This window comes from Komagataeibacter sucrofermentans DSM 15973 (assembly GCF_040581405.1).
Taxonomy (GTDB): Bacteria; Pseudomonadota; Alphaproteobacteria; order Acetobacterales; family Acetobacteraceae; genus Komagataeibacter; species Komagataeibacter sucrofermentans.
Window position 1 is genome coordinate 2,651,008 of record NZ_CP137157.1, and the last position, 115,343, is coordinate 2,766,350.

Here is a 115,343-nt window from a genome sequence, read left to right on the forward strand (position 1 = left end):
GGACTGTCGAGCAGCGCATGCAGCACCACGCTGTCCACGCCCGCCTTGGGTTTTTCCAGCCAGAAGGCGCGGAACAGGGCGAATTCCTCGCCTGTCGGGTCGCCGGTGCCATTGGCGAAGCCACGGGCGGACAGGCCATAGGTCTGCCCCTTGGCCACGGCGCGGAAATAGGATGCGCCAAGAAAGACGCAGAACTCCTCCATCACGCCCGGCGTATTGATGGGCGCGCGCAGGCGCAGCCCGGCAAAGCCGATATCATCATTCACGCGCAGGGCGGGGTCGTTATAGGTAAACATGTCGGGGCTGAAGGCGATGGGGCGGCTCTGGCCATCCACTACCTCGTTCATCTCGATCCGGGGCGCGTACAGATAGCCACGGGGGAAGAACTCAACCTCAAAACCGAGGTTCTCGCCATGCCACAGCGCCTGCTCGGGGCGGTAGGCCATGGAATTGTACTGATCGAAATTCAGGTTGCGCAGGGCTGAGGGCAATGACTGGGAAGGCGGCTGATAAGCCTGCTGCGACAACTGATGGGCCAGCGTGCGGACCGTGTTGGAATCAAAATTGCTGCTCTGGGTCGCCCTGGCAGCGCGTGGTGCGCCAAACCCCACGACCGACAGGGCGGACAGGGCCGTGCCCGCTTTCATGAAATTACGTCGTAACACTTAATTAAACTCCAGTCCGTTCTTCTTTGCAGAAGTGCTGACACAATTATTCTTAATTCTTTACCACTATGCAAAAGCACTTATGCCACAACCGTGATCAACAGTGGTGATGGCTTTTTCACGGCGTGGATGAACACATACCTGCCAATGTTTCAAGTGGGCCCTGAACAGCCTCATGCGCGGCCTGCTCGATTTCACGGTACAGACGCAGCACCGTCTCGCCCTCCGCCGAAAGGCCGGCCCCCCCGCCGCCGCCCGGCCGCGCGCTGACCAGCGGGCGGGCAAACGTGGTATTCATCGCCTCGACCAGCAGCCAGGCCCGCCGGTAGGACATGCCCATGGCCCGCGCCGCCGCCGAGATCGAACCGGTCTCGCCAATCTGTTCAAGCAGGCGGATCTTGCCATGCCCGAGCAGGGGCGTGCCATTCGCGTCGAGCCGCAAGGTCAGGCGCATCTGTGTCATATTTTCCATACTCCCGGCAGCCGCTATGATAATGGCTCCTTCTACCTGAAATATCCTTATCTGGAATGGATTTTTCCCATAATGCGCCAACCCGTCCATCCATCAGGGCCGCCTCCGGCTTCATGGGCCCCGATGCAGCCGGGCCATCTGCCCGCAGTGGTGGCGCTTGCAGCCCGGATGCACCCCGGCTGCCCCGAACGGGCGGAGGTGCTCGATGAACGCCGCATGCTGTGCCCGGCAGGCTGCCGGGTGCTGATGGAGCCGGACGGGCAGGTGCGCGGCTACATGCTGAGCCATCCGTGGCGCATGGCCTGCCCGCCCGCGCTTGATACCCATCTTGGCCGCCTGCCGCCCCGGCCCGATTGCTGGTACCTGCACGACATCGCCATCGATCCTGCCCTGCGCGGCCAGGGCCATGCCCATGCGGCGCTGCGCCATCTCGGCACACAGGCGCGCCTGCATGGGGTGAACGCGCTGGCCCTGATGGCGGCGGAAGGAGCGCACACGCTCTGGGCGCATCTGGGTTTTACGCCAATACCTGACGTGCCCGCCGCCATTACCGCCAGTTACGGCCCGGATGCCTGCCCCATGCGCCGTGCGTTACCGGGTATTGGACATATTTCAAAATAATAAAAGTTCTGAAGCTTTTTGAAAAAAGCTTTACCAAAAACTTTTACAGGTTCTGCATGACTGCACGCACGCCGCATTCACGGATGGCGCGACGCGCCTTTACCACGGCGGCATCGAGCGCGGTCGCATCCATGTCGCGCCAGCCATCAAAGGCAGGCAGGGCAAGGGCTGCCGCAAGGTTGCCGTCATTGACCAGGGCCATGTCATCGGCATCGAGCGTGGGTTCGAGGGGGGCATAGCTTTCGCCTTTCTCGTCACGGCCACGCAGCATTTCCAGATAGGCGGCAATGCCGAAGGCGATACGGCCGAGATCATGCCCGCTATCGAGCGAGCGCCGCACCGTATCGGTCCAGAACACCCGCACTTTCGAGGCCCCGTCGCTACAGATCCGCAACAGCGTATCGGCCACTGCCTGGTTGGAGAAGCGGCTGAGCAGACGCCTGCGATAGGCATCAAGGTCAAAACCGGCGGGCGCGTCGATCTGCGGCATGGCGTCCTGCGTCCAGTAGGCATTGACCAGACGCTCGAGGTCGGCATCCGCCACCGCTTCATGCGCGTAGCGGTAGCCGAGCAGAAGCCCTGCGGCACCAAGCAGGACATGCCCGGCATTGAGCATGCGCACCTTCACCTGCTCATAGCCCGCCACGTCATCCACAAACTGCACGCCTGCCTTTTCCAGCGCGGGGCGGCCATTGCAGAAATTATCTTCCAGCACCCACTGGCTGAAATCCTCCGCCAGCACGGGCAGGTCGTCATCCAGCCCGCTGGCCTCGTTCAGCGCCTGGCGCGTGGCCCGGTCCACGCCGGGGGTGATGCGGTCCACCATGGAGCATGGAAAGGTCACGTTGGCCTCGATCCAGTCGGCCAGATCAGGGTCAAGCGCGCGGGCATAGCCCACAAAGGCCGTATGCGCGACATGGCCATTGCTGCGCAGGTTATCGCATGACAGCACGGTAAAGGGCGGCGTACCCGCCTCACGCCTGCGGCGCAGCCCCTCCACCACGTAACCAAACACGGTGGCCGGCCTGCGCGGATGGGCAAGGTCCGCGCTCACGCCTGCCTCATCAAGGCGGAAAAGGCCGGTTTCCTCATCGATATTGTAGCCGCCTTCCGTAATCGTCATGCTGACGATGCGGGTCTCGGGGTCGGCCAGGCGGTCCAGAACGGCTTCAGGGTCGGCGGGGGCGAGAAGGTATTCACGCAATGCCCCGATGATGGAAACGGTGCGTGCGCCATCCGCCGCCACCTCGGTCAGGGAATACAGGCAGTCCTGTTGCTGGAACTGCCGGGCCTTGGCCTCGCCGCGCGGGCCGCCATTGAGCCCCACGCCCACGATGCCCCATTGCGCCTGCCCGGGCAGGCCGAGGCACTGGTTGACGTACCACGCCTCATGCGCGCGAAAGAAATTGCCCACGCCAAAATGAACGATCCCTCGCCCCACCGTCTCACGCCTGTATGGCAGCGCCTGCACGCCAGTGGGAAGGGTAGTGAGGGTTGTTTCGTTCAGCATGGTGTTTCTTGCACTCCTTCAGGGTGAGGGGCGGGCACGACCCTCCGGCATGGGAACGGACGCTGCCTTGCCCGCGGGCTCGAATCCGGCCTCGGCCACCAAAGGGTGGCCACCAAGCGGGAACGGACCATCATCCGTGCGCCCGTCCGACCAGATATTCCGCACGGCCAGCCGCATGTCGGCATGCAGCAGGCCTACAGCGAAACGCATGACAGGGGTCCAATGTTCCCCATCCTGCTGTTCCAGCCGGTCAAGCAGGGGGCGCATGTCATCATCAGGCAGGGCGTGGCCGCGCCGGGTTGCGGCCAGTTGGTCGCACCGCGCGGCCATCTGGCCCAGCACATCAACCAGCATGTCACGCTCATGGGCGAGGATATCGCCCGTATGGGCGGTTTCGCCCTCGGTGCCCGCGCGCGCGATGAAAATGGCATCCGAGCGGATCCGGCGCAAAAGCCCCGGCAGGCGCAGCACCAGCGGGTCGTGCTTGGCCAGCGAGGACGGGTGCTCCACCTCCGCCTCCTGCACGCCGTCATTCATGTCCTGCAGCAGGGAGCGGCACATCGTATCGATGGTGGCCAGCGCGTCATGGTCCGGGTGGTTCTGCAACGCGCCCGAGAGCAGGTCGGACAGGCGGCGCAGCAGGCTTGCGGCATTGCCCAGCACCTCGCGTCGCGCCTCGCCACGCAACACGAAGAACGAGACGGCAAACGACACCACCACCCCGGTCATGATCGAGGCGATGCGCTGTAGCGGGCGCGAAAACGGCTCGCCCGTGGCGGGGAACAGCAACACCACCATGAGGGTGACGATGGCCACCCGCATCTTGGGCCGCAGCGCCACGAGCACGGCCAGCGGCATGAGCATGACCCAGAACACCATGCCCACCGAGAGCGAGGTATACTGCTCGAGCGCAATGGCGGACATGCCCGCCGCAGCCCCGATGAGCGTGCCCACGATCTGCTCGCGCCCGGTCGAGAGCGTTTGCGTCAGGCGGCTCTGGGTAATGACGATGACCGAGGTAATCAGCGCCCAGACCGGCTCATCAAGATGGATGATGGTGGCGACAATGCCGGACAGGATGAGCGAGACATTCATCCGCACGACCTGCCGCCACGTACCCCGCCCTATAATGGAGTAAAGCAGGTTTTTCAGGCGTTCAGGCATGCGGCTCAGTGCCCGCTCCCCTCAGGCAGGGGGAAAGGCACCCAGCGCAGGCCATCGGCGTTCTGCACCAGGAACAGCACGGTCTTGCGGTGCTGGGCGCGGGCGGCGTCGATCTGGCGGCGCAGGTCGGCTGGCGTGTTCACCGCTGACTGCTGCACCTCGGTCACCACGTCACCGGGGCGCAGGCCGCGCTCGGCGGCGGGGCTGTCATCGGTCACGCCGGTGACCAGCACGCCCTTCTGCCCTTCGGCCATGTTGTATTTCTGGCGCGCGATGTCATCGATCTCGCCAACCGTAAAGCCCATGCCCGCAATGGCCAGGCTGCCCTGTGCGGGGTTCTTGCTGGCGGGCTTGCTGTCGGCCTTGTCGGTCTTTTCCTCGGGCAGGGCACCGATGGTAATGGCCACGTTCATCTGCTGGCCCTTACGCCAGATGCCCAGATGCGCGACACTGCCCCCCGCAAGCTCGGCCACGAGGCGCGGCAGGGCGCGGCCATCAATGTCCTTGCCGTTCAGGCTCTGGATCACATCCCCGGTCTGCAGATGCGCCACTGCTGCGGGGCCCTTGGGCTCAACGCCCGCGATCAGCGCGCCGTGGGGGCTTTTCAGGCCCAGGCCATCGGCAATTTCCTGCGTCACGTCCTGAATGCGCACGCCAATCCACCCGCGCGTGACCCGGCCACGGTGGCGCAACTGCTCGATGATGCCCTGCGCTTCCGCCGAAGGGATGGAAAAACCGATGCCGACCGAACCGCCCGAAGGCGAGTAGATGGCCGTGTTGATGCCGATCACCTCGCCCTTGAGGTTGAACAGCGGCCCACCGGAATTGCCCTTGTTGATGGGCGCGTCGGTCTGGATGAAATCATCATACGGCCCCTGCTCGATATTGCGCCCGCGCGAGGAGACGATGCCCGCCGTAACCGTGCCCGACAGGCCAAACGGGTTGCCGATGGCCAGCACCCAGTCACCCACGCGGGCGTGGTCGCTATCACCAAACGGCACGGCGGGCAGGGGTTTGGGGCTATCGACCTTCAGCACAGCAAGGTCGGTGCGGTCGTCATGGCCGAGCAGGCGGGCCTTGAGCACGGTGTTGTCCTGCAGCGTGATGGTGATCTGGTCGGCATGGCGCACGACGTGATTGTTGGTCACGACCACGCCCGAGGGGTCGATGATGAAGCCCGAGCCCAGCGCCTGCATCTTGCGTGGCGGCGCGTTGGGGCTGTCCTGGCGGTTCATGAAGTCGTGGAAGAACTTCTCGAATGGCGAACCTTCGGGGAAGTTGGGCACCTGCGGCGTGCTGTCGCCATCATCGCCGTCCTCATCATCCTCGCCGGGGCGGACCATCTCGGTGGTGGATACGTTCACCACGGCGGGCAGCAGCCTTGCCGCGAGATCGGCAAAGCTGTCGGGCATGTTGCGCCCCTCGCCGGGCAGGCGCAGCGGCGCTGTTGCGGCAGGCGGCGTGGTGGGCGCCGGAACGGGCGTTGACGCCGGGGCGGGATCAGCCGCGCGGGCGGCCTGGCCCCCAAGGGCCGTGACCAGCCCCATGGCAAGGCAGGATCGGGAAAAGACTGCGGCGCGAAAGGACATGGGGCTCTTACATCCTGCTGAACGGGATCGATCGGACCGGCACCTATATCACGCCCTTTACGGGGGCGGAAACCACAGCTTCAGCCCCGGCATAACGGGGCGCGGGCGGGCACCGTGTCCGGCATGGCGGCGCGTGCCTGCCGGGCCGCCACGCGCTGGCGCTCCTTCACCCTTGCCACGGCCAGCAGCACGTAAAAACCCGCCACGTTCACCGCCACCTGCATCATCCACCCGGTGCCAAAACTCGTCAGCACCAGCCGCCCGTACAGGTCAACCAGCGTGCCTGCGGTGAAGATTTCGAGCGAATGGCGGCCAAACAGCGCCATGAGCTGGCCCGGCCGCGTGCTGGCCCACACGGTCGCGCGCGGCGAAGACTGCACGAGGTAGAACAGGGCCAGCACATCAACCAGCCGCCATGGCGAGAGGATCATCTTGTCGGGCACCGCCATGACCACGGGCCGCAGGTCGGCAAATCCCCAGTCTATCCACGGAAAGGACTGCACGGCAGAAAACATCAGGTAGAGCATGCACAGCGCCGCAAGCAGGCGCGAGCGCGGCAGGCTGCCATCATGCTGCCCCGCAACCCGGGCGGCGCATACGCCCAGCACGAACAGGAACTGCCACGCCAGCGGGTCGAAATACCAGCCATCGGGGTCGAGCCAGTTGGGAAAATTCAGGCGCGGGTCGTAATTGACCCCCAGCCATACCGCCGCACTCAGCCCCAGCACCACCGGCGTGCCCACCCCGCGCAGCAGGGCGTAAAGCGGGGCAAAGCCCAGCAGCAGCACGATATAGAGCGGCAGGATGTTGAGGTTGCCCGGCAGCGCCACGAGCGAGAGCACCCGCCAGACCGAATCAAGCCCATGCGCCAGTTCCGGCTCCAGAAAATCAACCGGCACCGGCCAGAAATGCCGCCAGATGCGGATGGTGGCGATACACACCACCACCATCACGATCTGGAACACGTAAAGCTGCCAGCACCGCCGCCCGATGCGCGCCAGAACCGCGACCACCGGCTTTTTGGCAAAGGCGCGGCCATAGGCCAGCCATGAGGCATAACCCGCCAGCAGCACGAACACCTCTGCCGCATCGGCAAAGCCGATATTGCGCATGGTGAAGCGGTTGAGCCAGTTCTGGGGAATATGGTCGATGCACATCATGAGCAGCGCCACCCCCCGCAGGGCATCGATACGGTGGTCGCGCCGGTGCGGGGCCTGCGCCCGCTCGCTGGAAATGCCCATGATGCTCCCTGCCTGCCTCAACACGATGCGACCGGGCCATGGGCCGGTGCCGCCCGATGAGCGTAAAGCAGCAAATCGGATCGCAAACCATTCTCATCATGGCAGGGATGCCCCGCAACACTGTCATGGCGCGCGACTGGCCGCCTGCGCACCGTTTCATGACTCGACCGCCCTGCCCTCCCCCTTCTATACCCGCACGGGCGAGAGAGCAGGGAGCGCAATCATGACCAGTCCCGACCGGGCAACCATAGAAACCGTGCTACGACAGGTGCGCACAGTCGATAATACCGCAAGCATCACGGAACTGGGCAGCCTTGATGCCTTCATGATGCGTGATGGCGTGCTCCATGTCGCGCTTGCGACCGACCGGGCGCGGGCCGAACGCCTGCAACCCCTGCTGCCCGCACTCGAACGCGCCCTTGTTGCAGCAGTTCCCGGCAGCACGGGGGCCAGCGTCATCCTGACCGCGCACCGCCCGGCCCCGCCGCCTACCGCGCCTGCGCCTGCGGCAGGCGGCGGTCACCGCCCGCTTAACCTTGGCGGTGGCAAGGCAGGCAAGGCCCCCACCGGCCCGCTGCCCGCAGGTGTGGGCGTGGTCATTGCCGTGGCCTCGGGCAAGGGGGGCGTTGGCAAGTCCACCACGGCGGTCAACCTTGCCGTGGGGCTGGGACTGGAAGGGCTGAAAGTGGGCTTGATGGATGCCGACGTGCATGGCCCCTCCCTGCCCCGCATGATGGGCGTGAACGGTCAGCCCGAAGTGCGTGATGGCCGCCTGATCCCGCCGCATAAATGGGGCATTTCCGCCATGTCGATCGGCATGCTGGTGGAAGAAGACAAGGCCATGATCTGGCGCGGGCCAATGGTGATGGGTGCCATCGGCCAGTTGCTGAGCGATGTGGAATGGGGCGCGCTTGACGTGCTGGTGGTGGACATGCCGCCCGGTACGGGGGATGCGCAGTTGACCCTTGCGCAGAAAACCGCGCTGGCCGGGGCCATTATCGTCTCCACCCCGCAGGACATCGCCCTGCTCGATGCGCGGCGCGGTGTGACCATGTTCGAGAAGATGAACGTGCCGGTGCTGGGCGTTGTGGAGAACATGTCCTATTTCTGCTGCCCCAACTGCAATCACCGCACCGAGCTGTTTGGCCACGGTGGGGCACGGGCGGAAGCTGAAAAGATGGGCGTGCCCTTTCTGGGCGAGATCCCGCTGCTGGTCGATATCCGCGCCAGCGCCGATGAGGGTGCCCCCATCGTGATCGCGGCCCCCGACAGCCCGGCAGGCCAGGCCTATCGCGCGCTGGCCCATACGGTAGGCACGGCGTTGCGCCGGCTGCTGGACAAGAAAAACATCAGAACCTGAAAATAGGGGCAAAGGATCATGCATGCCCCCTGATATTTAAACATATCAAGAGAAACGAAAACTTTTCTTTCAGAAAGGGTATTCTGATGCAGGCACTCATCATGATAGGATTTATTTTTATATGCATGTCTGCATTAGTGCTTGTTTTTAGCACGCCATTATTCAGTTTTCTTGATAAGGCAGAAACCGGGCGCAATCATCATATTGATGGGCTCAGATTTTTTCTGGCTATTTTTGTCGCGTTTCACCACATGATCTATTGCTATCGGTGGTATCATGGCTTGGACTGGACGCCTGATAATATTTTGTACCCGTTCAATGCACAGCTGGGTCCATTCGCGGTTACATTATTTTTTATGCTGTCTTCCTACCTTATAACCAGAAGAAATTACAGCAACACCGCAGAATGGATACAGTTTTATATAAAAAGATTTTTCAGAATAGCGCCCATGGCATGGTTTTCAGCACTCATATGCATTGTAACCGCGCTTGTTTATGGCAATGGATTCCATGATATTGATGCTTATGCAGCATCGGAATGGATGAACTTTGGCATTAGTCTTGAAAGGCACGATATAAACAGCTTTTATAAAATGTGGGTCGTCAATGCAGGCGTCATGTGGACCCTGTCATGGGAGTGGATGCTTTATTTCTCCCTACCCATCATTATGATTTTACGCGAAAAACTTCCGCCATTTACAGTATCCGCATTGATGATTTTTTCATGTGCATATGGATACGCAATGTACAATGATTCAAACATCCTCCTGCTATCCTGCTTTGCCTATGGTATCCTTGCAAGAGATTTACAGACACAGTTCAAATCTTCAAATGCGTTTAAATGCATAGTATCAATATCAATGCTGGTATTCATATTCGGATTTGGATTTGGATTCGGTTTTCCTGAAACAGCTTATACACCTTACAAGATATTTTTCTCATTCGTTCTGTTTCTACAGATATGCCAGGGATATGATTTTGGGGGCCTGCTGCGTCTTCCCGGTGTCGTGCGCCTGGGCGAGATCAGTTATAGCTTCTACCTCCTGCACGGCACATTCCTGTTCTATGTAAACAGGGCTGTCTTCAATACCCATATCAGTCCGTTATTGTACGGAGCCATTCTGGTCGTAACTTTCCTCTGCACGGCGATTGCCTCAAGCCTGACGTTTATTTTCATTGAAAAACCGGGCATGCGCCTGGGCAAACTGATCGGCAAACGGTTTGTTATCCAGCCATCAGCATAAAACGGTCCTGCTCCACGGCATTGACCAGAACGGGCCTCCACATGCCGGGATACGTGGCGATCAGGCCCATCTGGCAAAGCTGTGTCACCACCGCCGCAGCCTGTAGGCAGGGATTACAGCTTGCGGTCGCGCTTGATGCGATCCCAGGCCGCATTGATCTGGGCAATCCGGGCCTCGCCCTGCGCGCGCAGGGCCTCGCTCGCCCCGCGTGCGGACAGCACATCGGGGTGGTGCTCGCGCACGAGGCGGCGCCAGACCACGCGCACTTCGTCATTGCTCGCATCGCGTGAAATGCCCAGCACCTCATAGGCGTCAACTTCGCTCACGCCGGGGCGGGCGCCGCCTTCGCGCGCGCGGTCCCAGGCGCCGGGGCTAAGGTTGAAGGCCCTGTGCACGCCGCGCAGGAAGGCTTCCTCGTGCATGTTCACCTCGCCATCGGCGCGGGCAATGACGAACAGCGCGGCCAGCGCCTCCTCGAGCATGTCGGTCTTGTTGGCAAAGGCGCGGCCGAGTTCGGTGGCGAAGGCCTTGTAATCATCGGTGCGCTGGCGGGCGCTGTCGAACAGGCGGCCCACTTCCTTCATGTTCTCGGGCGGGAGATGGAAGCGGCGCTTGAAGGCATCGATCTCGGCACGGTTCACCGGCCCGTCGCACTTGGCCACCTTGGCGGACAGGATGATGATGACCAGCCCGTATAACTGGTCGCGCTTGCCCATGGCCGCCGCCATCTTGGCCGCCATGAAGGTGGCCGCCCCGTTGGGGTCGGCATTGATGCGCGGGCCCCAGCGATCGGTCCAGCCGCCTGCCGGGGTTTCCAGCAATGAGCCGTTATCCGCCGCGTGCCCGAGCGCCGTGCCCACGACCGCGCCCATGGGGCCGCCAACCGCGAACCCCGCAACGCCACCAAAAATCTTGCCCCAGATCGCCATGCCCCGAGGCTAGCACGATTTAGCCGGTCAACCCAACTGATCTTGCCTGTCGGTACCAGCCATTTCGGGCAGGGCTGGCATCCATTCGCGCAATGCCTCCACCCGCAGGGCGGAGGCCAGAGGCCGGTCGGGGGGACGTGCGGCATCGACCTGCCCCACAAGGGCTGCGAGCGCCAGCCCGCGTGCCTGTGCAATGAGGTGGAGCGCGTGCCAGAACTCCGGCTCCAGCGCCACGGAGGTGCGGTGGCCCGACAGGTTGAGGCTGCGCTTGTGCAGCATGCGCGCGCCCCGCTGGGCGGGCAGCGGCATGGCGGGCGGCCCGCTCATGCGGGCAGCCTCAGCGTAGCCCACCGCGCGGCCTCGGCCACCACGGGGTCGGGGTCATTGCACAGGCGGGCCACCACCGGGCGCAGGGCAGCCTGCCCGCTATTGCCAATGGCCACCGCCACGTTGCGCACGAAGCGGTTGCGGCCAATGCGCTTGATGGGCGAACCGGAAAAACGCGCCCGGAAGCCTGCATCATCCAGCGCCGCCAATTCTGCCAAAGGGGGAGCATGCAGGTCATCGCGCGCGGCGAGCTTCATATGGCTGGTCGCCTGCGCGAATCGGTTCCATGGGCACACGGCAAGGCAGTCGTCGCAGCCATAGATGCGGTTGCCCATGGCCGGGCGCAGGGCCTCGGGAATCGGATCGCGGTTCTCGATGGTCAGATACGAAATGCAGCGCCGCGCATCCATTACGCCCGGCGCAGGAAAAGCATCGGTCGGGCAGGCATCAAGGCAGCGGGTGCAGGTGCCGCACCCCCCGCGCGAGGGCGCGGATTGCGGCAGGTCAAGCGTGGTATACACCTCGCCCAGAAACAGCCAGCTCCCGTGCTGGCGCGACACCAGCGAGGTGTGCTTGCCCTGCCAGCCCAGCCCCGCATTCTGCGCCAGCGGTTTTTCCATGACCGGGGCGGTATCGACAAACACCTTGACCTGCGCCTCATTGCCCGCGCGCCTGCCCTCGTTCACCACGAACTGCGCCAGATGCTTGAGCATGCCCTTGACCACGTCATGGTAGTCGCGATTGCGGGCATAGACGGAAATGTTGCCTGCATCGGGCACGCGGGTGGTGGCCAGCGCGTCGCCCTGTGGTGCGTAGTTCAGCCCCAGCGCGATCACGCTGCGCACCTCGGGCCACAGGCCACGGGGGTCGCCGCGCTGGGCCATGCGCTCGGCCATCCAGCCCATGCTGCCCGCAAATCCGTTCTCCACAAAGGCGGCAAGGCGGGCACGCGTCGCATCATCAAGCCGGGCGGGCGCAAAGCCCACGGCATCAAAGCCCAGGCCACGCGCATGCTCGGCAATGCGGACCGCAAGGCGGGCCGGATCAGGCGACGCCTGTGCCATCAGGCCACGGGCGGAATGTCGGGAAAGGGCATTTCATCCCCACTCCAGTCATCCATCGCCCATTGCGCGCGCAGGTGGGCGGCATGGGCTTCGAACGTGCCATCAACAATGGCCGCCCGCATGCCGCGCATCAGCCGCTGGTAATAGGCGATGTTGTGCCATGTCAGCAGCATGGGGCCGAGCATCTCGTTGGCGCGGAACAGGTGGTGCAGGTAGGCGCGGCTGTGACGCGAGCAGGCCAGGCAGTCGCAATGCGGCGAGATGGGCCGCGAATCGCTGGCATGCCGGGCGTTGCGGATGTTGAGCGTGCCGCGCTCGGTATAGGCGCGCGCCGTGCGCCCCGCCCGCGTGGGCATGACGCAGTCGAACATGTCCACCCCACGCTCCACGGCGCCGAGCAAATCATCAGGCGTGCCGACCCCCATCAGGTAGCGCGGGCTGCCATCGGGGATGAGCGGCACGGTGGCCTCAAGCGTCGAGAACATCAGTTCCTGCCCTTCCCCCACCGCAAGGCCGCCAATGGCGTAGCCTTCAAAGCCGATGCCGGTCAGCGCCTTCACGCTCTCGGCGCGCAGTTCCGGCTCGGTGCCACCCTGGATGATGCCATACTGCGCATAACCGGGCCGCTGCACGAAGGCCGTGCGGCAACGCTCGGCCCAACGCATCGACATGCGCATGGATTTGGCGATCACCTCGGGGGCTGCGGGCAGGGCGGGGCATTCGTCAAAGCACATGCTGATGGTCGCATCGAGCGCGTGCTGGATGTCGGTCGAGCGCTCGGGCGTGAGGCGATGCTTCGAGCCATCAATATGCGAGCGGAAGGTCACCCCGTCGGGGTCGAGCTTGCGCAGCGGGCCGAGCGACATGACCTGAAACCCGCCCGAATCGGTCAGGATCGGCCCCGGCCAGTCCATGAAGCGGTGCAGGCCACCGAGTTCGCGCACCCGCTCGGCGCCCGGGCGGAGCATGAGGTGGTAGGTATTGCCCAAAACGATGCCCGCACCCGTTGAGCGCACGCTGTCCATCGTCATGGCCTTGACCGTGCCCACCGTGCCCACGGGCATGAAGGTGGGCGTGGCAACCGTGCCATGCGCGGTATCAAGCCAGCCCGCGCGGGCGTGGCCGCAGCGCGCTTCGGGCCGCCAGCTAAAGGTGGTCATGGCACGTCTCCTTCGGTGCGGTGCAGCAGGCAGGCATCGCCATAGGAATAGAAGCGGTAGCCACTGGCGATGGCATGGGCATAGGCCGCCTGCATGCGGTGATAGCCGCCAAAGGCGCAGACCAGCATGAACAGGGTCGAGCGCGGCAGGTGGAAATTGGTCAGCAGCATGTCCACCGCGCGGAAGCGGTAGCCGGGTTTGATGAAGATGGCCGTCTCGCCATGGAAGGGATGGACGATGCCGTTCTCGTCCGTCGCACTTTCAAGCAGGCGCAGCGAAGTGGTGCCCACGGCCACGATCCGCCCGCCTGCCGCGCGCGCGGCGTTGATGCGCTGAGCCGCGTGGGGGGAGATGGTGCCGCGCTCGGCATGCATGCGGTGGGCGGAAATCTGGTCGCTGCGCATGGGCAGGAAGGTGCCCGCGCCCACATGCAGGGTCAGCGTCTGGCGGATGACGCCTGCCTTATCGAGTGCCGCCAGCAGGTCCGGCGTAAAGTGCAGCCCCGCCGTGGGGGCGGCCACGGCACCGCGATGCTGGGCGAAGATGGTGCTGTAGTCCTTGCGGTCTTCCTCGGTCGGGCCATCGGGGCGGGCAATATAGGGCGGCAGGGCCAGCTTGCCCGCATCGTGCAGGAACTGATCGAAGGCTGCCCCCTCGGCGCTGAAGCGCAGGGTCACGTCGCCCGCATCGCCCCGGCTGATGACCTCCGCCGTGACCGTGCTGCGGCCAAAGGTGAGCGTGTCACCCGGCCGCAGGCGGCGGGCGTTGCGGGCCAGCACGTGCCATGAGCCATCGGGCAGGATGCGGTCGAGTGTTATGCCGATCTTCGCCTCGCCGCGCATGGCCGCAAGCTGGGCAGGAATCACCGCCGTATCATTGGCCACCAGAATGTCGCCTGCCCGCAGGCAGCCAGGCAGGTCGCGCACGTGGCGGTCGATGAAGGGGCCTGCCTGAGGCACATCGAGCAGGCGCGCGCTGTCACGCGGGCGGGCCGGGTGGTCGGCAATGCTCGTGGGCGGGAGGGTGAAATCGAAATCAGAAACCAGATCCGTCATGCGGCACCCTTTACGGAATCCGCACCCCGGTTGCCAGCACGAACTCTCATGGCCCGTGCAGGGAGCCTGCAAGGCATAAGAAAGTTTTTGGTGAAGCTTTTTTCAAAAAGCGTCGTTCAACGCCGCCTTTTTGAAAAAAGGTGGCACCCAAAAACTTTTATTCCTTTTTCCACTACGCTTCCTGCGGCTGCTGCATGGCGGCGTTGGACAGACGCAGCCGGGAAAGCCACAATGCGGCAGCGATTCCCACACGGGAATGTTCCCCGCCCGCACCCGGCGCAGCCGGATGCCGCGAATTTTATGGAGTTATGTTCATGTCCTACGCCGCCCTTGATGCCGTCCGCATTGCCCGCGCCTGCAAGACCGCGCTGCATGTGCTCGAAACGGTGGAAGAAAAGGACCGCAGCGAGGCCCACCAGCGCAAGACCATCTTGATCCAGCGCATCGAGGCCCTGGCCCGCGCCGCCGCCGAGAGCAAGAACAACGATCAGGTCATTACCCTGACCTCGGAAGAATTCTGGCTCATCAGCCAGAACTGGTAATTCCAGGCGCCTTTACCCTCCCCCTATTCGCGCCACTCACGGCACGAAAAGCAGGAAACACGCATGACGTTTACACTGACCAGCCGCTCCTTCAAGGATGGCGACCGCCTGCCTGAAGCACAGGTGTTCGAGGGCATGGGCTATTGCGGCGGCAACATCTCGCCGCCGCTGGCATGGCAGGACCCGCCTGCTGGCACCAAGAGCTTCGCCATTACGATGTACGACCCCGATGCCCCCACCGGCTCGGGCTGGTGGCACTGGGTTGTCATCAACATCCCCGCTGATGTGACGTCGCTGCCCGCAGGCGCTGGCTCGGGCGACAACAACCTGCCCGAACATGCCGAGATGACCCGCACCGATTTTGGCGGCAACGTGTATGGCGGCGCCGCCCCCCCGCCGGGGCCGGAGCATCACTACATCTTCACCATCCACGCGCTCGACATTGCGCAGATCGAACTGCCGAGCGATGCCTCGGGGGCGATGGTGGGGTTCGTGATCAACCAGCACAGCCTGGGCTCTGCCAGGCTGACTGCCGTTTATGGCAAGAAGCCTAAATAAGAAAAGTTCTGGGTGAAGCTTTTTGAAAAAAGCTTCGAAAAAATGCCGCCTTTTTGAAAAAAGGCGGCACCCGGCAACTTTTATCCGATACTACCCCTGATACGAGGCGATCTCGATCAGGTTGCCATCCGGGTCATGGCAGTAGACCGATGTGACCGGCCCAAGCGCGCCAAGGCGGGCCACTGGCCCCTCGGTCACGCGCACGCCGCATTTTTCCAGATGTTCAATCACATCCACGCTGTTGAGCGCGGTGGTGAAGCACAGGTCATTGGTGCCGGGCAGCGCATCTTCCGCCGTGACCCAGCCCTCGGCCCCGTGGGGGCGGAGGTTGATCTTCTGGCCGCCGAATTTCAGCGCCGTGCGGTTGTTGCGCCCGTATTCCTCGCGCTCCATGCCCAGCACGCGCTGGTACCACGAGGCCGAGACCTCAAGATCCCGCACACTCACCACAAGGTGGTCAAGACGATCGACGGTAAAACGCATGGCGCTCCCTAACCTTCGGTTGTCCGGCCCGACGGGCAGGCCGGACGCCCCAGAAGGGGACGTTCAGCCGGTCAGGCCATCATAAAAATCATTACCCTTGTCGTCGATCACGATAAAGGCCGGAAAATTCTCGACCTCGATCTTCCACACCGCTTCCATGCCCAGTTCAGGGTATTCCAGCACCTCGACCTTGCGGATGCAGTCCTGCGCAAGGCGGGCTGCGGGGCCACCGACGGAGCCGAGATAGAAGCCGCCATATTCCTGGCACGCATTGCGCACGACCTTCGAGCGGTTGCCCTTGGCCAGCATGATGTAGGAGCCGCCTGCCTTCTGCAGCATGGCCACATAGCTGTCCATGCGGCCTGCCGTGGTGGGGCCGAACGCGCCGGTGGGCATGCCCTCGGGCGTCTTGGCGGGGCCAGCGTAATAGACGGGGTGATCCTTGAGGTACTGCGGCAGGCCCTCGCCCTTTTCCAGCCGTTCGCGGAACTTGGCATGCGCGATGTCACGCGCCACCACCATCGTGCCGGTCAGCGAGAGGCGCGTGCGCACGGGGTACTGCGAGAGCTTGCGGCGGATCTCGTCCATCGGCTGGTTGAGGTCGATCTGCACCGCCTCGCCCTCGAGGTCGTCATCCGTGGTCTCGGGCAGGAAGCGGGCGGGGTCGGCCTCAAGCTGCTCGAGGAACACGCCATCACCCGTGATGCGCGCCTTGACCTGCCGGTCAGCCGAACACGACACCCCGATTCCCACCGGCAGCGACGCGCCATGGCGCGGCAGGCGCACCACGCGCACGTCGTGGCAGAAATACTTGCCGCCAAACTGCGCGCCAATGCCGAGGCGCTGGGTGAGCTTGTGGATTTCCGCTTCCATCTCAAGATCACGGAAGGCATGGCCATGCACGCTGCCCTCGGTGGGCAGGCTGTCGAGCCAGCGGGTGGAGGCGAGCTTGACGGTCTCGAGATTCTGCTCGGCGGACATGCCGCCAATCACGACCGCAAGGTGGTAAGGCGGGCAGGCCGACGTGCCGAGCGTGCGGATCTTGCCGTCCAGCCATTTCAGCAGGTTTTCCTTGTTCGAAAGGAGTGCCCGCGTCTCCTGGAACAGGAAGGTCTTGTTGGCCGAGCCGCCACCCTTGGCGATGAACATGAGGTCCATCTGCTCGGCATGGTAGTCGCCCGGCGTGGCCGAGATATGGAACTGCACCGGCAGGTTGGTGCCGGTGTTCACTTCCTCGAACATGGAGACCGGGGCCATCTGCGAATAGCGCAGCGCCGTGCCGGTATAGGTATCATACACCCCGCGCGAGAAGGCTTCCTCCTCATTGCCGTCCACCCACACGCGCTGGCCCTTCTTGCCATACACGATGGCCGTGCCGGTATCCTGGCACATGGGCAGCACGCCGCCGGCTGCGATGCAGGCGTTCTTGAGCAGGTCCATCGCCACGAAGCGGTCGTTCTCCGACGCCTCGGGGTCTTTCAGGATCTTGGCCAGTTGCGCCAGATGGCCCGGCCGCAGCAGGTGCGCCACGTCATTGAAGGCGCGGGCTGCAAGTGCCGTCAGCGCCTCGGGGCGGATATGGACCACCGTGCGGCCCGCAAGGACCGAGGTGGTGATTCCCTCGATCTCAAGCTTCTTCCACGGCGTGTCATCATCGTGCAACGGAAAGAGCGGGCCATACACGAATGGCTTGCGCGCGGGTGCGGATACGTTCAACGGACACTCTCCTCTGCCTTTTCCCCCGGATTGGTTCCAGGTGGCGGCGTTGTCGAATCAGGGCGCGTCCGGTGCATCCGGCGCACCCGGATGGTTGATGTGGCTCAGCCCGGCCCGCCCGGCCCACGCTTGCGGAAGGCGGCAAGGCTTACGACCTGCGAGCCTTCTTCGCCCTTGTCCTGCTCGCCTTCCTCCGCCGCGGGTGCCGCCACCTGCACGGCGGCGGCGGGCTGTACCGGCACCACGTTCTCGCCCTCGGGCGCCGCAGCCACGGGTGGCTGCTCGGGCACGCTGAAGCGCAGGGCAAGGCGGATATGCGGATCGGCGAAGGCAGAGATGGCGGCCACCGGAATCACCAGCGTGGAGGGAATGCCGCCAAACGACAGCCCGACCGAGACAATCTGGCGCGCACGGTCCACCTTGAGATCCCAGAACTGGTGCTGGAGCACGATCGTGATCTCGTGGGGGTACTGCGCACGCAGGCGATCGGGTATTTCAACGCCCGGCCAGTCGGTCCTGAATGTCAGGTAGAAATGATGATCGCCGGGCAGGCCATGGGCTGCGGCGTAATCAAGCGCGCGCAGCATGACATGGCGGTATGAATCCTCGATCCAGGAGTCATAGGGCATGAGGCTGTCGGGGATGGCGGCGTCAAAACCGTTTTCCTCGTCGTGATCATCGGACATTTCGGACTTCTCCGTACATCCGCCCGGGTGATCCTGACCCGGAACGGATTTTTGCAGACATGCGGGTTCGGACCACGCCGTGCCACAGCATCAAGCTGTGCGTCAAACTTCAGGGCATGGCAAGACACGGGCGCGCGGCATCCCTTCACGAAGCGGATACCGCACCATCAACCTAACATGAGCACAAGAAAAAGTGGGAGGGCTTCTGTTGCCCGGTGCCCTCCCGAACCGCGCTTATCGCTTATGCAGCGACAGCGAGCACCTCTGAGTTATCGTTGGCACTTGTGATTTAGCCCGATAACGGTGGTACAATGCCGGGCAAAAGGCGGGTCTTTACCATGCGTGTCGAGCCTGTTTCGTCCCCATATCCCCCGCTTTGGGGGGAAACTGGTGGAGACGCCGGGTACCGCCCCCGGGTCCACAACACTTATTCCACGCGCCGTTTATCGCCATAGCCAAGGGGCAAGCCCCTCCTGCACTTTCCAACATAGGTGTTCACCGTGCATCTGGCAAGAGGAGGATGCACGCCGCAACGGCCAAAACGGCTGGCCCCCGCCCGGCCCATACGCCATGATGCCGCCGCGATGACGGCATAGGAAAACGCCCCTAGGACAGGCCTGCAAGGATATGGTATGGCCCGCGTCCTTGTGGTGATGCATATGAGCGAGGCGGTAGGACACATGTTTTCCAGCGAGCAGAAATCGGCAATCGAGGCAGCCCGCGCCGGATGGGCCCAGACCCGCCGCCTTGTCGTGCCCGCGGTGGAAGACGTGCTGTATTCCCCCATCCCCGTGCTCGGGACCGGCTTCGTGCGCGCGGTGGACTACATGGGCGGCGATAGCGGCATCGTGCAGGGGGCCCGCGTCTCCTACGGCAAGGGCACGCGCAGCACATCCGATGACCGGGGCCTGATCCGCTACCTCATGCGCCACCGCCACACCAGCCCGTTCGAGCTGGCCGTGATCAAGCTGCATGTGCGCGCGCCCATCTTCGTAACCCGCCAGTGGTTCCGCCACCGCACCGCCAGCATCAATGAGTACTCGGCGCGCTATTCGGTGCTGGAGAAGGAATTCTATTTCCCCCGCCCCGAGGATATCGCCGCCCAGTCCACCAACAACAAGCAGGGCCGCGCCGATGCCCTGCCCCCCGAGCAGGCGCAGCAGGTGCTCGACATCCTGCGTGATGATGCCTCACGCTGCTACGATCACTATCTCGACCTGCTCAACGAGGATGAAAACGGCGAAAAGCGCGACCCCTCGCGCCCCGCCATCGCCCGGGAGCTTGCGCGCATGAACCTGCCGGTCAACATCATGACGCAGTTCTACTGGCAGATTAACCTGTGGAACCTGCTGCACTTCCTGCGGCTGCGCGCCGACAGCCACGCCCAGTACGAAATCCGCGCCTATGCCGACGCCATCCTGCAGATCGTGGAAAAATGGGCACCGCTGACCTATGAGGCCTTTACCGATTACATGCGCGATGCCGTGCTGCTGTCCGGCCCGGCACTGCGCGTGCTGCGCGCGGCCATGGGCGGGCAGAACATCGACCCCGCAACCCACGGGCTGAGCAAACGCGAAGCGCGCGAACTTGCCGAGATGTTCCCCGAAATCGCGCCCCGGCTGACCCGCCAGGGCTGACCTGCGCGTTCAACAAAGCGTGATCTTGTGCCACCGCCCCGCTGCGGTGGCGTTGGGATGATGTGGATTTTACGTCACACCCAACGCGGCAATTCTGCCAGCATCCCCCGCCGCCAGGCCAGTCCGGGCCGGGTTCAGCCCCATGTGCATCCTGCAGGGCAGCCACAATCTTCCTTCATCAGCGGGCTAGCGGATTGCACAACAGCCATCCCATGCTAGAGAGTGACGCGAGAAAGGGGCGGTATCGCCCGGTTCAGGATTCTTGCAAACACATTGGGCCACCCCGCCATGCCAGCATGACGGTGACGCAAAGACAGAGGGAAGCGGAAACGAGTATGCGCGCAGAGACAGGATCGAATTCTTGGTCGTCCCGCCCGTTCCCGTCCCCGCGTCGTCCGGCGCTGCGCGTCGTGGGGGTGATGCTGGGTATGCTGGGGCTTGCCTCATGTGCGGCCCCGCCGCCTACCGACCCGGACGCCCTGGCTGAATACAAGGAAGCCAACGACCGCTACGAAAAGCTGAACCGCAAGGCCTTCGGCCTTACCATGTGGGCCAACAAATACACCCTGCGCCCGGTGGCCAAGGCCTATATCTGGGCCGTGCCGCGCCCGCTGCGCAATGCGTTTGGCGGCCTGTACCAGACCATGAACGAGCCGGTGGTGTTCTTTAACGACGTGGGCGCGGGCAAGCCCCGCCGCGCGGGTGATGCCTTCGTGCGCTGGTGCATCAACATGACGGTCGGCATCGGCGGGCTGATCGATGTGGCGAACTACGCAGGCTACAAGCACCATGACAACGATGCCGGCCTGACCCTGGCCACATGGGGCGTGGCCTCGGGGCCGTATCTGTTCCTGCCGGTGCTGGGTCCGTCCTCTTTCCGTGATGGCATCGGCTACGGCATCGATGTGGGCCTCTCGCCATGGAACTATGTGCCGCGTGGCTACGGGCTGCTGACCTTCAACTGGGCCTATAACATCATGGGCACCATCAATGGCATGGCCACCAATGTCGATGCGCTTGACCAGGTGATGAAGGATTCGCTCGATCCCTACGCCACCATCCGCAGCGCCTACCAGCAGCAGCGCAAGGCCATTGCGGAAACCATCAAGAACGACCACCGGGCCACCGTGCCCGACTGGTACCACACAAAATAACCAAAAAGGGACACAGCGATGCAGAGATTCATCCCCCGTCGCCATGCACTGGCACTGCTGGCAGCCCTCGCCACCATGCCTGTTGCTTCAGCATGGGCGGTTGATGCCGGCGCGCAGGCCCGTTCCTTCGTCACCATGTTTGGCAGCAAACTTGTTGGCGTGGTCAACAGCGACATCTCGCTGGAAAAAAAGAAGCAGGGCATCCTGCCCCTGCTCGAACAGTATGTGGACGTTGACGCCATCGGTCGCTACTGCCTTGGCCGCTACTGGCGCACCGCCACCGCGGACCAGCAGGCCCGCTACCTCAAGCTGTTCCATCAGGTGCTGGTCAACGCCATTACCGACAAGATTGGCGACTACCGTGGCGTGACCTTCGTGGTGGGCTCAAGCGCGCCCTCTGGCGATGACACGGCCGTGTCCACCGTCATCAACCGCCCCGGCCAGCCGGGCGCTGATACGCAGTGGATCATCAGCACCGCCAGCGGCAGCCCCAAGGTGGTGGACGTGGTGGGCGAAGGCGCAAGCCTGCGCCTGACCCAGCGGCAGGATTACGGCTCCTTCATCGCGCGCAATGGCGGCAACGTGGATGCGCTGCTGCGCGCGCTCGACAAGCAGATCGCCAACCACCACTAACGGCGCCCATAGCGGATATGTCATAAAAAAGCCGGTTTCGTACAGGCTTTTTTAATGGCGATGAGCCCTGCTCTCCCGGCTGGAAAATGCCCCCGGCCGGGTGTGCAGCGGGGCTCAGAAAGGGGGCCTCCACAATGGTACGATGCATGAAGCCTGCTGCCCATGTTGCAGGGGATTTTCGGGTCAACATTTTTTGCGATAACGCGGAAAGTGTGCTCAAACCCCTCTCCATCGATTAACCCTATGCATATATTGTATCTTTAGCTTCATGAGATCAGACCATTCATCGCCGCTGCCGGGATACCATGCCGTTCTGCCCTGGCAGCATAACGGGGCGATGCCTGAACAATTTATTCAATACAGCATGGCGCAACTCAATACATGGCGTCTGCATTCATATAAAAGAGATTATTTTCATACAATAATCAGAAAAAAGAGAACGCAGAAATGAAAAAAATTCTGAAAGCGAATAAAATTCTCTTTTTTTCGTTTATTGTAGCCGCCTTCTCGCTTGTGGTTTTTGATCTTGAGACAATCCCTTTTGGCGGCCTCACCTACAGTACCTGCAAATGGGACTGTATGTGGTACAGAGACATCATCCTGCATGGATACCAGCCCGAGGTCTATCTGTCGCTTCGCCACATAGGCAAGGCTGCCTGGCCATTTTTCCCGCTTTTTCCGGGACTTGCCGCTGGTATGAAATATCTGACGGGCCTGACTGCCGAAGGCTCGGCGCTGCTGCTTAACCAGACGCTGTTCTTCTTCATGGTAGCTTTCGCAGCGCTATATTACAAAAAATTCGTTGATGCCCAGAAATATATTTTATTTATATTTCTACTTTGCCTTTCACCATTTTCCCTATGGTGCAAAGTTCAATATACGGAATGTATTTATGCGCTCATAACGATCTCCATCGTTTATTTTGCAAAAGAAAAAAAATATATCCCGCTTTTCCTGTGCGCTTTCCTTGCCACCCTCACCCGCCCCACAGGCATCATGCTGGTAGGCACATGTGGGGCCTACCTCATGATTGAGGCGCTCAGGGCACGGAACCTGAATGATTTCTTAAACGGGGGTTTTTCCATCATGGCCGGCAGCCTGGGGCTGTCTGGCTATATGCTCTATCTCTATCATCTGAGCGGCGATGCGCTGGCCTTCTCACATCTGGAGCGAAGCTGGGGGCGCGAGTTCGCATTTCCCGGTGTGTGGCTTCTGGAGGCCGTTCGGCATGGGCACCGGATCAATGGGCTGATCTCGGCGTTTATCGACATGTTTTTCCTGTATTACGGCTTTAAAAAGCGGATGTACCTGGAAGCATCGATCCTGACAGTCACGTTCCTGTGCGCCATCAGTTCCGGTCTCGACTCACTGCATCGATACATCATGGGCAACCCTTTATTTGTCATGATTTTTACTCGGCTCTTTGATTACAAAAGTAAAAAATTCACCGATTATGCTGTTATGGGTGTTTTTGTTCTGAACATAATCATTTCGGCAATGTGGTTTAACGATTCACATTACTTCTACTAGGCGGAGGCGTTAACACCATGCCAAACAAATTGATTATTCCTCTGTCAATCCTGATTGGTTTATTTGACTTCTTTGTTCTCTCCAAAGCCATGCACCCGACAGCCAATCAAAATTACATAGATTATTTTATAAAAAAGAATACCTCGGTCATGGATTACTATTACAAAGAACTGTACGATTACGATGAGCTCAGGCAGGCCCATCCGGATATGGAGACCTGGCGGTTCAGGCCCATCTGTCAGGACAGGCAGAAAGAATGCGTCCTGCCCACACCGTCCGGGTCATCACCGTAACTGAACTTGCAGGGAAGAACGGGGACATGCCGCCCATCCCCATCTGCGCAAAGGCCGCCAGACAGTTTCAGAAAGCCATCAGGTTCCCTTGAGAATGGCGACATGGACCACGCCATCATGCGTGATCCAGCCCCGGTACATGCCATCCGTGTTGAAGGGCATGGCGATATTGCCCTTGTCATCCACCAAAATCGCGCCACCATCACCGCCAAGGGCGGGAATTTCATGGTTGATGACATCATCCGCTGCCTTGGCGAGCGGCTGGTGCATCATCGTTACCCGCATGCAGATTTCATGGGCCGCCACCGTGCGGATGTAATATTCGCCCCAGCCCGTGCCGGACATGGCGCAGCCTGCATTGGCATATGTTCCCGCGCCGATTATGGGTGAATCGCCAACGCGACCCCACATCTTGTCCGTAAGGCCGCCCGTTGAGGTCGCTGCCGCCAGATGCCCGTTGCGGTCAAGAGCCACGGCCCCCACCGTGCCATGATGGGTATCGGCTTCCTGCGCCTGCTTCTGCCGGTCTTTCTCCAGCGCCTCCTGCAACTGCGCCCAGCGCCGGTCCGTGCGGAAATAGGAGGCATCAACCAGGGCCACGCCCTGCGTTCTGGCAAAGGCTTCCGCCCCATCGCCAATCAGGAATACATGGGGCGAATGCGCCATCACGGCCGCCGCCAGCGTTATGGGGTTGCGCACATGCGTCACCCCCGCAATGGCTCCGACCTGCAGGGTCGCGCTATCCATGATGGCCGCATCCATCTCGTTATGGCCATCATGTGTAAAAACCGCGCCCCGGCCTGCATTGAATTCCGGGTCGTCCTCAAGCACCTGCACGGCCGCCTCAACGGCCTCGACCGCGGGCCTGCCGGTTTTCAGCCGGGCATACCCGGTGCGCAATGCGCGCTTGAGGGCTGCCTTGACCGCCTTTTCACGCGCGGGCGTCATATCCTTGCGGATCCCCCCTGCCCCGCCATGAATGACCAGCACCGGATCAGCCGCATAGGCAGGCACCGCCGCAGAACACAGCAGGCAGGCCAACGCCGCAGAAAGTATTTTCACCCGTCAATCTCCCCGGAGAACCAAGGAGGCGAGTTTACAGAAACAATGCGGATAGGAAACGATTTCTTCCGCACGCGGTCAGCGGGCACATGTTGAAAAAAAGCTGCACCAAACTGTCCATGCGGGCTTTTCAGGCCACCTTTAATGCAGGCTGGCCCATGAAGGCGCGCCACGCATGCTGTGATAGAGCAGGATATCGGGCCCACAGCGTTCGGGCTGGTCCGGGCAGACACTCATGCCCGCCCCGCCAAAAACCTGCCGGGCCACGATGTCATGCTCACGCACATAGGCGATGACGCGGCTCACTCCCGCATCATGCGCAAAGGCCAGCGCCGTGGTCGTTGCCTCGCGTGAGAGCGCCGTATCACGCACGGCGGCTATCATGGTGAACTGTAATTCATGGCAGTCAGGCGCAGTGGTGGAAGGCTGCACGCCTGCCAGCCCGATGAAGCGGCCCTGCTGGCGCACGGTAAACATGCCCACGCCCTCGCGGCCCCAGGTCATGAGGTCGGTCAGCATGTCCTGCTCGCTCAGCACGCGGTTGCACACGCCGCCAGCCAGCCGCCCGGTCACGCCAGCGCTGGCCTTGAGCCGCACCACGTCCTCAAGGTCGGTCCATGAGACCGGATCAAGCTGCAGGTGGCCTGTCTGTATGTGATATCGACATCCCATTACTGCCTCCCTCAGGGCCGGAGCGTGAACCCGGCCTTTATTGAAGGCAGATAATGGGGCCGATGGCAAACGGAATCAGCGCTCGATGGGGCGGTACTTGATCCGGCTCGGCTCGGTCGCATCCGGGCCAAGGCGGCGGCGCTTGTCTTCCTCATAGGCCTGGAAGTTACCCTCGAACCATTCCACGTGGCTGTCACCCTCAAAGGCGAGGATATGGGTGGCCAGACGGTCAAGGAACCAGCGATCATGGCTGATGATGACCGCACAGCCTGCGAATTCGGCCAGAGCCTCTTCCAGCGCGCGCAGCGTATCGACATCAAGGTCGTTGGTCGGCTCATCGAGCAGGATCACGTTGCTTTCCTGCCGCAGCATCTTGGCCAGATGCACGCGGTTGCGCTCACCACCCGAGAGCACGCCCACCTTCTTCTGCTGGTCAGCACCCTTGAAGTTGAAGGCCCCCACATAGGCGCGCGACGGCACGGCCCGCTTGCCAAGGTAGATCACGTCGGTCCCGCCGGAGATTTCCTCCCACACGGTCTTGTCGTCATCAAGGCTGAAGCGCGACTGGTCCACGTAGCCAAGCTTGACCGTGTCACCAATGACAAGCTTGCCGCTATCGGGCGTTTCCTGCCCCATGATCATCTTGAACAGGGTGGACTTGCCCGCGCCATTCGGCCCGATCACGCCCACGATGCCGCCCGGCGGCAGCTTGAAGTTCAGGTCATCGATCAGCAGGCGGTTGCCAAAGCCCTTGCGCAGGTCCTCGGCCTCGATAACGGTGCTGCCAAGGCGGGGGCCGGGCGGAATGACGATATCGGCAACGCCGTTTGCCTTCTCGTTGTTCTGGGCCAGCATTTCCTCATAGCGCGCGATACGCGACTTGCTCTTGGCCTGACGGGCCTTGGGCGAGGAGCCGATCCATTCCTGCTCGGCGGCAAGGGCACGCTGGCGGGCACTCTCTTCCTTTTCCTCCTGCGCCAGGCGCTTGCGCTTCTGGGTCAGCCAGGAGGAATAGTTGCCCTCGAACGGATAGCCACGGCCACGCTCAAGCTCAAGAATCCAGTTGGTGACGTTATCGAGGAAGTAACGGTCATGGGTGATGACCATCACGGTGCCTTCGTAGTCACGCAGCGTCTTTTCCAGCCAGGATACGCTTTCCGCATCAAGGTGGTTGGTCGGCTCATCGAGCAGCAGCAGGTCGGGCTTTTCAAGCAGCAGGCGGCACAGGGCCACGCGGCGGCGCTCACCACCGGAGAGCTTCTCCACCGGGCTGTCAGCCGGCGGGCAGCGCAGGGCTTCAAGCGCGATCTCGAGCTTGCGGTCAAGCTCCCAACCATCGCCCGCGTCGATCACTTCCTGCAGTTCGGCCTGTTCGGCCAGCAGGGTGTTCATCTCGTCATCGGACATGGGCTCGGCGAACTTCATCGAAATTTCGTTGAAGCGGTCCACGGCCTTTTTCAGTTCGCCAAAGCCCAGCGCCACGTTCTCGCCCACCGTCAGGCTCTCGTCGAGCTTGGGCTCCTGCTCGAGGTAGCCCACGCGCGCGCCCTCGGCGGCCCAGGCCTCGCCGCCAAATTCCTTTTCCACGCCTGCCATGATCTTGAGCAGCGTCGATTTACCGGCACCATTGACGCCAAGCACACCGATCTTGACGCCAGGCAGGAAGGACAGGGTAATGCCCTTGAAGACCTCACGCCCACCCGGATACGCCTTGGTCAGGTCCTTCATCACATAGACATATTGCGTGGCGGCCATGACGGTCGGCTCCTGATAAACTGATGAGAAAATGGTCAAGTCACCGCACGGCGTGGGCTGCATCGGGGCATGCCCGCCGTGCCGCATGCTGAAAAGCCTGCGCCCGGCAGGACTTGAACCCGCAACCAAGCCGTTATGAGCGGCCCGCTCTAACCAATTGAGCTACGGGCGCGCAGGCAGCCCCTGATCTCGCGCATGTCGCGGGATTTGGCAAGATCAACGTGCCTTTTTGTGCGTAATTTTTTCCGTTACAGGGGCGATATCGCCATAAAAAAAACAGGTTCATGATCTGGCTCATGGTTGGCCGCCCTGCCACGGAACATGACTTGCACAGAAAACGCGGGCAGATATACCGTCATCCCCCGTTAATTCATGCCGCTCCGCTCTGGGGTGGCCCTTAACGCACATACAGGCAGCAGGAGGCCTGAACAGCAATGGACGTATCGAAGATTTCCCCCGGCAAGGACGTACCCAACGACATCAATGTCGTGATCGAAATTCCGCAGGGTTCAGGCGTCAAGTACGAGATCGACAAGGATAGCGGCGCACTGGTGGTGGACCGCATCCTGTTCACGCCCATGGTCTATCCGGCGGCCTATGGCTTCATTCCCAACACGCTGGCCGCCGATGGCGACCCGACCGACGCGCTGGTGCTGATGCCCGCCGCCGTGGTGCCGGGTGTTGTGGTGCGCGCGCGCCCCATCGGCGTGCTGCGCATGGAAGACGAGAGCGGCCAGGACGAAAAGATCATCTGCGTGCCGCACGACAAGGTGCACCCGTACTATTCCAACGTGGAAAAGCTCGAGGACCTGCCCGAGATCGTGCTCAAGGAGATCGAGCACTTCTTCACCCGCTACAAGGACCTGGAAAAGGGCAAGTGGGTCAAGGTTGCAGGCTGGGCCGACAAGAAGGTAGCAGGCGAAGTAATCCTTGAATCCGTCAAGGCCGTCGCAGGCAAGTAAGCCCTGCCGATAAAAGTTTTTGGTGAAGCTTTTTTTTCAAAAGCTTTGAAAAAACGCTGCCTTCCTGAAAAAAGGCAGCGCCCAAAAACTTTTATCCCCTTCCTGTCAGGCGGCATCGGTCAGCCTGCTGCCAGTGTGGGTCAGTTCCCCGATCAGCCGGTGATAGCCCGCCATGTAGTCCTGCATGGCCAGCGTTTTTACGGCATGGGCGCGGACATTGGTCCGCAGTCTCGCTGCCAGCCCTTCATCTTCCAGCAGTTCCACCACGCCCCCGGCAATGCGCCGTGGCGCAAGGAAGGGCACAAGCCGCGCGGTGCGGCCATCTTGCAGGAATTCTTCCACCGGCGCGGTCCGGCTACCCACAATCGCACAACCACAGGCCATGGCCTCACGCAGCGACCATGACGCTACGAACGGGTATGTCAGATAGACATGCGCGTCCGAACGCTGCAGCAGGCGGCGGAAATCATCATATTCTATCTGCCCCGCAAAATGTACGCGCCGCATGTCCAGCACGCCGCCAAGCTCGGCCAGCATGTGCTGCCGCCATGTCTGCCCGCCCGGCGCGGGGCTGCCATAGCTGACTCCATCGCCACCTGCCAGCACCACCCGCACATCAGGCCGCGCCCGCAAAATATGGGGCAGCGCGCGCATGAACACATGAAACCCGCGATAAGGCTCGAGGTCACGCGCGACATAGGTGACCAGCTTCTCATCAGGCCTCACGGTCAGGCTGCCCAGCGTAAAGGGGCACAGGCGGGCCTGTGGGTCCGGGGCGCATTTATGCAGGTCCACCCCTTCGGGCAGTACGGTCAGGCGTGGGCGCGCCCAGTCGGGATAGGTCGCGTGCTGGAAGCGCGTGGGCGTATGCCCCCACCCCGGCTGGGCAAGAGCCAGCAGGTTGAGCGTATTGCGCGCGCGGATCAGGGGGGCCACATCGGCGGGCGGGGCAAATTCAGGATCAAACCCCACATCCAGCCCGGTGGGATGATAGAAGAATTCATAATAGCCCAGCAGCGGCACACCGGGATACACATCGGGCAGGTCCAGCATCTCGCCCCAGCCATGATGGCCGATGATGATGTCGGGCACATAACCCAGATCCCGCAAGGTGCGTGCCGCCCGCGCCACTGCCGCCGCGCGCTGCATGGCGCGCGCGAGTTCCGCCACCGGCCCGGGGGCGGCCAGTTCCGGCGCGGGCGGCAGGCGATAGGACACCCGGCGCACGCCTGCCATATGGGACGTTCCTGATTCGCTTATGAAAATGATTTCGTTGCCGCCCTGCCCCCGCAGGTTGCGCAGCAGGTGCAGGAACTGGGCTGGAAAATTCTGGTGCACGAACAGATATTTCATGCCGTCCTGCCCTCGCGCCCGCTGCCTGCGGTCATGAATCGGCCAGTACGCGGGGCCTGCGGGGCGTTCCACCACCACGGCGGGGCGACCGGGCAGGCGAGGCCGCCGTGGCGCTGCCGGGCTTGCGGTGCCACCAGGGCACGGGCTGGTCCGGGCGGGCCTGCATCTGCCCTGAGCCCTTCCGCTGCGTCTCTTCAGGCGGTGTATCGTCACGCGCGGTCTGCGCTCCTGCCGCGGGCATTACCCTGCCGGCACGCGGGGGCGGAACACGCCTGCCCCGCCGGACCCGCCCCACCGGCGGCGCTGGCGCCACCGGCGGGGGCAGCGCCTCGAGCAACTGCGCTTCCACACCGTCATCAACCGGTTCTGGCGCGGGAATGACCGGTTCAGCCGCGACCCGGGGCCGCACCACTACACGAAAAGCCTCGAGCGGGGCCTGTGTTGCGGCCATGACTGGCCCATCTGCCACCGGCCCGCTCCGGCTGCCATCGGTAAAGCTGGCCTCCACCTGGCATTCATGGCCCTGCGCCGCTGCCCCTTTCAGCCGCACGCGCAGGCCAAGCAAGGGCAGCGCCATGCCCCGGCTGCCACAATATCCGCCCCCATTCACCCACGGCGAGAACCAGTCCTGCCCCAGTATGGCCTGATATTCGAGATCACCGGGCGCAATACCCGGGGATGGCTGGATAGCGAACCCCTCAAGCCAGTGCCCGCTGCCACTCTCCCCCATCCATGCCCCAAGTTCTGCCTGCACATCGCCCCGGTGCTGGATATGGGCAACCATGCCCCCCGCCGCCGGGGCGGGAGCTGCCTGCGCCACCCGTGCCGGTTGCGCGGCAGGCCGGGCCTCAGCCGGGCCGCCGAGGCGGACAATCTGCAGGGCGGGCAGTTCACTGGGCGCCTCATGCTCGCGATAGGTGGTGACCAGCACTGCCCCACCACCTGCAGGCACCATGACCAGCGCCGCCCCGGCACTCGCCCCGATCCAGCCCTGCGCATCAAACGTGCTGACCCGCACCCCATCCTCCCCCGGCGGCGCACTGACACGCATGCCTGCCAGCCTGCCAAAGCGCACGGGGGCTGGCAGGGCGGCATGAAACAGGCAGTACAGCCCTGCATCCAGCCGCATGAGCCGTGCCGTGGCCTGCACGGTATCGGGCTTGGCCTGGGGCACCGGTTCGTTTGCGGTCTGCGTCATGGCTGCTTCCCCCACGGAGAAGAAGACGGCACGGGCGCACAGGCAGGAGCAGGACAGGTCAAGGCGGGCCTCTTGGGAGTGGTCAGGAACACACCGGGCGGCTCACGTCATGCCCGGCCCGTGCATAAGACAGCAAAAACGTATTCAATTGGTGAACGGGCAGCCCCAGCGGCACGCACGCGCCCCGCCCCGTGGCCCGGATGCGCTGCGCCACGGTGCCGATATCAAACGCCACGGCCCGCAGCCCCGCCCGCCACAGCAGCGTAAGCGTGAAGCACCATGTCTCGGGCCATAGCGCGGGCAGGAAGCCCACATCGCCCGCGCAGCCCCGCACCAGCGCCAGGCCATCCGCCTCGTCATAATGGCCGGTCACGAACACGCGGCCCGTTTCCAGCAGGGCGGCATCATCCACCGTATGGCCCACCACCACGAATTCCAGCGGCAGGTCGCGCGCCCGCGCATCGCGTGCCGCCGCAAGCACGATGGCATGGCCTTTTTCCACCCCGATTCCCCCCACGATCACCACCCGGCAACGATCATTCCGTGGCGGCAGGCCAGTCGCGGCAGCGGTGACATCCTGGGCGGCGAAGTGCGGCAGGGACAGCGCAGGGCCATCATCTTCCAGCGCGTGCACATGGGGCGTGACATGCGGAAAATACCGGCCCAGCCGCAATGCGACCTCCGCCGAGGGCACGATCACCCGCCGCGCACCGGCAAGGTCACGGGCCGTGTCATGGCGCAGGCGCGTCACGTCGCGCTCCCCCACCACCGAGCCAAGCACGCCCACGCAGGCCGCGCATCCTGCCGCATCCGGCTCGCCACAATAGCGCCCCGCAGGCCCCACCAATGTTACGCGCGGGCACAGCCCGGCATAGTCATGCACGTAATAATCACAGGGCAGCGCCAGCACGCGGCACAAAGCCCGCGCACGCGCATCGTGCCCCAGTTGATGATGGATCTCGACCTGCGCCACGCCCAGCGCGCGCAGCAGCGCCACAAGGGCCGGTTCCTGCGCGGGCCAGGCAAAATGCAGGTCGGGCCAGTCGGCCTCTGGCCTGCCATCACGCAGCACGAACCCCTCGGGCGTGGGGTCGAGCACGACAGGCAACCGCCCCGCCTCCAGCCAGTGCCGCCCGCGCGCTTGCACCACGCGGGCCACGCCGCCGCCTTCGCCATGGCTGACCAGCAGCACCGCCCCCGCCAGCCCTGCCGCAGCAGCCCCCCGGCACCACACCAGCACCGACAGCCTGTGCCGGGCCGCCCGCAACGGGTCGGCCTTGATATGGGCCGCCACCAGCGCATCATAACCGGGAAAGAGCCGGTTCAGAATCCAGATATTGCGCCGCAGCAGGTCAGCCCGTGCGCTGGCAAACGACACGCCCCCCACATGCCCCACGAACGCCCCCACCGCCGCCCGGTGCCGCCAGCCGCCAAGGCGGCCACGCATGCAGAAATCATTTTCCTCGCCATAGCCACGGCCAAACAGTTCGGGGCGGAATGCGCCAGTGTGACGCAGGCAGTCATAGCGGATGAACATGCAGAACCCGTGCGTGGTCGGCACCTCCACATCCCCGCCACCATTGGCGCGGCGGGCCGCGGCCATCAACCACCGCACCGCCGCAAGCCCGCCCACCAGCGGGGCAGGATGGGCGGGGTCGGGCCATGTCAGGATGGTCGCATCGTTTGAAAGCGGCGAGACGGTGCCCGTATCGGCGCGGGCATAGGCCACGTGCCGCATCTCCTCCAGCCAGCCCGGCGCCACCAATGTATCGCTGTTGAGCAGCACCACGTCATCGCCCCGCACATCCGCCAGCGCGGTGCAGATCGCAGCCGGATAGCCCCGGTTGCGCGCATGGCGGCGCAGGTGAATGCGCCCGGTCGCGGCAAGGTCGCCCAGCGCGATGGCAAGGTCAGGGTCCGGCGTGGCGTCGTCCACCACCATGATGTCCGTGACATGACGCGTCGGGGCATCAAGGCTGGCCAGCACGCTGTCGATACAGGCGAGCGTGCGGACCCGGTCGGCATAGACGGGAATGACCACCCGGCAGCGTGGGGCAACGGGTGGCACGCGCACCGGTGCCGCGCCATGGCCCCGCATGGCGGGAAACACGGGCCGGGCGGCGGGAAGCCCGACGGGTAGCGGCGAGCCGGTGACATCCCGCCCGTCGGGTCGCACGACCCGCACGCTGCCGCCTGTTGCCAGGGCCTGCCACGGCACATGAAATGTCCAGACCGGCAGGCCGGGACCTGCCGCGCTGTCGTGTCGGCCCACCCTGCCGCGCCTGAGCGTGAGGCTACGCCTGCCCCCGGCATCAATCAGGTGCAGTTCGGGGCAATGATCGGGCCGGGCGGGCATGAAGGCCCAGCCCGCAAGGCCATGGTCATCGGGCCACATCGCCCCCAGCGTAGCGCCCAGTGCAACAGGGTCGGGGCGACCGCCCAGCAGCAATGCGCCCGCATGGCGCACCCTGATCTCGCGCACATGCCGCCAGTAGGAGGGAAGCGCCGTACTGCCGCCCGGCAGCAGGGCGCGGGGCTGGCCATCAAGCGCCATGTCAGGCATGTCGCCTGCGGGCAGGCTGCCCCAATGCAGCACCCCATCAGGGGCGAGCGCGCACCAGCCGGGTCGCCCCGTGCGCTGGCATACCAGATCCGCCGCCCCACGCAGGTCGGGATCGAAACCATAACGGGTAAAAAACCGTTCAAGCGCCGCCGCCGCGCGGGTCCATGCCCCGGCCCCGCACAGGGCCAGCACCAGCAGTTTCAGCCCCGTGCGGAATTCCTGCGCCGCCATGACCTGCTCAACCGCGCGCGCGGCCTGTGCCGCCTGCCCCGCGCCCAGCAGCACCGCTGCCTGCGCGAAGCGAACCGCCCTGTCACCCGAGGCCATGCGCCCCGCACGCGCCATCCACGCAACGGCCTGCCCGTGCCGCCCATCCGCCGCATGCCGCCATGCCTGCCGCATGGCGCCGCTGACCTCCACCTCCGGCACGTTGTCAGGTGTTGTGTGGGGCGGTCGCCTGCTCATCCGCGCGGCAGTTGCGCGCATTCGGCCCGCGCTGCATCCAGCCCCTGTGCGCTGGCCTGTTCCAGCCAGTGGCGGGCCTGCACGGGATCTACCGGCCCGGCCAGTCCCCGCGCCAGATAGCGCCCCGCCATAAGCTGGGCCAGCGCGTGGCCCGCCACGGCCCCCTGCATGAACCAGTGCAGCGCCTGCGCCCGGTCGGGCGTTATGTCGTGGCCGCCACCATACAGCGCACCCAGCGAGAACATCGCCCCAGCCCGGCCAGCGGCGGCGGCCTTGTGATACAGGGCCAGCGCCCCCGCATGGTCGCGCGGGCCGCCGCGCCCCTCCAGCCGGAGCTGGGCTGCGGCAAGACAGGCCTCGGGCAGGCCATGCGTGGCCGCCTGCTCCAGCCATTGCCGCGCGCGCGCCGGATCAGCCGCCACGCCATCGCCCTCAAGCAGCATGCGGCCATGCCAGTAAGCGGCATTGACCACGCCCGCGCGGGCCGCGCGTTCCATCCACGCGGCTGCCGCCACGCGGTCCACGGGCCGCCCCACACCGCCATGCAGGCTGACAGCGAGGTTAAAGGTGGCAACCGGGTCACCCGCCCGTGCCGCCGGTTCAAAATCAACCAGAGCGGGCGTGGTGGCGGCCGGTTCCTCCGCATGGGCCTGCAAGGTTGCGGCAAGGTCGCTCATGGCCGTTACATCGCCAAGTTCCGCCGCGCGTTCCAGCCACTGGCGGGCCAGTTCGGGGTCAGCCGCCACGCCGCGCCCCTGCTGGTACAGCACGGCCAGCATGCGGCAGGCCAGCGCATGACCCTGCCCTGCGGCCATGCGGTACCACGCAACCGCCTCATGATCGGCGGGAATCGCCGCCTCACCGCGTGCATGCAGGTCGCCAAGCAGCGCAGCGGCCTCGCGGTCGCCACCAAGGGCCGCGCGGCGCAGCCATGTCTCGGCCATCAGCATATTGCGCGGGCCATCCGCCCGGTCATGCAGCAGCAGCGCGCCATAGCGGGCCTGTGCCGGGCGCACGCCCTGTTCGGCCGCGCGTTCATACCACAGTGCGGCGCGGGCACCGTCACGCGCCACGCCCCAGCCGCGCTCATGCAACAGGCCCAGCATGTACTGCGCGGTGGGCAGGCCGCTTTCCGCCGCGCGGTTCAGCGCTGCCACCGCATCGGGGTCGGTGCCCGGTGCCTCGGCTGCCAGATGGGCCACCGCAAGCCCCAGATCACCCTGCGGGCACCCCGCTTGTGCCGCGCGCGCGCACCAAAGGCGCGCCGCCTCCGGGTCGCGCACGCTGTCAGGCCCGCAGGCCAGCAGGTAGCCATAGAGCGCCTGCGCATCGGGCAGGCCGAGCGTAGCCGCACGCTGTGCCCAGCCGGTTGCGGCAACAGGGTCGGGCCAGCGCTCGATGCCCGCAGGCAGCACCGTGGGCAGCAGGCCATCGGCCCCCCTGCCATCGGGCGGGTCGACCAGCAGCATGAGCGCCATGGCAAAACAGGCTTCGGCATGCCCGGCGGTTGCGGCACGGTGCATCCAGCGCACGCCCTCGGTCGGACTCCGCGGCACGCCCTGACCTTCCAGATAGGCACGGGCTACCTGGTACTGTGCTGGCACCATGCCATCCTGCGCCAGCCGGCCCAGCAGGGCGAAACCCTGCGGGGCGCGGCCTTCGTGCTCCAGCCAGCCTATGGCGCGCTGCAGCCGCCCCTGCGCGGAGAACCCCTCCCGCCAGCGGGAAAACAGCTTGCGCATACCGCCCCCGCTCAGGGTTCGCGCATGCCGTCGGTCACGGCAGGCAGCAGGCGGTTGAGCAGGTACTGCATCATGGTGCGCCGCCCGATATGAATATCGGCCTCGACCGGCATGCCGGGCTGCGGGTGGAAAAAAGGCGGCACGCCATGCAGGGTGTAACGGTCGATGGAAAGGCGCACGCGGTAGAAGGCGTTCATCGGGTCGCCGTCTTCCTCGCCCGTCTGCGCGCCGCTGCCGCCCGGACGGCCCGAGGCATCGGTAAACGCATCGGGGCTGATGACGCGCACCGTGGCATCAGCTCCGCCATACTGCGTGTAGGGGAAAGCCGAGAATTTGAGCAGCGCGTGATCGCCCGCGCGCACATAACCCGCATCCACCCCGCGCAGCGTGGCCTCGACATCAAGCCGGGCTGCAGCGGGCACCAGTGTCATGAGCGGGCTGGCCGCCTGAATGACCGAACCTGCGGAAAGATGGGCGATGCTCAGCACCACCGCATCGCGGTCTGCGCGCATGATGACAAGGTCGTGGTGCAGCATGGCCTTGCTGTAGCTGCCCTCGGCATCGGCCAGGCGGTGCTGGGCCAGGGCAAGATCCTGATACACGGTCGCATGCCAGTTGCTGACATAGCCATCACGCTGCGCCACCATGCCGTCGAGACGGGCGCGGGTGCTGTCTGCCTCGTGCCGGGCGGAAACCTGCGAGCGCACCACCTCCATCAGGCTGTCCTGCGCCGCGAGCGTGGAGAGCCTGCTGCCCACCTGCTCGTGCTGCAGGCGGGTGCGCATGTCCTGCACGTCACGCGCCACGCGGGCGCGGGCGGCATACATCGCGGCACTGGCCTCATAGCCCTGCAACTCGCTTTTCAGCCCCGCGATCTGGCGGTCGTAATTGGCCATCTGGGCCGTGTATTCGGCTTCACGCCGCAAAAAGGCCGCCGCTTCCTGCACGGAAGCCGGGTCGTTGACATCCGCTTTGTAGGACTGGCCCGCGGCCTCGGCGGTGCGGCGCGCCACTTCGGCGCGATAGGCCATGACCTGGCGGCGCAGGTTGGTCACGTCGGCATCGGTCATGGTGGGATCGAGCCGGGCGAGCACCTGCCCCTTGCGCACGCTGTCGCCCTCATGCACGTCGATCGAACGGATGATTGCGGTCTCGAGCGGCTGGATGACCATCGTCTCGTCAAACGGAGTGAGCCTGCCATTGACACTTACCACCCGGTCAAGCGGCAGAAAGGTCATGACCAGCAGCCCCGCCCCCGCAAGGGCCGCGATCAGCCAGACCACATAACGCGCCGCATCCGACGGCGGCAGGCTCACCAGCGCAGCACTGGGCGAGTAAAAGGACAGCAGCGCGGGCGGCAGGTCGGTTGGCACATCCGCCGTAGGCGGCGGCAGCACCGACAGGATCGCGCCCTCCGCAGGGCCGCCCTGTGCATCGGGCGGTGGGATCAGGGCCTGCCCGCTCATGCCGCGTCTCCGTGCATGGCGGCGAGTTCTGCGGCGTTCTCACCGGTTTCGGGCAGGCGGTTCTGCTGCATCCACAGCGTGCGGTAGATGGTGCAGCGCTCCAGCAGTTCGGCATGCGTGCCGATATCGACAACGCGCCCATGGTCGAGCACGCAGATCTGGTGGCATTCCACCAGCGAAGCCAGCCGGTGCGACACGATCACCATGGTGCGCCCGCGCGCGAGGTGGCGCAGGTTGGCGTTGACCACCGCCTCGCTCTCGGGGTCGAGCGCGGAGGTGGCTTCATCAAAGATCATGAGCTTGGGGTCGGAGATGACCGCGCGCGCAATCGCGAGGCGCTGGCGCTGGCCGCCAGAGATGTTGGTGGATCCTTCCTCGATCCAGGTATCGAAGCCCGCGGGCATGCGCTCGATGAATTCCTCCGCTCCCGCAAGGCGGGCGGCGCGCACCACGTCCTCCAGCGTCAGGCCCGGTCGGCCCGCGATGATGTTGTCGCGGATGGTGCCGCGAAACAGGAAGTTGTCCTGCAGCACCACCCCGCATGAGCGGCGCAGATAGGTCAGGTTGATCTCGCGCAGGTCTATGCCATCGAGCCGCAGGTGGCCGGTATAGCTGCGGCTTACGCCCTGCAGCAGCCGCGTGATGGTGGATTTGCCCGAACCGCTGCGCCCTACCAGCCCCAGCATGGTGCCCGCGGGCACGCTGAAGGTGATGTCATCAAGCGCGGGCGCGGAAGCGCCGGGATAGGTAAAGCACACATTGGAAAACGACAGCGCCCCGTGCAGCGGCGGGCGCAGGCCGGTGGTGAGCGCGCGGGTCTCGGTCGGGCGGTTGAGCACGGAACCGGTCTCGGCCAGGGCGGCGCGCACCTCGTTGAAATCATCGATCAGCCGGGCCATGCCCACCAGCGGCGAGGCCACGCGCCCGCCCAGCATCATGAACGCCATGAGCGCGCCCGCCTCCATGCCCGAACTGGTGGAGGTAATGGCCATATATGCCCCGATGAGGATGATGCCGCGATTGATGAACAGGTCGAGCGGCATGACCGCCGTGCCCACCCAGTTGCCCATGCGCCCGGCATCGAGCGAGGCGGTGACGACATCGGCGGTCTTTTCATCCCACACTGCGCGGCGCACCGGCTCCAGCGCCAGGGTCTTGACGGTGCGGATTCCGGCTACAGTTTCATACAGTGCGGCGCTGCGGGCCATTTCGGCGCGGACCTGCCGGTTGATCAGCCGCCCCACTGTAGGCATGGCCAGCAGGATGATGACGCCAATCAGCGCCGCGCCCACAACGGTCATCCATGCCAGCGCGGTGCTGAGCCAGAACAGGAAGGGCAGCACCACCAGCAGGGTGAACAGGTCGAGGAAGGTGCCCAGCAGCTTGCCGGTCATGAACTGCCTCACCTTGTAGATGGCGCTGATGCGGCCGATGATGTTGCCTGCCTGCTCGCGCTCGAAAAACTCCAGCGGCAGGGCCAGCAGCCGGTCGAACACCGCAAGCGAGATGCGCGTATCCAGCCGCGTGGTGAGCACCAGCGTGATCTCGCGCCGTGCATGGGTAAGCAGGATTTCATAAAACCCCATGACCACGACCAGCCCGGCAAGCGAGACCAGGGTGGCCATGGAATGGAAGTTCACCACCCGGTCGATCACCTGCATGACGATAAGCGGCGGGAAGATGGCCAGCATGCTGATCACCATGGAGGACAGCACCACATCGCGCAGCAGCCTGCGCTCGCCCAGCACAAGGCGGCGCAGCCACGCGAAATCGACCGGCGGCTCGGAGCGCGTGCTGTCATGCTGGCCACGCACCAGCAGCACATCGCCCGTCCAGACCGCTTCAAGCCGCAGGGCATCGACTGCCACCGGAGACGTGTCGGGGCTGGCGAAGGGATCGGCCAGCCAGATCACGCCACCGGCTTCATCCGCGCCGACCATGAGCCCCGCCGAACCATCGGCAAACATGAGCACGACCGGCGGCACGTCGCGCAGGCGCACGAGGTCGCGCCATTGCAGGCGCATGCCCCGTGCCGTGCCGCCGTTTTCCTCCACCCAGCGCGCCAGGGCGGGAATGGAGGGGGCACGCTCGCCCTCTTCCCCGGCAAAATCGCGTACGTCGAGGTCAATGCCATGAAAGCGTGCCGCGCGCAGCACGGCCTGCAGGCGGATCAGTTCCGGCGCGCGCCGTGGCGCAGCCTGCCCCCCGACGCCATCACCTGCTTGGTCTGGATGGCCCACGGCACCCCTTTGCGTTGCACGCTCTGTCTAGTGATGCGGCCAAAGGTAGGGACAGAAAGCAAAAAGTTCCTTAACACCCCCGGTTTGCAGCACCGATAAAATGCCCGGCCCGCACCACGGGAGAATGAATGCCGTGGTAATGTCGTGTCATGGGCGTGTATTGCGGGACAGAAACGGCCCCCTTCTTCCTGTCGTGTTCATGAACAGTCCACGCCCCGCGCCTGCTGCCCATGTGGCGGATACAGCCGGAATTGCATGTGCCGGGGGAGGCTGGACGGATGGCTGCCCATGACCAGATTATTTTTTGACTTTCCACACGATTGACTGCATATACAAAAGTCAATCATTTTTATTTATATCTTCCCCTCAATCGTTATAGATATACAAATATATGAACCTGAACCCCAATTCCGTTCCGCGCCTTGCCATTGTCATTCCGTGTTACAATGAAACAGAAGTTTTTCCCTTTTGCCTGCGCGAAATGGGGGAATACCTGAATGACATGATCCGACGGAACCTGGTGCGGGCGGAAAGTTACATACTGTTCGTGGACGATGGCAGCCGGGATGATACGTGGCAGCAGATCAGCGCCGCCGCGAAAGAGCACTCCTTTGTCCGTGGGCTCAAGCTGTCATGCAACAAGGGCCACCAGGCGGCGCTGCTGGCGGGGCTGGCCAACGCGACGCAGGCTGATGCCATTGTCAGCATTGATGCCGACCTGCAGGATGACATCAACGCCATAGGCAAGATGGTGCAGTCCTATATGGCGGGACATGAAGTCGTTTATGGCGTGCGGGCCTCCCGCCAGACCGATACGGCTTTCAAACGCACCACGGCGGAACTCTTCTACCGCATGATGACCGTCATGGGGGTGAAGCAGGTTTTCAATCATGCCGATTTCCGCCTTCTCAGCCAGCGTGCCTGCGCCGCGCTGCTGGAATACCATGAGCGGAACATCTACATCCGTGGCCTCGTGCCCCTGGTCGGCTTTCCCGCAGAAGAGGTCTATTACGACCGCAAGGAACGCATGGCCGGCGTTTCCAAATACCCTTTACGGAAAATGCTTGCCCTGGCCATGGAAGGCATCACTTCCATGACGGTCAGCCCCCTCAGGCTGATTACATTTGTGGGCGCGGCAATCGGCGCCATTTCGGTCCTGCTCTTTCTTGGCATCATGGCATACTGGGTGCTGAAGGGCTGCGTGTCCGGCTGGGCATTTGTCATTGTCGCGCTTTTCGCCGCGACGGGCATACAGATGCTGTCTTTGGGTATCGTTGGGGAATATGTAGGCAAGATATACCTTGAGACAAAGGAACGCCCCCGCTACCATATAGAAGAAAAAGAAGGGTTCCCTGCAGGCAATCCTTCCGTGCCTGCATGACACGGCACCCGTTCAGAACCCGGTAAAACCAGAAACAGACCCGGCCAGCGCCTTCCCTTCGTGCCGAGTTGACTGGAAGCTGGCGCCAATGGACCTGCTTTATGGGTTGGGCCATCTGGCCTGATAATCAGGACATAAACGGCCAGATAACGCTGGCTGTTGCCGCCCCCCAAGCAGGCCGCGGGCATAAGGGCTTGACTGCACTGATTATGTCCGGGTTTGTTTGCGGTTGATGAAGGCAGCCTTCTCTTTTAAATTAAGGCCGGTGTTCCAGCGCCCGGCCGGAAGATAAGGACTTTGACACCTGACCGTGTTAACAAGAGAGCAGAACGGATGCTTTGCTGAATGATTCGATTGAATCACATCTTAGGGGTTGCGAATCGTGCGTTGATATGGCACGCGCCACGATCCACATCACCAAAGGAAAGGGTGAGCCCATAGCAGATGCCGGTCCTCAAATTTCCAAGGGGGGTTCTTATGCATGAACATGCGCATCAGGCTACCCATGAGGGAGAGGCATGGCTGCTAAAAACTTTATGTGATTGTATCGCATTCATCAAGAAAGTATATAACTGAAATGAAATGTCTTGTTACAGGTGGCGCGGGTTATGTAGGTAGCCATGTTATCATCAGCCTACTGGACGCAGGACATGAGGTTGTTATCCTTGACAATCTGAGCACGGGGCATCTGGCTGCGGTGCCTCCGGGCGTACGCTTCTGGAATATTGATCTCGCGGATGCACGGGCAACGCGGCATGCTGTCAGCCAGGAAGATTGGGATGTGGTGTTTCATTTCGCCGCCCTTTCCTCTGTCAGTGAATCAGTTGAGCGCCCCTTTTATTATCTGGGCCAGAATACGATCAATTCCCTCAATCTGATCGAAGCCTGCACGGATCACGGCGTCAAACGCTTTGTGTTTTCCTCGACTGCGGCTCTGTTCAATGGGGAAAATCATTGCGAATCAATCGCGGATAATGCCGTAATCGACCCCAGTTCACCTTATGGCGACAGCAAATATTTCATTGAACGCGCGCTGATCTGGGCAGACCGTATCTGCGGCATGCGCAGCGCATGCCTGCGGTATTTCAATGCTGCGGGCGCTGACCCGCTCGGCCGCCTGGGTGAAGACCACCGGCCGGAAACACATCTCATTCCCCTCACCATTGATGCCGCCCTTGGCCTGCGCCCCATGCTCAAGATATTCGGCAACGATTATCATACGCCTGATGGAACCTGTGTCCGGGATTATGTGCATGTGACGGATCTGGCCGATGCCCATATCCGGGTTATCGATCAACTGGAACATGCTTCCGTCACTTACAATCTTGGTAACGGCAGGGGGTTCAGCAATCTGGAGATCCTCCAGAGCGTGGAACGGGTCAGTGGCCGGAAGGTACCGTGGGAATGGGCAGACCGCCGCCCGGGTGATCCCGCCATCCTGGTCGCGGATTCTTCCCATATCCGTCAGGACACTGGCTGGAACCCGCAATATCACGACATTGACAGCATTGTAGAAACGGCCCTGCGCTGGCGCGAACGCCACCCACATGGGTATGATAGCGAACCACTATCGGGCAATGAAAACGTCATGCTCATGAAGCACGGTGTTGGTACATACTAAAAACAAAACTCATTGCCGTTTTTAGAAATACATAAAAACAGAATACAATACTGAAGCCAGCATAGCATTAGTGGCGGGCTATTCGTGCCAATCCTTCCTAAAGAATTGGCATTATAAGAGCCAGATCATAAAAATAGCCTGATTCTAACGCCTTATGTAAGCAAGTCTTTTGTTTTCTTTGCGGCTCAAAGTAATCATGTCCATGATAAGCCCGCAAACAAACGACAGGCCAGCCAGAATCATCAACCCCGTAGCCAATAAAGTTCGGGGCAATTTGGGCACCATATGCGTGTTCATGAACTCTATGGTAACCGGAATGCCAATACTCAGTCCAATGACTGCAAAAATGGCACCAATAACAGAGAAGAAGAAAAGTGGCTTCTCCATTTTTACAAGATTTATAATAGTCAACAGAATCCGGAATCCATCCTGATAGGTCTTGAGCTTGGAGGATGATCCCTCAGGGCGTTCAACGTATTTTGTGACGACCTCTCCTATGGGCATAGCCATTTCCAGGGCATGCACCGAGAGGAAGGTTTCGATTTCAAACCCGGAGCACAAAATGGGAAAGGAACGAACATAGCGCCGGGAAAAGACACGATAACCGGACAGAAGATCAGAAATACGACGCCCGAAAATCAGTGTGACGCAGCCTGTCAGCATCATGTTGCCCAGCACATGGCCTGGCCGGTAAGCATCCCGCTGCTCTGTTACCCGCACGCCATTGACCATATCGAGGTATTTTTCCTGTGCCAGGCTGACCATGCGCGGCGCGGCCGCGGCCTCGTACGTCGCATCCCCATCGACCAGAACATAGTAATCAGCATCGATGTCGGCAAACATCTGACACACGACGTAGCCCTTGCCCTGCAGGTCCACCTGCCGGACGCAGGCACCACATTGACGCGCTATCCGGGCCGTCCCGTCAGTTGAATTATTGTCGTAGACGTAAATTTCAGCGTCCGGAATGGACTTCTTAAAATCTTCGATCACCCTCTCGATTGACACTTCCTCATTATAACAGGGTATCAAGACAGCTATACGAGATGACAAGGGAGAAGAAGGATTCAAGTTCATTGTCTCAATTCTAAGGAATCAGAAGGTTTTTTCAGCACGAGATACCTATTATGAAATATAGGAAAATCAAGGCGTAATTAGGAACATCTTATTCACTCAAATATAATTTATTGTTTTGTTTTCATATTGATTTCTTTCTCTCCATCCGCTATGCGGCAAACGCAAAAAGTAGCCTGCTCCTATATATGCTTTCACGAAGCGGGCAGAGCAATTTTCCGGGTAGTTCTTCCGCTATGGCAACATGTCAGACAAAGTTGCAAGAGCCTGCCCGAAAATGAATTATTTTGTTTCAATCAGTTATGATTCTTGGGTTTGTAACGGGATGAAATCATGATGACATGGGCAGAAATCATCCGCGCGGTATCGCCGCGCCAACCTGACATATGCAAAGGACCCGCGTGATACGAAATGAGCCCTGCTCCCGCTCAAATGCTGCGGCGTATCGGCAAGGCCGTTCCCTATATAGTCATGGCCGGGCTGCGGGTGACACCATCACCTCGTCATTTTCCGGCCTTCACGACCATGTCAGGATATTTCTGACAGGAGTTACGCTTTCAGTCAGGGGCCTTGACAGGCTATCCGTAAAAAACGCGGAAACGGCAACCCATGTGATTTTGCGACGGCAGGAAGGTCAGGAATCATGACCACCCGAAATGGCCAAGAACCCAATGCCCTCATCCTCCAACTTTTCCAGAGACTTGCAGCTTCGCGCCAGCGTGGCCATTGCAGCGTCTCACATGCTCCGTAAGATCTCGGCACGACGATCTGTATCCGCCCGACGCATAATAGCCACAATGCTCTGCCACAGTGTGTCTGGCTTTTATACTCTCCGCCATTCCTGCTCGTGTCAAAGCCTCCATCACAGTGTCTATACAAATTAATGCGATGGGTCAGAAATTATTGTATATCCCACGACCTTTTGATACTATACATTACATATATACTCTCTAACTCATTCAGACTTCTACGCATCAGTAAATAAAAACTAAATAGTCATAAATAATAAACAGATAAAATATTTGTTTTTTGCGGTAAGGTTTCAAGGAATTGTCAAAAGGCATGTCAATCACAAAAAATAAGAACCTGCTGCAAGTCCTTATGTTACTATGCTGGTTACTTGCCACCTGTTATGCAATTCATTTCCATGCAATGTGGCGTGACGAAGTCCGCAATTTCATGATTGCAATTGGCGGCACGCAAAGCATACACCTGATCGGCAATGCCCATCCTGTCTTGCCATATTTTATTGAAAAATCATGTTATCTGATTTTTCATAGCTATACAGTCCTGCCAGTTTCCTCCTTTCTGGTGGCTTTTCTCGCCATCGTGATGGTCCTGTTTCTGGCCCCCTATAATCTGCGCATGAAGGCGCTATTTATATTCGGGTATTTTTCACTATACGAATACACCGTCATGGCGCGGAACTATGGCATCAGCATGCTATTCATGCTTGTTCTGGCGATTGTTTTCTCATCACAGAAGTATCGTTACAGGTTAACCGGCCCCATCCTTTTTCTACTTGCCAACACAAACATACATTCCGCGTTGATTGTCGCCACCTTTTCCGGAATGTGGCCGCTCTGTACATGGCAGGCAAACCGCTGGGCCTTTAATGAAAATGTCAGGAAAACCCTGCCTGCGGCAGCCATGGGCATTGTGGGGTTTGTGGTCTGTGCCCTGACCGTTTATCCGCCCCGCTATGATGATCTTGCTGCCCTTAACCCCGCAGACGGGCTGCCGCATCATCTGAAATTACATTTTATGAAGGAAATAACCTTCACCTCGTTCAAAAGCTTTTTCTTGGATGTATTTGGTCACAACATCTTTTCATACACCATTTATAAAATACTTTCTGTTATTTCGTTTATTTCTGTTATTTCATGCATATTTGTTTTCTGGGGCGATACGTTCCTTTTTTCTACGGCACTTGCCGTGCAGATTGTTTTCATAGCGTTCTTTTCGATCATCTATCATGGGGGCTATCGCCATCAGTCCCTGTGGATCATCTGGATGTGCACCCTTTTTTGGATATATCGTAAAGAGCGTGCATTCCCACAGAATGGTTTAAATAAATTTGGACTGTATTCCCTCTACTTCATGCTGTTCGTTCAGGTTTTCTATGCTGCCTTGGTGCAATATCATGAAATTCGCATACCAAATTCCAGGGCCAGGGAATTTTCTGAAGTCATCAATGCACGTGCTGATTTAAAAGATTCTACCATCATACCTTCTGTAGATTATATAATTGAATCAATGCCATACTATATGAACAATAGATTCTATATTATGACACAGAAGAAATTTGACCGTGTTGTAATATATAGCATGCATGGTCATATGAATTATTCATTGCAGGACATAATGGATGAGGCTGACAGGATTGCACTATGCACCCATAAGCCTTCAATCATCGTTATTGCAAATGATTGGGATATCATGATGGATGGCTCGCCCGTTAACCTTATGGACCGGGAGCAGCTTCAACATTATCGAAAATATACCTACGGATACTGGAAATTTACGTTTTCAGAAGCGCAGAAGCAGGCCCTAAAAGCACGGGCAACCGAGATTGCCCGTTATCCAAACGGTTTCCTTGAGGAAGGCTTCGTTGCCTATAAATTGAACCCTCCCCATCAGGATGCACACGCGACGATCGATTGCCATGGCCATGAATTGAGCGATGTGCCGCCCCTGCCCTGAATATCGACACAGGATGAACAGTTCAGCGAACGAGAATATCCGGTAGCGGGCATTTTTCCTGTGGCTCGGGATCAGCACACATCCACGGTTGTGTGAAAGCAGCAGGTCGCGAAGATGGTATCGGATGATGTCCGGAAAAATGCCAAGATCTGGCAGTTGAGCCGCGAACCTGCCTGACTGACCGTGGAGCGCGGCATCTTCGCTGCGTAGTTCAGTCAGGGATGTCAGATATAAGATACGCCTTCGTGGATGTTGTTGCTGCAGGCGCCCCTATATGGCCACCTGGCGGCAAAAGCCCAAAGGCCGGGCCCTGATCCCACTCGGATCCGGATAGTCAGTGCGCCAGCATGGACTGGACTGCTACCTTACAGGCCCACCACAATCGGGAACATTCGATGAGTCGAGACGGTAATGGTCCTGACAATGCCATGCCGGACGTTTTTGCTCATCCCTCAAGCGCGAACGCATCCAGCGCTGTACCTATAAAACACGCATGGAATCCCGGCAGGGACATCTGTTTATATCATAATGTTCTACAATTCAGCGAAAAAACGCGTCAGGAACGTGGTACTGTCGCCTATAGCATTCGAAAAGTAGCTGATCTTGAAGGCTCTAGATATCTAGAGCGCTAAAGATGCCTCACTTATAAAAATCTATAGATATTTTATCAGTTTTTGATTAAAAAGCTTTTTTTCACATTTCGTGTGATAGAAAAAATAAATGTTTAGGTAAAGGATATATACTGTGGCAGGAGAAAAAAAATTATTTAAAATAATTGGAATTTTTTTAATTTCAGTTATATCTTGCATTTATATATTTAGCTTTTTCCTGACCCCGTCTGCTGATTGGGATCCTATGTTTTATCCTTTGATCGGGAAAGGGATTTTTGAATATCATATCCTGCCATATGATTATATTTTTGATCATAAACCGTACCTTGTATATGTTTTTTATTATATATGGTGTCGTATTGAATTTATTTTAAATGGCCGATTCACCATACTTGCATTTTCAAGTATGATTTTAATTTGTGTACTATTTAATAAATTTTACAAAACCCGTTTTTTTCCTACGGTTTTCTATGTTTTTTTTGGAGGCGTGATTGGAGCGTACTTTTCAGGAAATACGGAAGTTATACAAACACCAATAATTTTATTTTCCATCATTCTTCTAACAAAAGGAATTGAAAGAAAAAACTATTATTATTTTCTAATTTCTGGAATACTTGCAGCCATCGTAGTTAATGTAAATTATTTATCAGGATGTATATTAGCCCCCATATTCCTATATGTCATGTTTTCACGCATGTGCACGTTTTATGAATTCCTGACTATCATTGCAGGTGGAGTATTAAGTCTTACCTTAATTTTTCTGCCATTCCTTATTGCTGGACATGGCAAACTGCTCGCTTATTTCTCCATGCAGCATCATTTTCTCGAACACTACAGTGCCAACCTGGGAGAGCGGCTATACACGGTACAGATTGTCCTCGCCAAGATATCTTTTCTTTATCCAGCCCTTCTACTCTGGTTCAAAGATAAAGCAGTCTTTTGGGATGATATGCGTGGGCGTATTCTTACGCTGTGGTTCCTGTGCTCGGTTCTGGCAGCCATTATGTCTGGCCATGCTTATGACCATTATTCCTCCCTATTTATCATTCCCGCGATGGCGATGTGTGCAATTCTGCAAAAGAATGGCCGACTGCCCTCTTTCTGGCTCATGACCCCTCTTTATATTTATTCTGCTATCTATATGATTACTACTACCATAGATAACGTTAATAATATAAAGTCGATCAAGCGCGAGAACCCGCTTGCAGTTTCTCAAATCGTTGGAAAAAGAAAGGTCTTGAATATACGATCAGATAATTCTCTATATTATCTGGCAAATCTAGAAACGTTCGATCCTTTTCTTTTTATAGATCATATTGACGTTTATTTTGGCACACAGGCAGACGAGCACTATATGCAGGACCTGCGTCAGAAACCAGATTTTGTCCTGATGCCCTATCAGAGCTGTACTGCTAACGATATCAATCATATTGAAGATAATATCTGTGCATGGATTAAAGATAATTATCATATGGTATACAAAGCCTATAACCATAAACATCCATTGCGGGTAACAAGTAGATATTATCAGTTGTACGAGATAAATAATAAATAGTACATTATACGTTGCGTACGATTGTTTTTCACGATTTATAAGTGACGAGGGATACCGCCTGCATGAAAGCGGTATCCCTCTGACATATCAGCCAAAGGCAGAACCCTGGTTTAATGCATTGGCCTTCAGGTATGCCTTGCTGAAAATCTCGCTCAGGCCAACAACTGACAGCACATATCAACAACACGGTCTTCAGGCGCACAGCCAGAAATCATACGGTATCTGCTGTTTGCAAGGCCGCAGCCTTCTACCGCAGGCGGTGAAAGCTGCGCCTGCTGATGGGCAGGAGCAGGATATAGATCACGCCTGCCGCCGCAAGCGCGCCCCATGGCTCGGCAATCATGATGGCGGCATACGCCCCCGTGCCCAGCATGGTGGGCAGGATGAACGGCGAAGGCACCTTGAAGTTCTTGAACGACCAGACCGGCAGGGTCGACACCAGCAGGAAGGCCGTGCCGCTGAGCGTCAGCGCGGGCAGGAGCGGCTCGCGGGTGAAGTCATACAGCCAGGTCAGGTGCAGGCGCTGCGCCTCCAGCCCCAAAAAGAGCGGAAACAGCGCCAGCCCCGCACCGGCAGGTGCCGGCACGCCGGTAAAGAAATTGGCGGCGTATTTGGGCTGGTTGGCGTCATCATCAAGGCTGGCGTTGAAGCGTGCCAGCCGCAGCGCCATGCATACCGTGAACATGATGCACGGAATGTAGCCAAACCGCCCGCCTTCATGCAGCGCCCACAGGTACAGCACAAAGGCGGGGGCCACCCCAAAGCACAGGAAGTCGGACAGGCTGTCGAACTCCGCGCCAAAGCGGCTGGTGCCGCGCAGCAGCCGCGCGATGCGACCGTCAAGCCCGTCGATGCACGCGGCAATGAGGAGGGCCGTGGCCGCGCCGCCAAAGCGTCCCTCCAGCCCGAATCGCATGCCCGTCAGGCCCGCGCACAGGCCGAGCATGGTCATCAGGTTGGGGATCATCCGGTTGAACGACAGGCCCCGCACGCGGGGGCGCTGGCGTTTTTTCAGCCTGCGGATGCGGCGTGACCGGTCGGCGGGGGGAGGAACTGCCATAACCGCTTAGAGCCGTGCCATCACGGTTTCGCCGCCGATCATGGTCTGCCCGACCTCGACAAGCGGGGCCACGTCAGCGGGCAGGTATAGATCGGTGCGTGAACCGAAGCGGATCAGGCCGAAGCGCTCGCCGGCCTCATACTGCATGCCTTCTTCGGCATCGCACAGGATGCGGCGCGCGATCAGGCCTGCAATCTGCACCACGGCAAGCTGCCGCCCGTCCTTGAGCGTGAGCCGCAGGGCGTTGCGCTCATTGAGTTCGGAGGCCTTGTCGAGGCTGGCGTTGAGGAACTGCCCCGCATGGTACGACACGCGCGTGACCGTGCCCGCGATGGGCATGCGGTTCACATGCACGTCGAGCACCGACAGGAACGTGGCGATACGCCAGACCGGGGCATTGCCCATATCGAGTTCCGGCGGCGGAGCCACTTTCTCGATCGAGACGATATGCCCGTCCGCCGGGGCCACGGCCACGTTGGCTTCGGCCGGGGTGACGCGCTCGGGGTCACGGAAGAAATACAGGCAGAAGCCGAAGAACAGGCCACTGGCCGTACCAAGCAGCTTTGTCGCCCGCCACGGCAGCAGCCGCCCGATCCCGGCGCCCGCGCCAGAGGCGAGCAGGAAGGGGCGCGCAGCCGGGTGCGGCGGGGCAAGGACAAGCTTGAGGGATTGAATTAGCGACATGGGACAATGTTCATGGATAGTTCGGAAAAGCAGGTCAAGTTGATTTTTATTACGGAATACATTTAAATTCATATGATAAAAAAATAAGTAAATTACAATATTTAAGAATATACAACAAAAACACAACCAGAACGAGTTCCTGCACAACTCTGTATAGATAAGCAGCGGTAGCAACCATGCCAGGCAAGGCGGCGCTCCACGATCCAGTGCTTGGGCGGAACAGCAAAATCCGCTGCCATATCGACGCGCCTGATTGGTGCAAGGATCCGTTGACCACATTGCGCAAGGACTGTGCGCGGTTTTGCACCGGCATGGCCACCATCATCAATCAGATATCGCAACCGCGGCAAAGAGTGGCCTTGATCCGGGTCATTCCTCGCGACACTCCATCGCGTTCCTGAATGTCGGCAGAATGAACCCTGCCCGCGATCATATGCCCCGGTGCACTTGGTCATGACAGGATGCGTGCTGCCACTTGACCCGCCTGCCCATGTCAAAGCCCCATGGACCGCTATTTTCCATATTTTTTATGGGCTGACTGTCAATGTTTCCGGCTGCAGACATTACCTCACGACCATCCTGCTCATGTGACAGCATGACGAGGATATGGTTCAGGGTCTCGCATCATGCTTCGCGTATCCAGCGTTAGAGATGCCCGTCAAGGCCGGAAAACGACGTGACAGTTGCCAATGCAGGCACGCGGTCCTGACAAATATGGGAATGGCTTCACGACACGCCGCAGTGCCCATGTGCTGGAGATGGCCCTGCCGCTTTTGCCGTGGCGTCATGATCTCATCAGGTTTTTACGCCCTCATCGCTCAAACCCAACGAAAATCAATCAATTATTTCCGGTTTCGCGCTTAAAATCACGAGCAACTTTAAGAATATCTTCCTAATGTAGAAAATATTATCTGTTATTTTAAGAAATTCCATCTATATCTTTTTTAATGATAATTATTATCATATTTATATCCAGAAATTTCTCATCATTTTAAAAAACTATGGTGCACTTGTTATATTTAATGATAAGACGTCCCGAAATTTATCACTATCTTGAAAAAAAATGACTCATATCTTAATAACGTGTGCGGAGTATAATTTATTTATGGATTCTGTTGTTATAAAAGCCATAAATCTATGATGGAATAGAAATTTATAGATTGCTCTGCGCACAATACGCGATAATTAATCAATAAAAAAATTGTCAGGAATTTATTAAAGTGTCTAACAACAAAAAAAATATGTTTAAGATAATATCATTCATATTTTTTATTGTATCTTATTATATAATATCAGCTCATGTGTCCCATCACAGCACGTGGAATCATAAGCCGGGAGCTTTTGCTCTAAGGACTGTGCTTCTTCCTGTGTTTCTCATGAGTTGCGGCAAGATTGTTGCCTTGCTTACGGTTCCACTACTTATAACATCTACCTTGATCTATTACATACTATGCCATAAATATGGCTCCATTAGTGAAAGCATGCTACAGGCAATTGCTGGCACCAACCCACATGAAGCCCAGTCCACACTTGGTTCTATTGGCATCCCTGCCATAGCTATTTTTGTCATGCTATTTATAGCGCAATGCTATCTATCCTGGAAATTTGCACGTTTCAGATTATATATGTTGCTTTTTACAGGATTGACGCTGGTCTATCCTTATGGACGCGCGATCGTAAAATTCTGTCAGTTACAGACCGCACATCACCTGATTACCGAAAGTACAAATTTTTTCCGCGCCTATGCACCTGGTACAGTAGGAGATACTGTCTACCTTGTTTCATTGATCATGAATGATGAAAATATAGCAGCGACTCCCCACCAAAATGCAGATAGCATGGTCACGAACAAAGTGCCTGGGCGGGTCAAGAATATTATCGTTGTTGTGGGCGAATCAGATCTGGCGGACAGACATACGATCTACGGCTATAAAAAACAGAACACGACACCAAACATACAGAACCTTGTTGATCATGACAGAATATGCGTCGTGAAGGATGCTCATTCTTCCGCTGATATGACACGCTATGCTGTTCCTATGATATTTTCATTTTATGATGCCGATCATCAGGATAAACTATATTCTGAAAAGAATCTGATCGAACTGGCCAAAGACAATAATTATAAAACTTTCTGGATTGCCTCGCAGGATGGTCGTGGCCAATACTCAAGACCTTTCGGCTATCTATCTGAATTCAGTAATTATGTAACACGGCAGGATTATAACAATAAGGAAAACCATGTTGACTGGCATGATGAATCCCTCCTCCCGGTTATTAAGGAGAAATTTGCCGATCAAAGTGAATACAAATTTTTTGTCATTCATATAATTGGCAGCCACGTTAATTATTCTGATGATGTGACACAGGAAGATATCGATGCGCTGCCTAAAGCAGATGCTTATGACCAGAGCGTCCATCGGACTGACCGCATATTAAACCAGATCATTAATATGGCAGATACGGAACTGAAGGATTACACCTTATTGTACACATCAGATCATGCCGAAATTGTTGGCGTTGGTCATGCCATTCAATATGGCGGTTATACTCAATACAGAATACCTGTGTTTCTTCTGGACGAGAGCAAAAAGTATTGCCAGATGGTAGAGAATATCCGGAACAATGACGGATACTATACTGAAGTTATGGATAAATTCCTTTTGCTTGATATGCTGGGATACGATGTAAATCCTGCTGCTATTGAAGAAACAAAGGTCCAGGATCGGATCTTGCATTCAGATGGAAAGACTTATGACTATAAGAACATTCCTACTGAAAAAGACAGAAAATGATATAATACCAACGTCTACTCACCAGGGTATGGCGTCAGTTAAGCTCGGCTTTATGAGGTTTGCGCATCTCTCCCTGAAACTCAGGGAGAGATGCAAATGCGGCCGTCCGGTCTGAGGGCCTGACGATTTCGATGGTTCATTGGCCGCATTATGCAGGGACGGTGCGCGGTTTTTCACCAGCATGACCTGCATCGCCAATCAGATGCCGCAACGACGGCAAAGAGTTGCCTGCCCCCACCGGCGCACCATCCCGATCCTGAATGTCGATGCCGCCCGCATGTCGGTCATGATGCTGCGCCTGCTTGCGCATCGTAACCGGCCGCTCTGGGCCGCCTTGATTATGCGGCCTGTCTGTGCAGTGTATTCACGGGTTTCCAGTTCCATGGCAACAGTTCGTGGAGCCGGTTGATCTTGTGCTCGTTGATACGGGCCAGGACGTCGGCGAGGTAATCGTGCGGATTAAGCCGGGAGAGTTTTGCGCTTTCGATAAGCGTCATGGCATCAGCGATGTTGTCGCCCCCGGTGTCGGATCCGGCAAAGAGATAATTTTTTCGCCCCACGCATACGGGCCGTATGGCGCGTTCGGCAGGATTGTTGTCGATGGCGACACGACCATCTTCGAGGAACAGGGTAAAGGCCTTCCACCGGTTGAACGCATAACGGATCGCTTTTGCCAGTTCCCCCTTTCCAGGGATACGGGCAAGCTGTGTTTCGCACCATGCGTGGAATGCTGTGACACGGGGGCGGCTTTGTTCCTGTCGGACAGCCAGACGATACGGGGCCGGGTGTCCGGTGATCTGGCGCTCGATATCGTAGAGCTCTCCGATCTGTTCAAGTGCTTCCCTTGCGATTGTCGAATCACTGCCCTTCCAGACATCATGGAAGGCCCGGCGGAGATGAGCCCAGCAGGCCGCTTCGCGCACGTGCACGGTTCCTGTTGCGTCTGGTTTATACAGATCCCTGAACCCGGCGTAGGCGTCAGCCTGCAGAATGCCCCGGAACTGTGCCAGATGGGTCTGGGGATTGATCCCCTTGCGATCGGGAGAGAACCAGTAGGCCACGGCGGGCGGATCACTCCCTCCCCATGGGCGGGGATCGCGCAGATAGCTCCAGATCCGCCCTTCCTTCACGCCCCGGGGTTTGCCAGCCTGACGCAGACGGGGGTCAAGAACCTGGATGGGTGTATCATCAGCATGTAGCAGGTCTGCCTTTACGACATCCTGACGGATCAGATCTGTCAGAGGACGCAGAACGGCAACGGCCTGACCACACCAGTCGATCAGGGTTGAACGGGGAATGTCCACACCCTGACGGGCAAAGATCTCATTCTGACGATAAAGCGGAATGTGGTCATCGAATTTCGAGACCAGGATATGGGCTAAAAGCCCGGTGCCAGCCATCCCCCGTGGGACAGGGCGCGACGGTGCTTCAGGCTGCACCAGTGTTTCGCAGTGACGGCAGGATTTCTTCAGCCGTGCCGTTTCGACAACTTTCAGTTTTGCCGCAATAAAGTCCAGTATTTCGGTGACATCTTCGCCTACAAGACGCAGGGGACCGCCACAGGCAGGACAGGCCTCACCTGGGTCGAGAACAATACGCTCCCGTGGTGTCGTGTCAGAAACCTTTGGTTTGCCACGCTGCCGTGGGGGAGAGAGTGCATCATCGCTGACATCATGCTCCCTGATATCAGGAGAAGGATCGGCTGCCGCGATGGCGATTTTTACATCTTCAAGGAGCAGTTCGAGTTGTTCAATCTCACGGTCTATCTTTTCTGAACTGGCCCCGAATTTCTGTTTCTGAAGACGTGCGATCCGGATTTTGAGAGACTGGACAAGAGCTTCATACGCACGGGCTGACGCAGAAAGCCGAGCCACTTCGGTCTGCAGGGAAACAATCATTTCCCTCAGGGTATCCGGATCATCAGGCAGGACCGCAGGTGCAGACGTCATTATGAAAAAATAGCAGAAAACCTAAGAAAATTCAAAATGTTCTGCACTCTCACGCCATAAAAATCAGGCCACGCGAGACGGTGGTGCAGACCAGGAAGGGCGTCTCCACTCCATGCCTTCCCACAGCATGGCCATCTGTGCTGTCGTCAGGCGTGCAACGCCCTCTGCCGGAGACGGCCATGGAAAACGTCCCTTCTCAAGCACCTTGTAATAAAGACAGAACCCCTGACCGTCCCACATCAGAAGCTTGATCCTGTCCCCACGGCGACCACGAAAGGCAAAGAGCGCCCCTGATGTCGGGTTCTGACGCAGCACGTCCTGTGCCAGTGCTGCCAGACCCGATATGCCCTTGCGCATATCGGTCACCCCGCAGGCCAGATAGACACGCACGCCGTTGCCCACGCCAATCATGCCGTCTCCGCAATCCGGATGACCCGGGCCAGAAGATCTTCGGCAGGATGTCCCGTCACCCTGATACTACGGCCATTGCGCAGCACTATGGCCAGTTCGTCAGGATCACCGCCAGATGCCACAGCAGGTGTCGTCACTGAAGCAACAGGAACAAACGCCACAGACTGATCTGGGGAAGATAGTCTTTGACGGAATGACGTCCGCCATTGGTAAAGATGTTGGCGGGTCAGGTCATGTCGACGTGCCACATCCGATACACTTGCTCCATCCACACCAACTTCAGCCAGTATCGCCAGCTTCCGTTCATCCGACCAGCGGCGGCGGCGTTCAACGCCAATCAGGATTTCCTGGGTCATTCTTACCTCTCAAATGACGTCAATAACGACGTCGTTAACGACGGTAAGTTACCAGTCACAATCCTCAATCATAAGGCGGCCTCAAACGGCCGGTTACTGCGCATCAAACGCCCAGATACGAAATGTGGGATTAGACCCTGCGAATGCAACGCTGTTGATCCGCAACCCGAGCGGGCTGATGGGCTTGGATGGATCAACAATATCCCGGCCTTCCATCTCCGTGCCCTGCTAGCGACATCAAAACACAGGGACCGCAGCAAAAAAGCGCCTGTTCGGGCGTGACGTGATCGATCTCGATCCTGAAAATTGGACATGGCCCCGCCAGAACATCGCAGCGCCGTACGCTGGAAACATTCTGGCTGTTTCATTCACGGCATCGGTGCTATTGTCATCGCCCCTTGCCCCGCGCAGGCCCCCGGTGATGGCTGCACCGAATGCTATACGTTGATGATCCGGGCCAAGCCACCAGGAGCGCATAAAGCTGTCATAAACTGATGCGATCATACGCGCCGCCAATGACTCCATTTATTTTCGATCAGGTTCTGAGGTAATAATGCTTAAGAAAAATACCTTTGCATTTTTTCTTGATACAGGCTTCCCCATTTTTTTAGTGTCCGTTTTATTTTTCCTGATCGGAAATGGTTTTTTTTCAAATATTTACATCAGCCATGATGACTGGGATTATATGCTGTCCCATCGCCATACCCAGCCAGGCTTCATAACACCTTTCATCAGCACATCCTTTGATGGCCGATGGATGAACTACCTGTGGTCATTGCTTGCAAAGCATATGGATTATAGAAGCGTTTATACGTCTTTTATAGCAATATATTTACTATTTTGCTGGGTCGCGGCGTATTTCCTGTGCAAAAATTCTTTGCACAGACTTGTTATCGCGCTCCTTATATTTTTCTGCCCGGCCTATGCGTCCTTATCCTCATGGCCTGCAACCCTTACGATTTCCTGCTTATTATCATTTTTGACTTTGATTATTTTAAATAATATTAACGTTAAAATATCATATAAATTATTTTTTGTAATAAATATTCTTCTTATAATGAGCTATCCCCCACTATCATTAGCAATGATCGTGTACTCCTGCGCCATTCTGGCCCACAAACCAAATTTCAATCCTGTTAAATTTGTCTCCATATCTTTTATTTCTTATGCCTTATCTATTCTCCTCATATTCTCTCTTAACTATATTTTTCACCATCATTTTGGCATTCATATCGCTGGCTGGCGTCACCCCCATCATATTCACAGCCTGCACGATGTTATGACAAATTTCTTCATAGCCATGAAATCGTGCCTTTCTTCCTTTGAATATCACTGGCCGATTATGGCTTTTTCTCTTTTTGTCCTGTTTGTGTCTGTCTCGCGAAAAGAGAAGATGGGAATCGCCATACTCTGTGCCTTTGTTTATTGCCTGCTGATGGATTTCAACCTTGTTTTTACAACCGGCGTTGACATCCCGCCCCGCGCCAATATCTGGCAATGGGCTTTTCTGTGCTCTGCCCTTGCATTGTATTTTGGCTGGTCCGAGCAGGGTCGGATTCCTCTCAAAAAATACAATCCCACCCTCGTCTCGGCCTGTATTGCCGCCGGCATGCTCTTTGTCGGGTGCCGGGAGTGGCTGGCTTTCCATTCAGAAAACAGAGATGTCGCAATATATCAGGCCAGAATATCGGAAAACCTGCTCTTGCGCGGCCAGAAAACCGTTATCGTATGTGGCGATCCGAGCCGACTGGAAGCACTCCGCTCCACAGGACATGATGATCCTTTGGCTGAATTGCGGGTGGCATTGAAGAAAATTGCCGACATATCCGTTCTGGCTGGCACAAAGGACGAGTGTGCTCCAGCCGACCGGCTGCCAGATGGCCCTTTCTATCGCAAAGGCCAGCAGGAATATCTTATGTACGACGAATGATCGGGAACTGTCAGGATTTCATGTTCCGAACATGGTTCTGTTCCTGACAATCTGCACCTTCTTTCGCATCACACGACAGACCCAATAACACCCTGCAATCATCAGACCTGTGGTGAAGCTTTTTTTAAGACGCTTTAAAAGACGTCGCCTTTTTGGAAAAAGGCGACACGCGGAAACGGGCCTGCGCCAGCATATCCTTTTCCATGCTGGCTCGCCATGCAGCTTCCTGTCCCGGCGGCACCACCACGACCAGACGGGTAAACCATTTCAGCCCGCCGGTCGCACGCTTACGAAAGAGATCGCCCAGCAGCGCCGCAAAACTGCTGCGCGGCAGGCAGCACTGGCAGCCTTTTCCATGCGTCAGGGTGGTGGTGGCAGGCTGCGCCACCACAAGGCCCGCCCAGCCCTCCGCCGGGCCGGGCTCGCTGCCATCACCCACCACCAGAAGCGTATCGGGGTGCGGGGTTACAGGTCCGCCAGCCACCACGAATTCCACCACGATCCGCCCATCTGCCATTATGGCATCCTCCACTTCTCATCACTCCGGGCCTACGGCGTTTTTCCATTTGAGCCGATGATGCTGGACACCAGCGGAAAGTTCGGGGAATAAAAGGCACCAGACCAATCCATATGCAAGCCCGGCCCGGACAGACCGCGCTGGAAAACCGCGGCAAACACTGGCTTCTGCCCGGCATTCACCAGAATTTCAGGATAACCATGACCACTCGCCCTCACCTTCTCGATGCCCTCCGCGATCAGGTCCTGCTGTGTGACGGCGGGATGGGTTCGCGCGTACAGCTTCTGGACCTTGAGGTCGAGCGTGATTACTGGGGGCAGGAAAACTGCACCGAGATCCTGAACCTCTCGCGCCCCGAACTGGTGCGTGAAATCCACCGTGGCTACTTCGAGGCCGGGGCGGACATGGTGGAAACCAACAGCTTTGGCGGCTCGCCCATCACCCTGGCCGAATTTGGCCTGGCCGACCGCGCGCGCGAGATCAACCGCACCGCGGGCCATCTGGCGCGTGAAGCCGCCGAGACCTTTGCCGATGGCCGCCACCGCTATGTGGTCGGCTCCATCGGGCCGGGCACCAAGCTGCCCTCGCTGGGCAATATCGATTACGACACGCTCGAAGCGGGCCTTGCCGAGCAGTGCCGTGGCCTGATCGAAGGCGGCGTGGACTGCTTCCTTATCGAGACCTGCCAGGACACGCTGCAGATCAAGGCCGCCGTCAATGGCGCCAAGATCGCGCGCGCCGAGATGGGCGTGGACACCCCCATCTTCGTGCAGGTTACGGTCGAGACCACGGGCACGCTGCTCGTTGGCCCGGACATCGCCGCCGCCGCCACGGTCATCAACGCGCTCGATGTGCCGCTTATGGGCCTGAACTGCGCCACCGGACCGCAGGAAATGGCCGAGCACGTGCGCTGGCTGAGCGAGAGCTGGCCCGGCCTGATCTCGGTCCAGCCCAATGCCGGCCTGCCCGAACTGGTCAATGGCAAGACGCATTACCCGCTCACCCCTGCCGAGATGGCAAGCTGGGTGGACCGCTTCATTACCGAGGATGGCCTGAACCTGATCGGCGGCTGCTGTGGCACGTCAACGCCGCACACGCAGGCGCTTGACCAGATGCTGCGTAAACGCGCCGAGGGCACGGGCCGCATCCGCCCCGCCCCCGTGTCGCGCAAGCCGGTGTGGATTCCCTCTGTCGCCAGCCTGTATTCGCAGGTGCCGCTGCGGCAGGAGAACAGCTACTTCTCGATTGGCGAGCGCTGCAACGCCAACGGTTCCAAGAAGTGGCGGCAGTTGCAGGAAGCGGGCGACTGGGATGGCTGCGTGGCCCTTGGCCGTGAGCAGGTGGCCGAAGGCTCGAACGCGCTCGACATCTGCACCGCCTTCGTGGGCCGTGATGAAATGAAGGAAATGAACGCGGTCATCACCCGCTTCACTTCTTCGGTCAACGCGCCGCTGGTCATTGATTCCACCGAGACGCCGGTGATCGAGGCAGCACTCAAGCTGCATGGCGGCAAGCCCATCATCAACTCCATCAACTTCGAGGATGGGGAAGACATCGCCAACGAGCGCATGCTGCTCGCACGCAAATTTGGCGCCTCCGTCATCGCCCTGACCATTGATGAAGTGGGCATGGCCAAGACGGCGGAAGACAAGCTGCGCATCGCAACGCGACTGGTCGAATTCGCCTGCGACAAACACGGCCTGCCGCAATCCGACCTGATGATCGACCCGCTGACATTCACCATCGGCACCGGCACGGAAGACGACCGCAAGCTCGGTGAATGGACGCTGGAGGGCATCCGCCTGATCCGCGAGCGCTTCCCCGATATCCAAATCGTGCTGGGGCTGTCGAACATCTCGTTTGGCCTGAACCCGGCGGCGCGCGCGGTGCTCAACTCGGTGTTCCTTGACCACGCGGTGCGCGCGGGCATGACGGCGGCGATCGTGCATGTCTCGAAAATCCGCCCGCTGCACCTCATTGCCGCCGAGGAAGTGAAGGTGGCCGAGGACCTGATCTTCGACCGCCGCGCCGAAGGTTATGATCCGCTGCAGCGCATGCTCGAAATCTTCGCCGACCGCAAGGCCGCCGACGCGGTGAAAAAAGCCCGCGCCGAAACCGCCCCCGAGCGGCTCAAGGACCGCATTGTCGATGGCGACCGCAAGGGGCTGGAAGACGACCTGGCCGAAGCCATGCGCGACATGGCCCCGCTCGACATCATCAACACCGTGCTGCTCGATGGCATGAAGGTGGTGGGCGAACTGTTTGGCGCAGGCAAGATGCAGCTGCCCTTCGTGCTGCAGTCCGCCGAGACGATGAAGGCCGCCGTGGCCTGGCTCGAGCCCCATATGGAGCGCACCGAGGGCCAGGCCCGTGGCACCATGGTGCTGGCCACCGTCAAGGGCGACGTGCATGACATCGGCAAGAACCTTGTCGACATCATCCTGACCAATAACGGCTACCGGGTCATCAACCTCGGCATCAAGGTGCCGGTGGCCGACATGATTACGGCCGCGCGCGAGCACAAGGCCGACGCCATCGGCATGTCGGGCCTGCTGGTCAAGTCCACCGTCATCATGCGTGAAAACCTTGAGGAAATGAACCGCCAGGGCGTGGACGTACCAGTCATGCTCGGTGGGGCCGCGCTGACCCGCAACTACGTGGAAGAGGACTGCACCGCAGCCTATGGCGAGAACGGGCGCGTGGCCTATGCGCGTGATGCGTTCGATGGCCTGTCGCTGATGGACAAGGTGGCGCAGGGCGAGTTCGACACCTATCTTGCCGCCATCCAGTCGCGCCGCGCGGGCAAGGCCACGCGCACCAACCGCACGCAGGACATCGAAGCCGCCGAGACCCGTGGCTTTGGCCCGGTGGATGTCGCCGCCGCCCGCGCCCGGCGCGAGAAGCTGACAGCCGATGAACCCGTGCTGACCCCGCCATTCTGGGGCCCGCGCGTGCTTGAGGCGACACCTGAGGCAGTGCTGCCGTTCCTCAACGAGCGCTCGCTGTACCAGTTCCAGTGGGGCTTCCGTAAGCAGGGCCGCTCGCTTGATGACTTCATGGTCTGGGCACGCAAGGAACTGCGCCCGGTGCTGCGCCACATGCTCGCCCTGTGCGCCGAGCGCGACATCCTGCACCCCAAGGCCAGCTACGGCTACTGGAAGGCGGCGGGCGAAGGCAACGATCTGGTACTGTTTGGCGAGGACGGCACCACCGAGGCCGCCCGCTTCACCCTGCCCCGCCAGCCGCGTGAAGACGGGGCCTGCATTGCCGACTTCGTGCGCGATATCGACGATGCACAGCGCGACGTGATCGGCCTGCAGGTGGTGACCGTGGGGCAGGATGCCTCCGACCGCGCGCGGGAATGGTTCGAGGCCGATCGCTACAAGGATTACCTCTACCTGCATGGCCTGTCGGTCGAGATGGCGGAAGCCATGGCGGAATACACCCACAAGCGCATCCGCGCCGAAATGGGCTTCGCTGCCGAGGATGACCGCGACATGGCCAGGCTGCTCCAGCAGGGCTATCGCGGCTCGCGCTATTCGTTCGGTTACCCCGCCTGCCCCCGGCTGGAGGAACAAGAGCCGATCCTCAAGCTGCTCGATGCGGAAAAGATCGGCGTCTCGCTCACCGATGGCTTCCAGCTCCACCCCGAGCAGTCCACCTCGGCGCTGGTCATTTTCAACCCGCACGCGAAGTATTTCTCGATCTGACAAAACCGCCGTCCCGCACCCCTGCGGGACGTGTTGACCGGTACGGGAAATGATGCCCATCATTGCATTATGTTTCGTCCCCGCCACACGCCATCCAACCCCGCTGAAGCCCCGGGCGCCGACCATGCGCTCGGTCGCCTGCTGGCGCGGCTGAACAGGGCCGCACCACGGGCAGGCCAGGGCAACCGCGCCACGCGCGATGCCGGGCGCGCCTTTACCTGTGCCGCCGAGCAATGCGTGATGGACCTCATGACCGAAGACCACGCAGGCCTGGTGGAACACAGCGCCGATGTGCTGACCCACCTGCTGCAGGCCTGGGCAGCATCTGGCATCGACCCCGAGGATGTCTGGACCGAGATCGACCGCCGCACCCGCATGGGCAACCTGCTGCTCGCCCTCAACACGGCCGAGCGCACATCCGCCCCCACCCGCGCGCGCAAGCGGCCATGGAAGATCCGCACCACCAAGCTGCCCTGAGCGGCCTGCGCCGCCATAACGGCACGAAATCGCAACGAACCGTTTTTTTGCCTAGCCGCTGGGGCATGCGGGTGGCATAAGCTGGCCGCTGACGGAACAGCAGGGAATGTCGCGATAAGATGGACCGGGTCCATGCCTGTTACGTGCCCGTGGGGCCTGCCCCGGTCGGGCACGCATGAACTGGATTGACATCACGGCCATCGCCATAGCCGCGCTGTCGGGGGTGGTGGGCCTTGTACGCGGCTTCTCGCGCGAGGTGCTTGGCCTTGCCGCCTGGGTCATGGCCACCATCCTGGCTGTAGCATGGTACGGCACGCTGATGCCCTACGCCACGCAATGGATCAGCAACCACACGATGGCCGCGCTGGCCTCGTTTGCAGTGCTGTTTCTGGCGCTTCTTGTCATTTTCACCACCACTGCCCATCTATCGGGTCGGGCAGTGCAGGGTTCCATCCTGTCAGGGCTGGACCGCGTGCTTGGCCTGCTGTTTGGCCTGGTGCGGGGTTATGTGTGCCTTGTGCTGATCTATGCGGGCATTACCGCCCTCGTGCCCGCCAATGAATGGCCCGAGGTCATGCGCACCAGCCAGATCATGCCCCTTATCGGCAACAGCGTGACATATCTTCACGCCCACGCGCCCGATAACTTCCCCGCGCATCTTGCGCAACCCGCCGGGACGCGGCATGACGCGCCCATCTGAACCTTATCGTCGGTCCCCGCCGCCCCCGTCCGTCAAGGAAAGATCGCCCACCATGTCCCCGACCCGCTTTCACGCCACATCCGGTAACCCGCCCACCCAGCACGAGCGCGACGACATCGCCGCCCAGTGGCGCCATGATGATGACAAGCCGCATGAGGAATGTGGCGTCTTTGGCGTATGGAACACCAAGGATGCCTCCGCCCTGACCGCCCTTGGCCTGCATGCGCTCCAGCATCGCGGGCAGGAGGCCAGCGGCATCGTGTCCTATGATGGCGAGCGCTTCCACACCCACAAGGGGCTGGGGCTGGTGGGCGACGTATTTGGCGATGCCCGCGTCATGGCCACCCTGCCGGGAAGCTGCGCGGTAGGCCACAACCGCTACGCCACCACGGGCGCCACGCTGATCCGCAACGTGCAGCCGCTGTTTGCCGATTTCGAGTTCGGCGGCCTCGCGGTGGCCCATAACGGCAACCTGACCAATGCCGAGACCCTGCGCAAGGCGCTGGTGCGCCGGGGCTGCATCTTCCAGTCCACCACCGATAGCGAGGTGTTCATCCACCTCATCGCCATCTCGCTTTATGCAAACGTGGTCGACCGGCTGATCGATGCGCTCAAGCAGGTGCTTGGCGCGTATTCCCTGATCGTGCTGTCGCGTGATGAACTGATCGGCGTGCGCGACCCGCTGGGCGTGCGCCCGCTGATCCTGGGCCGCATCCGCGAGGAAGACGGCACGGAAGGCGCATGGGTGCTGGCCAGCGAGACCTGCGCGCTCGACATCGTGGGGGCCGAGTTCGTGCGCGACGTGGAGCCGGGCGAGATCGTCATCATCAATGACGAGGGCATCCGCTCGGTGCGCCCGTTCAACAACACGCAGTCGCGCTTCTGCGTGTTTGAATACATCTATTTCGCCCGCCCCGATTCGGTCATGGATGGCCGCGCGGTCTATGACACGCGCAAGCAGATCGGCGTGGAACTGGCGCGCGAAAGCGCTGTCGAGGCCGACGTGATCGTGCCGGTGCCCGATTCGGGCGTGCCCTCGGCCATGGGCTTCGCCACCGAGAGCGGCATTCCCTTCGAGCTGGGCATCATCCGCAACCATTACGTGGGCCGCACCTTCATCGAGCCGACCGACCAGATCCGCAACCTCGGCGTCAAGATGAAGCATTCCACCAACCGCCCGGTGCTCGATGGCAAGCGCGTGGTGCTGGTCGATGACTCCATCGTGCGCGGCACCACCTCGCGCAAGATCGTGGACATGGTGCGCGCCGCGGGTGCCAAGGAAGTGCATATGCGCATCTCCTCGCCGCCCACCACGCATTCGTGCTTCTACGGCATCGACACGCCCGAGCGCAGCCAGCTGCTCGCAGCCCAGCACAATGTTGAGGAAATGGCCAGGCTGATCGGCGTGGACAGCCTTGCCTTCATCTCGTTTGACGGGCTGTACCGCGCGCTGGGCTACAAGGACCGCAAGAGTGCGGCCAACCGCTACTGCGATGCCTGCTTTACCGGCGACTACCCGATCGAACTGGTGGATTACGAGGCCGAACACCACCCCGAACCCGCATGACCGGCCCCGCTGCCATGACCGATGCTCCGGTGGCGCTGGTTACCGGGGCCAGCCGGGGCATCGGGCAGGCGGTGGCCATGGCACTGGCGCGCGCAGGCATGCGCTGCATCCTGACCGCGCGCACGCAGGGCGGGCTGGAACAGGCGGATGACCAGATCCGCCAGCACACCGGCCATAGCGCCACCCTGCTGCCGCTTGACCTGACCGATGGCGAAAAGCTCGACACGCTCGGCCCCTCCATCGCGGCCGGCTTCGGGCGGCTGGACTGCGTGGTGCACTGCGCGGGCACGCTGGGCGTGCTCTCGCCGCTGGCGCACCTGCAACCAAAGGACTGGGAGCGCGCGCTGCACATCGGCCCGCTCACCACATGGCGGCTGATCCGCACGCTTGGCCCCCTGCTTGAGCGCGCGCCAGCCGGCCGCGCCGTGTTCCTTACCGACCGGCATGCCCGCCAGCCCGCGCCCTTCTGGGGGCTGGTGGCGGCAACACGCGCGGCGCAGGAGGCCATTGTGAACACATGGGTGCGCGAACTGCCCGCAGCCAGCCCGCTGCGCATCAACCTGTTTGAACCCGGCCCCGTCGCCACCCGCCTGCGCAAGCTGGCCATGCCCGCGCTCGATATGGCCTGCCTGCCCACGCCCCACGACATTGCGCCCCATATCGTAAGGCTCTGCCAGCCCGGCCCCCAGCCGCAGGGCCAGTATGTAACAGCCAACCTGCACGAGCCCGTGGCATGAGCAGCAAGGCAACACCGGGCGCTGCCGCCCTGCAGAAAGCAGGCATCGCCTTCGAGGTGGTGGAATATGAATACGACCCCACCGCAGGCCAGACCGGCAACCACGCCGCCGCCGCCATAGGCGAGAATCCCGAGCACGTGTTCAAGACGCTGATGGTGCTCGTTGATGGCAGACCCGCCTGCGTGGTGGTGCCGGTAGCGGCCAGCCTGAGCATGAAAAAGGTGGCGGCGGCCTTTGGCGGCAAATCGGCTGAAATGATGCCACCCGCCAACGCCGAGCGCAGCACGGGCTTCCGCGTGGGGGGCATCAGCCCGTTTGGCCAGCGCAGGCGCGTGCGCACGGCCCTTGCACGCGAGGCAATGGCACAGCCCTATGTTGTCATCAATGGTGGCAAGCGCGGCTATCTGGTGCGCCTTTCGGCAGCCGATGCCATTGCCGCGACAGGTGCCGTGACGGCTGACCTGCTGGCGTAACAAGCAAAAGTTTTTGGTGAAGCTTTTTTCAAAAAGCTTCGAAAGACGCTGCCTTATTTGAAAAAAGGCAGCGCCCGGAAACCTGTATCTTTTCCTCAGCGCGTCGCGGGCCGCCAGATCAGGCGGCTGGCGCTGCACAGCACGCCAATCATGGCCACGACCGAGCCAAAGCCCAGGCAGTCCCGTTCCGCGTCATGTGCAATCAGGCCAAAGGCCATGGCCACGCACATCGCCCCGGTGGCCTGCCCGCATTGGCGCGCGATCTGCACCATGCCCGAGGCCCCGCCCGAGCGCCCCGGCGGGGCAGTCACCATCATTACCCGGTTATTGGGGGGCTGGAAAATGCCAAACCCCATGCCCGCCAGCATGATGCGCCAGGCAATGTTGAACCAACCCGGATCAGGCGGCAGCAGGTAAAGGGCGAGAAACCCCATCGATGTCATGAACAGCCCCACCGAGGACAGGATGGCCGCGGGCACCCGGTCACTCAGGCGGCTGATGAGCGGCGAGACCGCCATGATGCCCACCGGCCACGGTGTCATGAGCAGGCCCACGGTTGCGGGCGGATAATGGAACATCGACTGCAACGTGAACGGAAACGAGATCATGAACAGGTTGGAGGCGACAAAGGCCACGAACCCCACCAGCGTGCCGATGCGAAAGGCGGGAATGCGCAGCATGTCGATGGGGAACATGGGGTGCGTCTGCCCGTGCTGGCGGCGCACCAGCAGCACGCCCGCCGCAACGCCTGCCACCAGCAGGGCCACCACCTGGGCCGCGCCTGCGTGATGGGCCACGGAATCACCGGCCATGATCAGCGCGCCAAACGCCACCACGTTCAGCACCGCGCTCACGCCATCAAACGAGCCGGGACTGACCGGCGTGCGCGGCAGCGACACCAGCGCCAGCACGAGGGCCGTCAGCCCGAGCGGAATGTTGATGAGAAACAGCCAAGGCCATGTGGCAAATGACAGGATGATCGATGCCACGGTCGGCCCGCCGCCCACGCCAAGGGCCACCATCAGCCCGTTGAGCGCAATGCCGCGCCCGATGATGGCATGCGGGTAGATGAAGCGGATCAGCGCGATGCTGACACTCATGATGCACGCGCCCCCCACGCCCTGCACCGCGCGCGCGAGCGAGAGCATGAGCAGCGAATGCGATAATGCGCAGAACAGCGAGGCCACGGTCAGCAGCGCCAGCCCGATCTGGCACAGCCGTGCAAAGCCGATGCGCGTGCCAAGGGCCGCCATGGGCAGCAGCGAGACCACGCTGGCCAGCTGATAGGCGTTGACGATCCAGACCGACGAGGCGGGCGAGACATGAATATCCGCCGCAATCGTGGGCAGCGCCACGTTGGCAATGGCGTAATCCAGCAGGGCCAGCAGCACCGCAAGGGCGATGGCGGTCACGGCACGCACGCGGGCCGCGCCATGCAGGCCTTCGCCTTCGGTCAGGACAGGTTTTGGTTGGGGGGGCATGGCAGGAGCTTTTCGGGCGGAAGGAAAACGTTCTGTTCTGTAAACAATATCGGGATGTGCCCCGTCCATCAATCCGCTGGGGGCAGGCGGCAGCCTGAAAAGACTGCCCACCCACCATCGCGCAAATCATAAAGACGTTTTTGGTGAAGATTTTTCAAAAAGCTTTGAAAAACGCTACCTTTTTAAAAAAGGCGATACCCGGAAACGTTTATTACTGACCGATTTTTTCCTGCGCCGCGAGGGCACGCTCACCAATATCATGGCGGTAGATGCCATCAGGCCAGTCGATCAGCCCCACAGCCTCATAGGCACGATTACGGGCCTGCGCCAGCGTGTCGCCCGTGGCGCACACGGCCAGCACGCGGCCGCCGGCAGCCACGATCTCGCCCGCGTCATCGCGCTTTGTACCCGCCTGAAACACATGCACGCCCGGCAGCGCTTCCGCCACGGCCAGGTTACGGATCACGCCGCCCGTCACCGGCCTGCCGGGGTAGCCCTTCGCCGCCATGATGACGCTGATGGAGGACTGGCCGGAAAAACGGATATCCGTGCCCGCAAGATCACCCTTCGCCACGGCGGCAAGCGCGCTCAGCAGGTCGCTTTCCAGCCGGATCAGCAGGGCTTCGGCTTCCGGGTCGCCAAAGCGGACATTGTATTCAATCAGTTGCGGGCCATCACTCGTGAGCATCAGGCCTGCAAAGATGATGCCGGTAAACGGCGTGCCACGCCGCGCCATCTCGCGCAGCATGGGGCGCACCAGCACGTCAAGGGCGGCTTCCTGCTCCGCGCGGCCAAAGCCGGTGGGCGGCGAGACCGCGCCCATGCCGCCGGTATTGGGGCCGGTATCACCATCGCCAATGCGCTTGTGGTCCTGTGCCGCGCCAATCAGCACCGCCGTCTCGCCCGCGCAGAAGGCGAACAGCGAGACCTCATCACCCACAAGGCAGTCCTCGATCACCACGCTGTGGCCTGCCTGGCCCAGCGTGCCATCGGTCATCATGTCGGTAATGGCCTGTTCGGCCTCCGCAACGCTCTGGGCCACGACCACGCCCTTGCCCGCTGCCAGGCCGTCCGCCTTGACCACGACAGGCGCGCCGTGGCGGCGCACGTAATCCAGCGCGGGGGCGGCGGCATCGAAGCGTTCCCACCGGGCGGTGGGAATGTTTGCCGCGTCACATACTTCCTTGGTGAAGGTCTTGCTGCCTTCAAGGGCGGCTGCGGCCTGCGTGGGGCCTGCACACGCAATGCCCGCCGCCTTGCAAGCATCGGCAATGCCCGCCACCAGTGGCGCTTCGGGGCCGGGCACGACAAGGTCGATGCGCTCTTGCCGCGCCAGGGCGATCAGGCCCGCCACGTCATCGGCCTTCACGGCGCAGTTCGTGCCCAGCACTGCTGTGCCGGGGTTGCCCGGTGCGATGAACAGGGCCTCAAGTCGCGGCGAGCGCGCAATGGCAGCGGCCATGGCATGTTCCCGTCCGCCTGATCCAACCAGCAGCACCCGCATCACTTGTTTCTCCCGTTTTTCATCTCTGCCCTTTCGGGGTGGCCGTCTCTATCATACCTTGTGCGGATGGTTGAACAGTTTCCCGACTCCGGCCGCGCCATGGGCGGCAACACGCCTGAATTTTCGGTAGGCGAGATTTCAGGCGCCATCCGCCGTGTGCTCGAGGGCACGTTTGGCCGCATCCGCGTGCGCGGTGAAATTACCGAATTCAAGCGCTACCCTTCGGGCCACCTGTATTTCTCGCTCAAGGATGAGGGGGGCAAGCTCTCCTCGGTGGTGTGGCGCGGCACGGTCTCGCGGCTGGGGCTGAAGCCGGAGAACGGGCTGGAAGTCATCGCCACGGGCAAGATTTCATCCTATGGCGAGCGTTCATCGTACCAGATGGTGATCGACCGGCTGGAATATGCGGGCGAAGGCGCGCTGCTGGCCCGCATCGAACGCCTGCGCCTGCGTCTGGCGCAGGAAGGGCTGTTTGACGCCGAACGCAAGTGCCCCCCGCCCTTCCTGCCGCGCCTGATCGGGGTCGTGACATCGGCGCAAGGTGCCGTGCTGCATGATATCCGCACCACCATCGCCCGGCGCTTTCCGCTGCCCGTTCTGGTCTGGCCGGTTCCGGTGCAGGGCGAAGGGGCGGCTGAACGCATTGCCCAGGCCATTGCGGGGTTTGATGCCATCGGCCCGCACAGCGGCGTGCCGCGCCCTGACGTGCTGATCGTGGCGCGTGGCGGCGGCTCGCTCGAAGACCTGATGGCCTTCAATGATGAAGCCGTGCTGCGGGCTGTTGCCGCGTGCCGCATTCCGGTCATTTCCGCCGTGGGGCACGAGACCGATACCACGCTGATCGACTTTGTATCCGACCAGCGGGCGCCCACGCCCACGGCGGCCGCCGAGATGGCCGTGCCGGTGCGCGCCGAGCTTGAGGCAGGCCTGGCCCAGCGCGCCGCCCGGCTGCGCAGCGGGCTGGAACGCGGCCTGCAACTCGCCCGCGCCCGGCTGGACCGGGCGGCGGCGGGCCTGCCCGACCTGCCTGCTGTGGTGGAAAACGCCCGCCGCAGGCTCGATGACCGCGCCTACCGCCTAGACCTTGCCCTGCCCGCGCGCCTCAGCCGCCTGCGTGACCGCGTGCAGGCCGCCTCTGACCGCCTGCCCGCCCCCCAGATGATTCTGGCCCTGCGCCGCGCGGAACTTGATCGCGTGGGCACCGCCAGCCAGCAGGCCATGGGCAACCTGCTGCACCGCCATGCCGCCACCCTTGGCCGCCTGCGCGTGCCACCCGCCGTGCTGGTGTCGCAGTTGCGGGCCAGCAAGAGCGTACTGGCGGGTGCCGCAGGGCAACTTGAATCCCTCTCGCCCCAGGCGGTGCTGGAACGGGGCTACGTGCTGGTGACGGACAGCGCGGGCCGACCGCTGGCCCAGGCGGCACAGGCGCGGGCCGTGCCCGAGGTGATCATGACCTTTGCCGATGGCAAGGTCGCGGCCCGCCCCCTTGCAGCGCCCCCCGGCCCGCAGGGGAAACTGGATCTGTAATGCACATACGGGCACCGCACATGACCTTACGCTCACGCTTCTGCGCAACACTGGCGGCTCTGCTGCTTGGCGCTTGCACGCATAACCCGCCTCACGCGCCCGCCCCCCATGCGGCAGCCCGGCCTGCGGCAACGCCGGGCCGCATCCCGCCACAGGACTTCGCCCCCGGGCTTACGGGCGAGGAAAGCGCGCCCCCCGCAGGCACCATCCTGACCAACGACCCTTCCGCCCCCGCCGATACGCCACTATGCGGCCACGCCGCGCGCGAGGCCAATGCCATGGGGGCCACCATCCACCCCGAGATCACGCCCACAGCCAGCAGTTGCGCGGCCAATGCCTGCTTTGATGCGCAGACCGGCACCTACATCGCCGCCGATGGCAGCCGCCGGGTCTGCCGTTAAGAAGGTTTTTGAAAACAAACTATTGATAAGAAATAATAAAAGTCTTTAGGAGCCTGATTCTTTTCAGAAAGGCAACGTTCTTTCAGAGCTTTTTTAAAAAGCTTCACCAAAAACTTTTGTTATTTCAGGGTATTAATCGACCTGACTTTTCAAACAACCGCACCGGGCCAACCCATACGAGCACGCTGCATGGGTCATATACCCAGGATGGGCAGGACCGCGCCATATTCCCATTGACTTGGCCGGAACGGATGGTCGAGTTTCAAGGGCATCATGACCCTGCCCCCCTCGTCCGGTCCCATAGGTGAGCAACAGGCGACGGTCCATATGTTTCCCCTCAAGCGCATGCTCTCCATGCGCGAGGCGGCGGAATATGTGGGCATCACGCCGCGCAGGTTCCGCAGCCTCAGGCTGGTGGGGGCAGGCCCGCATGCGGCCATGCGTCACGGCCGCAAGGCGATGTTCCGCATCGAAGACCTTGATGAATACGTGGATGGCCTGTACCGCCGGGCCAACATCTCCCACACCGAGCAGGCCCGCCAGCGCACCGAATGGCGCGGCAGGCTCGCGGCCCTCCCCGATGATGCGCGCGCCCGGCTGTCCGATTCCTTCATGCAGATCGTAACGCGCGATGAATTGCTGGAAAAAGGCGCCAACCGGGGCTTCAGGGTGCTGTTCCTGGGCGGGCTATGCCTTATTTTCCTGTCACACACGCCGCTGATCTGGCGGCTATAGGGGGATCGGCCCGCCATTTCTTGCCAAAGGCGCTTTTTTTGCCTGTGCGGGGATGTTCTTTCGCCATACGATCCGCTACGCAGAAACCACGATAGCGGAACAATAATGGATCGGATAATGACAGGTATGCGGAGCAGCATTATGGCCCGGACCGGACACGCCCGCCTGCGTGGCGCGCTTTGTGGGCTGGCTATTGCCCTGACCCCGGCCCTTGCCATGGCGCAGGACGCCGGTGGCCAGCAGCAGAACCCCATTCTGCCCATGCCGCCCGTGCCGGAATTCAAGCCCCTGCCTGCTGGCACCAAGCCTGCGGCGCCCGTTATCGGCATCTTCAACACCCAGCAGATCATGGCGCAGTCCACTGCCGTGCAGAAGCTGCAGACCGAGCTGGGCAACCGCCGTGAAGCCCTGGTCAAGGACGTGCGCGCCGAGGATACGCAGCTGCAGGCGCTGCGCCAGTCCATCATCAAGGCGGGCAAGGCACCTACGCCCGAGCAGCAGCAGGACCTGCAGAAACGCGTGATGGCCGACCGCACCAAGTTCGGCAACCGCAACCGCATCCTTGAAGAAGACGCGCAGGTGGCCCTGAACCAGGTCCAGCGTGAAATGCAGCAGGTTGTCAGCGCCATTGCCGCCGCGCGTGGCATGAACATGGTGCTGCAGGCCGGCACCGCTGCCCTGCATGACAACAGCCTCGACATCAGCGATCAGGTCGTGACCTACCTCAATCAGGTGCTGCCCACCGTGTATCTGCCTGGCCCCACGGAAGACCCCGAGGAAATTGCCAAGAGCGGCAAATACCCCGTCATGCCGTTCCAGCCTGCTGATAACGGCGGCGAATAATACCCGGGGACGCCTGCCACCCCTGACAATAAAAGCTTTTGAACGCCGCCTTTTTTAAAAAGGCGGCGTTTTTTTGAAGCTTTTTGAAAAACGCTTCACCCAGAACTTCTGTTATTTCCTGTCAGTCAGTTACGGCCCTGCCCCACCAGCAGGTTGAGCGCCACGCCGGACAGGATGCACAGCAGCACCCCATTGCCCAGCAATAGCCGCGCCAGTCCGTTCATGTGGGTAAACAGGTCCGGGCAGGCCATGGGCAACAGCCCCAGCCCGAGTGATACGGCGGCAATCAGCCCATTGCGCGTGCCTTCAAAGCGCACATGCAGCAGTTCGCGTATGCCGCCAACCGTGGTCATGCCGAACATGACCAGCCCGCAGCCCCCCAGCACGGGGGCTGGCAGGGCGGCAATCAGTGCCCCCAGCTTGGGGAACAGCCCCAGCCCGATCATGACCACGCCTGCCGCCGCCACCACAAAGCGGCTGCGGATGTCGGTCATGGCGATCAACCCGGTATTCTGGGTAAAGGCATTATAGGGAAAGCTGTTGAACGCGCCGCCCAGCATGGTGGACAGGCCATCGGCCCGCAGCGCACCCGCAATGGTGACATCATTGACCGGCAGATCCACTACGCGGCCAATGGCCAGGCAGTTGCCGGTTGTTTCCGCCACGATGATGACCATGCTCAGCAGCATGATGAATACCGGCATGGCATGGAACTCGGGCAGGCCAAAGGCGAAGGGCGTGCTGACGGCAAACCATGGCGCATCAATCACCATGCCGTAATGGCCCATGCCACATAGGGCCGCGATCACGCTGCCTGCCACCAGCCCCACCAGCACGCTGATATTGGACCAGAACCCCCGGCCCCATGCCTGCACGCCCACCGTGATGACGATGGTGACAAAGGCAAGCACAAGGTTGGCCACGCTGCCAAACTCCGGTGCGCCGGGCGTGCCGCCGCCAATCCACCGCCCCGCTACGGGAATGAGCGTCAGCCCGATGATGATGATGAGGCAGCCAATGACCACGGGCGGAAAAAAGCGCATGAGCCGCGCCATGACCGGCGCCAGCACCACCATGGCCAACCCCGCGCCAATCACCGCGCCAAATACCGAGCGTACGCCATAGATCTGCCCGATGAGCAGCATGGACGCCAGCATGGCAAATGATGACCCCTGCACAATGGGCAGGCGCGAGCCGATTTTCCACACCCCCACGCTCTGTATGATCGTGGCGATGCCCGATGTCATCAGCCCGCAATTGATCAGCATGACCGTCTGCGGGCCAGACAGGTGCATGGCGGCGGCAAAAACCAAGGGCACCGCCACGGTGCCCGCGTACATGACCAGCGCATGTTGCAGCCCGAAGGCAAACAGCATGCCCATGGGCAGCATTTCATCAACCGGGTGGGTTTTCTGTGCTGTCACACGCCCTCTCCACTTGCTGGTACACGCCCGCACAAGAAGAACCCCGCCTTTTGGTAAAGGCGGGGTCCGGCAGACGTGAGGAAGATCAGAAGGACGTGGAGACGGAGCCCGTCATGGTAAAGCGCGGCTCGACCATGAAGGAGTTGCCATCCGCATAGCGACCATTATTGGCGCCATAAAACACGGGATAGGCAGATGAACCGTTCTGCTGGCCGCCATGGTAGATCGCCCCCATGGCGCCGGTCCGTACGATCGAGCCGGTCAGGTTGGAGAAGTTCAGCTTGAAGGTGGGCGACTTGGCATACATGAACGGCTTGAAGTGATAGCCCAGCGACAGCGTATCGGTCACATAACCCGGAATGCGCTCGCTGTTATCAATCGCTACCGACTGCGGACCGGTATAATGCACGGCGGCATTGGCAAAGAAGCCCCTGTACTTATACGTCAGGCCAAAATTGGCCATGATACGCGGCGCCATGATGGCCTGCTGCCCCTTGGCGGCATAGGTGATGCCGCTCGTGGGGTCCGTGACGTTGGAATCCTGCGTTGCATGCAGGTATTCAAACGACGCGTAAGGGCTGAACCCGTGTATCGGGCGGCTGGCAATCATGGCATCAAAGCCGCGCATGGTCTGGTTGCCACCTTCGATCGGCATGAACTGGTTGGCGCCGATATAGGTGCTCAGAATACGGTTGGTCACGTTGTAGTTGAACAGCGACAGGTCAAACATGACGTATTTGTCGTGATACCGGTAGCCCAGTTCTTCCTTGATGGAATACTGGTTCTTCAGCATGTTTTTGGGGCCAGGACTCAGCCAGCCCAGATCGTTGGCGGACGGCTCGCGGTAATCACCTTCCGCATTCACATAGATCTGGTGATGATTGTTGAAGGTGTAGCCAATGGAAAGCTGCGGCAGCGGCTCGGTCGTGTTCGCACCCATGCGGCCCACGCTCTGGCCCGGCGTTGCATTCTTGCCATAAGCCCAGTTACGGGCGGGCGCATTCCAGCCCTTGTCCCATGCATCGGACATGACAAACTTGAAGCCTGCATGGATCTGCAGCTTGTCGTTGAAGTATTTGGCGGTGTCCTGAATGAACAGGGCATGCAGTTCATAGCCTGCGTTGACACCCGTTACGCCAAAATTCTCGTTGGAATACGTGTTCTGATAGGCCGGGTTATTGGGGCTCGGGGTCGAGCCATTCGCCATGGTGAAGCTGGTCGGGTAGGACTGGATCGTCTGGTTGTTCTCATACCAGTAACCGAACGAAAGATGGTTGTGCCGGTCAACATCATAACCGAGCTTGGCCACCACACCGACCTGACGGGCTTCATTTTCCAGGAAGAACGAAGTCAGGTTCTGCGACTGCTTCACATTCCAGTACGGACCGTTCGCATTGGTGCCGGAAGCCGGCACATAGGGCGTGCCGTTACCCGGTGAGGCATCCCACCCCTGACCAAAGCTGAAATAGGACTGCAGGTCGAACGTGAATTTGGCAGGCAGCACCACATGGACCGGCGCTGTCAGGAAGATCTGGTTCCAGTGGTCGTTATTGTTCTTCCAGTAGTTGTCGCTGGTGGGGTCGGAGTTACGACCATAGCCTTCGCCGGTGCGCTTGTAGTTTTCAAACGCGGTGCCGTCGGGGTAGGCATCGATGGTGAAATCCTCGGAGTTCCACGACACGAACAGCTTGGCGGTAGAGCCGTTGTTCCAGTCCTTCTGCAGGCCGAAATCGATGTGCTTGCGCTGGTTGATGCCCGAACCCATCCACGAACGCGAATGCGTGTTGGAGAACGAGAAATAGCTGCGCACGCCGGTATGGCCGATCTCGCCCGAATCAAGGCGGATGAACTCGCGCGACATATTATTCGTGCCGTACGAGAAATCCATCATGCCGCCGAATTTGTGCGATGCCGTGCGCGAACGCTGGTTCATCACGCCGCCTGCAGCCGACATGGCGGGCAGGTCGGTGGCGGAACTGCCTGGCGTTACCTCGATGCTCTCGATGTTTTCGGAATCGATATCCTCGTTGAGGTATTTGGCTGCTTCCGCCGGTGCGCCATCAAGCATCAACCCCATGTCGAGGTCGGTCAGGCCACGGGTCTGGATCTGGCCACCTTCCATGCCAGACGGATCAGGCGAGTTCACGTTCATGCTCGGCAGGTTCTTGACCAGATCGAGCGCCGTGCTGGTGGGGCTGCGCATTTCAATGAACTGCTTGCCCACGGTCTGCACCGCATGAGGTGCGGTTTCCTGCCGCATCATGCCGCCGCCGCCGTCACGCTCCTGGCGCGATGAGGCCACGCGGATCTGCTCGGGGGCCGCGGTGTCCGTAACGCCCGCAGGCGCTGCAGCCTGCTGCCTGGGTGCCGCCGCCTGCCGGACCGGCGTATGCCGATGGGGGGTGGCGTGCGGCGTGGTGGCCACCTGCGCCCAGGCCTCGCTGCCCGTGGCGAGGCACATCGTGCCCACCAGGCACGATACCGCGCGCAGGTGTGTTTTCAGCCCCGGCCTGCGCAGCCCGGCCAGTCCGCCCTGCCCTGCCGCATTACGCACCTGTCGTATCATGACGTTATAAATATCCCGGCCCATCTTCATTCGTTCCCCCCGCAAATCTGTCCGGCGGCGCGCCATTGCGTGCAGCCATACGGTTTTCAGCGGCAGCCATCCCCGTCTGCCTCACTGACAGCACTTTCCGTCCCGTACCGGTCATGCTGAAGTAGTTGCGGAAACTGAACATTCCGCCTTCCTGTTGACTTATGAAATACACTTGGACAGGCCAAGCTTAAAAAACGCAACAGAGTGTTTATCTATCTGGAAACCGGGAATGGCCCCGTGGGGGTAATAATGCCTATCCCGCTATAAACCAACGATTTTACATCGTTCTGTTTTCCATTCGATATAAATTACAGCCACTCGACCAACCCCAACAATATGGGTTGCGTGCTTTTTATGCTACAGCTGCCCCAGGCTATTTGCCCGAAAAAACGGCATTTCCCATCCATACCGGACGCATGAAAAAAGCGGCCCTCCCCACAAGGGAAGGACCGCTTTTCAGGTCATGATGCTGCGTTGTGAAAATGGAGCGCTTACTGCGCGTCCATGAACTGATCGCTTCCCATGATCCCCAGCTTGGTTACGCCAAGACGCTGTGCATCCGCCATGACATGCGCCACGACCTTGTAGCTGGCCAGACGGTCGGGATGGATGTGCATCTCGGGCTGGACCGGCTGGGCTGCCGCATCCTTGAAGCGGGCCTGAAGGTCCGCCTCGCCTGCAACGGGTTCGCCATTCCAGGTGATGGTGTTGTCAAAATCGATCGCCACCGTATCCACAACCGGATCAGGGGCTGCGGAAGGCGGCGGGTTGCCCTGCGGCAGGTCGATCGAGACTGAATGCGTCTGGAGCGGGATGGTGATGATCAGCATGATCAACAGCACCAGCATGACGTCAATCAGGGGCGTGGTATTGATATCGACAATACCTTCGTCCTCTGTCGTGCTGTCTGAGCCGACATTCATGCCCATGGTGTCTACTCTCCCCAATGTGGCCGGGGCATGAACCCCGGCCGGGAATGGATATCAGCCGTGTGGCTGCTCAGTGATGAAATCGACGTGAACGATGCCGGCCTGCTGGCAGGCTGCGATCACCTTGCCCACACCTTCGTATTTTGCCGTCTGGTCACCGCGGATCTGGATCTGGGGCTGCGGAGTTTCCGCAGCCGCGTGCTCCAGGTGCGATTCCAGGTCGGCATAGCTGGTGAGCGGCGTCTCGTTCCAGTAGGCCTGCCCGCTCGGCGTGATCGCCACGACGATGTTGTTCTGCAACGTCCGGGTTGGCTGGTTAGCATCCATGGGGAGGCTAACCTTGATGGTATGTGTCGCGACGGGGATGGTGATCAGGAAGATGATCAGCAACACCAGCATGACGTCGACAAGCGGTGTGGTGTTGATGGCCGACACCACCTCGTCTTCATCGCCGCCACCTCCAACTTGCATACCCATGATCAGGCCACCCGGTTATCGATAGTCGTGGTTGTGGGGGAGTTGTCGGGATGGATGGTGATGTCCGCGCCATGGCGGTAGCCACCCATCAGGATCGACTGCACGTCAGCGGCGAAGTTGCGCACCTTGTCGATCGCGCCCTTGTTGCGGCGGACCAGCAGGTTGTAGCCCAGCACGGCGGGAACGGCGGTGCCGAGGCCGATGGCGGTCATGATCAGCGATTCACCCACGGGGCCGGCAACCTTGTCGATCGAGGCCTGGCCTGCGATGCCGATGGCGGTCAGGGCGTGATAGATACCCCAGACGGTGCCGAACAGACCCACGAACGGCGAGGTGGAACCCACGGTGCCGAGGAAGGCAAGGCCGCCCTGCAGCTTGGTCTGGATCACGTCAACCGAACGCTGGATGGACATGGTGGTCCAGGAATGCAGGTCGATGGATTCCTGCATCGTGCCTTCGTGGTGCTCGGCAGCCTTCACGCCCGTATCGGCAATGTAGCGGAACGGGGAGTTCGCGGGCAGTGCCGCGGCACCTTCCTTGATGGAACCCTTGGTCCAGAAATCGCTCATCACCTGCTTGGCGGCGTTCATCACGCGGGCCTGCTCGAAGAACTTGGTGATCATGATGTACCAGGTGCCCAGCGACATGAACACCATGATGAGCAGCACGCCACGGGCGATGAAGTCACCATTGGCCCACAGCGCGCCAAGACCGTAGGGGTTGCCCTCGGGTGCCTTGGGCACATCGGCCGGCGGCGCTGCGTCAGCGGCAGGTGCGGGGGCCGGCGCTTCTGGCGCGGGGGTTGCCGGTGCGGCGTCAGCGCCGGGGGCCGGTGCTTCGGCGGCCGGGGCGTCGGCGCCCGGAGCCGGGGCTGCGGGTGCGCCAGCGCCATCGGCGGGCGGAGCAGAAACCGCCGGAGCCGTGGCCGCATCGTTCGCGGCCGGGGCGGCATCCTGCGCCAGCGCCGCAAGCGGCGAGGCAGCACACAGCATGGCAGCGAACGCGGCCGAGGCAACAAGAGTGTGTTTACGATGCAGTCTGATCATTTAACCAAAATCCTCTGGAGCAGGATGTTTTTTTCGCGATGCGGCGGGGTGCTGCCGGCCCCCGCCGCGCCTGACCTAACACTCAGGCTCAGTCGTTCAGACTGAACGTGATCGTATAGAGATGGTGGAACTCCTTGACGGGCACACCATTTTTGACTGCCGGCGCATAACGTGAGCGGCGAACCGCCTTGAGGGCTGCGTCGGCAAATGCCTGGCCACCTTTTACGTTGACCACCTGGCAGTTGCTGGTCACGCCGGTCGGCTCCACGTCGCAAGCCACGGACACAACGCCCTCACGGCCTTCTTCCGACATCTCCTCCGGATATTCCGGCACGACATGGTTCAGCGGCGACGTGCCTGCCGAGTGATCGGGCACGGGCGGCGCGTTGGACACGGGCGCATCAGCCGGCGGCGTCGCCTTTGCGGGCGGCATGGCCTTGGGCGGCTTCTCGTGAGTCACCTTCATCGGCGGTGGCGGCGTCGGCACCTGAATCTTCGGCGGCGGAATATACGGCGGCGGCGGCTGCGTAATTTCCGGCGGCGGAGGTGGTGGCGGCGGCGGAGGCGGCGGAGGCGGAGGCTCCTTGATCATGTGCACCTCGACCGGCGGCTTGGGCGGCTCCTGGGGCGCATCTGGCGGCGAGCTGAGCCCGAACAGAAGCGCGAGCACCAGCAGCCCCTCGAATGCCAGGACGAGGGCAAAAATGATTACCTTTTGTAGTGTATTATCACTCTGTTCCGCATACGTCATACCCATACCTCACTCAGAACGGCATAGTTTTTAGGAAGGATTATTACAGAATTTGTTCTGGATGTTCTGATTTCACCAATTTGACTACGGGAGTATGACCAGATTTCTACGAAACGACTGATGCGATCCGCCTTGTTCTCCCCGGCTTGACCCTGAAGCACGATAACCCTCTTTCCCGGCGGAACGGAAAAGCATGACAGTCGTAGCCTCCGGCAGTCCATACGCCAATGCACGGACACTGGATGCATCCTGCCCTGACAAGCCAAGCCATTCATTCATCACGTTTTATCCATAAACATTATTAACATCTCGAAATCAACCCTGATCTTATATGAAATATTTTTATGTGACCTGCAGCCCGCCAGGCCACCTCTCGATGGCAAAAAGACTCCCATGAAGCTGTGTTCCACCCGCATGGCAGCCAAACAAAAAACCGTTCGTTCCAGCTTGATCAAAAAAAAATCCAGTCAAGCAAAGTGTTAAAAAAATGAGAGAAAAATCCATTCACGCCCGTGCGTACCAGCCGCATCGGCAGCATATTACTTATTCGATATGAACAGGGTCGCACCCGCAGTAAAGGCGGCAACAGTCATGCCGCCGCCGCCTTGGTTTCTTTCCAAAAACGGTTCAGGGCGCGCCGTCGCGCTCCACGTTGCCAAAACAGGGTAGCGTATCGGGGTCGGGCTGGTAGGCCAGCGCCTCGCCCTGCTTGACCATTTCAAGGCAGGCGGTGAACGTGCTGCTCCACGCCGAGCGCCGCAACCCCGTGCGCCGCACGCGCTGCGCCCCATGCCGGACGGAATCGGGCAGCATGCGGTCCAGCGGCACGGGCCTGCGGGCGTGGGCCAGGCAGGCGCGCACCCGTACCCGCGCCTCCTCGACCGAGAACAGGTCAAGCTGCACCGGGGCATAGAAGGGCGCCTGCTCGGGCATGGCGCCCCAGTTGCCATCAAACACCGCAAGGCAACCCCACAGGAATTCGATCCGGTCCACCTCCCATGCAGCCGATTCGTCATGCAGGGCAGGCTGAGCGCCGCCAAAGGCATGGACATCGCGCCCGAGCTGCGCGCGCGCGGCAAGCCACCCCGCCAGATGCCCCGCCTGCTCGGCCGCGATCAGGCGCGCGCGCAGGTCATGCGCCTCCTGCGCCGCCTGCTGCTGGCGCGGATCATCGGCAGGCAGCAAAAGCCGCGAGCGCAGCAGCAGCAGGCCGGATGCCATGACCACCCACTGCGCCTTCATGCCCAGCGGCAGGGCGGCATGCGCCCGCGCGGCCTCGGCCAGCTGGTCGATCAGGGCCACGATATCAAGCCGGGTCAGGTCGATTTCACGCGCATGGGCCAGTTGCACCAGGTGCGTAAGATCGCCCTGATACGCCTCCAGCATGATGACCGGCTCAGGGCCGGGCCGCGCGGGGTCGAACAGGTCGGACTGGCTGGTCATGTCAGGGGCCGCCCGGTCAGGCGGAAAGTCAGCAGGGGGTAATGCTCCTCCATCCGGCGCACCACGGGCGCAGGCGTGCCGCCACGGGTAAAAAAGCCATACACCACGGCCCGATGCCCGCGCGGCAGCCGCCTGCCCGCCTTACGCCCCGGCACCAGCGCCATCTGGGCGGGAGCCTCCACCACGCCCCAGTTGGCCACGAGCCAGGCGCGGGCATCGGGGTGGGTCGCGCCAAGCTGCAGGATACGCTCGGGCACGGGCACAAGGCGATTGAAATCCAGCGGGCAGGCACCCTCGGGCCGCAGGGCGAGGCGGGCATGACGTGCCTCTGCCGCCGCGCGGAACTGGCGGGCAAGGATGCGGCATCCTTCCACCGACAGGCCGCCCCGGTCCTGACCGGGCCTGTTGGCCCCGATGGCCAGCGCGAACATATCTTCTTCCACCCGCTCCGCATCGAACGGCCACGAAATCAGTCCCGGCCCGGCGGCTTCGGCGGCAAAACCCGCCATATCTGCGTCAGGCCCGTGCACCAGCAGGTGCCAGCCCTGCCAGGGCAGCGGCCCCGCAGGCGCGGGCCAGGCGGAAAGCGGCCGCCGCCCCCGCCGTGCGGGCGGGCGGCGGGTCGGGGTGGATGGACCTTCCTCCTCACGCGGGGTGGTGGGTGGCAGGTCGGCCCAGGGCAGGCGCAGGGTGTCAGTCATGGGCAAGAAGGTCCGCATACGGGCGCAGGGCGCGCGGATCACGGTACCGGGTGCGCTGGCCCAGAGCCGCAGCATCCATGCCATGGCGCAGGGCCTCGACAATAAAGCCCGCCCGCAGCGCATGGGCACTGAGCCGCGCCACGGTGGCGGGTGGCACCTCGGCCATCAGCGCCCGGCGTTGCAGGATGCGGGTCACGGCATAAGGCGTCAGCGCCCGCCCGCCCACGCGCTCGCCCTTGGAGATGGCGCGGAACAGCGGCCCGGTCTGCCGGTGCGCCACCTGCTGCCATGCCGTAAAGGCCGCCGCCGGGCATAGTTCGCGCTCCTGCGCTACGGGCAGCGCCATAGTGGGAGCCTCATGCCCGTCGCGCACCGTCAGCATCACCGCCTGAGGGGTAAGGCGTACATCTTCCACCTGCAGCCCCACCAGTTCCGAACGGCGCAGCGCGCCCGCAAAGCCGAACAGCAGCAGGCAACGATCGCGCAGGCCGCGCACGCCATCGGTACAGTGTGCTGACATGGCGCGCAGCATGGCGGGCGTGACCACGGCAGGCGGCGGCGCGGGGCGCGCAGCCTGTTCGAGCATCTCGGCCAGTGCCGTGCGGATGAGCGGATGCGTGACATCCCACGCCAGCCCGTTGAAGCGGTGCATCTTGCCAATGGCGGCCAGGCGGCGGCGGATGGTGGCGGGAGCGAATGTGCCCAGGCTGCGCAGATAGGCGGCCACCCCCTCAGGCGTTGCGGGAATGGGGGAAATGGCGTGTTCCGCGCACCACTTCGTAAAATGCACCCAGTCCGCCCTATAGGCACGCAGGGTGGCCGTGGCCTCCCGCGTGGGGGCCTGCTGTGGCGTGCTCATGGGCAGTTCCCGCCCGGCCGGATCAGACCAGTTCCATCCGGTTGACATCCACCATGCCGAAATCCGTGATCTTGAGATGCGGGATCACCGGCAGCGGCAGGAAGGCAAGCTGGAGGAATGGCTCATCAAGCTGGCAGCCCAGGGCGCGGGCGGCGGCACGCAGCACCTCAAGCTGGTCGCGCACGGTCTCGAACGGCGCATCGCTCATCAGCCCCGCCACGGGTAGCGGCATGTCGGCCACTACCGTGCCATCACGCACCACCACAAAGCCGCCGCCAGTCTTTTCCAGATGGTTGACCGCCAGCGCCATGTCGGCATCGTTCATGCCGACCACACAGATATTATGGCTGTCATGCCCCACCGATGAGGCCAGCGCCCCGCCAGACAGCCCGAAGCCCTTAACAAAGCCCCGGCCGATATTGTCATTATGCCCATGCCGCGCCACCACGCAGATGCGCGCGATATCCTGCGCCGGGTCAGGCTGCACGATGCCATCCACAACAGGCAGGTCGGCATGCAGGAAGGGTGTGATGATCTGGCCGGGCAGCAGGCCGATCACGGGGCGCTGCGTGCCGCTGCCCTTTATTTCCATATCCGCCGCACTGACCGGAGCAGGCAGGCTGATGCTCTCCAGCCCCACGGGGGCAATGATCTCACGGGCTGCAAACAGCGCATCATCCACCAGGCGGCCCGCGCTGATCACGTCCGACACGCGGCATTCCCGCAGGTCATCAAGCAGCACGATGTCGGCACGCTTGCCGGGTGCGATCATGCCACGATCACGCAGGCCAAAGGCATTGGCGGCACTCAGCGATGCGCTGCGATAGGCGGCCAGCGGCTCGACACCCAGCGAGATGGCCAGGCGGATCAGGTAGTCCAGATGGCCTTCATGGGCGATTTCCAGCGGGTTGCGGTCATCGGTGCAAAAGGCGAAGAACGGCGACGTGACCGGGTTGAGCAGCGGCACCAGTGCGCGCAGATCCTTGCACACCGAACCTTCGCGGATCAGCACCATCATGCCCTTGCGCACTTTCTCCAGCGCTTCTTCCGCCGTGGTCGCCTCATGGTCGGTGGTGATGCCGGCACTCAGGTAGCCATTGAGCTTGCGCCCGCGCAGCAGCGGGGCATGACCGTCGATATGGCCACCGGCAAAGGCTTCGAGCTTTTCCATGCATCCGGGGTCGCCATTCAGCACGCCGGGAATGTTCATGAACTCGGCCAGGCCAATCACCTTGGGGTGGTCACGATAGGCCAGCAGATCAGCAGCGCCGAGCGTCGCCCCCGAGGTTTCAAGATGGGTGGAGGGCACGCAGCTTGAAAGGTTGACGCGCAGGTCCATGACCGTGCGCATGGCGGCTTGGGTAAAGTAATCCAGCGCCGGGCGGCCGAGCACGTTGGCCATCTCGTGCGGGTCGCATATGGCGGTGGTCACGCCATGGGGCAGCACGCAGCGATCGAACTCGAAGGGCGTGATGAGCGAGGATTCGACATGCAGGTGCGTGTCGATGAAGCCAGGCACGGCAATGCGGCCACGGCCCTCGATCACGTTCGCGCCTTCATAGTGGTCGAGCGTGCCGACAATGGTGTCGCCACAGATGGCGATGTCGGTTGGCAGCATCTCCCCCGTCACCAGATCGAACAGGCGCACATTACGGATAACGGTATCAGCCACCATGCGCCCGCTACCCTGTGCAATCCGGTTGGAAATCGTGTTTGCCGCCATTCTGTCCCGCTTCCCCATAAAATGATGTTCGCTGCCACTTTATCACAACCGGGCGTCTGGCAAATCGGCACACGAATTCTTTTTAAGACACACCCCCTGAGCCCCCGCCTGCATGATTGACAAGGCAGACGGGATTGATGATCCTGAGCAGACCAAGGGGAGTCCCGGCAAGGGGCTGAGAGACCGCTGGCATGGGCAACCATGCGCGCGGAGACCCTTCCGGGCGCATTGTGCGTTCCGGGGAACCTGATCCGGCTCATACCGGCGGAGGGACTGGTGCGGACAATCGGCAACACGCCGCCTGCCCCCGGCACGCGGCCGCCCGCCTGAGGTGGGGCATCCCCGATTTTCTCTCCACCCCCCCTGTCGGAGAGAGGATGCGAGGAGCATTGCCATGACGAACGTCGCTTCGCCTTCATCTCCCGACCATGTCACCACCGGCCCCATCATGGGGTCCGTCAAGGTCTGGTCATCGCCCGAGGGGCATGCGGATATCCGCGTGCCGTTCCGTGAAATAGCACTCGAACCCAGCGCCAACGAGCCGCCGGTGCGCGTGTATGACACCTCCGGCCCCTATACCGACACCAACGCCCATATCGACGTGCGCCAGGGGCTTAAACCCGTCCGCGCGCCATGGATCGTAGCCCGTGGCCTGCCCGCAGTCAGGCCGCGCGCCGTGCGACCGGAAGATAACGGCTTTGCCAAAGGCGAGAATCTTGTCCCCGCCTGCCCCGCGCCGCATGTGGTGCATGAAGGGCGCGCTGGCCAGATGGTCACGCAATACGAGTTCGCGCGCGCGGGCATCATCACGCAGGAGATGATCTACGCCGCCCACCGCGAGAACCTTGGCCGCGCCACCATGGTCGAGGGTGCCGAAGAGCGCCGCGCCGATGGCGAGGATTTTGGCGCTGACATTCCCGCCTTCGTCACCCCTGAATTCGTGCGCTCCGAGATTGCCGCAGGCCGCGCCATCCTGCCCGCCAACATCAACCACCCCGAGCTTGAGCCGATGGTGATCGGGCGCAACTTTCTGGTGAAAGTCAACGCCAATATCGGCAATTCCGCCGTGACCTCATCCGTGGCGGAGGAAGTGGAGAAGATGGTCTGGTCCATCCGCTGGGGCGCGGATACGGTCATGGATCTTTCCACGGGCCGCAACATCCACAACATCCGCGACTGGATCCTGCGCAACGCGCCGGTGCCCATCGGCACGGTGCCGCTCTATCAGGCGCTGGAAAAAGTGGGCGGCGTGCCCGAGGACCTGACATGGGAGATCTTCTGCGACACGCTGATCGAGCAGGCCGAGCAGGGCGTGGACTACTTCACCATCCACGCAGGCGTGCGGCTGCAGCACGTGCCGCTGACCGTCAACCGCGTGACCGGCATCGTCTCGCGCGGCGGGTCGATCATGGCGGGGTGGTGCCTGCACCATCACCGCGAGAGCTTCCTGTACGAGCATTTCGAGGAAATCTGCGACATCATGCGCCGTTATGATGTTTCGTTCTCGCTAGGCGACGGCCTGCGCCCCGGCTCGATTGCCGATGCGAATGACGCCGCCCAGTTTGCCGAACTCAAAACGCTGGGCGAACTGACCAAGATCGCCTGGGCCAAAGGCTGCCAGGTCATGATCGAGGGGCCGGGCCACGTGCCCATGCACAAGATCAAGGTCAACGTGGAAAAGCAGCTGCGCGAATGTGGCGAGGCCCCGTTCTACACGCTCGGCCCGCTCACCACCGACATCGCGCCGGGTTACGACCACATTACATCAGGCATTGGCGCTGCCATGATCGGGTGGTTCGGCACCGCCATGCTGTGTTACGTCACGCCAAAGGAACATCTCGGCCTGCCCGACCGCAATGACGTGAAGGTGGGCGTGGTGACCTACCGCATCGCCGCCCACGCCGCCGATCTGGCCAAGGGGCACCCGGCAGCGCAGATCCGCGATAACGCGATCAGCCGCGCGCGATTCGACTTCCGCTGGAACGACCAGTTCAAGCTCTCGCTCGACCCGGATACGGCGTGTTCGTACCATGACGAGACGCTACCGCGCGAGGCGCACAAGAACGCGCATTTCTGCTCCATGTGCGGCCCCAAATTCTGCTCCATGCGCATCAGCCACGACCTCAAGGCCAATGCCGAGCGCATCGCCGGGCTGGAACAGAAAAAGGAAGAGTTCCGCAGCAACGGCAACCGGCTCTATGTGCCGGTGGAAGAGACCGCGACACCTGCGGAATAAGACAGACGTTTCCGGATGCCGCCTTTTTTCAGAAAGGCGGCGTTCTTCTGAAGCTTTTATCATCCTGCCTCAGTGGGAGGCCGCCACCGCCTCCCGCTGCACGGCCACCGCCGCACCGCCATCCTTGCGGATCATGAGGAAACGCCCGGACCACGACCCTTCAATCCGCCACATTCCCTCGATTTCGGTGCTGTCGGCATTCAGCCTGCCCGCATACAGCACGACATGCCGCCGGGGCCGCCTTCATAGGTTTTGGTAAAACGCACCTCGGCTGCGTGGCGCACGCCGCGCACAGTCGAGACAAAGCAGCCCGCCCCGGCCTGACCCGATGCCGGGCGCTCCGTTACCGTGCCCCCAATGGTGCCACCGGTTTCGAACAGGGAGGCGGAGAAAAACTCCGGCGGCAACGTGCGCGGGTAGCTGAACTGACCATCCCACTGCCCCGTCACATCAAACCTGTTTTCAGCCATGACGATCTCCCTGCCCCCGCACTGCCTGCCATAAAATAAAGCGGGCCATGCCTTACAGCATGACCCGCCCTTTTTCCATTTCCCTGCCGTGCGGGAGGAAAATCAGATCACCTTTTCCACCCAGCCATGGGTGTCGGGCGCTGTGCCGCGCTGGATGCCGATCAGGGCATTGCGCAGCTTTGCGGTGACCGGGCCAATGCCCGCGCCATCGCCAATCACCGCCTCACCCTTATGGCCGCGGAAGCGCCCGATGGGCGAGACCACCGCCGCCGTGCCGCAGGCGAACACTTCCTTCAGGCGGCCTGAGGCGGCATCAGCGTAAAGCTGGTCGATGGCGTAAGGCTCCTCGCGCACGGTCAGGCCCATCTCACGCGCAAGGGTGAGTAGCGAATCGCGGGTGATGCCACGCAGGATGGTGCCGGTCAGCGGCGGAGTAGCAACAGAGCCGTCATCGAACACGAAGAACACGTTCATGCCGCCCATTTCCTCGATCCAGCGGCGCTCCACCGCATCGAGGAACAGCACCTGCGCACAGCCATGGCCCTTGGCTTCCTGCTGGGCCAGCAGGCTTGCGGCATAGTTGCCGCCGCACTTGGCCTCGCCCGTGCCGCCGGGGGCGGCGCGACAGAAATCGGACACCCACACGCTCACCGCTTCCGCCCCGAAATAGGCGCCCACGGGCGAGGCAATGACCATGAACAGGTATTCCGACGCGGGCTTGACGCCAAGGAACGTCTCGCTCGCAATCATGTAGGGGCGTATGTACAGGCTCTCATCGGGGTTGCCTGGCACCCAGGCATGATCCACGCGCACAAGCTGGCGCACGGCCTCGACAAACACGTCCTCGGGCAGTTCCGCCATGGCAAGGCGCGCCGCCGATTTGCGGAAGCGCGCGGCATTGGCCTGCGGGCGGAACAGGGTGATGCCCCCTTCCGCCGTGCGGTAGGCTTTCATGCCCTCGAATATTTCCTGCGCGTAGTGCAGCACGGCGGCGGCGGGGTCGAGGGTGAACGGCGCATAAGGCTGCACGCGGGCGTCGTGCCACCCCTTGCCTTCCTGGTAGCGGATCACGACCATGTTGTCGGTAAAGACACGCCCGAAACCGGGATTGGCCAGAATTTCCGCCCGTCGCTCGGGTGAGACCGGGGTCGCGGTGGGTGAAAGCGTGAAGGGAAGGGAAGTGGCGCTGTCCATAGCCGTTATTTCTCTTTCATCATGGCGCTGGCGCGCCATACGGAGCGCGCCCCTGCCCGCCTCAAGCTGCGGGCAACCACATCAGAAGTTCACCAGAACATTGCGCCGGTCAACCCCGCCCCGTGCGCATGCCCCCTGCTTTTACGCCTTGCCCAGCACAAAACCCAAGGCGCGCAGGGCGGCAGGCAGGCGCTCGCGGCCATGAAGCGCGCCGATCTCACCCAGTCGCGCCACCACGCTTCTGCTCCAGTTCCGCGCACCCGCACGGCTGGCCTCAAGGCTGGCATCATAGGCCCTGATGCCGGCTTCATCCGTGGCGGCGGGGCTGTAGCGTTCCTCATGCAGCACCATGGCCTGTGGCAGGCGCGGCTTGATGGCGGTAGGCTGCGCGCGGTCAGGGTAGCCCACGCTCATGCCAAACAGCGCAAATGTCCTGGGCGGCAGGCCAAGTTCGGCGGCAATGGCCTCGGGCTGGTTGCGCACCGCGCCCACGTACACGATTCCCAAGCCGTAGGATTCAAACGTCGCCGCTGCATTCTGCCCCGCCAGCGCCGTATCCACCACGCCGCTCAGGAATGTATCGAGGCAGTCCAGCCCCGGCAGCGCGTGACCCTGCGCGTGGCCCACATGCTCCAGCCGCGACAGGTCCACCACCCACGCCAGGAACAGCGGCGCCTGCGCGATGAACGCCTGATCGCCCGCTATTTTGGCCAGCCGGGCGCGCCGCGCGGGGTCGCGCACGGCAATCACGCTCCATGCCTGCAGGTTGCATGAACTCGAGGCCGACTGGGCTGCGGCAATCGCCGCCTCCACCACGCCTTCGGGCAGGGGGGCGGGGCTGAAATGCCGCACGGAACGATGCGCCATGAGGCTGCGCGCCACCGGGCTTTCGGGCAGCGGTTTTTCAGGCGGCTTCGTGCCATAACGGGCCTGCCACAGCGCGTTCATGGAGGACTGGGCGGAAAAGGAAGAAACGGTGGTGTCGGACATACGCATGCCTCCTGCCTGTGCAATGCTGGCTGAAAAAGCAGCACACCACAGCGCAACAGGGACAGGTAGCGGGGCGATATCACACCTGCCCTGCGCATTTTCATGCAACCGGCCGACCCATGGCAGCAGTGCCCCCGAACCCCTTTTGCAGATGGTCCGATTTTTTGGAAATTCGTTTCCAGATCAGCTATTTATTGCACATTATCCATCACGTTCATGCGAAATCACATGGCTGTAAATAGGAACAGACACCCAGACGGGTCATGAAGGATACAGCACCCCCCTGTTTTCATTACCAGCAAGGAAACCCGTTCGCATGTTCGAGGCCCTCATGATCCGCCACGCCGATGGCGCGACCACCACCCGGCTGGAACAGGTCGACCCCGCAAGCCTGCCACAGGGCGATGTGACGGTCGAAGTCGCGCAGTCCAGCCTCAACTACAAGGATGCGCTGGCCATGACGCGCGGGGCGCCGGTTGTGCGGCATTTTCCCATGATTCCAGGCATTGACCTTGCTGGCCGTGTTCTCCACTCCGATGACCCGGTCTTCCGCCCCGGCGATCAGGTTCTGGCCACCGGCTGGGGACTGGGGGAAAAGCACTGGGGCGGCATGGCTGGCATGGCCCGCCTGCCGGGGCGGTGGCTGCTGCCACACCCCGCGGGCCTGTCGGGGCGGCAGGTGATGGGCATTGGCACGGCGGGCTTTACCGCCATGCTGTGCGTCATGGCGCTGGAGGATGGCGGGCTGACGCCTGCCTCCGGCCCCATCATCGTCAGCGGGGCGGGCGGCGGCGTGGGCGGCATGGCCGTGATGCTGCTGGCGCAGTTGGGCTATCAGGTGGTGGCGGTAACGGGGCGGGCGCAGCTTCAGGCCTATCTGACCAGCCTGGGTGCTGCCGAAGTGCTGCCACGCGAAGCCCTCGCCCCTACCGGCAAGCCGTTGGAAAAAGCACGCTGGGCAGGCGGGATCGACGTGGTGGGGGGCGAGGCGCTGGCCACGATGTGCGCCTCCATCACGCAGGGCGGCACGGTGGCGGCCTGCGGGCTGGCCGGGGGCATGGCCCTGCCGCTGACTGTGGCCCCCTTCATTTTACGCAATGTGCGCCTGCAGGGAATCGACAGCGTCATGTGCCCCCGACCGCGCCGCATGACGGCCTGGGCGCGGCTTGCGCGTGACATCGACCCCACACGGCTGGACAGCATGCTGCATGACGCAACCCTGGCCGAAGTGCCCGGCCTGGCCCCGCGCCTGCTTGCGGGGCATATAAGAGGGCGGACCGTTATCCACCTCACCAATTCAAAATGATAAAAGTTTCTGGGTGCCGCCTTTTTTCAAAAAGGCGGCGTTCTATCGAAGCTTCTTGAAAAAATCTTCGCCAAGAACTGCTGCTTTCAAAAGTCGTTCAGGCAATAAAAAACGGCAGGCGCAATGGGCGCATGCCGTTCTTCACATCAGGCCATGCGGGGCGGATGCGCCCCGCGCCCCTTAGTGGCAGGGGAAGCCGAGCAGATGACGGCCGTCATGCACGAATTCATGCACGTAATGGCCAGAAACGAGCGAGGTCGCGCCCTGCTCCGCGCCAACGAAGTAGATCAGCAGCGAGGCCAGAACCAGCCCGAACACGCCCCACGGCAGCAGGTCGCGCACGGGAATGGCAACCGGCGGGGCGACAATATTGGCGGACAGGACGGATGTGTCTTGGCTCATGCTGAAAACTCCATGGATCATGCTCGATCCGGAGCAGTATGGCATGACAGGGCGGCTTGCAATGCCCTTGCCGTGTAACCGGATCAGCCGCCATGCTTTCAAAATCAACCGGCAAGGTCAATCATCCATTGCTCGCCCCACCCTTTCGGGCCACGCAGGGCAGCATGAACCAGACCCTGACCTGCATCGCCCTGCCTGCGCCTGATGAGTTGCGCCGGGGCGTCATTCCGGCACGCGATGCTGCCCCCATCCTGCCCGCAGGCTTCATGGCCCGCCTGCCGTCGGCCGATCGCCTTTTTGTGCCACCGCCCCTGAACAAGACCATCGGAACCGATGCCTGCGAGGCCGTGCCCGCCCTGCAGGCGGCCGATATGGGGGCGTGGCACGGGCTTTCGCTCAAGGTTCTCCCCCCTGCCGACCTCACCCGCTGGGTGGGAGATGCCGGTTTCGCGCCACCGGGGGGTGAAAGCCGCGACTCGCTGCTGCGCCGCGCTGGCACATGGCTGGCCGCACTCCCCGCAATGCCAGCGCGCATGCTGGTGCTGGCCGATGCCACGGTCATCCGCGCGCTTGCCATCGCGGCCCTCGGCGGTGACGGCGCCATGATGGCGCGGCTCGATATCGCCCCCCTCACCCGCACGGTGCTGACCCGCCACGCCACATGGCGTCTGGCCACCAGCGGCGCGCCCCGGCCCTGAGGGCACGGGCTGGCATGCGGCTTTGACAGCGCGGACCGCAATCGGCTAAATCCGCCCCTGATGGTTCCCCCACAGGGAGAATAGGGAAGACGGTGCGCCACTCGGCAATGCCGTCGCTGCCCCCGCAACTGTAAGTGGTCGAATCCGGCCCGGTGCGTGCACCGGTCCCGCCACTGGTCCCTGAGGGACCGGGAAGGCCGCCGGATATTGAGGGTGTGGCCCGCCACGCCCTTCGCCACAAGCCAGGAGACCTGCCATCCCCGCCCGCGCGGGACAGATGACCGTTTCGATCGCATGGCTGGCGGGGTGCCCGGCACGCGACTGGCCACCACCTGGCAATCTGCTGCCGGGCGGGGCATGACCGCGCACCCCGCTTTTTGTGCTGCCCGCCCGGCAGCGCCGCGAAAGGGCACGGACCAGATGACCACTTCCCCCCAGCCAGACACGGCACCACCGCCCGTGCACCTGCATGTGTGCGTAACCTGCCGCCGCGGCCTGCCCGCATCGGACAACCCGCAGGGCAGGCAGTTGCACGATGCCATGCAGGCACTGGCCAAAGGCGATCCCGACATTGTGGTGCATGAAGTCGCCTGCCTTGCCGCGTGCAACGACGGCTGCACCGCCGTTATCGCGACACCGGGCAAATGGGGCTGGCTACTGGCCAATCTCGGCCCGGAAAAGGCCGATGACCTGCTGACCTACACCAAAGCGTACGCCGCCTCGGCCAAAGGCACCGTCATGCCTTCGCGCAGGCCCGCAAGCCTGTCGGACATGGTGCGCGGCCGCTTTCCCGCATCCCTCTTTTCCGGAGTCTGACCGCCATGAACACGTCCGCCACGGCCCGCGCCAAAGTGCCCGTTACCGTCATCACCGGCTTTCTGGGCGCAGGCAAGACCACGCTGCTGCGCCACGTGCTGGCCAATGCGAAAGGCAAGCGCATTGCCATCGTGGTCAATGAATTCGGCACGCTGGGCATCGATGGCGACACGCTGCGCGCCTGCGGCGTGGAAGGCTGCACCGACGAGGATATTGTCGAACTGACCAATGGCTGCCTGTGCTGCACCGTGGCGGACGACTTCCTGCCCACCATGGAAGCCCTGCTCGACCGCGCGACCCCGCCCGACCATATCGTGATCGAGACCTCCGGCCTCGCCCTGCCCAAGCCGCTGCTCAAGGCGTTCGGCTGGCCCACCATCCGCACGCGCATGACCGTTGACGGCGTGGTGACCGTGGTCGATGGCCCCGCCGTGGAAGCCGGCCGCTTTGCCGATGACCCCGAGGAAGTCGCCCGCCAGCAGGCCGCCGACCCCTCGCTCGACCACGACAACCCCCTGGCCGAGGTGTACGAGGACCAGCTCCTGTGCGCGGACCTGATCATGCTCAACAAGACCGACCTCATGACGCCCGCGCAGGCCGATGCGGTCGAGGCCGCGATCCGCGCCGAGATCCCGCGCGCGGTGAAGGTGGTGCGCGCCACCGACGGGCAGGTTGACCCCGCCGTGCTGCTCGGCCTCGATGCGGCGGCGGAAGATGACCTTGCCGCCCGCCCCTCCCACCATGATGCCGAGGGCGGCGAGCACGAGCATGATGATTTCGAGAGCTTCGTGCTGCCCATCCCCGAGCAGGACAGCGTGGAGGGCTTCATCACCCGCCTGCAAAAACTGGCCGAACAGCACGACATCCTGCGCATGAAGGGCTACGCCACCGTGCGCGGCAAGGCCATGCGGCTGGCCGTGCAGGGGGTTGGCAGCCGCTTTCGCCACCAGTTCGACCAGCCCGTGCCCAAGGATGGCCCGCGAACCGGCACCCTTGTGGTGATCGGCCAGAAGGGGCTGGACCAGGCCGCCATTGCAGCGGCCCTGGCACTGGCGTAAGGCAAACGGCAGACGGGGGGCCGAATCATGCACCTGCTGGCACGCGAGGTCCGCACGCTCGATGAGGCCGATCAGGCCGAAGACCTCGGCCACGCCCCGGCTGATATCGTGTTCCTGTCCTTTTCGGACAGTGACCTGCTATGCCTCAACGCCGCCCATGCGGCAGGGGCCGCGCCCGATGCCAGCCTGCGCACCGCAACGCTGTCCCGCCTGCGCCACCCCATGTCGATCGACCTGTATGTGGCCGACACCATCATGGAGTCGCGCTGCGTGGTGGTGCGGCTGCTTGGCGGGCTGGAATACTGGCGCTACGGCGTGGAGGAACTCAGCCGCGCGTGCCAGCAGGCGGACATCCCGCTGGTGCTGCTGGCAGGCGACGGGCGCGACGACCCGCGCCTGGCCGAACGCTCCACCGTGACAGAGGCCATCCGCACCCGGCTCGACACCCTGCTGCGCACGGGTGGGGCCACCAACACCGCCACCGCCCTGCGGCTCATGGCCCATATTGCAGGGCGCGGGCCGGATGATGGCGCAGGCCCCGAACCCCTGCCACCGGCAGGCGTGCTGCATGCGGCCAATCCTGCCCTACCCTTTCGCGCCATGGTGGTGTTCTACCGCGCCCATCTGCTGGCTGCCGATATAGCCCCCATCACGGCACTTGCCGCTGAACTGGAGCAACGCGGCATGGGGGCGGAGCTTGTTTATGTCTCCTCCCTCAAGAACCCGGAATCGGCGGCCTTTGTCGCGGCACGGCTGGCGGATATGCCGCCCGATGTCATCATGAACGCCACCTTCTTTTCCGCGCGCGGGGCGGCGGACAGCCCCTCACCGCTGGATATGCCGGGCGTGCCGGTGCTGCAGGTGCAGCAGCCCGGCATTGCCCACGGCCTGTGGCGCGACAGTGTGCGCGGCCTGTCGCAGGCCGACCTTGCCATGCAGGTGGTGCTGCCTGAACTCGATGGTCGCATTCCCGCCTTCCCCATCTCCTTCAAGGAGGACACCACCCCCGGCCTGCCTGCCCGCCACGTGCCCTACACGCAGGGCATTGCGCTCACCGCCGCCCGCGCGCTGGGCTGGGCGCGGCTGGGGCATGAGCTACCTGCCCAGCGGCGGGTGGGCATCATCCTGTCCGACTATCCCGGCGCGCAGGGTGCGCCCACCGGGCAGGCCGCCCATGCCGTGGGGCTGGACAGTTTTGCAAGCCTTGAACACATCCTGACCCTGCTCCACGCGGCGGGCTATGACACGGGTGACATACCCACGGCGGACCAACTGGCACATACGCTGGCCCGCGCGCCTGCCACCGCGTTTGTATCGGTTGCGACCTATCGTGCGTGGCTTGAGGCCCTGCCGCAGGCATTGCGCGACCAGCTTGCCGCCTGCTGGGGCGCGCCAGAGGATGACCCCTGCGTGCGCGATGGCCGTTTCACCCTGCGCCACCTGCACGCAGGCCACATCCTGATGGCGCTGCAACCCGACCGGGGCACCACAACCGACCGCCACGGCGGCTACCATGACCCCGACACCCCACCGCGCCATGCCTATGTGGCCTTCTACCTGTGGCTGCGCCACGGCTGCGGGCTGGACGCCATGGTGCATCTGGGCACGCATGGCACGCTGGAATGGCTGCCGGGCAAGGCGGCAGCCCCTTCGGCCACGTGCTGGCCCTCGGTGCTGGTAGGGGGCATGCCGGTGATCTATCCCTTCATCGTCAACAACCCCGGCGAGGCAGCCGCCGCGCGGCGCAGGCTGGGCGCCGTGACCATTGGCCACATGACACCGCCCATCGCGGCAGTAAGCAGCGCAGGGGCCGATACGGGCGAACTCGAACGCCTGATTGATGAATATGCCGCAGCCGACGGGCTCGACCGCAGGCGGGGCGCCATCCTGCGTGGCGAGATCCTGCAACGCGCGGATGATCTGGGCCTGCTTGATGAAGGCGGCATTGCCCGCGCCGATAACGAGGATGAAGCCCTCGCCCAGCTTGACGCCTATCTGTGCGATGTAAAAGACCTCCAGATCCGCGACGGGCTGCATGTCTTTGGCCGCCCCCCCACCCGGACAGTGGAACTGGCCCATGCCATCGCCCGCGCCTGTGGCGACAGCGCGCCCGCCGACCTGCCCACCCGCCTGCACGCCTGCGGCGCGGCGGAGGCAGCCGCCCTGCTCGCAGCCCTTGATGGGCGGTTCGTGCCCGCAGGCCCGGCAGGTGCGCCCACCCGTGGCCGCGCCGACGTGCTGCCCACGGGGCGCAACCTGTACGCCATGGACCCCCGCGCCATTCCCACCCGCTCGGCGCTGGTGCTGGCCGAGCGCACGGCAGCCCTGTTGCTGGAGGAACACCTGCAGGACCAGGGCGAGCCGCTGCGCGCGCTGGTGATCGACCTGTGGGGCTCGGCCAGCCTGCGCACGGGCGGCGAGGACCTGGCGCTGGCCCTGCTGCTGATGGGCGTAAGGCCGGTATGGGATGGCGCATCGGGGCGCGTAAGCGGCATCGAGGTCATTCCCATGGCAGCGCTCGACCGCCCGCGCGTGGATGTGACGCTGCGCCTGTCCGGCCTGTTCCGCGATGCCTTTCCCGGCCAGATCGCGCTGTTCGAGCAGGCGGTGCAGGCCATTGCCGCCCGCACGTTCGAAGCCCCCGACCTCAACCCGCTGGCCGCCAGCACCGCAGGGCTTGAAGGGGCGGCACGGCATACCGCCACCGCCCGCATGTTTGGCACAGCCCCCGGCAGCTACGGCACGGGGGTGGAAGACGTGCTGGCCAGCGGCCAGTGGCATGAACGTGACGGGCTGGGGCAGGCATGGCTGAATGGCTCGGCCTGGACCTATGGCGGCGGGCGCGAGGGCCAGCAGGCGCCAGACATTCTGGCCGGGCGCATGGCGCAGGCGGGCGTGCTGCTGCATGTGCAGGACCATGCCGAAACCGATATTCTGGAAAGCGTGGACATGGCCACGCATGAAGGCGGCATGGCCGCCGCTGCCCACCTGCTGGGCAATACGCCCCGCCTCGTGCATGGCGATACCTCCCGCCCCGAGGCCCCCCGCCTGCGCGGCACGGTGCACGAAGTAGCCCGCGTGGTGCGCGGGCGGCTGGCAAACCCGGTCTGGCTTGCGGGCATGCGCCGCCACGGCTACCGGGGGGCAGCCGAGATCGCACGCGGCGTAGAGGCGCTGCACGGCTTTGCCGCCACCGTGCCCGCGCGCTTTGACCGACAGTTTGATCTCGCCTTCAGCCGCCTGCTCGATGACCCGGAGATGGACGCCTTCTTGCTTGAAGCCAACCCCGATGCCCACGCCACCATCCGCCGCCTCATGGCCGATGCCCTGCGCCGCGACCTGTGGCGGCCACGGCGCAACAGCGCTGGCATGTTGCTGGACCCCGCGCCATGACCACGGCACCGTCCGTGCGCGGCTGGTGCCCCGGCCTGCACACCCCCATGGAGGCCGCCGATGGCTGGCTGGTGCGCGTGCGCCCGCCGCTTGGCCGCCTGTCCGCCCCGCAGGCCCGCATCGTGGCCCGTGCCGCACGCACGCATGGCAACGGGCTGATTGAACTGACCAGCCGGGGCAACCTGCAACTGCGCGGCCTGACACCGGACAGTGCGCGCGCCTTTGCCCGCGACATGGCTGAAGCGGGCCTTGCCAGCGCCGATGCCGCAACCGAGGCGCGACGCGCGCTGCTGATTTCGCCCCTTGCAGGCATCGACCCGCAGGCGGCACCCGATGCCCCCGCCATCATCGAGGCACTTGATGCCGCACTCGCCGGGGCCGAAACCCTGCGCGGCCTGCCCGCCAAGTTCGCAATCGCGGTGGAGTGCAGGGGGTATGTGCCCGCAGGCAGCCTGCGGGCCGATATTATGGTCCGGGCAGGCAGGGATGGCTGGCTGGTCCTCTGCGGCACGCGCGCCCTGCCCTGTGCCGCGCAGGATGTGCCGCCCGCCGTGCTGGCCCTTGCCCGTGCGCTGGCCGATATGGGCGGCCAGCCCCGCCCGCTGCGCAATCCGGCCCTTGGCGCGCAGGCCTTTGCCCGGATCGGGCGACTGGCCGCCACACGCGCCGCAACCACGCCCGCCCACGCGCCCGCCTGTCTGGCCGGGCCGCTGCCCGGTGGCGCGATGGGGCTGGTCCTGCCGCCCGGCCCCATTGGCGCCGATCTGCTTGCGGACGTAGCGCAATGGGCCGAACAGTCTGGCAATGGCCAGATGCGCGTGGCCCCCATGCGCGCCCTTGTTATTGAAGACTGCGCCACGGCTCCGCCCCTGCCTGGCCTGATCACGCAGGCAGATGACCCGCGCCTGCGCATCAGCGCGTGCATCGGCGCGCGCGGCTGTGGCTGTGCTGCGCGGGACGTGATTGCCGATGCCACCATGCTGGCCCCGGACCTGCCAGCCGGGGCCACGCTGCATGTGTCAGGCTGCCCCAAGGGCTGCGCCCATCCGGGGCCAGCCGACATCACGCTGGTGGCACAAGTGGATGGCTATGGCCTGTGCCCGCATGGCCGGGCGGCTGATACGCCTGTAGACAACGGGCTTTCGCTGGCACAGATACAGCACATCGTGCGGGACTGGCCCCGCAACCTGACCACGCCACGGAACGGGAGAACCCAACCGGCATGACCGCGCAAACGGAACCGTACGACTACATTCACGACGGGGCGGCGATCTATGCCCGTTCCTTTGCCATCATCCGTGAAGAAGCCGATCTGAGCGGCCTGACCAAGGCCGAGGCCCGCGTGGTGGTGCGCATCATCCACGCCTGCGGCATGGTGGATGTGGCGCAAGCCGTGCGCATGTCGCCCGATTTCGTGGCCAGCGCGCAGGCGGCGCTGCGGGCGGGCAAGCCCATATTGTGCGATGCCAACATGGTCGCCCATGGCGTCACGCGCGCGCGCCTGCCAGCCGATAACCCGGTCATCTGCACCCTGCGCGACCCGCGCACGCCAGAAATTGCGAAGCAGATCGGCAATACCCGCTCGGCCGCCGCGATGGATCTGTGGGGCCATGACCTCGCCGGCGCCGTGGTGGCCATTGGCAATGCGCCGACCGCCCTGTTCCACCTGCTGGAGATGATCCGCGCAGGCGCGCCCCGCCCGGCCGCCGTAATTGGCATGCCGGTAGGCTTTGTGGGTGCCGCCGAATCGAAGGAAGCGCTGGCCGAATTCGGTGACCTGCCCTTCATCATCGTGCGTGGCAGGCTGGGCGGCAGCGCCATGGCGGCGGCCACCGTCAACGCGCTGGCGAGTGACACGGAATGAGTGCCGGCCGCCTGTCCATCCTTGGCATGGGACCGGGTAACCCCGAACTCATGACCCTCAAGGCCGCGCGCCTGCTGCGCGAAAGCCCGGTGGTGGGCTGGTTCTGCCGCCACGACCGCCCCGGGCATGCCCGCCAGATTGCAGGCGACATGATTGGCCCCGACGCCACCACGCTGCGCTTCGCCTACCCCTTCACCACCGAGATTGCGGTCAGCGACCCGGCGTACCTCATGCGCATGGGCCAGTTCTATGATGAATGCGCAGCCCGGGTCGCAACGCACCTTGAGGCCGGGCACGACGTGGCGCTTTTGTGCGAGGGCGACCCGTTCCTGTTCGGCTCGGCGATGTATGTGTTCGACCGGCTGCATGAGCGCTTCGAGAGCACGGTGGTGCCCGGCATCACCGCCATGAGCGGCTGCTGGTCAGCCGCGCAGCGCCCGATGGTGCATGGTGATGACGTGCTGTGCGTCATCCCCGGCACGCTGGATGAGGAAGCGCTGGTGGCGTGGCTGGAAAAGGCCGATGCCGCCGTCATCATGAAGCTGGGCCGCAACCTTGAAAAAGTACGCGCCGCCCTGCGCCGCACGGGGCGCGAGGAACGCGCGATCTATGTGGAACGCGCCAGCCAGCCCACCCAGCGCTGCCTGAAACTGACCGAGATGACGGGGCCTGCCCCCTATTTCTCCATCATCCTCGTGCCGGGGCGGGAGGATGCGCGATGAGCGGCCGCATATTCGTCGTGGGCCTTGGCCCGGGTGCCGCGGACCAGCGCACGCCCCAGGCCGATGCCGCACTCGCGCAGGCTACCGACCTGATTGGCTATGCCCCCTATGTGGCCCGCGTGCAGGCAGGCCCCGACGTGGTGCGCCATGCCAGTGACAACCGCGTGGAGCTTGAACGCGCCCGGCATGCCATTGAACTGGCACTGGCAGGGCGCACGGTCGCGGTCGTGTCGGGTGGGGATGCGGGCGTGTTTGGCATGGCGAGTGCCGTGTTCGAGGCGATTGACCACGGCCCCATTGCATGGCGGGGGGTGGAGGTTACGGTCATTCCCGGCGTGTCTGCCGTGCTGGCCGCCGCCGCCCGGCTGGGCGCGCCGCTGGGCGGGGATTTCTGCGTCATTTCACTGTCTGACAACCTCAAGCCGCAGGAAGTGGTGCATAAAAGGCTGGCGGCGGCGGCGGAGGCAGGGCTGGTGATGGCGCTGTACAATCCGCGCTCGAAAGCCCGCCCGCACCAGTTGGGCGAGGCGTTTGCCCTGCTGCGCACCATCCTGCCCGGCACCGTGCCGGTCGCTTTTGCCCGCGCCATTGGCCGCCCGGATGAGCGCGTGATCCTGACCGATATTGCCCATGCCAACCCCGAACAGGTGGATATGAGCACGCTGGTGCTGATTGGCTGCCCGCTCACCCACACCATTGCGCGCGCAGACGGGGAAAAATGGCTCTACACCGCGCGGCGGGTAGAAAAAACAGAATAAAAGTTTTTGGGTGCCGCCTTTTTTCAAAAAGGCGGCGTCTTTTCGAAGCTTTTTGAAAAAAGCTTCACCAAAAACTTCTTATGATTCCAGGGTTTTTCGTGAGCAGGTTTTCCACATCATTCCGACAGGCCTTCCAGCCACATCATGGCAGCAGTGGCATCCGCCACCGTCTCGGCCGGGGCCACGGGGGGGCGATCGACCATAATCACGTCAATGCCCAGCCTGCGGGCCGCCGCGAGCTTGGCTGCGGTTGCCGTGCCACCGGAATTCTTGGTCACGATCACATCAATCCGTTCCCGGTGCAAAAGCGCTTCCTCGCCCGCTTCATCAAACGGGCCACGGGCCAGCAGCAGCCGCGTGCCTGCAGGCAGCAGGGCCGGGTCGGGCGCATCCACGCAGCGCAGCAGCCAGTCATGCGGCCCCGCGTGGTGAAAGGGCAGCAGATCCTTGCGCCCCACGGTCAGCAGCACGCGGCGGGGTGTGGTGCCCAGCGCGCGGGCTGCGGCCTGCATGTCGGGCACGCGGGTCCAGCGATCGCCCGCCACGGGTGCCCAGCCGGGGCGTTCCACGCGCAGCAACTTCACATGGGCCTGCGCGCAGGCGGCCACCGCATGGTGGCTCATCTGCACGGCAAAGGGGTGGGTGGCATCAATCACCGCTTCGACATGATGGGCCACAAGCCACGCCCGCAGGCCATCCACGCCGCCAAAGCCGCCAATGCGCACGTCAAGCGCGGGCAGGACCGGCGCGCGGGTAACACCTGCGAGCGAGACGGTGACCGCAAAGCGGTCCGTGCGCTGCTCCAGCGCCGCGTAAAGCTGTCGGGCCTCCGTCGTGCCGCCCAGAACCAGAACCCGCATCTTTTCCTTCCTGCTGCTTGTAAGGCCACACCATGAGCACGCCATGGCTGCATGTTATCGGCATTGGGGAGGACGGTGTCGAGGGCCTGCCCGCCGCCACCCGTGCCCTGGTTGCGGGGGCGGAACTCGTGGTGGGGGGCGCGCGCCACCTTGCCCTGGCAAACACCCTGATAACAGGTCAGACGCTGGCCTGGCCGCACCCGCTGGCCGATGGCATTGCCACAGTGCTGCGCTGGCGGGGCAGGCGCGTGTGCGTGCTGGCCTCTGGCGATCCGTTCCTGTTTGGCATTGGCACCACGCTGCGCCGCCATGTGGAACTGGCCGAGATGATGAGCCTGCCCGCGCCATCATGCGTGGCGCTGGCGTGCAACCTGATGGGCTGGGCGGAGCAGGATGTGAGCGTGCTCTCGCTGTGTGGCCGCCCGATGGAGGCCGTGGCCCCTGCCCTTCAGCCCGGTGGTAGGCTGGTCGTGCTCTCGGCGGATGAACACACGCCCCACGCCTTTGCCCGCTGGCTCGATGCGCGCGGCTTTGGTGCCTCCGTGCTGCATGTGCTGGGTGCGCTGGGCGGGTCAAGGCAGAGCCACCACACCGCCACGGTGGCCGAGACCGCCCGCGCTGAAGGGGCATTGCCACCCCGGCTGAACCTGATGGCGCTGGAGGTCGTGGCTGACCGGGATGCGCAGGTCATTCCGCTTGCCTGCGGCCTGCCTGATGACATGTTCGACCATGACGGACAGATCACCAAGCGCGAGATCCGGGCCGTCACCCTCTCGGCCCTTGCGCCACGGCGGGGCGAGATGCTGTGGGATATAGGCGGCGGCTCAGGCTCGATCAGCATTGAATGGATGCTGCGCCACCCGGCCAACCGCGCCATCGCCATTGAAAAATCAGCCGAGCGCGGCGCACGGATTGCCCATAACGCGCTCACCCTTGGCGTGCCCGGCCTGCGCGTGATGGCGGGCGAGGCCCCGGCCATTTTGCCCCGCATGGAGGCCGAAGGGCTGGATGCGCCCGATGCCATTTTCATTGGCGGTGGCATCAGCAACCCCGGCATGCTGGAGGCCGCATGGCAGGCCCTGCGCCCCGGCGGGCGGCTGGTGGCCAATGCCGTAACGCTGGAAAGCGAGGCTGCGGTGATGGCCGCCCACGCCCGCCGGGGCGGCACGCTTACGCGCCTGCATGTGGAGCGGCTGGAGCCGATCGGGCGCTTTCACGGCTTTCGCCCCGGCATGACCGTGACCAGCTACACCGTGGGCAAACCGGCATGATCGTGGCCGGTCTGGGCCTGCGCAGCGGGTGCGATGCGCAGGCACTCATTGCCCTCGTGCTGGCCGCACAGGAACGCTGCGGCAGGCAGGCGGACCTTGTGGCCGTGCCCGCCTTCCGCTACCGCGAGGCCGGCGTGCAGGCCGCAGCCCGTCATATGGGGCTGGCGCTGCGGGTGGTCACGCATGATGAACTGCTGGCCGCCCAGCCGCGCTGCATCACCCGTTCTGCCCGCGCGCAGGCTGCCATAGGCGTGGCCTCGGTGGCGGAAGGCTGCGCGCTGGCGGCGGCAGGGCCGCACTCAAGGCTGATCGTGCCGCGCCTGACGGGCAGCGGTGCAACATGTGCCATGGCACAGGGAGAGGATGAATGACCGTACACTTCATTGGCGCAGGCCCCGGTGCCGCCGACCTGCTGACCCTGCGCGGGCGCGACCTGCTGGCAAAATGCCCGGTATGCCTGTACGCAGGCTCGATCGTGCCGACCGAGATGCTCGCACACTGCCCGCCCGATGCACGGCTGGTTGATACCGCGCCGCTCACGCTCGACCTGATCGAGCAGGAATATATCCGCGCCCATGCGGCAGGCCAGGATGTGGCGCGGCTGCATTCGGGCGATCTATCGGTGTACAGCGCCGTGGCCGAGCAGATCCGCAGGCTCGACCGCAACAATATTCCATGGACCATGACCCCTGGCGTGCCCGCCTTTGCCGCCGCCGCCTCGGTGCTGGGGCGCGAACTGACGGTGCCGGAAGTGGCCCAGAGCGTGGTGCTGACGCGCGTGAGCGGCCGGGCCTCGGCCATGCCGGAGCGCGAGAAGCTGGCCGCCTTTGGGGCTACGGGGGCCACGCTGGCCATCCACCTGGCCATTCATGTGCTGGACCGGATCGTGGCCGACCTGACCCCGTTTTATGGCGCGGACTGCCCCGTGGCCATCGTGGCGCGCGCCACCTGGCCCGACCAGCTCGTTCTGCGCGGCACGCTGGGCGACATCTGTGAAAAACTGGCTGCGAACCCCATCGAGCGCACGGCTCTTGTTCTGGTGGGCCGGGCGCTGGGCACCCATGACTTCCGTGAAAGCGCGCTGTACAACGCCGATTACCACCGCCGCTTCCGCTCCTGAAGCAGGCAAGACCTGTTGGAGAAGTAATAAAAGTTTTTGGTGAAGCTTTTTTCAAAAATCTTCAAAGAGCGCCGCCTTTTTAAAAACAGGCGGTGTTCGAAAACTTTTATACTTTTCAGCCGGTAACCGGATGCGGACCATGCCGGGCCACCAGCGTGCCCGCGCGGTCGAACAGCAGCACATCCAGCGCGCAGGGCGTGCCCGCCAGCACATCGCCCGCCGTCTGCCACGCGCCCCGCGCGACTGCCGGGCCAAGGGGGTGACCTGCCTCGGCAGCCAGCGCGAAAGCAGCGGCAACGGAATGGGCCCGCGCAATCGCCCCCGTCAGGGCATCCGGTGCGCCAATACCCTGCGCAAGAGCCGCCAACCGGCCCATATCCGCCTGCCCCCGGCGTGAATGCAGGTCAAGAAACCCCTGCGCCAGCTTGGTCATCTTGGCCACGCCGCCGCCAATCGTCACCCGCGCGACAGGGTGGCGGCGCAGGTATTTGAGCAGGCCGCCGGCAAAATCGCCCATCTCCAGCATGGCTTCCTCCGGCAGGTCATACAGCGCGCGGGTGGCGCGTTCCGACACATCGCCCGTACAGCCCGCCACATGCGGCAGGCCCAGCGCGCGCGCCACGTCCACGCCACGATGGATGCTGTCGATCCACGCGGCGCAGGAAAACGGCACCACGATGCCCGTCGTGCCCAGAATCGACAGGCCACCCACAATGCCCAGCCGACCATTGAGCGTGTGCCGCGCCATCTCCTCGCCGCCCGCGATCGAGATGATCACCTCCGCATCGGGTTCGTGGCCGTCCGCGCCGGTCAGGGCCGTGCGGATCATGCGGCGGGGCACGGGGTTTATGGCAGGCTCGCCCGGCGGTATGGGCAGGCCCGGCAGGGTCACGGTGCCCACGCCGGGGCCTGCGCGAAACACCACACCGCTGCCCGACGCGCCACGGCGCACATCCACGCGCACATGCGCGCCGTGGGTTACGTCCGGATCATCGCCCGCATCCTTCACCACCTCCGCCCACGCGCCATCCGGCCCCAGACCATGGGCCGCCAGCGCAAAGGCCACGCTCTGCCCGGCGGGGAGCGTGATGGTGACCGGGTCGGGAAAGCCCTGCCCGCACAGGGCTGCCCACGCAGCCTTCGCGGCGGCGGTGGCGCAACTGCCGGTCGTCCATCCCCGCCGCAGGCTGGTATGGGTATGCTCCATCGGGATGACCTTCTCGTCCAACAGGGGTAAGGGTGGCATCGCTCGCCACGCTTTAGCAGGAACGCACATGATGACACGAGGGCTGATGATCGCCGCCCCCCGCTCGGGCGGAGGCAAGACCACGCTCACACTCGCCCTGCTGGCCGCCCTGCGCCGCAGGGGTGTTGCCGTGCGCGGCGCCAAGACCGGGCCGGACTATATCGACCCCGCCTTCCATGAAGCCCTGACCGGGCGCACCAGCCTCAACCTTGATAGCTGGGCCATGCCCCCGGGCCTGCTCGATGGCGTGATGGCACAGGCGCAGGCAGGCTGCGACGTGCTGGTGGCCGAAGCCTCGATGGGCCTGTTCGACGGGTTGATGGGGCCTGCGGGCGGGCGCGGGGCGCCTGCGGATATCGCGGCCCGCTACGGCCTGCCGGTGCTGCTGGTGCTCGACATTTCAGGCCAGGGCCAGTCAGCCGCCGCTACCGCGCTGGGCTTTGCCACGCTGGACCCGGCGGTGAAAATCGCGGGCGTGATCCTCAACCGCGTCGGCTCCCCCCGCCATGCCGCCATGGCCACACAGGCCATGGAAGCGATCGGCCTGCCGGTGCTTGGCGCGTTCGGGCGCGATACGCAGCTTGAGCTGCCCGAGCGCCATCTGGGGCTGGTGCAGGCACGCGAGCATGGCGGCCTTGATGCCCTGGCCGAACGACTGGCCACCCAGGCCGAGCGCGACCTTGATCTTGACGCCATACTGGCCTGCACCACGCCACCCCGCCTGCCCGCGCCCGCCAGCAGCCTGTGCGCCGTGCCACCACCGGGGCAGCGGATTGCGGTGGCCGATGATGCCGCGTTCTCGTTCCTGTATGCCCATATCATCGCGGGCTGGCGGCAGGCGGGAGCGGAACTGCATCCCTTCTCCCCCCTTGCCGATGAAGGCCCGGGCGAAGACTGCGATGCCTGCTGGCTGCCCGGCGGCTACCCTGAACTACATGCGGGCCGTCTGGCCGCATGTGGGAATTTTCGCACCACGCTGGCCCGTTTCGCCCGCACCCGGCCCGTGCATGGGGAATGCGGGGGCTTCATGGTGCTGGGCGAGAGCCTGACCGACAAGGCGGGCGAGACCCACCGCATGACCGGCCTGCTCGGCCATGCCACGTCCTTTGCCAAACGCCGCATGAACCTTGGCTACCGCAGCGCCACATTGCGCGAAGGCTGCGCCATAGGCCCTGCGGGCACCGTGCTGCGCGGGCATGAATTCCACTACGCCACGGTCACTGACCCCGGCCGGGACACACCCCTTGCCGACATGACCGATGGCTACGGCGTGGACCGGGGCACGGGCGGGGCGCGGCGGGGGCATGTTTCAGGCACGTTCTTCCATGTGCTTTCTACGCTGGAGGATGCAGCCTGAGGACAGGGCGATCTGGCTGGCCTGCCCGCCATGACGCGGCTCGCACGCACAGCCGCACCCCACGCAACCCCTGCGCTGCCAACATATCGGCACCAGCGATAACGCAGGCATCGGGGCAAACGTGATGGACAATATTCCCGGTAGTATTTAATAATAATTATCACTTACTTTTACTATCCGGATTGTTTCTGTCTATGCGACTGAATGACCTGCCACGCGGAACCGACGCCGTGATCGACAGCGTTGATGATAACGGCAGCCCCGACCCCGTGGCCGCGCGCCTGCGCGAGCTGGGCTTCGTGCCGGGCGAGGCGGTGCGCATCGTGGCCACGGCGCCGCTCGGTGGCGACCCGCTGGCCGTGCGCATTGGCTTCACCCGCTTTGCCCTGCGCCGCACCGAAGCGCAGCGCGTGCGCGTGCATGTGGCGAAAGGGGCGGCATGACCCCGCTCAACATCGCCCTGGTCGGCAACCCGAACTGCGGCAAGACGGCGTTATTCAACCTGCTGACCGGCAGCAGGCAGAAAGTGGCCAACTACGCTGGCGCTACCGTGGAGCGCAAGGAAGGCTGGTTCACAACGCCAGCGGGCCGCAGCGTGCGCCTGCTCGACCTGCCCGGCGCCTACAGCCTCAACGCCACCAGCCCCGATGAGGCGGTGACGCGCGACGTATGCGCGGGCACCTATCGCGGCGAGACCGCACCCGACCTGCTGGTGTGCGTGGCCGATGCCACCAACCTGCGCCTGCACCTGCGCTTCGTGCTGGAAATGCGCAGCCTTGGCCGCCCCGTGGTGCTGGCGCTGAACATGATCGACGCAGCCCAGCGCAACGGCATGGAAATCGACCTGCCGCGCCTGCAGGCGGAACTGGGCATGCCCGTCGTGCCCACGGTGGGCATAAAGCGCAACGGCGCGCGCGACCTGCTGGCCCGGCTTGATGGCGTGCCGCCCCCCGTGCCCACGCCCCTGCCGCCGGGCACCGACCTGCACGCCATGGTGCGCCAGATCCTGGCGGACTGCGTGACCCATGCCACCCCGCTGTCGGACCGGATGGAGGAGCGGCTCGACCGCTGGGTGCTGCACCCGGTCTGGGGGCCGGTGATCCTGCTCGTGCTGCTGTTCCTCATGTTCCAGGCGGTCTTTGCCTGGGCGCAGCCGCTCATGGATGGCATTGACGCGGGCATGGGCCAGTTGGGCGAACAGGTGGGCCGCCTGCTGCCAGATGGCGTGCTGCGCAGCCTGATCGTGGATGGCGTGATCGCGGGGGCGGGCAGCGTGGTGACCTTCCTGCCGCAGATCCTGATCCTGTTCTTATGGATCCTGGCGCTGGAGGAATCGGGCTACCTGCCGCGCGCGGCCTTCCTGCTCGACCGGCTGATGTCGGTTGCGGGCCTGAGCGGGCGCTCGTTCATTCCGCTACTGTCAAGCTTTGCCTGCGCGGTGCCGGGCATCATGGCCACCCGCACCATCCAGAACCCGCGCGACCGGCTGGTGACCATTCTCGTCGCCCCGCTCATGACCTGCTCGGCCCGGCTGCCGATCTATACGCTGCTGATCGGGGCGTTCATCCCGCACCGCAACGTGGCGGGCTTCATGAACCTGCAGGGGCTGGTGCTGTTCGGGCTTTACGCGCTGGGCATCATGTCAGCACTGGTGGTGGCGCGCATCATGCGCTGGCGCAACCCCGACCGGCGCGAAGCCACCCTGCTGATGGAACTGCCCGCCTACCGCCTGCCCAACCCGCGCGATCTGGCGCTGGGGCTGTGGGAGCGCGCGCGCATCTTCCTCATGCGCGTGGGCACGACCATCGTCTCGCTGACGGTACTGCTGTGGGGGCTTTCCAGCTTTCCCAAGCCGCCCGCGGGCGCTATCGGCCCTGCCATCGACTGGAGCCTGGCCGGGCGCATCGGGCACATCATGCTGCCCGTGTTCGCGCCGCTGGGCTTCAACTGGCAGATCTGTGTCGCCCTCATTCCCGGCCTTGCCGCACGTGAGGTGGCGGTGGGTGCGCTGGCCACGGTCTATTCGCTCGGCTCAGGGGCCGATACCGACCAGGCGGCCCTTCAGCTTGGCGGCCTGCTGCCCACGCACTGGAGCCTGCCCACCGCGCTTTCGCTGCTGGCATGGTACGTCTATGCCCCGCAATGCGTGGCAACCCTTGCCGTCATCCGGCGCGAGACCGGCTCATGGCGCGTGGTGGCGCTGACGGCGGGCTACCTGTTTGGCCTGGCCTACGGGGCGGCCTTCCTCACCTATCACATCGCGCGGATGTTCTGATGCACGTCGCAGGCTGGCTTCAGGCACTGGTGGCGGCAACGCTGGTCATGGCGTGCGCCGCCTACTGGCTGGGGCGGCTGTTCCCCCCGCTGGGGCAAAAAGGCTGGCAGGCCACGGCCGGGCTACTCCGCCGCCTCCATGCGCCGCAGGCCCTGATACGCCATGCGCAGACAAGGGCCCGCCCGCGCCCCAAGGGCGGATGTGGCGGCTGTTCAGGTTGCGCGGGCGGGGACTGCGGTCCAAAAAACTGACACGCATGAAATATGGCAATTTTGCGTGCGGGATGTGATGGATCAACCGCGCCGTGAATGCTATATGGACCCGTCCGTTACGGAAATTATTAGAAGACGGCCTTAATTCATATCAATGTGGTATAATGATTATCTTGAATAATATGTAATACGCCTATCACCATCCTATGATATTCCTGCGCCCGCCCCGCGCTGTCCCCGCCCGGACAGTGGTGCGTGGCGCCCTGCATTTCAGGCCGCCTTATTACTCCTGCCGCAGCCGCCCTGCCGGTAGCTGCCCCTTGTCCCTTTTGCGAGGTAACTCAATGTCAAAGCCCAACCTGAGCGCTGAAGTCCTGATTTCGGCACTGGAGCAGGCCATAGACGCAACCGTGATTATTGATGACAGGAATGAAGTCATCTTCTTCAATCAGGCTGCGTCGAACCTGTGGGGCCTCGACAAGAAAGACGTGCTGGGCAAGAACGTGAACGTGCTGGTGCCCACGCTGCATCGGGCCGGGCATGACGCCTTTGTCGAGCGCAGCCGGGGCAGCGAGCACAACCGCATTGTCGGCACATCGCGCGAGGTGGAGTTCACCCGCTCGGATGGGGAATATGTCTGCGGCGAACTTTCGCTGTCCAAGGTCGTGACCCATGACGGGCGCATCTTCTTCATGGGCGTGATGAAGAATGTCACCAATGAAAGCCAGCAGCGCAAGATCCTGATCCTGCAGAACGACGTGCTGCAGGCCCTTGCCAGCGACATGATGATCCAGGACGTGGCCGACCTCCTGTGCCGCCGGGTGGAAAGCTTCGTGCCCGGCACGGTGGCCGTGCTCATGCTGATTACACCCGACGGGCAGTTGCGCGTCCTGTCCAGCCCCACGCTGCCCAAGCGCTACCGTGCCTCGCTCGAGAGCCTGTATGTCTCGTCATCCGAACTCGAGAAGCTGCGCGTCGACCCCAAGCACGCCACCCGCATGGTGTGGGACAGCTACCGCTCGCTCGGCATCTCGCTGGGCCTGCAGCAGTGCTTCTGCACGCCGGTCAGCACGCGTTCGGGGCAGGTGAAGGGCATTTTCGCCCTCTATGCGCGTGAAGACCAGGGCCGCAACACCTGGCCGCAGCGCATTGTTGATTCGTGCATTCCCTTCTGCGCGCTGGCCTTTGAGCAGAATGCGACGCAGGAACATATCTCCCACCTTGCCAATTTTGACAGCCTGACCGGGCTGCTCAACCGCTCCTCGGTGCACAAGGTGATCGAGGGCATGATCAACAAGCAGGATGGCAACCGGCAGTTCGCCATCTTCATGCTCGATATCGACCGTTTCCGCGATATCAACGATGCGCTTGGCCATGTCTATGCCGACCAGTTCCTTATCGAGATTGCAGGGCGCATCCGCACCATCGCCAAGGAGGATTACGTGCTCAGCCGCTCCGGCGGCGATGAGTTCGTGGTGGTGGTGCCCAACTGCCCGCACAAGGAAGCCACCGCCTTTGCCGAGCAACTGCTCGCCACCATGACCATGCCCATGCAGATCGGCCAGAACACGCTGACCATTTCATGCTCGATCGGCATCAGCACCTACCCTGATAACGGGCCGGACAGCGAATCCCTGCTCAGCACCGCCGACGTGGCGCTGCGCCAGGCCAAGGAAGACGGGCGCGGCATCTTCCGCTTCGCCAATCTGGAAAAGAACCAGATTGCGCAGGATCGGCTGGTGCTCGGCTCGGCGCTGCGTGATTCACTGGCCAAGGGCATGCTCAACCTGCATTACCAGCCGCAGGTGCGCACCCATACGCTTGAACTCAGCGGTGTTGAGGCGCTGTCGCGCTGGCACCACCCGCATCTGGGCAACATCTTCCCCTCGCGCTTCATTGCCGTGGCGGAAGAGACCGGCCAGATCGAGGCCATTGGCCGCTGGTCGCTGCTCGAGGCCTGCCGCCAGATCGTGAAGTGGGACCGTGACGGCGTGCATGTGCCCACCGTGGCCGTGAACCTGTCTGCCGTGCATTTCCGCAATCGCGCGCTGCCCGAGCATATCGCGGCCCTGCTCAAGGACCATAACCTCAAGCCTTCGCGCCTGACGGTGGAAATCACCGAAAGCGTGATGATGGATAACAGCCGCGACACCGAGGAAGTGCTCCAGTCGATCCGCAATATCGGCTGCGGCCTGTCGATGGATGATTTCGGCACCGGCTACTCATCGCTGTCGCGGCTGACGCGCCTGCCGCTGACCGAGATCAAGATCGACCGCAGCTTCATCAACGATTTCGAGCACGACACCAATGCCCAGGCCGTGACCATGGCGGTGATCGGCATCGGCTCGCGGCTGGGCATGACGGTGGTGACCGAAGGCGTCGAGACCGAACAGCAGCGCGACCTGCTGGAAAAACTGAACTGCGACGTGATGCAGGGCTACCTGTTCGCCAAGCCGCTGGCACCTGGCGACTTCGAGAAATGGATGCGCCAGCACCAGACGATCCGCCAGATGCTGCCCGCCACGCAGGCTGCCAAAAGTGTTTCGCCAAAAAAGAAATCATCCTAAATTACCGATAGGTCAATTCAGGTTTTCCGATCCGTATCCGAGGTAACAGAATGTCCGCACCGCATGATAACAGGCTCCGCGCCCTTACACATGAAGATGCCGACTTCTGGGCGGATGTGGTGGATAATGTCCTTATTGTTGCGATCACTGACCGCAAGGGCGTCATTACATACGTCAATGACAAGTTCTGTGAGATCAGCCAGTATTCCCGCGAGGAACTGCTTGGTCATACCCACCGCATCCTGAACTCGGGCGAGCACGGGAAGGCCTTCTTCCGCGAGATGTACCAGACCCTGTTCTCAGGCCGGACCTGGTATGGCAACCTGTGCAACCGCGCCAAGGATGGCAGCCATTACTGGGTCGCCACCACCATCATGCCGCACCGCAATGCGAAGGGCGAGATCACCGGTTTCGTGGCCAGCCGGTTTGAAATCACGGAACTGATGAACACCAAGGTCCGGCTCAAGAAACAGGCCGCGACCGATATGCTGACCGGGCTGCTCAACCGTGGCGGCTTCAATGCCAGCCTGGTCACGGCGCTCGAGAACGCCAAGCGCCCGCACCCCGAGCCGCAGGCGCTGGTCATGTTCGATCTTGACGGGTTCAAGCCTGTCAATGACATCCATGGCCACCATGCGGGTGACGAGGTGCTCAAGGTGATCGCGCAGCGCCTGATCGAGCTGATCGGCCCCGATGACGCGATCAGCCGCCTTGGTGGCGATGAGTTCGCCATCATCCTGCGCCACAGCCTCAAGCTCATGCCGCTCGAGACCATCCTGACCAAGGTGCAGAACCTGCTTGAAGAGCCGATCATGCTGGAAAGTGCCACGGTGCGCATTTCCGGCAGCATCGGGGCCACGCCGATCACGGCGGCGGACACGCTTGAGGGCCTGCAGAAAAACGCCGATGTGGCGGTCTATGCTGCCAAGCAGTCGGGCGGCAAGCAGGCGCGCATGTTCACGCCCAGCCTGCACAAGACCACGATGGAGCGGGCCAAGATCCTGACCGAGGCCCGCAAGGGCGTGGAACTCAGGCAGTTCGAGGTTTACTACCAGCCCATACTGAACGCGCGCACGGGCCGCATCGAGCAGGCGGAAGCGCTGATGCGCTGGCACCACCCCGATCGGGGCCTGCTCTCCGCGGGCGCATTTACCGATGTATTTGCCGACTCGGCCCTGGCTCAGATCATGGAGACGCACCTTGTGCAGTCCTTCCATGACGATATCCAGAAATGGAAGGAAGCGGGCCTGCCCAGCCTGCGGCTGGCGGTCAACCTGTCGCATCTGGACCTGCTCAACCTTGAGCAGCAGATCGACCTGTTCAGCGAGATCCGTGAGCTCAACCTTGAACCCTCTACCTTCATGCTGGAAGTGACCGAGCAGATGCTGCAGGGGCGACGGGCGGAAAAAAGCCGCCTGCGCCTGCGTGCGCTTGCGGAAGACGGGTTTGGCCTGGCCATGGACAATTTCGGTTACGGCACGGTCCGCCTGTCCACCCTGCGCGAACTGCCGCTCCAGTCGCTCAAGCTTGACCGCTGCCTCGTGCGCGACATCGCCACCGACGCGGAAGCCCGGAACCTGCTCGCCGCCCTCATCAAGCTCGGCCACGGCTATAACCTGGCCGTAACGGTGGAAGGCGTGGAAACGCAGGAGGAATTCGACACCGTGCGCGCGCTGGGTGTGGATTACGTGCAGGGCTTCTTCATCTCACGCGCGGTTTCGGCCACGGAACTGATCCGCATCACCCAGCGCGATGCGTGGAACCCGACGAAGAAGACGACGACCTGAGGGATATCCCCTGCCCTGCCGTTTTTTAAGAGCCAGAAATCATAAGGACGTTTTTGGTGAAGCTTTTTTCAAAAAGCTTCGAAGAACGCCGCCTTTTTGAAAAAAGGCGGCATCCAAAAACTTCTTTTTAGCATTCATAAAAAAACCCACCCGGTAATCCTGTTACCGGGTGGGTTTTCTGTTGCGGCGGCCGCTCAGATATGGATGGCGCGCTTGTCCACATCGAGGGCTGCTTCCTTCACCGCCTCGCTCAGCGTGGGGTGAGCGTGGCAGGTACGGGCAATATCCTCCGACGAGGCGCCAAACTCGATCGCCATGGTGCATTCGGCAATCAGTTCGCCCGCCATCGGGCCGATAATGTGCACGCCAAGCACCTGGTCGGTGGTGGAGTCGGCCAGAACCTTCACGAACCCGTCGGTCATGCCGATGGCGCGCGCGCGGCCATTGGCGGTGAAGGGAAATTTGCCAACCTTGTAGGCAACGCCCTCTTCCTTCAGGTTCTCCTCGGTCTTGCCCACGGTCGCCACTTCCGGCCACGTATAGACCACGGCAGGGATCGCGCCGTAATTCACATGGCCTGCCTGACCTGCCAGCAGCTCGGCTATGGCAACGCCTTCTTCCTCGGCCTTGTGAGCCAGCATGGGGCCAGCAATCACATCACCAATGGCATAGATGCCGGGCACGCTGGTGGCGTAATGCGCGTCGGTCACGATGCGGCCGCGCTTGTCGAGCTCGATGCCCGCTTCTTCCAGCCCGAAGCCCTTGCTCGCCGCCGTGCGGCCAATGGCCAGCAGCACAACATCGGCTTCCAGCGTTTCAGCCGCGCCACCCTTGGCGGGTTCCACGCTCAGGGTCACGCCCTTGGGGCCTTTCTCGGCCTTGGTCACCTTGTGGCCGAGCTTCATCTTGAGGCCCTGCTTGGTCAGGATGCGCTGGAAGGTCTTGGCCACCTCGTTATCGGTGCCCGGAACCAGACGGTCGAGATATTCGATTACCGTCACATCCGCACCAAGGCGGTGCCACACGCTGCCCAGCTCAAGGCCGATCACGCCGCCGCCAATCACCACCAGCTTTTTGGGAACACTGGAAAGCTCAAGCGCGCCGGTGGAGGTGACGATCTGCTTTTCATCCACATCCACGCCCGGCAGGCCCGCGCTGTCGCTGCCGCTGGCAATGACGATGTGCTTAGCCGTAACCGGCTTACCATCAACCGTGATGCGGCCCGTACCTTCAACCTTGCCGGTGCCCTTGAGCCAGGTAACCTTGTTCTTCTTGAACAGGAACTCCACGCCCTTCACGTTGGCATCGACCACGGACTGCTTGCGCGCCATCATCTTCGCCAGATCCAGCTTCACGCTGTCGATGATGATGCCCATCTCGCCATATTCATCCTTGGCGGCATGGAAATTCTCGGACTGCTGCAACAGCGCCTTGGACGGGATACAGCCCACATTGAGGCAGGTGCCCCCAAGGGTCGCGCGCTTTTCCACGCACGCCACCCTGAAGCCAAGCTGGGCTGCGCGAATGGCGCACACATACCCGCCGGGGCCTGCGCCGATCACGATCACGTCGTAATCCGTCTCGGATGGCGCCTCGACCGCAGGCGTGGGCGCGGCAGCCGGGGCGGGTGTGGCAGGCGCAGCAGCCTGTGCAGGCTTGGCGGCAGGAGCCGGAGCCGCCTTGGCACCGCCAGCACCCGGCGTAAGGGTGGTCAGCACGGTGCCGACCTCGACCTCGTCACCTTCGTTTACGGCATGCGCGCCGAGCACGCCTGCCTGCGGGGCGGGCACTTCCACGCTGACCTTGTCGGTTTCCAGCTCGGCGATCGGGTCATCGGCATTGACCGCATCACCGGGCTGCTTGAGCCATTTGGCGACCGTGGCCGTGGTCACGCTCTCGCCCAGCGTGGGCACCTTGATATCGATTGTCATGTCTTGTCAGTCCTGCTTGCTATGCGGTTGCGCGTATGGGCCGCGACACAAACGCGGCCCCGGCAGGCATCAGACCTGCAGCAGCAGACGGCGCGGATCTTCCACGTTCTGCTTGACGCGCACAAGGAAGCTGACCGCCTCCTTGCCATCCACGATCCGGTGGTCGTAGGTCAGCGCGATATACATCATCGGGCGGATCACCACCTGCCCGTTCACCGCCATCGGGCGCTCCTGGATGGCATGCATGCCAAGGATGGCCGACTGCGGCGCGTTGATGATGGGCGTGGACATGAGCGAGCCATAGATGCCGCCATTGGTGATCGAGAACGTGCCACCTGACAGTTCATCGATCTTGAGCGTGCCTTCGCGCGCCTTCTTGCCAAAGCCTGCGATGGCGCTTTCGATCTGGGCAAAGCCCATCTTGTCGGCATCGCGGATCACGGGCACGACCAGCCCGTTGGGGCCACCCACGGCAATGCCGAGGTTGACGAACTCGCGGTAGATCACGTCATCGCCGTCGATCTCGGCATTGATGGCCGGGAATTCCTGCAACGCCGCAATGACCGCACGGCTGAAGATGGACATGAAGCCCAGCTTCACGCCGTTATGCTTCTTGATGAACAGTTCCTTGTATTCGGCGCGCATCTGCATCACCGCCGACATGTCCACCTCGTTGAAGGTGGTGAGCAGGGCCGCGGTGTTCTGCGCGTCCTTGAGGCGGCGGGCGATGGTGCGGCGCAGGCGCGTCATCTTCACGCGCTCTTCACGCGGGTCGTCCTGACGCGGCGGGCGCGGGGCGGCAGCGGGGGCTGCCGTACGCGGCTGCGCCAGGAAGCTCTGCACGTCGCCCTTGGTGATGCGCCCGTCCTTGCCCGTGCCGGTGCCGACCTGGGCGGGCGTTACACCCTGCTCGGCCATGACCTTGCGCGCGGCGGGGAAGGCCACGTT

At 62.2% G+C, this 115,343-nt stretch carries 98 protein-coding genes, 1 tRNA gene, 1 other RNA gene and 2 riboswitches (2 of these 102 only partly in view); of the genes, 46 read left to right on the plus strand and 54 right to left on the minus strand.

Annotated features, from left to right (window positions below; all coding sequences use genetic code 11):
* Positions 1-647: the 5' portion of a glucan biosynthesis protein gene (locus R5N89_RS12560; protein WP_110569538.1), read on the minus strand. 859 nt of this gene lie to the left of the window's left edge; 647 of the gene's 1,506 nt are visible here — the first part of the coding sequence; the start codon lies at positions 645-647; its stop codon lies off the left edge, out of view.
* Between the two features lie 136 nt (positions 648-783).
* On the minus strand, positions 784-1,128 hold the full coding sequence (locus tag R5N89_RS12565; protein WP_110569589.1) for a winged helix-turn-helix domain-containing protein: 345 nt from the start codon (positions 1,126-1,128) through the stop codon (positions 784-786).
* A 132-nt stretch (positions 1,129-1,260) separates the two neighbouring features.
* On the opposite strand from R5N89_RS12565, the gene R5N89_RS12570 reads away from it, so the two are divergent.
* Positions 1,261-1,758 (plus strand): GNAT family N-acetyltransferase, encoded by a 498-nt coding sequence (locus tag R5N89_RS12570; RefSeq protein WP_244192214.1) that lies wholly within the window; start codon positions 1,261-1,263, stop codon positions 1,756-1,758.
* 43 nt (positions 1,759-1,801) lie between these two features.
* Here the strand turns inward: R5N89_RS12570 and R5N89_RS12575 are convergent, their stop codons facing one another.
* From R5N89_RS12575 to R5N89_RS12590, 4 genes are all read right to left on the minus strand, one after another.
* Positions 1,802-3,268 (minus strand): mannitol dehydrogenase family protein, encoded by a 1,467-nt coding sequence (locus R5N89_RS12575; RefSeq protein ID WP_110569536.1) that lies wholly within the window; start codon positions 3,266-3,268, stop codon positions 1,802-1,804.
* Between the two features lie 18 nt (positions 3,269-3,286).
* On the minus strand, positions 3,287-4,432 hold the full coding sequence (locus tag R5N89_RS12580; RefSeq protein ID WP_110569535.1) for an FUSC family protein: 1,146 nt from the start codon (positions 4,430-4,432) through the stop codon (positions 3,287-3,289).
* A 5-nt stretch (positions 4,433-4,437) separates the two neighbouring features.
* Complete coding sequence (locus R5N89_RS12585; protein WP_110569534.1) at positions 4,438-6,021, minus strand: DegQ family serine endoprotease; 1,584 nt, start codon at positions 6,019-6,021, stop codon at positions 4,438-4,440.
* An 80-nt stretch (positions 6,022-6,101) separates the two neighbouring features.
* Entirely contained in the window at positions 6,102-7,262 is a 1,161-nt protein-coding gene (locus tag R5N89_RS12590; protein ID WP_110569533.1) for an OpgC family protein, read from the minus strand.
* A gap of 223 nt (positions 7,263-7,485) precedes the next feature.
* Here R5N89_RS12590 and R5N89_RS12595 point away from each other — a divergent pair, with 223 nt between their 5' ends.
* On the plus strand, positions 7,486-8,622 hold the full coding sequence (locus tag R5N89_RS12595) for an Mrp/NBP35 family ATP-binding protein (RefSeq protein ID WP_110569532.1): 1,137 nt from the start codon (positions 7,486-7,488) through the stop codon (positions 8,620-8,622).
* Positions 8,623-8,708: 86 nt separating this feature from the next.
* On the plus strand, positions 8,709-9,866 hold the full coding sequence (locus tag R5N89_RS12600; RefSeq protein ID WP_110569531.1) for an acyltransferase: 1,158 nt from the start codon (positions 8,709-8,711) through the stop codon (positions 9,864-9,866).
* Positions 9,867-9,979: 113 nt separating this feature from the next.
* On the opposite strand, the gene R5N89_RS12605 is transcribed toward R5N89_RS12600, so the two are convergent.
* The 5 genes from R5N89_RS12605 to queA are packed head-to-tail and all read right to left on the minus strand — an operon-like array spanning position 9,980 to position 14,401.
* On the minus strand, positions 9,980-10,795 hold the full coding sequence (locus tag R5N89_RS12605) for a TerB family tellurite resistance protein (protein WP_110569530.1): 816 nt from the start codon (positions 10,793-10,795) through the stop codon (positions 9,980-9,982).
* 27 nt (positions 10,796-10,822) lie between these two features.
* The gene (locus R5N89_RS12610) at positions 10,823-11,122 is read right to left on the minus strand and encodes a ribbon-helix-helix domain-containing protein (RefSeq protein WP_208624700.1); all 300 of its coding nucleotides are present in this window, start codon (positions 11,120-11,122) and stop codon (positions 10,823-10,825) included.
* Positions 11,119-12,186, minus strand: coding sequence for a tRNA epoxyqueuosine(34) reductase QueG (queG, locus tag R5N89_RS12615; protein WP_110569528.1), 1,068 nt, complete (start codon positions 12,184-12,186; stop codon positions 11,119-11,121). Before queG ends, R5N89_RS12610 begins: the two co-directional genes overlap by 4 nt.
* Positions 12,186-13,346 (minus strand): tRNA guanosine(34) transglycosylase Tgt, encoded by a 1,161-nt coding sequence (gene tgt / locus R5N89_RS12620; protein ID WP_110569527.1) that lies wholly within the window; start codon positions 13,344-13,346, stop codon positions 12,186-12,188. The genes queG and tgt overlap by 1 nt, the downstream gene beginning before the upstream one ends.
* Positions 13,343-14,401: a tRNA preQ1(34) S-adenosylmethionine ribosyltransferase-isomerase QueA gene (gene queA, locus R5N89_RS12625; RefSeq protein WP_110569526.1), complete on the minus strand. Its 1,059-nt coding sequence runs from the start codon at positions 14,399-14,401 to the stop codon at positions 13,343-13,345. Before queA ends, tgt begins: the two co-directional genes overlap by 4 nt.
* Positions 14,402-14,715: 314 nt before the next feature.
* Between queA and R5N89_RS12630 the strand changes: the two genes are divergently transcribed.
* Positions 14,716-14,943 (plus strand): hypothetical protein, encoded by a 228-nt coding sequence (locus R5N89_RS12630; RefSeq protein ID WP_110569525.1) that lies wholly within the window; start codon positions 14,716-14,718, stop codon positions 14,941-14,943.
* A gap of 63 nt (positions 14,944-15,006) precedes the next feature.
* On the plus strand, positions 15,007-15,501 hold the full coding sequence (locus R5N89_RS12635) for a kinase inhibitor (RefSeq protein ID WP_110569524.1): 495 nt from the start codon (positions 15,007-15,009) through the stop codon (positions 15,499-15,501).
* A 90-nt stretch (positions 15,502-15,591) separates the two neighbouring features.
* On the opposite strand, the gene R5N89_RS12640 is transcribed toward R5N89_RS12635, so the two are convergent.
* The 4 genes from R5N89_RS12640 to ssrA form a co-directional block, all read right to left on the minus strand.
* Positions 15,592-15,984, minus strand: coding sequence for a VOC family protein (locus R5N89_RS12640; RefSeq protein WP_061272305.1), 393 nt, complete (start codon positions 15,982-15,984; stop codon positions 15,592-15,594).
* 63 nt (positions 15,985-16,047) lie between these two features.
* Positions 16,048-17,700 (minus strand): fumarate hydratase, encoded by a 1,653-nt coding sequence (locus R5N89_RS12645; RefSeq protein WP_110569523.1) that lies wholly within the window; start codon positions 17,698-17,700, stop codon positions 16,048-16,050.
* Positions 17,701-17,804: 104 nt separating this feature from the next.
* A complete protein-coding gene (locus R5N89_RS12650; protein ID WP_110569522.1) occupies positions 17,805-18,386 on the minus strand; it encodes an SspB family protein in 582 nt (193 codons plus the stop codon).
* A 192-nt stretch (positions 18,387-18,578) separates the two neighbouring features.
* Positions 18,579-18,903, minus strand: a transfer-messenger RNA (tmRNA) gene (gene ssrA / locus R5N89_RS12655).
* Between the two features lie 163 nt (positions 18,904-19,066).
* Here ssrA and thyX point away from each other — a divergent pair.
* The 5 genes from thyX to R5N89_RS12680 all read left to right on the plus strand — a co-directional run bounded on the left by thyX (position 19,067) and on the right by R5N89_RS12680 (position 23,633).
* Positions 19,067-20,023: an FAD-dependent thymidylate synthase gene (thyX, locus tag R5N89_RS12660; protein ID WP_110569588.1), complete on the plus strand. Its 957-nt coding sequence runs from the start codon at positions 19,067-19,069 to the stop codon at positions 20,021-20,023.
* Positions 20,024-20,439: 416 nt separating this feature from the next.
* A complete protein-coding gene (locus R5N89_RS12665) occupies positions 20,440-21,177 on the plus strand; it encodes a VacJ family lipoprotein (protein WP_110569587.1) in 738 nt (245 codons plus the stop codon).
* An 18-nt stretch (positions 21,178-21,195) separates the two neighbouring features.
* Positions 21,196-21,810, plus strand: a complete 615-nt coding sequence (locus tag R5N89_RS12670; protein ID WP_110569521.1) for a phospholipid-binding protein MlaC — start codon at positions 21,196-21,198, stop codon at positions 21,808-21,810.
* Between the two features lie 447 nt (positions 21,811-22,257).
* Positions 22,258-23,340, plus strand: a complete 1,083-nt coding sequence (locus R5N89_RS12675) for a hypothetical protein (RefSeq protein WP_110569520.1) — start codon at positions 22,258-22,260, stop codon at positions 23,338-23,340.
* A 17-nt stretch (positions 23,341-23,357) separates the two neighbouring features.
* Positions 23,358-23,633 (plus strand): hypothetical protein, encoded by a 276-nt coding sequence (locus R5N89_RS12680; RefSeq protein WP_208624699.1) that lies wholly within the window; start codon positions 23,358-23,360, stop codon positions 23,631-23,633.
* A gap of 78 nt (positions 23,634-23,711) precedes the next feature.
* Here R5N89_RS12680 and R5N89_RS12685 read toward each other — a convergent pair whose 3' ends face one another.
* From R5N89_RS12685 to R5N89_RS12700, 4 genes are all read right to left on the minus strand, one after another.
* Positions 23,712-24,695, minus strand: coding sequence for an isoaspartyl peptidase/L-asparaginase family protein (locus R5N89_RS12685; protein ID WP_110569518.1), 984 nt, complete (start codon positions 24,693-24,695; stop codon positions 23,712-23,714).
* 141 nt (positions 24,696-24,836) lie between these two features.
* The gene (locus tag R5N89_RS12690; protein WP_110569517.1) at positions 24,837-25,367 is read right to left on the minus strand and encodes a GNAT family N-acetyltransferase; all 531 of its coding nucleotides are present in this window, start codon (positions 25,365-25,367) and stop codon (positions 24,837-24,839) included.
* A 75-nt stretch (positions 25,368-25,442) separates the two neighbouring features.
* Positions 25,443-27,122, minus strand: a complete 1,680-nt coding sequence (gene ettA / locus R5N89_RS12695) for an energy-dependent translational throttle protein EttA (RefSeq protein WP_110569516.1) — start codon at positions 27,120-27,122, stop codon at positions 25,443-25,445.
* A 98-nt stretch (positions 27,123-27,220) separates the two neighbouring features.
* A tRNA-Ile gene (locus R5N89_RS12700) sits at positions 27,221-27,294 on the minus strand.
* A 262-nt stretch (positions 27,295-27,556) separates the two neighbouring features.
* On the opposite strand from R5N89_RS12700, the gene ppa reads away from it, so the two are divergent.
* Complete coding sequence (ppa, locus tag R5N89_RS12705; protein WP_061272287.1) at positions 27,557-28,084, plus strand: inorganic diphosphatase; 528 nt, start codon at positions 27,557-27,559, stop codon at positions 28,082-28,084.
* Between the two features lie 105 nt (positions 28,085-28,189).
* Here the strand turns inward: ppa and R5N89_RS12710 are convergent, their stop codons facing one another.
* The 6 genes from R5N89_RS12710 to R5N89_RS12735 all read right to left on the minus strand — a co-directional run bounded on the left by R5N89_RS12710 (position 28,190) and on the right by R5N89_RS12735 (position 39,111).
* Positions 28,190-29,437 carry a glycosyltransferase family 4 protein gene (locus R5N89_RS12710; protein WP_110569515.1) on the minus strand — a complete coding sequence of 416 codons (1,248 nt, stop codon included), beginning with the start codon at positions 29,435-29,437 and terminating at the stop codon, positions 28,190-28,192.
* A 31-nt stretch (positions 29,438-29,468) separates the two neighbouring features.
* Positions 29,469-30,635, minus strand: coding sequence for a hypothetical protein (locus tag R5N89_RS12715; RefSeq protein ID WP_110569586.1), 1,167 nt, complete (start codon positions 30,633-30,635; stop codon positions 29,469-29,471).
* Positions 30,636-30,717: 82 nt separating this feature from the next.
* Complete coding sequence (locus R5N89_RS12720) at positions 30,718-33,663, minus strand: glycosyltransferase (RefSeq protein WP_354680683.1); 2,946 nt, start codon at positions 33,661-33,663, stop codon at positions 30,718-30,720.
* Positions 33,660-35,405, minus strand: a complete 1,746-nt coding sequence (locus tag R5N89_RS12725; RefSeq protein ID WP_110569514.1) for a tetratricopeptide repeat protein — start codon at positions 35,403-35,405, stop codon at positions 33,660-33,662. The genes R5N89_RS12720 and R5N89_RS12725 overlap by 4 nt, the downstream gene beginning before the upstream one ends.
* 11 nt (positions 35,406-35,416) lie before the next feature.
* On the minus strand, positions 35,417-36,871 hold the full coding sequence (locus R5N89_RS12730; RefSeq protein WP_110569513.1) for an HlyD family type I secretion periplasmic adaptor subunit: 1,455 nt from the start codon (positions 36,869-36,871) through the stop codon (positions 35,417-35,419).
* The gene (locus tag R5N89_RS12735; protein WP_110569512.1) at positions 36,868-39,111 is read right to left on the minus strand and encodes a peptidase domain-containing ABC transporter; all 2,244 of its coding nucleotides are present in this window, start codon (positions 39,109-39,111) and stop codon (positions 36,868-36,870) included. Before R5N89_RS12735 ends, R5N89_RS12730 begins: the two co-directional genes overlap by 4 nt.
* A gap of 391 nt (positions 39,112-39,502) precedes the next feature.
* On the opposite strand from R5N89_RS12735, the gene R5N89_RS12740 reads away from it, so the two are divergent.
* Positions 39,503-40,492, plus strand: a complete 990-nt coding sequence (locus R5N89_RS12740; protein ID WP_110569511.1) for a glycosyltransferase family 2 protein — start codon at positions 39,503-39,505, stop codon at positions 40,490-40,492.
* 577 nt (positions 40,493-41,069) lie between these two features.
* The gene (gene galE, locus R5N89_RS12745) at positions 41,070-42,113 is read left to right on the plus strand and encodes a UDP-glucose 4-epimerase GalE (RefSeq protein ID WP_110569510.1); all 1,044 of its coding nucleotides are present in this window, start codon (positions 41,070-41,072) and stop codon (positions 42,111-42,113) included.
* A 144-nt stretch (positions 42,114-42,257) separates the two neighbouring features.
* On the opposite strand, the gene R5N89_RS12750 is transcribed toward galE, so the two are convergent.
* Complete coding sequence (locus R5N89_RS12750; RefSeq protein WP_354680684.1) at positions 42,258-43,106, minus strand: glycosyltransferase family 2 protein; 849 nt, start codon at positions 43,104-43,106, stop codon at positions 42,258-42,260.
* A gap of 1,143 nt (positions 43,107-44,249) precedes the next feature.
* Between R5N89_RS12750 and R5N89_RS12755 the strand changes: the two genes are divergently transcribed.
* A complete protein-coding gene (locus tag R5N89_RS12755) occupies positions 44,250-45,890 on the plus strand; it encodes a hypothetical protein (RefSeq protein ID WP_110569508.1) in 1,641 nt (546 codons plus the stop codon).
* 744 nt (positions 45,891-46,634) lie between these two features.
* Positions 46,635-48,056: a glycosyltransferase family 39 protein gene (locus R5N89_RS12760; protein ID WP_146220218.1), complete on the plus strand. Its 1,422-nt coding sequence runs from the start codon at positions 46,635-46,637 to the stop codon at positions 48,054-48,056.
* Positions 48,057-48,303: 247 nt separating this feature from the next.
* On the opposite strand, the gene R5N89_RS12765 is transcribed toward R5N89_RS12760, so the two are convergent.
* Together R5N89_RS12765 and R5N89_RS12770 are read right to left on the minus strand one after the other, a co-directional pair.
* Positions 48,304-49,116, minus strand: a complete 813-nt coding sequence (locus R5N89_RS12765; protein WP_208624748.1) for a phosphatidylcholine/phosphatidylserine synthase — start codon at positions 49,114-49,116, stop codon at positions 48,304-48,306.
* A 6-nt stretch (positions 49,117-49,122) separates the two neighbouring features.
* Positions 49,123-49,800, minus strand: coding sequence for a phosphatidylserine decarboxylase (locus R5N89_RS12770; protein WP_110570275.1), 678 nt, complete (start codon positions 49,798-49,800; stop codon positions 49,123-49,125).
* Between the two features lie 1,481 nt (positions 49,801-51,281).
* On the opposite strand from R5N89_RS12770, the gene R5N89_RS12775 reads away from it, so the two are divergent.
* On the plus strand, positions 51,282-52,595 hold the full coding sequence (locus tag R5N89_RS12775) for a phosphoethanolamine transferase (RefSeq protein WP_167400927.1): 1,314 nt from the start codon (positions 51,282-51,284) through the stop codon (positions 52,593-52,595).
* Between the two features lie 148 nt (positions 52,596-52,743).
* On the opposite strand, the gene R5N89_RS12780 is transcribed toward R5N89_RS12775, so the two are convergent.
* The 4 genes from R5N89_RS12780 to tnpA all read right to left on the minus strand — a co-directional run bounded on the left by R5N89_RS12780 (position 52,744) and on the right by tnpA (position 55,311).
* A complete protein-coding gene (locus tag R5N89_RS12780; protein ID WP_167400926.1) occupies positions 52,744-52,905 on the minus strand; it encodes a hypothetical protein in 162 nt (53 codons plus the stop codon).
* A gap of 28 nt (positions 52,906-52,933) precedes the next feature.
* Entirely contained in the window at positions 52,934-54,544 is a 1,611-nt protein-coding gene (gene tnpC / locus R5N89_RS12785; protein ID WP_130732979.1) for an IS66 family transposase, read from the minus strand.
* A gap of 63 nt (positions 54,545-54,607) precedes the next feature.
* Positions 54,608-54,955 carry an IS66 family insertion sequence element accessory protein TnpB gene (tnpB, locus tag R5N89_RS12790; protein ID WP_010510701.1) on the minus strand — a complete coding sequence of 116 codons (348 nt, stop codon included), beginning with the start codon at positions 54,953-54,955 and terminating at the stop codon, positions 54,608-54,610.
* Positions 54,952-55,311, minus strand: a complete 360-nt coding sequence (gene tnpA / locus R5N89_RS12795; protein ID WP_007400224.1) for an IS66-like element accessory protein TnpA — start codon at positions 55,309-55,311, stop codon at positions 54,952-54,954. The genes tnpB and tnpA overlap by 4 nt, the downstream gene beginning before the upstream one ends.
* Before the next feature lie 553 nt (positions 55,312-55,864).
* On the opposite strand from tnpA, the gene R5N89_RS12800 reads away from it, so the two are divergent.
* A complete protein-coding gene (locus R5N89_RS12800; protein ID WP_146220224.1) occupies positions 55,865-57,241 on the plus strand; it encodes a hypothetical protein in 1,377 nt (458 codons plus the stop codon).
* 124 nt (positions 57,242-57,365) lie between these two features.
* Here the strand turns inward: R5N89_RS12800 and R5N89_RS12805 are convergent, their stop codons facing one another.
* Positions 57,366-57,758, minus strand: a complete 393-nt coding sequence (locus R5N89_RS12805) for a hypothetical protein (RefSeq protein WP_244192244.1) — start codon at positions 57,756-57,758, stop codon at positions 57,366-57,368.
* 200 nt (positions 57,759-57,958) lie between these two features.
* Between R5N89_RS12805 and metH the strand changes: the two genes are divergently transcribed.
* The 6 genes from metH (at position 57,959) to ybaK (ending at position 65,422) form a co-directional block, all read left to right on the plus strand.
* Complete coding sequence (gene metH / locus R5N89_RS12810) at positions 57,959-61,468, plus strand: methionine synthase (protein ID WP_110569842.1); 3,510 nt, start codon at positions 57,959-57,961, stop codon at positions 61,466-61,468.
* A gap of 69 nt (positions 61,469-61,537) precedes the next feature.
* Positions 61,538-61,945 carry a phosphoribosyl-ATP pyrophosphatase gene (locus R5N89_RS12815; RefSeq protein ID WP_110569802.1) on the plus strand — a complete coding sequence of 136 codons (408 nt, stop codon included), beginning with the start codon at positions 61,538-61,540 and terminating at the stop codon, positions 61,943-61,945.
* Between the two features lie 175 nt (positions 61,946-62,120).
* Entirely contained in the window at positions 62,121-62,645 is a 525-nt protein-coding gene (locus tag R5N89_RS12820) for a CvpA family protein (protein WP_110569803.1), read from the plus strand.
* A gap of 52 nt (positions 62,646-62,697) precedes the next feature.
* Positions 62,698-64,212 (plus strand): amidophosphoribosyltransferase, encoded by a 1,515-nt coding sequence (purF, locus tag R5N89_RS12825; RefSeq protein ID WP_110569804.1) that lies wholly within the window; start codon positions 62,698-62,700, stop codon positions 64,210-64,212.
* Complete coding sequence (locus R5N89_RS12830; protein WP_110569805.1) at positions 64,209-64,949, plus strand: SDR family NAD(P)-dependent oxidoreductase; 741 nt, start codon at positions 64,209-64,211, stop codon at positions 64,947-64,949. The genes purF and R5N89_RS12830 overlap by 4 nt, the downstream gene beginning before the upstream one ends.
* A complete protein-coding gene (gene ybaK, locus R5N89_RS12835) occupies positions 64,946-65,422 on the plus strand; it encodes a Cys-tRNA(Pro) deacylase (RefSeq protein WP_110569806.1) in 477 nt (158 codons plus the stop codon). The genes R5N89_RS12830 and ybaK overlap by 4 nt, the downstream gene beginning before the upstream one ends.
* 95 nt (positions 65,423-65,517) lie before the next feature.
* Here the strand turns inward: ybaK and R5N89_RS12840 are convergent, their stop codons facing one another.
* On the minus strand, positions 65,518-66,903 hold the full coding sequence (locus tag R5N89_RS12840) for an MFS transporter (protein ID WP_110569807.1): 1,386 nt from the start codon (positions 66,901-66,903) through the stop codon (positions 65,518-65,520).
* A 211-nt stretch (positions 66,904-67,114) separates the two neighbouring features.
* Positions 67,115-68,407, minus strand: a complete 1,293-nt coding sequence (purD, locus tag R5N89_RS12845) for a phosphoribosylamine--glycine ligase (protein WP_110569808.1) — start codon at positions 68,405-68,407, stop codon at positions 67,115-67,117.
* Between the two features lie 66 nt (positions 68,408-68,473).
* Here purD and xseA point away from each other — a divergent pair, with 66 nt between their 5' ends.
* The 4 genes from xseA (at position 68,474) to R5N89_RS12865 (ending at position 71,913) form a co-directional block, all read left to right on the plus strand.
* The gene (xseA, locus tag R5N89_RS12850) at positions 68,474-69,934 is read left to right on the plus strand and encodes an exodeoxyribonuclease VII large subunit (RefSeq protein WP_110569809.1); all 1,461 of its coding nucleotides are present in this window, start codon (positions 68,474-68,476) and stop codon (positions 69,932-69,934) included.
* A gap of 20 nt (positions 69,935-69,954) precedes the next feature.
* On the plus strand, positions 69,955-70,335 hold the full coding sequence (locus R5N89_RS12855) for a BA14K family protein (protein ID WP_110569810.1): 381 nt from the start codon (positions 69,955-69,957) through the stop codon (positions 70,333-70,335).
* Between the two features lie 327 nt (positions 70,336-70,662).
* A complete protein-coding gene (locus R5N89_RS12860) occupies positions 70,663-71,070 on the plus strand; it encodes a helix-turn-helix domain-containing protein (protein WP_110569811.1) in 408 nt (135 codons plus the stop codon).
* A 126-nt stretch (positions 71,071-71,196) separates the two neighbouring features.
* On the plus strand, positions 71,197-71,913 hold the full coding sequence (locus R5N89_RS12865; protein ID WP_110569812.1) for an OmpH family outer membrane protein: 717 nt from the start codon (positions 71,197-71,199) through the stop codon (positions 71,911-71,913).
* 125 nt (positions 71,914-72,038) lie between these two features.
* Here the strand turns inward: R5N89_RS12865 and R5N89_RS12870 are convergent, their stop codons facing one another.
* The 10 genes from R5N89_RS12870 to ade form a co-directional block, all read right to left on the minus strand.
* On the minus strand, positions 72,039-73,337 hold the full coding sequence (locus tag R5N89_RS12870) for a nucleobase:cation symporter-2 family protein (protein WP_244192245.1): 1,299 nt from the start codon (positions 73,335-73,337) through the stop codon (positions 72,039-72,041).
* Between the two features lie 85 nt (positions 73,338-73,422).
* Positions 73,423-75,903, minus strand: coding sequence for a TonB-dependent receptor (locus R5N89_RS12875; protein WP_373320452.1), 2,481 nt, complete (start codon positions 75,901-75,903; stop codon positions 73,423-73,425).
* A gap of 521 nt (positions 75,904-76,424) precedes the next feature.
* Positions 76,425-76,862, minus strand: a complete 438-nt coding sequence (locus R5N89_RS12880) for a biopolymer transporter ExbD (RefSeq protein WP_110569814.1) — start codon at positions 76,860-76,862, stop codon at positions 76,425-76,427.
* A 54-nt stretch (positions 76,863-76,916) separates the two neighbouring features.
* Entirely contained in the window at positions 76,917-77,339 is a 423-nt protein-coding gene (locus R5N89_RS12885; RefSeq protein ID WP_110569815.1) for a biopolymer transporter ExbD, read from the minus strand.
* 2 nt (positions 77,340-77,341) lie between these two features.
* Positions 77,342-78,385 carry a MotA/TolQ/ExbB proton channel family protein gene (locus R5N89_RS12890; RefSeq protein ID WP_110569816.1) on the minus strand — a complete coding sequence of 348 codons (1,044 nt, stop codon included), beginning with the start codon at positions 78,383-78,385 and terminating at the stop codon, positions 77,342-77,344.
* Positions 78,386-78,473: 88 nt separating this feature from the next.
* Positions 78,474-79,142, minus strand: coding sequence for an energy transducer TonB (locus R5N89_RS12895; RefSeq protein ID WP_110569817.1), 669 nt, complete (start codon positions 79,140-79,142; stop codon positions 78,474-78,476).
* Between the two features lie 621 nt (positions 79,143-79,763).
* Entirely contained in the window at positions 79,764-80,579 is an 816-nt protein-coding gene (locus R5N89_RS12900; RefSeq protein WP_110569818.1) for a segregation/condensation protein A, read from the minus strand.
* Positions 80,576-81,280 (minus strand): hypothetical protein, encoded by a 705-nt coding sequence (locus tag R5N89_RS12905; RefSeq protein ID WP_110569819.1) that lies wholly within the window; start codon positions 81,278-81,280, stop codon positions 80,576-80,578. The genes R5N89_RS12900 and R5N89_RS12905 overlap by 4 nt, the downstream gene beginning before the upstream one ends.
* Positions 81,273-82,139 carry a tyrosine-type recombinase/integrase gene (locus R5N89_RS12910; protein ID WP_110569820.1) on the minus strand — a complete coding sequence of 289 codons (867 nt, stop codon included), beginning with the start codon at positions 82,137-82,139 and terminating at the stop codon, positions 81,273-81,275. The genes R5N89_RS12905 and R5N89_RS12910 overlap by 8 nt, the downstream gene beginning before the upstream one ends.
* A gap of 22 nt (positions 82,140-82,161) precedes the next feature.
* Positions 82,162-83,862, minus strand: a complete 1,701-nt coding sequence (gene ade, locus R5N89_RS12915) for an adenine deaminase (protein ID WP_110569821.1) — start codon at positions 83,860-83,862, stop codon at positions 82,162-82,164.
* A 145-nt stretch (positions 83,863-84,007) separates the two neighbouring features.
* A riboswitch (TPP riboswitch) is annotated at positions 84,008-84,153 on the plus strand.
* 103 nt (positions 84,154-84,256) lie between these two features.
* Between ade and thiC the strand changes: the two genes are divergently transcribed.
* Positions 84,257-86,098: a phosphomethylpyrimidine synthase ThiC gene (gene thiC / locus R5N89_RS12920; RefSeq protein WP_110569822.1), complete on the plus strand. Its 1,842-nt coding sequence runs from the start codon at positions 84,257-84,259 to the stop codon at positions 86,096-86,098.
* A gap of 69 nt (positions 86,099-86,167) precedes the next feature.
* Here thiC and R5N89_RS12925 read toward each other — a convergent pair whose 3' ends face one another.
* The 4 genes from R5N89_RS12925 to R5N89_RS12940 all read right to left on the minus strand — a co-directional run bounded on the left by R5N89_RS12925 (position 86,168) and on the right by R5N89_RS12940 (position 88,752).
* Complete coding sequence (locus R5N89_RS12925; RefSeq protein ID WP_244192246.1) at positions 86,168-86,320, minus strand: hypothetical protein; 153 nt, start codon at positions 86,318-86,320, stop codon at positions 86,168-86,170.
* The gene (locus tag R5N89_RS12930; RefSeq protein ID WP_244192247.1) at positions 86,299-86,568 is read right to left on the minus strand and encodes a hypothetical protein; all 270 of its coding nucleotides are present in this window, start codon (positions 86,566-86,568) and stop codon (positions 86,299-86,301) included. Before R5N89_RS12930 ends, R5N89_RS12925 begins: the two co-directional genes overlap by 22 nt.
* A gap of 102 nt (positions 86,569-86,670) precedes the next feature.
* A complete protein-coding gene (locus R5N89_RS12935) occupies positions 86,671-87,762 on the minus strand; it encodes a branched-chain amino acid aminotransferase (RefSeq protein WP_110569823.1) in 1,092 nt (363 codons plus the stop codon).
* Between the two features lie 141 nt (positions 87,763-87,903).
* Positions 87,904-88,752 (minus strand): NADPH-dependent oxidoreductase, encoded by an 849-nt coding sequence (locus tag R5N89_RS12940; protein ID WP_110569824.1) that lies wholly within the window; start codon positions 88,750-88,752, stop codon positions 87,904-87,906.
* A 316-nt stretch (positions 88,753-89,068) separates the two neighbouring features.
* Here R5N89_RS12940 and R5N89_RS12945 point away from each other — a divergent pair, with 316 nt between their 5' ends.
* Positions 89,069-90,058 (plus strand): MDR family oxidoreductase, encoded by a 990-nt coding sequence (locus R5N89_RS12945; RefSeq protein ID WP_110569825.1) that lies wholly within the window; start codon positions 89,069-89,071, stop codon positions 90,056-90,058.
* Between the two features lie 180 nt (positions 90,059-90,238).
* Here R5N89_RS12945 and R5N89_RS12950 read toward each other — a convergent pair whose 3' ends face one another.
* Positions 90,239-90,460: a CbtB domain-containing protein gene (locus tag R5N89_RS12950; protein ID WP_110569826.1), complete on the minus strand. Its 222-nt coding sequence runs from the start codon at positions 90,458-90,460 to the stop codon at positions 90,239-90,241.
* A 92-nt stretch (positions 90,461-90,552) separates the two neighbouring features.
* Here R5N89_RS12950 and R5N89_RS12955 point away from each other — a divergent pair, with 92 nt between their 5' ends.
* The 8 genes from R5N89_RS12955 (at position 90,553) to cobJ (ending at position 99,769) form a co-directional block, all read left to right on the plus strand.
* A complete protein-coding gene (locus R5N89_RS12955) occupies positions 90,553-91,158 on the plus strand; it encodes a histidine phosphatase family protein (RefSeq protein ID WP_244192248.1) in 606 nt (201 codons plus the stop codon).
* 44 nt (positions 91,159-91,202) lie between these two features.
* A riboswitch (cobalamin riboswitch) is annotated at positions 91,203-91,432 on the plus strand.
* Between the two features lie 146 nt (positions 91,433-91,578).
* On the plus strand, positions 91,579-91,974 hold the full coding sequence (locus R5N89_RS12960) for a DUF1636 domain-containing protein (RefSeq protein WP_110569845.1): 396 nt from the start codon (positions 91,579-91,581) through the stop codon (positions 91,972-91,974).
* Between the two features lie 5 nt (positions 91,975-91,979).
* Positions 91,980-93,032, plus strand: a complete 1,053-nt coding sequence (cobW, locus tag R5N89_RS12965; protein ID WP_110569827.1) for a cobalamin biosynthesis protein CobW — start codon at positions 91,980-91,982, stop codon at positions 93,030-93,032.
* Positions 93,033-93,059: 27 nt separating this feature from the next.
* The gene (gene cobN / locus R5N89_RS12970) at positions 93,060-96,425 is read left to right on the plus strand and encodes a cobaltochelatase subunit CobN (RefSeq protein WP_110569828.1); all 3,366 of its coding nucleotides are present in this window, start codon (positions 93,060-93,062) and stop codon (positions 96,423-96,425) included.
* Positions 96,422-97,651, plus strand: coding sequence for a precorrin-3B synthase (gene cobG, locus R5N89_RS12975; protein ID WP_110569846.1), 1,230 nt, complete (start codon positions 96,422-96,424; stop codon positions 97,649-97,651). Before cobN ends, cobG begins: the two co-directional genes overlap by 4 nt.
* Positions 97,648-98,289: a precorrin-8X methylmutase gene (locus R5N89_RS12980; protein ID WP_110569829.1), complete on the plus strand. Its 642-nt coding sequence runs from the start codon at positions 97,648-97,650 to the stop codon at positions 98,287-98,289. The genes cobG and R5N89_RS12980 overlap by 4 nt, the downstream gene beginning before the upstream one ends.
* Positions 98,286-99,011: a precorrin-2 C(20)-methyltransferase gene (locus R5N89_RS12985; RefSeq protein WP_110569830.1), complete on the plus strand. Its 726-nt coding sequence runs from the start codon at positions 98,286-98,288 to the stop codon at positions 99,009-99,011. The genes R5N89_RS12980 and R5N89_RS12985 overlap by 4 nt, the downstream gene beginning before the upstream one ends.
* Positions 99,008-99,769 (plus strand): precorrin-3B C(17)-methyltransferase, encoded by a 762-nt coding sequence (gene cobJ / locus R5N89_RS12990; protein WP_110569831.1) that lies wholly within the window; start codon positions 99,008-99,010, stop codon positions 99,767-99,769. Before R5N89_RS12985 ends, cobJ begins: the two co-directional genes overlap by 4 nt.
* A gap of 116 nt (positions 99,770-99,885) precedes the next feature.
* Here the strand turns inward: cobJ and R5N89_RS12995 are convergent, their stop codons facing one another.
* Complete coding sequence (locus R5N89_RS12995; protein WP_110569832.1) at positions 99,886-100,629, minus strand: cobalt-precorrin-6A reductase; 744 nt, start codon at positions 100,627-100,629, stop codon at positions 99,886-99,888.
* A 32-nt stretch (positions 100,630-100,661) separates the two neighbouring features.
* On the opposite strand from R5N89_RS12995, the gene cbiE reads away from it, so the two are divergent.
* Genes cbiE through cobM form a run of 3 tightly spaced genes read left to right on the plus strand, consistent with a single transcriptional unit; the run spans position 100,662 to position 103,020 of the window.
* The gene (cbiE, locus tag R5N89_RS13000) at positions 100,662-101,900 is read left to right on the plus strand and encodes a precorrin-6y C5,15-methyltransferase (decarboxylating) subunit CbiE (RefSeq protein WP_110569833.1); all 1,239 of its coding nucleotides are present in this window, start codon (positions 100,662-100,664) and stop codon (positions 101,898-101,900) included.
* Positions 101,897-102,271 carry a cobalamin biosynthesis protein gene (locus R5N89_RS13005; protein ID WP_110569834.1) on the plus strand — a complete coding sequence of 125 codons (375 nt, stop codon included), beginning with the start codon at positions 101,897-101,899 and terminating at the stop codon, positions 102,269-102,271. Before cbiE ends, R5N89_RS13005 begins: the two co-directional genes overlap by 4 nt.
* Complete coding sequence (gene cobM, locus R5N89_RS13010; RefSeq protein ID WP_110569835.1) at positions 102,268-103,020, plus strand: precorrin-4 C(11)-methyltransferase; 753 nt, start codon at positions 102,268-102,270, stop codon at positions 103,018-103,020. Before R5N89_RS13005 ends, cobM begins: the two co-directional genes overlap by 4 nt.
* A 115-nt stretch (positions 103,021-103,135) precedes the next feature.
* On the opposite strand, the gene R5N89_RS13015 is transcribed toward cobM, so the two are convergent.
* Positions 103,136-104,227, minus strand: a complete 1,092-nt coding sequence (locus R5N89_RS13015) for a cobalt-precorrin-5B (C(1))-methyltransferase (RefSeq protein ID WP_110569847.1) — start codon at positions 104,225-104,227, stop codon at positions 103,136-103,138.
* Positions 104,228-104,297: 70 nt separating this feature from the next.
* Between R5N89_RS13015 and R5N89_RS13020 the strand changes: the two genes are divergently transcribed.
* The 6 genes from R5N89_RS13020 to R5N89_RS13045 all read left to right on the plus strand — a co-directional run bounded on the left by R5N89_RS13020 (position 104,298) and on the right by R5N89_RS13045 (position 112,464).
* Entirely contained in the window at positions 104,298-105,623 is a 1,326-nt protein-coding gene (locus tag R5N89_RS13020) for a cobyrinate a,c-diamide synthase (RefSeq protein WP_244192249.1), read from the plus strand.
* 194 nt (positions 105,624-105,817) lie between these two features.
* A complete protein-coding gene (locus R5N89_RS13025; protein ID WP_110569837.1) occupies positions 105,818-106,066 on the plus strand; it encodes a FeoA family protein in 249 nt (82 codons plus the stop codon).
* Positions 106,063-107,898, plus strand: a complete 1,836-nt coding sequence (gene feoB, locus R5N89_RS13030) for a ferrous iron transport protein B (protein WP_110569838.1) — start codon at positions 106,063-106,065, stop codon at positions 107,896-107,898. Before R5N89_RS13025 ends, feoB begins: the two co-directional genes overlap by 4 nt.
* Complete coding sequence (locus R5N89_RS13035) at positions 107,898-108,149, plus strand: DUF6587 family protein (RefSeq protein ID WP_110569839.1); 252 nt, start codon at positions 107,898-107,900, stop codon at positions 108,147-108,149. Before feoB ends, R5N89_RS13035 begins: the two co-directional genes overlap by 1 nt.
* Before the next feature lie 305 nt (positions 108,150-108,454).
* Complete coding sequence (locus R5N89_RS13040; protein WP_354680685.1) at positions 108,455-110,677, plus strand: EAL domain-containing protein; 2,223 nt, start codon at positions 108,455-108,457, stop codon at positions 110,675-110,677.
* A 50-nt stretch (positions 110,678-110,727) separates the two neighbouring features.
* Complete coding sequence (locus R5N89_RS13045) at positions 110,728-112,464, plus strand: bifunctional diguanylate cyclase/phosphodiesterase (protein ID WP_110569598.1); 1,737 nt, start codon at positions 110,728-110,730, stop codon at positions 112,462-112,464.
* A 194-nt stretch (positions 112,465-112,658) separates the two neighbouring features.
* On the opposite strand, the gene lpdA is transcribed toward R5N89_RS13045, so the two are convergent.
* Both lpdA and odhB read right to left on the minus strand, forming a co-directional pair.
* Positions 112,659-114,395: a dihydrolipoyl dehydrogenase gene (lpdA, locus tag R5N89_RS13050; RefSeq protein WP_110569599.1), complete on the minus strand. Its 1,737-nt coding sequence runs from the start codon at positions 114,393-114,395 to the stop codon at positions 112,659-112,661.
* Between the two features lie 69 nt (positions 114,396-114,464).
* Positions 114,465-115,343, minus strand: partial view of a 2-oxoglutarate dehydrogenase complex dihydrolipoyllysine-residue succinyltransferase gene (odhB, locus tag R5N89_RS13055; protein WP_110569600.1) — the 3' portion only. 381 nt of this gene lie beyond the right edge of the window; the window shows 879 of its 1,260 coding nt (coding positions 382-1,260); the start codon falls outside the window, past its right edge; the stop codon is at positions 114,465-114,467.

Coding starts and splice junctions, on each gene's coding strand:
- R5N89_RS12565 (WP_110569589.1), bottom strand. CDS start 1,128: ATGACACAGATGCGCCTGACCTTGCGGCTCGACGCGAATGGCACGCCC.
- R5N89_RS12570 (WP_244192214.1), top strand. CDS start 1,261: ATGCAGCCGGGCCATCTGCCCGCAGTGGTGGCGCTTGCAGCCCGGATG.
- R5N89_RS12575 (WP_110569536.1), bottom strand. CDS start 3,268: ATGCTGAACGAAACAACCCTCACTACCCTTCCCACTGGCGTGCAGGCG.
- R5N89_RS12580 (WP_110569535.1), bottom strand. CDS start 4,432: ATGCCTGAACGCCTGAAAAACCTGCTTTACTCCATTATAGGGCGGGGT.
- R5N89_RS12585 (WP_110569534.1), bottom strand. CDS start 6,021: ATGTCCTTTCGCGCCGCAGTCTTTTCCCGATCCTGCCTTGCCATGGGG.
- R5N89_RS12590 (WP_110569533.1), bottom strand. CDS start 7,262: ATGGGCATTTCCAGCGAGCGGGCGCAGGCCCCGCACCGGCGCGACCAC.
- R5N89_RS12595 (WP_110569532.1), top strand. CDS start 7,486: ATGACCAGTCCCGACCGGGCAACCATAGAAACCGTGCTACGACAGGTG.
- R5N89_RS12600 (WP_110569531.1), top strand. CDS start 8,709: ATGCAGGCACTCATCATGATAGGATTTATTTTTATATGCATGTCTGCA.
- R5N89_RS12605 (WP_110569530.1), bottom strand. CDS start 10,795: ATGGCGATCTGGGGCAAGATTTTTGGTGGCGTTGCGGGGTTCGCGGTT.
- R5N89_RS12610 (WP_208624700.1), bottom strand. CDS start 11,122: ATGAGCGGGCCGCCCGCCATGCCGCTGCCCGCCCAGCGGGGCGCGCGC.
- queG (WP_110569528.1), bottom strand. CDS start 12,186: ATGGCACAGGCGTCGCCTGATCCGGCCCGCCTTGCGGTCCGCATTGCC.
- tgt (WP_110569527.1), bottom strand. CDS start 13,346: ATGACCACCTTTAGCTGGCGGCCCGAAGCGCGCTGCGGCCACGCCCGC.
- queA (WP_110569526.1), bottom strand. CDS start 14,401: ATGACGGATCTGGTTTCTGATTTCGATTTCACCCTCCCGCCCACGAGC.
- R5N89_RS12630 (WP_110569525.1), top strand. CDS start 14,716: ATGTCCTACGCCGCCCTTGATGCCGTCCGCATTGCCCGCGCCTGCAAG.
- R5N89_RS12635 (WP_110569524.1), top strand. CDS start 15,007: ATGACGTTTACACTGACCAGCCGCTCCTTCAAGGATGGCGACCGCCTG.
- R5N89_RS12640 (WP_061272305.1), bottom strand. CDS start 15,984: ATGCGTTTTACCGTCGATCGTCTTGACCACCTTGTGGTGAGTGTGCGG.
- R5N89_RS12650 (WP_110569522.1), bottom strand. CDS start 18,386: ATGTCCGATGATCACGACGAGGAAAACGGTTTTGACGCCGCCATCCCC.
- thyX (WP_110569588.1), top strand. CDS start 19,067: ATGTTTTCCAGCGAGCAGAAATCGGCAATCGAGGCAGCCCGCGCCGGA.
- R5N89_RS12670 (WP_110569521.1), top strand. CDS start 21,196: ATGCAGAGATTCATCCCCCGTCGCCATGCACTGGCACTGCTGGCAGCC.
- R5N89_RS12675 (WP_110569520.1), top strand. CDS start 22,258: ATGAAAAAAATTCTGAAAGCGAATAAAATTCTCTTTTTTTCGTTTATT.
- R5N89_RS12680 (WP_208624699.1), top strand. CDS start 23,358: ATGCCAAACAAATTGATTATTCCTCTGTCAATCCTGATTGGTTTATTT.
- R5N89_RS12690 (WP_110569517.1), bottom strand. CDS start 25,367: ATGGGATGTCGATATCACATACAGACAGGCCACCTGCAGCTTGATCCG.
- ettA (WP_110569516.1), bottom strand. CDS start 27,122: ATGGCCGCCACGCAATATGTCTATGTGATGAAGGACCTGACCAAGGCG.
- ppa (WP_061272287.1), top strand. CDS start 27,557: ATGGACGTATCGAAGATTTCCCCCGGCAAGGACGTACCCAACGACATC.
- R5N89_RS12710 (WP_110569515.1), bottom strand. CDS start 29,437: ATGAAATATCTGTTCGTGCACCAGAATTTTCCAGCCCAGTTCCTGCAC.
- R5N89_RS12715 (WP_110569586.1), bottom strand. CDS start 30,635: ATGACGCAGACCGCAAACGAACCGGTGCCCCAGGCCAAGCCCGATACC.
- R5N89_RS12720 (WP_354680683.1), bottom strand. CDS start 33,663: ATGAGCAGGCGACCGCCCCACACAACACCTGACAACGTGCCGGAGGTG.
- R5N89_RS12725 (WP_110569514.1), bottom strand. CDS start 35,405: ATGCGCAAGCTGTTTTCCCGCTGGCGGGAGGGGTTCTCCGCGCAGGGG.
- R5N89_RS12730 (WP_110569513.1), bottom strand. CDS start 36,871: ATGAGCGGGCAGGCCCTGATCCCACCGCCCGATGCACAGGGCGGCCCT.
- R5N89_RS12740 (WP_110569511.1), top strand. CDS start 39,503: ATGAACCTGAACCCCAATTCCGTTCCGCGCCTTGCCATTGTCATTCCG.
- galE (WP_110569510.1), top strand. CDS start 41,070: ATGAAATGTCTTGTTACAGGTGGCGCGGGTTATGTAGGTAGCCATGTT.
- R5N89_RS12755 (WP_110569508.1), top strand. CDS start 44,250: ATGTCAATCACAAAAAATAAGAACCTGCTGCAAGTCCTTATGTTACTA.
- R5N89_RS12765 (WP_208624748.1), bottom strand. CDS start 49,116: ATGGCAGTTCCTCCCCCCGCCGACCGGTCACGCCGCATCCGCAGGCTG.
- R5N89_RS12770 (WP_110570275.1), bottom strand. CDS start 49,800: ATGTCGCTAATTCAATCCCTCAAGCTTGTCCTTGCCCCGCCGCACCCG.
- R5N89_RS12775 (WP_167400927.1), top strand. CDS start 51,282: ATGCTACAGGCAATTGCTGGCACCAACCCACATGAAGCCCAGTCCACA.
- R5N89_RS12780 (WP_167400926.1), bottom strand. CDS start 52,905: ATGCGCAAGCAGGCGCAGCATCATGACCGACATGCGGGCGGCATCGAC.
- tnpC (WP_130732979.1), bottom strand. CDS start 54,544: ATGACGTCTGCACCTGCGGTCCTGCCTGATGATCCGGATACCCTGAGG.
- tnpB (WP_010510701.1), bottom strand. CDS start 54,955: ATGATTGGCGTGGGCAACGGCGTGCGTGTCTATCTGGCCTGCGGGGTG.
- tnpA (WP_007400224.1), bottom strand. CDS start 55,311: ATGACCCAGGAAATCCTGATTGGCGTTGAACGCCGCCGCCGCTGGTCG.
- R5N89_RS12800 (WP_146220224.1), top strand. CDS start 55,865: ATGCTTAAGAAAAATACCTTTGCATTTTTTCTTGATACAGGCTTCCCC.
- R5N89_RS12805 (WP_244192244.1), bottom strand. CDS start 57,758: ATGGCAGATGGGCGGATCGTGGTGGAATTCGTGGTGGCTGGCGGACCT.
- metH (WP_110569842.1), top strand. CDS start 57,959: ATGACCACTCGCCCTCACCTTCTCGATGCCCTCCGCGATCAGGTCCTG.
- R5N89_RS12815 (WP_110569802.1), top strand. CDS start 61,538: ATGTTTCGTCCCCGCCACACGCCATCCAACCCCGCTGAAGCCCCGGGC.
- R5N89_RS12820 (WP_110569803.1), top strand. CDS start 62,121: ATGAACTGGATTGACATCACGGCCATCGCCATAGCCGCGCTGTCGGGG.
- purF (WP_110569804.1), top strand. CDS start 62,698: ATGTCCCCGACCCGCTTTCACGCCACATCCGGTAACCCGCCCACCCAG.
- R5N89_RS12830 (WP_110569805.1), top strand. CDS start 64,209: ATGACCGGCCCCGCTGCCATGACCGATGCTCCGGTGGCGCTGGTTACC.
- ybaK (WP_110569806.1), top strand. CDS start 64,946: ATGAGCAGCAAGGCAACACCGGGCGCTGCCGCCCTGCAGAAAGCAGGC.
- R5N89_RS12840 (WP_110569807.1), bottom strand. CDS start 66,903: ATGCCCCCCCAACCAAAACCTGTCCTGACCGAAGGCGAAGGCCTGCAT.
- purD (WP_110569808.1), bottom strand. CDS start 68,407: ATGCGGGTGCTGCTGGTTGGATCAGGCGGACGGGAACATGCCATGGCC.
- xseA (WP_110569809.1), top strand. CDS start 68,474: ATGGTTGAACAGTTTCCCGACTCCGGCCGCGCCATGGGCGGCAACACG.
- R5N89_RS12855 (WP_110569810.1), top strand. CDS start 69,955: ATGACCTTACGCTCACGCTTCTGCGCAACACTGGCGGCTCTGCTGCTT.
- R5N89_RS12860 (WP_110569811.1), top strand. CDS start 70,663: ATGTTTCCCCTCAAGCGCATGCTCTCCATGCGCGAGGCGGCGGAATAT.
- R5N89_RS12865 (WP_110569812.1), top strand. CDS start 71,197: ATGCGGAGCAGCATTATGGCCCGGACCGGACACGCCCGCCTGCGTGGC.
- R5N89_RS12875 (WP_373320452.1), bottom strand. CDS start 75,903: ATGATACGACAGGTGCGTAATGCGGCAGGGCAGGGCGGACTGGCCGGG.
- R5N89_RS12880 (WP_110569814.1), bottom strand. CDS start 76,862: ATGGGCATGAATGTCGGCTCAGACAGCACGACAGAGGACGAAGGTATT.
- R5N89_RS12885 (WP_110569815.1), bottom strand. CDS start 77,339: ATGGGTATGCAAGTTGGAGGTGGCGGCGATGAAGACGAGGTGGTGTCG.
- R5N89_RS12890 (WP_110569816.1), bottom strand. CDS start 78,385: ATGATCAGACTGCATCGTAAACACACTCTTGTTGCCTCGGCCGCGTTC.
- R5N89_RS12895 (WP_110569817.1), bottom strand. CDS start 79,142: ATGGGTATGACGTATGCGGAACAGAGTGATAATACACTACAAAAGGTA.
- R5N89_RS12900 (WP_110569818.1), bottom strand. CDS start 80,579: ATGACCAGCCAGTCCGACCTGTTCGACCCCGCGCGGCCCGGCCCTGAG.
- R5N89_RS12905 (WP_110569819.1), bottom strand. CDS start 81,280: ATGACTGACACCCTGCGCCTGCCCTGGGCCGACCTGCCACCCACCACC.
- R5N89_RS12910 (WP_110569820.1), bottom strand. CDS start 82,139: ATGAGCACGCCACAGCAGGCCCCCACGCGGGAGGCCACGGCCACCCTG.
- ade (WP_110569821.1), bottom strand. CDS start 83,862: ATGGCGGCAAACACGATTTCCAACCGGATTGCACAGGGTAGCGGGCGC.
- thiC (WP_110569822.1), top strand. CDS start 84,257: ATGACGAACGTCGCTTCGCCTTCATCTCCCGACCATGTCACCACCGGC.
- R5N89_RS12930 (WP_244192247.1), bottom strand. CDS start 86,568: ATGGCTGAAAACAGGTTTGATGTGACGGGGCAGTGGGATGGTCAGTTC.
- R5N89_RS12935 (WP_110569823.1), bottom strand. CDS start 87,762: ATGGACAGCGCCACTTCCCTTCCCTTCACGCTTTCACCCACCGCGACC.
- R5N89_RS12940 (WP_110569824.1), bottom strand. CDS start 88,752: ATGTCCGACACCACCGTTTCTTCCTTTTCCGCCCAGTCCTCCATGAAC.
- R5N89_RS12945 (WP_110569825.1), top strand. CDS start 89,069: ATGTTCGAGGCCCTCATGATCCGCCACGCCGATGGCGCGACCACCACC.
- R5N89_RS12950 (WP_110569826.1), bottom strand. CDS start 90,460: ATGAGCCAAGACACATCCGTCCTGTCCGCCAATATTGTCGCCCCGCCG.
- R5N89_RS12955 (WP_244192248.1), top strand. CDS start 90,553: ATGCTTTCAAAATCAACCGGCAAGGTCAATCATCCATTGCTCGCCCCA.
- R5N89_RS12960 (WP_110569845.1), top strand. CDS start 91,579: ATGACCACTTCCCCCCAGCCAGACACGGCACCACCGCCCGTGCACCTG.
- cobW (WP_110569827.1), top strand. CDS start 91,980: ATGAACACGTCCGCCACGGCCCGCGCCAAAGTGCCCGTTACCGTCATC.
- cobN (WP_110569828.1), top strand. CDS start 93,060: ATGCACCTGCTGGCACGCGAGGTCCGCACGCTCGATGAGGCCGATCAG.
- cobG (WP_110569846.1), top strand. CDS start 96,422: ATGACCACGGCACCGTCCGTGCGCGGCTGGTGCCCCGGCCTGCACACC.
- R5N89_RS12980 (WP_110569829.1), top strand. CDS start 97,648: ATGACCGCGCAAACGGAACCGTACGACTACATTCACGACGGGGCGGCG.
- R5N89_RS12985 (WP_110569830.1), top strand. CDS start 98,286: ATGAGTGCCGGCCGCCTGTCCATCCTTGGCATGGGACCGGGTAACCCC.
- cobJ (WP_110569831.1), top strand. CDS start 99,008: ATGAGCGGCCGCATATTCGTCGTGGGCCTTGGCCCGGGTGCCGCGGAC.
- R5N89_RS12995 (WP_110569832.1), bottom strand. CDS start 100,629: ATGCGGGTTCTGGTTCTGGGCGGCACGACGGAGGCCCGACAGCTTTAC.
- cbiE (WP_110569833.1), top strand. CDS start 100,662: ATGAGCACGCCATGGCTGCATGTTATCGGCATTGGGGAGGACGGTGTC.
- R5N89_RS13005 (WP_110569834.1), top strand. CDS start 101,897: ATGATCGTGGCCGGTCTGGGCCTGCGCAGCGGGTGCGATGCGCAGGCA.
- cobM (WP_110569835.1), top strand. CDS start 102,268: ATGACCGTACACTTCATTGGCGCAGGCCCCGGTGCCGCCGACCTGCTG.
- R5N89_RS13015 (WP_110569847.1), bottom strand. CDS start 104,227: ATGGAGCATACCCATACCAGCCTGCGGCGGGGATGGACGACCGGCAGT.
- R5N89_RS13020 (WP_244192249.1), top strand. CDS start 104,298: ATGACACGAGGGCTGATGATCGCCGCCCCCCGCTCGGGCGGAGGCAAG.
- R5N89_RS13025 (WP_110569837.1), top strand. CDS start 105,818: ATGCGACTGAATGACCTGCCACGCGGAACCGACGCCGTGATCGACAGC.
- feoB (WP_110569838.1), top strand. CDS start 106,063: ATGACCCCGCTCAACATCGCCCTGGTCGGCAACCCGAACTGCGGCAAG.
- R5N89_RS13035 (WP_110569839.1), top strand. CDS start 107,898: ATGCACGTCGCAGGCTGGCTTCAGGCACTGGTGGCGGCAACGCTGGTC.
- R5N89_RS13040 (WP_354680685.1), top strand. CDS start 108,455: ATGTCAAAGCCCAACCTGAGCGCTGAAGTCCTGATTTCGGCACTGGAG.
- R5N89_RS13045 (WP_110569598.1), top strand. CDS start 110,728: ATGTCCGCACCGCATGATAACAGGCTCCGCGCCCTTACACATGAAGAT.
- lpdA (WP_110569599.1), bottom strand. CDS start 114,395: ATGACAATCGATATCAAGGTGCCCACGCTGGGCGAGAGCGTGACCACG.